The organism is Streptomyces sp. NPDC014861 (assembly GCF_043081625.1).
GTDB lineage: Bacteria > Actinomycetota > Actinomycetes > Streptomycetales > Streptomycetaceae > Streptomyces.
The window spans coordinates 56,372-169,446 of sequence record NZ_JBIBWV010000008.1 but is presented as its reverse complement, the minus strand read 5'-3'; the positions used below and the strand labels follow the sequence as shown (position 1 = coordinate 169,446).

General features: G+C 72.7%; 101 protein-coding genes and 1 pseudogene (2 of these 102 running past the window's edge). 45 read left to right on the top strand and 57 right to left on the bottom strand.

The window, feature by feature from the left end; translation table 11 throughout:
* The 5 genes from ACF1BN_RS18940 to ACF1BN_RS18920 form a co-directional block, all read left to right on the top strand.
* Nucleotides 1–460, top strand: partial view of a sensor histidine kinase gene (locus tag ACF1BN_RS18940; protein WP_392332738.1) — the final stretch only. Its footprint begins 725 nt before the window's first position; the window shows 460 of its 1,185 coding nt (coding positions 726–1,185); its start codon lies beyond the left edge, outside the window; the stop codon is at nt 458–460.
* 311 nt (nt 461–771) lie between these two features.
* Entirely contained in the window at nt 772–2,058 is a 1,287-nt protein-coding gene (locus ACF1BN_RS18935; protein ID WP_392332737.1) for a sensor histidine kinase, read from the top strand.
* A 406-nt stretch (nt 2,059–2,464) separates the two neighbouring features.
* Complete coding sequence (locus ACF1BN_RS18930; protein ID WP_376600856.1) at nt 2,465–3,124, top strand: LuxR C-terminal-related transcriptional regulator; 660 nt, start codon at nt 2,465–2,467, stop codon at nt 3,122–3,124.
* 255 nt (nt 3,125–3,379) lie between these two features.
* Nucleotides 3,380–5,317, top strand: a complete 1,938-nt coding sequence (locus tag ACF1BN_RS18925) for a 2-oxoacid:acceptor oxidoreductase subunit alpha (protein WP_392332736.1) — start codon at nt 3,380–3,382, stop codon at nt 5,315–5,317.
* Nucleotides 5,310–6,374, top strand: coding sequence for a 2-oxoacid:ferredoxin oxidoreductase subunit beta (locus tag ACF1BN_RS18920; protein ID WP_392332735.1), 1,065 nt, complete (start codon nt 5,310–5,312; stop codon nt 6,372–6,374). Before ACF1BN_RS18925 ends, ACF1BN_RS18920 begins: the two co-directional genes overlap by 8 nt.
* A gap of 38 nt (nt 6,375–6,412) precedes the next feature.
* Here ACF1BN_RS18920 and ACF1BN_RS18915 read toward each other — a convergent pair whose 3' ends face one another.
* The 4 genes from ACF1BN_RS18915 to ACF1BN_RS18900 all read right to left on the bottom strand — a co-directional run bounded on the left by ACF1BN_RS18915 (nt 6,413) and on the right by ACF1BN_RS18900 (nt 12,554).
* On the bottom strand, nt 6,413–8,659 hold the full coding sequence (locus ACF1BN_RS18915; protein ID WP_392332734.1) for a bifunctional serine/threonine-protein kinase/ABC transporter substrate-binding protein: 2,247 nt from the start codon (nt 8,657–8,659) through the stop codon (nt 6,413–6,415).
* Between the two features lie 3 nt (nt 8,660–8,662).
* Nucleotides 8,663–10,867 (bottom strand): bifunctional serine/threonine-protein kinase/ABC transporter substrate-binding protein, encoded by a 2,205-nt coding sequence (locus tag ACF1BN_RS18910; protein ID WP_392332916.1) that lies wholly within the window; start codon nt 10,865–10,867, stop codon nt 8,663–8,665.
* A 410-nt stretch (nt 10,868–11,277) separates the two neighbouring features.
* Nucleotides 11,278–12,132, bottom strand: coding sequence for a hypothetical protein (locus ACF1BN_RS18905; RefSeq protein ID WP_392332733.1), 855 nt, complete (start codon nt 12,130–12,132; stop codon nt 11,278–11,280).
* An 83-nt stretch (nt 12,133–12,215) separates the two neighbouring features.
* The gene (locus ACF1BN_RS18900; protein ID WP_392332915.1) at nt 12,216–12,554 is read right to left on the bottom strand and encodes a winged helix-turn-helix transcriptional regulator; all 339 of its coding nucleotides are present in this window, start codon (nt 12,552–12,554) and stop codon (nt 12,216–12,218) included.
* Nucleotides 12,555–12,768: 214 nt separating this feature from the next.
* Here ACF1BN_RS18900 and ACF1BN_RS18895 point away from each other — a divergent pair, with 214 nt between their 5' ends.
* Together ACF1BN_RS18895 and rarD are read left to right on the top strand one after the other, a co-directional pair.
* Nucleotides 12,769–13,644, top strand: coding sequence for an NAD(P)H-binding protein (locus ACF1BN_RS18895; RefSeq protein WP_392332732.1), 876 nt, complete (start codon nt 12,769–12,771; stop codon nt 13,642–13,644).
* 165 nt (nt 13,645–13,809) lie between these two features.
* Nucleotides 13,810–14,859, top strand: coding sequence for an EamA family transporter RarD (rarD, locus tag ACF1BN_RS18890; protein ID WP_392332731.1), 1,050 nt, complete (start codon nt 13,810–13,812; stop codon nt 14,857–14,859).
* Nucleotides 14,860–14,958: 99 nt separating this feature from the next.
* Here rarD and ACF1BN_RS18885 read toward each other — a convergent pair whose 3' ends face one another.
* Entirely contained in the window at nt 14,959–15,540 is a 582-nt protein-coding gene (locus ACF1BN_RS18885; protein ID WP_392332730.1) for a TetR/AcrR family transcriptional regulator, read from the bottom strand.
* Nucleotides 15,541–15,672: 132 nt separating this feature from the next.
* On the opposite strand from ACF1BN_RS18885, the gene ACF1BN_RS18880 reads away from it, so the two are divergent.
* Both ACF1BN_RS18880 and ACF1BN_RS18875 read left to right on the top strand, forming a co-directional pair.
* The gene (locus ACF1BN_RS18880) at nt 15,673–16,113 is read left to right on the top strand and encodes a VOC family protein (protein ID WP_392332729.1); all 441 of its coding nucleotides are present in this window, start codon (nt 15,673–15,675) and stop codon (nt 16,111–16,113) included.
* Between the two features lie 64 nt (nt 16,114–16,177).
* Nucleotides 16,178–16,660: a VOC family protein gene (locus tag ACF1BN_RS18875; protein ID WP_392332728.1), complete on the top strand. Its 483-nt coding sequence runs from the start codon at nt 16,178–16,180 to the stop codon at nt 16,658–16,660.
* 41 nt (nt 16,661–16,701) lie between these two features.
* On the opposite strand, the gene ACF1BN_RS18870 is transcribed toward ACF1BN_RS18875, so the two are convergent.
* The 7 genes from ACF1BN_RS18870 to ACF1BN_RS18840 form a co-directional block, all read right to left on the bottom strand.
* A complete protein-coding gene (locus ACF1BN_RS18870; RefSeq protein ID WP_392332727.1) occupies nt 16,702–17,130 on the bottom strand; it encodes an RNHCP domain-containing protein in 429 nt (142 codons plus the stop codon).
* Between the two features lies 1 nt (nt 17,131).
* Nucleotides 17,132–17,476, bottom strand: coding sequence for an RNHCP domain-containing protein (locus ACF1BN_RS18865; protein WP_392332726.1), 345 nt, complete (start codon nt 17,474–17,476; stop codon nt 17,132–17,134).
* Between the two features lie 241 nt (nt 17,477–17,717).
* Nucleotides 17,718–18,203 carry a DUF1203 domain-containing protein gene (locus tag ACF1BN_RS18860; RefSeq protein WP_392332725.1) on the bottom strand — a complete coding sequence of 162 codons (486 nt, stop codon included), beginning with the start codon at nt 18,201–18,203 and terminating at the stop codon, nt 17,718–17,720.
* A 204-nt stretch (nt 18,204–18,407) separates the two neighbouring features.
* The gene (locus ACF1BN_RS18855) at nt 18,408–19,571 is read right to left on the bottom strand and encodes an esterase-like activity of phytase family protein (protein ID WP_392332724.1); all 1,164 of its coding nucleotides are present in this window, start codon (nt 19,569–19,571) and stop codon (nt 18,408–18,410) included.
* Between the two features lie 93 nt (nt 19,572–19,664).
* A complete protein-coding gene (locus ACF1BN_RS18850) occupies nt 19,665–20,087 on the bottom strand; it encodes a VOC family protein (protein WP_392332723.1) in 423 nt (140 codons plus the stop codon).
* Nucleotides 20,088–20,111: 24 nt separating this feature from the next.
* On the bottom strand, nt 20,112–21,218 hold the full coding sequence (locus ACF1BN_RS18845) for a hypothetical protein (protein WP_392332722.1): 1,107 nt from the start codon (nt 21,216–21,218) through the stop codon (nt 20,112–20,114).
* A 90-nt stretch (nt 21,219–21,308) separates the two neighbouring features.
* Entirely contained in the window at nt 21,309–22,418 is a 1,110-nt protein-coding gene (locus ACF1BN_RS18840; RefSeq protein WP_392332721.1) for an FAD-dependent monooxygenase, read from the bottom strand.
* 165 nt (nt 22,419–22,583) lie between these two features.
* Between ACF1BN_RS18840 and ACF1BN_RS18835 the strand changes: the two genes are divergently transcribed.
* The 3 genes from ACF1BN_RS18835 (at nt 22,584) to lepB (ending at nt 24,836) form a co-directional block, all read left to right on the top strand.
* Nucleotides 22,584–23,543, top strand: coding sequence for a TetR/AcrR family transcriptional regulator C-terminal domain-containing protein (locus ACF1BN_RS18835; RefSeq protein WP_392332720.1), 960 nt, complete (start codon nt 22,584–22,586; stop codon nt 23,541–23,543).
* A 100-nt stretch (nt 23,544–23,643) separates the two neighbouring features.
* Complete coding sequence (locus tag ACF1BN_RS18830) at nt 23,644–24,108, top strand: MarR family transcriptional regulator (RefSeq protein ID WP_392332719.1); 465 nt, start codon at nt 23,644–23,646, stop codon at nt 24,106–24,108.
* An 89-nt stretch (nt 24,109–24,197) separates the two neighbouring features.
* Entirely contained in the window at nt 24,198–24,836 is a 639-nt protein-coding gene (gene lepB, locus ACF1BN_RS18825; protein WP_392332718.1) for a signal peptidase I, read from the top strand.
* Here lepB and ACF1BN_RS18820 read toward each other — a convergent pair.
* Nucleotides 24,818–25,339, bottom strand: a complete 522-nt coding sequence (locus tag ACF1BN_RS18820) for a hypothetical protein (RefSeq protein WP_392332717.1) — start codon at nt 25,337–25,339, stop codon at nt 24,818–24,820. The genes lepB and ACF1BN_RS18820 overlap by 19 nt on opposite strands.
* 163 nt (nt 25,340–25,502) lie before the next feature.
* The gene (locus ACF1BN_RS18815; protein WP_392332716.1) at nt 25,503–26,876 is read right to left on the bottom strand and encodes a hypothetical protein; all 1,374 of its coding nucleotides are present in this window, start codon (nt 26,874–26,876) and stop codon (nt 25,503–25,505) included.
* Between the two features lie 126 nt (nt 26,877–27,002).
* Here ACF1BN_RS18815 and ACF1BN_RS18810 point away from each other — a divergent pair.
* Nucleotides 27,003–27,155 (top strand): annotated as a pseudogene (locus ACF1BN_RS18810) (DUF664 domain-containing protein); the annotation flags it as partial.
* Between the two features lie 170 nt (nt 27,156–27,325).
* Here the strand turns inward: ACF1BN_RS18810 and ACF1BN_RS18805 are convergent.
* Nucleotides 27,326–27,784, bottom strand: coding sequence for a MarR family winged helix-turn-helix transcriptional regulator (locus tag ACF1BN_RS18805; RefSeq protein ID WP_392332715.1), 459 nt, complete (start codon nt 27,782–27,784; stop codon nt 27,326–27,328).
* Nucleotides 27,785–28,017: 233 nt separating this feature from the next.
* On the opposite strand from ACF1BN_RS18805, the gene ACF1BN_RS18800 reads away from it, so the two are divergent.
* A complete protein-coding gene (locus ACF1BN_RS18800) occupies nt 28,018–28,473 on the top strand; it encodes a hypothetical protein (protein ID WP_392332714.1) in 456 nt (151 codons plus the stop codon).
* A gap of 84 nt (nt 28,474–28,557) precedes the next feature.
* Here ACF1BN_RS18800 and ACF1BN_RS18795 read toward each other — a convergent pair whose 3' ends face one another.
* A complete protein-coding gene (locus tag ACF1BN_RS18795) occupies nt 28,558–29,988 on the bottom strand; it encodes an MFS transporter (protein ID WP_392332713.1) in 1,431 nt (476 codons plus the stop codon).
* 128 nt (nt 29,989–30,116) lie between these two features.
* On the opposite strand from ACF1BN_RS18795, the gene ACF1BN_RS18790 reads away from it, so the two are divergent.
* Nucleotides 30,117–30,740: an XRE family transcriptional regulator gene (locus tag ACF1BN_RS18790; RefSeq protein WP_388866713.1), complete on the top strand. Its 624-nt coding sequence runs from the start codon at nt 30,117–30,119 to the stop codon at nt 30,738–30,740.
* A gap of 12 nt (nt 30,741–30,752) precedes the next feature.
* Here the strand turns inward: ACF1BN_RS18790 and ACF1BN_RS18785 are convergent, their stop codons facing one another.
* From ACF1BN_RS18785 to ACF1BN_RS18775, 3 genes are read right to left on the bottom strand one after another with little or no spacing between them, the layout of a single operon-like run.
* Entirely contained in the window at nt 30,753–31,493 is a 741-nt protein-coding gene (locus tag ACF1BN_RS18785) for a class I SAM-dependent DNA methyltransferase (RefSeq protein WP_392332712.1), read from the bottom strand.
* A 50-nt stretch (nt 31,494–31,543) separates the two neighbouring features.
* Nucleotides 31,544–31,738, bottom strand: coding sequence for a DUF397 domain-containing protein (locus ACF1BN_RS18780; RefSeq protein ID WP_392332711.1), 195 nt, complete (start codon nt 31,736–31,738; stop codon nt 31,544–31,546).
* On the bottom strand, nt 31,735–32,601 hold the full coding sequence (locus ACF1BN_RS18775; protein WP_392332710.1) for a helix-turn-helix transcriptional regulator: 867 nt from the start codon (nt 32,599–32,601) through the stop codon (nt 31,735–31,737). The genes ACF1BN_RS18780 and ACF1BN_RS18775 overlap by 4 nt, the downstream gene beginning before the upstream one ends.
* 145 nt (nt 32,602–32,746) lie before the next feature.
* On the opposite strand from ACF1BN_RS18775, the gene ACF1BN_RS18770 reads away from it, so the two are divergent.
* From ACF1BN_RS18770 to ACF1BN_RS18750, 5 genes are all read left to right on the top strand, one after another.
* A complete protein-coding gene (locus tag ACF1BN_RS18770; protein ID WP_392332709.1) occupies nt 32,747–33,166 on the top strand; it encodes an ATP-binding protein in 420 nt (139 codons plus the stop codon).
* A 272-nt stretch (nt 33,167–33,438) separates the two neighbouring features.
* Entirely contained in the window at nt 33,439–34,422 is a 984-nt protein-coding gene (locus tag ACF1BN_RS18765) for a helix-turn-helix domain-containing protein (protein WP_392332708.1), read from the top strand.
* 18 nt (nt 34,423–34,440) lie between these two features.
* Nucleotides 34,441–34,986, top strand: coding sequence for a VOC family protein (locus tag ACF1BN_RS18760; RefSeq protein ID WP_392332707.1), 546 nt, complete (start codon nt 34,441–34,443; stop codon nt 34,984–34,986).
* Nucleotides 34,979–35,791 (top strand): MerR family transcriptional regulator, encoded by an 813-nt coding sequence (locus ACF1BN_RS18755; RefSeq protein ID WP_392332706.1) that lies wholly within the window; start codon nt 34,979–34,981, stop codon nt 35,789–35,791. The genes ACF1BN_RS18760 and ACF1BN_RS18755 overlap by 8 nt, the downstream gene beginning before the upstream one ends.
* A gap of 233 nt (nt 35,792–36,024) precedes the next feature.
* The gene (locus ACF1BN_RS18750) at nt 36,025–37,326 is read left to right on the top strand and encodes a M28 family metallopeptidase (protein WP_392332705.1); all 1,302 of its coding nucleotides are present in this window, start codon (nt 36,025–36,027) and stop codon (nt 37,324–37,326) included.
* A 99-nt stretch (nt 37,327–37,425) separates the two neighbouring features.
* Here the strand turns inward: ACF1BN_RS18750 and ACF1BN_RS18745 are convergent, their stop codons facing one another.
* Together ACF1BN_RS18745 and ACF1BN_RS18740 are read right to left on the bottom strand one after the other, a co-directional pair.
* Nucleotides 37,426–38,625 carry an outer membrane lipoprotein carrier protein LolA gene (locus ACF1BN_RS18745; protein WP_392332704.1) on the bottom strand — a complete coding sequence of 400 codons (1,200 nt, stop codon included), beginning with the start codon at nt 38,623–38,625 and terminating at the stop codon, nt 37,426–37,428.
* Between the two features lie 150 nt (nt 38,626–38,775).
* On the bottom strand, nt 38,776–39,786 hold the full coding sequence (locus ACF1BN_RS18740; protein WP_392332914.1) for a polyprenyl synthetase family protein: 1,011 nt from the start codon (nt 39,784–39,786) through the stop codon (nt 38,776–38,778).
* Nucleotides 39,787–40,004: 218 nt separating this feature from the next.
* On the opposite strand from ACF1BN_RS18740, the gene ACF1BN_RS18735 reads away from it, so the two are divergent.
* Entirely contained in the window at nt 40,005–41,522 is a 1,518-nt protein-coding gene (locus ACF1BN_RS18735) for a peptide MFS transporter (RefSeq protein ID WP_392332703.1), read from the top strand.
* A 9-nt stretch (nt 41,523–41,531) separates the two neighbouring features.
* Nucleotides 41,532–43,574 (top strand): CocE/NonD family hydrolase, encoded by a 2,043-nt coding sequence (locus ACF1BN_RS18730; protein ID WP_392332702.1) that lies wholly within the window; start codon nt 41,532–41,534, stop codon nt 43,572–43,574.
* 41 nt (nt 43,575–43,615) lie between these two features.
* Here ACF1BN_RS18730 and ACF1BN_RS18725 read toward each other — a convergent pair whose 3' ends face one another.
* Nucleotides 43,616–44,992 (bottom strand): LAETG motif-containing sortase-dependent surface protein, encoded by a 1,377-nt coding sequence (locus tag ACF1BN_RS18725; protein ID WP_392332701.1) that lies wholly within the window; start codon nt 44,990–44,992, stop codon nt 43,616–43,618.
* A gap of 280 nt (nt 44,993–45,272) precedes the next feature.
* Between ACF1BN_RS18725 and fahA the strand changes: the two genes are divergently transcribed.
* The gene (gene fahA / locus ACF1BN_RS18720; RefSeq protein WP_392332700.1) at nt 45,273–46,499 is read left to right on the top strand and encodes a fumarylacetoacetase; all 1,227 of its coding nucleotides are present in this window, start codon (nt 45,273–45,275) and stop codon (nt 46,497–46,499) included.
* Here fahA and ACF1BN_RS18715 read toward each other — a convergent pair.
* The 16 genes from ACF1BN_RS18715 to ACF1BN_RS18640 all read right to left on the bottom strand — a co-directional run bounded on the left by ACF1BN_RS18715 (nt 46,496) and on the right by ACF1BN_RS18640 (nt 64,243).
* Nucleotides 46,496–47,320, bottom strand: a complete 825-nt coding sequence (locus ACF1BN_RS18715) for a carbohydrate-binding protein (RefSeq protein ID WP_392332699.1) — start codon at nt 47,318–47,320, stop codon at nt 46,496–46,498. The genes fahA and ACF1BN_RS18715 overlap by 4 nt on opposite strands.
* A 40-nt stretch (nt 47,321–47,360) precedes the next feature.
* Nucleotides 47,361–48,275 carry an AraC family transcriptional regulator gene (locus ACF1BN_RS18710; protein WP_392332698.1) on the bottom strand — a complete coding sequence of 305 codons (915 nt, stop codon included), beginning with the start codon at nt 48,273–48,275 and terminating at the stop codon, nt 47,361–47,363.
* A 145-nt stretch (nt 48,276–48,420) separates the two neighbouring features.
* Nucleotides 48,421–50,070: an NADH-quinone oxidoreductase subunit NuoN gene (nuoN, locus tag ACF1BN_RS18705; RefSeq protein ID WP_392332697.1), complete on the bottom strand. Its 1,650-nt coding sequence runs from the start codon at nt 50,068–50,070 to the stop codon at nt 48,421–48,423.
* Entirely contained in the window at nt 50,067–51,653 is a 1,587-nt protein-coding gene (locus ACF1BN_RS18700) for an NADH-quinone oxidoreductase subunit M (RefSeq protein WP_387270953.1), read from the bottom strand. Before ACF1BN_RS18700 ends, nuoN begins: the two co-directional genes overlap by 4 nt.
* Nucleotides 51,654–51,658: 5 nt before the next feature.
* Complete coding sequence (gene nuoL / locus ACF1BN_RS18695) at nt 51,659–53,554, bottom strand: NADH-quinone oxidoreductase subunit L (RefSeq protein ID WP_392332696.1); 1,896 nt, start codon at nt 53,552–53,554, stop codon at nt 51,659–51,661.
* A gap of 11 nt (nt 53,555–53,565) precedes the next feature.
* Nucleotides 53,566–53,865, bottom strand: a complete 300-nt coding sequence (nuoK, locus tag ACF1BN_RS18690) for an NADH-quinone oxidoreductase subunit NuoK (RefSeq protein WP_376595969.1) — start codon at nt 53,863–53,865, stop codon at nt 53,566–53,568.
* Nucleotides 53,862–54,722 carry an NADH-quinone oxidoreductase subunit J gene (locus ACF1BN_RS18685; RefSeq protein WP_392332695.1) on the bottom strand — a complete coding sequence of 287 codons (861 nt, stop codon included), beginning with the start codon at nt 54,720–54,722 and terminating at the stop codon, nt 53,862–53,864. The genes nuoK and ACF1BN_RS18685 overlap by 4 nt, the downstream gene beginning before the upstream one ends.
* Nucleotides 54,719–55,336, bottom strand: a complete 618-nt coding sequence (gene nuoI / locus ACF1BN_RS18680) for an NADH-quinone oxidoreductase subunit NuoI (protein WP_392332694.1) — start codon at nt 55,334–55,336, stop codon at nt 54,719–54,721. The genes ACF1BN_RS18685 and nuoI overlap by 4 nt, the downstream gene beginning before the upstream one ends.
* Nucleotides 55,329–56,690, bottom strand: coding sequence for an NADH-quinone oxidoreductase subunit NuoH (gene nuoH / locus ACF1BN_RS18675; RefSeq protein WP_392332693.1), 1,362 nt, complete (start codon nt 56,688–56,690; stop codon nt 55,329–55,331). Before nuoH ends, nuoI begins: the two co-directional genes overlap by 8 nt.
* Nucleotides 56,687–59,167, bottom strand: coding sequence for an NADH-quinone oxidoreductase subunit G (locus ACF1BN_RS18670; protein WP_392332692.1), 2,481 nt, complete (start codon nt 59,165–59,167; stop codon nt 56,687–56,689). The genes nuoH and ACF1BN_RS18670 overlap by 4 nt, the downstream gene beginning before the upstream one ends.
* Nucleotides 59,164–60,513, bottom strand: coding sequence for an NADH-quinone oxidoreductase subunit NuoF (gene nuoF, locus ACF1BN_RS18665; protein WP_392332913.1), 1,350 nt, complete (start codon nt 60,511–60,513; stop codon nt 59,164–59,166). The genes ACF1BN_RS18670 and nuoF overlap by 4 nt, the downstream gene beginning before the upstream one ends.
* Entirely contained in the window at nt 60,513–61,268 is a 756-nt protein-coding gene (gene nuoE, locus ACF1BN_RS18660; RefSeq protein ID WP_392332691.1) for an NADH-quinone oxidoreductase subunit NuoE, read from the bottom strand. Before nuoE ends, nuoF begins: the two co-directional genes overlap by 1 nt.
* Complete coding sequence (locus ACF1BN_RS18655) at nt 61,265–62,587, bottom strand: NADH-quinone oxidoreductase subunit D (RefSeq protein ID WP_392332690.1); 1,323 nt, start codon at nt 62,585–62,587, stop codon at nt 61,265–61,267. The genes nuoE and ACF1BN_RS18655 overlap by 4 nt, the downstream gene beginning before the upstream one ends.
* Complete coding sequence (locus ACF1BN_RS18650; RefSeq protein ID WP_392332689.1) at nt 62,584–63,315, bottom strand: NADH-quinone oxidoreductase subunit C; 732 nt, start codon at nt 63,313–63,315, stop codon at nt 62,584–62,586. Before ACF1BN_RS18650 ends, ACF1BN_RS18655 begins: the two co-directional genes overlap by 4 nt.
* A complete protein-coding gene (locus tag ACF1BN_RS18645; RefSeq protein ID WP_030758424.1) occupies nt 63,312–63,866 on the bottom strand; it encodes an NADH-quinone oxidoreductase subunit B family protein in 555 nt (184 codons plus the stop codon). The genes ACF1BN_RS18650 and ACF1BN_RS18645 overlap by 4 nt, the downstream gene beginning before the upstream one ends.
* Before the next feature lie 17 nt (nt 63,867–63,883).
* On the bottom strand, nt 63,884–64,243 hold the full coding sequence (locus ACF1BN_RS18640; protein ID WP_007490928.1) for an NADH-quinone oxidoreductase subunit A: 360 nt from the start codon (nt 64,241–64,243) through the stop codon (nt 63,884–63,886).
* Between the two features lie 691 nt (nt 64,244–64,934).
* Here ACF1BN_RS18640 and ACF1BN_RS18635 point away from each other — a divergent pair.
* Nucleotides 64,935–65,897, top strand: coding sequence for a C40 family peptidase (locus ACF1BN_RS18635; protein ID WP_392332688.1), 963 nt, complete (start codon nt 64,935–64,937; stop codon nt 65,895–65,897).
* A 69-nt stretch (nt 65,898–65,966) separates the two neighbouring features.
* Here the strand turns inward: ACF1BN_RS18635 and ACF1BN_RS18630 are convergent, their stop codons facing one another.
* The 3 genes from ACF1BN_RS18630 to ACF1BN_RS18620 form a co-directional block, all read right to left on the bottom strand.
* The gene (locus ACF1BN_RS18630; RefSeq protein ID WP_392332687.1) at nt 65,967–67,253 is read right to left on the bottom strand and encodes a geranylgeranyl reductase family protein; all 1,287 of its coding nucleotides are present in this window, start codon (nt 67,251–67,253) and stop codon (nt 65,967–65,969) included.
* An 82-nt stretch (nt 67,254–67,335) separates the two neighbouring features.
* Nucleotides 67,336–67,461, bottom strand: a complete 126-nt coding sequence (locus tag ACF1BN_RS18625; protein ID WP_392332686.1) for a hypothetical protein — start codon at nt 67,459–67,461, stop codon at nt 67,336–67,338.
* Nucleotides 67,462–67,716: 255 nt separating this feature from the next.
* Complete coding sequence (locus tag ACF1BN_RS18620; RefSeq protein WP_392332685.1) at nt 67,717–68,412, bottom strand: demethylmenaquinone methyltransferase; 696 nt, start codon at nt 68,410–68,412, stop codon at nt 67,717–67,719.
* Between the two features lie 116 nt (nt 68,413–68,528).
* Here ACF1BN_RS18620 and ACF1BN_RS18615 point away from each other — a divergent pair, with 116 nt between their 5' ends.
* Entirely contained in the window at nt 68,529–69,092 is a 564-nt protein-coding gene (locus ACF1BN_RS18615) for a SigE family RNA polymerase sigma factor (RefSeq protein ID WP_392332684.1), read from the top strand.
* A gap of 8 nt (nt 69,093–69,100) precedes the next feature.
* Nucleotides 69,101–69,841, top strand: coding sequence for a hypothetical protein (locus tag ACF1BN_RS18610; protein ID WP_392332683.1), 741 nt, complete (start codon nt 69,101–69,103; stop codon nt 69,839–69,841).
* Here ACF1BN_RS18610 and ACF1BN_RS18605 read toward each other — a convergent pair.
* The 3 genes from ACF1BN_RS18605 to ACF1BN_RS18595 all read right to left on the bottom strand — a co-directional run bounded on the left by ACF1BN_RS18605 (nt 69,826) and on the right by ACF1BN_RS18595 (nt 72,769).
* Nucleotides 69,826–70,464 carry a hypothetical protein gene (locus tag ACF1BN_RS18605; RefSeq protein WP_392332682.1) on the bottom strand — a complete coding sequence of 213 codons (639 nt, stop codon included), beginning with the start codon at nt 70,462–70,464 and terminating at the stop codon, nt 69,826–69,828. The two genes, ACF1BN_RS18610 and ACF1BN_RS18605, sit on opposite strands and share 16 nt — an antisense overlap.
* A 7-nt stretch (nt 70,465–70,471) precedes the next feature.
* Nucleotides 70,472–71,671 carry a cyclic dehypoxanthinyl futalosine synthase gene (mqnC, locus tag ACF1BN_RS18600; protein WP_392332681.1) on the bottom strand — a complete coding sequence of 400 codons (1,200 nt, stop codon included), beginning with the start codon at nt 71,669–71,671 and terminating at the stop codon, nt 70,472–70,474.
* A gap of 231 nt (nt 71,672–71,902) precedes the next feature.
* Complete coding sequence (locus ACF1BN_RS18595; RefSeq protein ID WP_392332680.1) at nt 71,903–72,769, bottom strand: menaquinone biosynthetic enzyme MqnA/MqnD family protein; 867 nt, start codon at nt 72,767–72,769, stop codon at nt 71,903–71,905.
* A gap of 270 nt (nt 72,770–73,039) precedes the next feature.
* On the opposite strand from ACF1BN_RS18595, the gene ACF1BN_RS18590 reads away from it, so the two are divergent.
* Complete coding sequence (locus ACF1BN_RS18590; RefSeq protein ID WP_391024199.1) at nt 73,040–73,243, top strand: cold shock domain-containing protein; 204 nt, start codon at nt 73,040–73,042, stop codon at nt 73,241–73,243.
* A gap of 120 nt (nt 73,244–73,363) precedes the next feature.
* Here the strand turns inward: ACF1BN_RS18590 and ACF1BN_RS18585 are convergent, their stop codons facing one another.
* Complete coding sequence (locus tag ACF1BN_RS18585; protein WP_392332679.1) at nt 73,364–74,224, bottom strand: M23 family metallopeptidase; 861 nt, start codon at nt 74,222–74,224, stop codon at nt 73,364–73,366.
* Between the two features lie 137 nt (nt 74,225–74,361).
* On the opposite strand from ACF1BN_RS18585, the gene ACF1BN_RS18580 reads away from it, so the two are divergent.
* The 7 genes from ACF1BN_RS18580 (at nt 74,362) to ACF1BN_RS18550 (ending at nt 86,043) form a co-directional block, all read left to right on the top strand.
* Nucleotides 74,362–74,772, top strand: a complete 411-nt coding sequence (locus tag ACF1BN_RS18580; RefSeq protein WP_392332678.1) for a DUF1992 domain-containing protein — start codon at nt 74,362–74,364, stop codon at nt 74,770–74,772.
* Nucleotides 74,772–75,287 (top strand): DUF664 domain-containing protein, encoded by a 516-nt coding sequence (locus ACF1BN_RS18575; protein WP_392332677.1) that lies wholly within the window; start codon nt 74,772–74,774, stop codon nt 75,285–75,287. Before ACF1BN_RS18580 ends, ACF1BN_RS18575 begins: the two co-directional genes overlap by 1 nt.
* Nucleotides 75,288–75,467: 180 nt before the next feature.
* On the top strand, nt 75,468–77,696 hold the full coding sequence (locus ACF1BN_RS18570) for an FG-GAP-like repeat-containing protein (RefSeq protein WP_392332676.1): 2,229 nt from the start codon (nt 75,468–75,470) through the stop codon (nt 77,694–77,696).
* Nucleotides 77,697–77,857: 161 nt separating this feature from the next.
* Nucleotides 77,858–80,128 carry an FG-GAP repeat domain-containing protein gene (locus ACF1BN_RS18565; RefSeq protein ID WP_392332675.1) on the top strand — a complete coding sequence of 757 codons (2,271 nt, stop codon included), beginning with the start codon at nt 77,858–77,860 and terminating at the stop codon, nt 80,126–80,128.
* Nucleotides 80,129–80,201: 73 nt separating this feature from the next.
* Nucleotides 80,202–82,454: an FG-GAP repeat domain-containing protein gene (locus tag ACF1BN_RS18560; protein WP_392332674.1), complete on the top strand. Its 2,253-nt coding sequence runs from the start codon at nt 80,202–80,204 to the stop codon at nt 82,452–82,454.
* Nucleotides 82,455–82,512: 58 nt separating this feature from the next.
* Nucleotides 82,513–84,807: a VCBS repeat-containing protein gene (locus ACF1BN_RS18555; RefSeq protein ID WP_392332673.1), complete on the top strand. Its 2,295-nt coding sequence runs from the start codon at nt 82,513–82,515 to the stop codon at nt 84,805–84,807.
* Nucleotides 84,808–84,834: 27 nt separating this feature from the next.
* Nucleotides 84,835–86,043 (top strand): FG-GAP-like repeat-containing protein, encoded by a 1,209-nt coding sequence (locus ACF1BN_RS18550; protein ID WP_392332672.1) that lies wholly within the window; start codon nt 84,835–84,837, stop codon nt 86,041–86,043.
* Here ACF1BN_RS18550 and ACF1BN_RS18545 read toward each other — a convergent pair.
* On the bottom strand, nt 86,037–86,468 hold the full coding sequence (locus ACF1BN_RS18545) for an ATP-binding protein (RefSeq protein WP_392332671.1): 432 nt from the start codon (nt 86,466–86,468) through the stop codon (nt 86,037–86,039). The genes ACF1BN_RS18550 and ACF1BN_RS18545 overlap by 7 nt on opposite strands.
* Before the next feature lie 149 nt (nt 86,469–86,617).
* On the opposite strand from ACF1BN_RS18545, the gene ACF1BN_RS18540 reads away from it, so the two are divergent.
* Nucleotides 86,618–87,421 (top strand): Scr1 family TA system antitoxin-like transcriptional regulator, encoded by an 804-nt coding sequence (locus ACF1BN_RS18540; protein ID WP_392332670.1) that lies wholly within the window; start codon nt 86,618–86,620, stop codon nt 87,419–87,421.
* A complete protein-coding gene (locus ACF1BN_RS18535; RefSeq protein ID WP_392332669.1) occupies nt 87,418–87,663 on the top strand; it encodes a DUF397 domain-containing protein in 246 nt (81 codons plus the stop codon). Before ACF1BN_RS18540 ends, ACF1BN_RS18535 begins: the two co-directional genes overlap by 4 nt.
* On the opposite strand, the gene ACF1BN_RS18530 is transcribed toward ACF1BN_RS18535, so the two are convergent.
* Complete coding sequence (locus ACF1BN_RS18530; protein WP_392332668.1) at nt 87,647–88,012, bottom strand: hypothetical protein; 366 nt, start codon at nt 88,010–88,012, stop codon at nt 87,647–87,649. The two genes, ACF1BN_RS18535 and ACF1BN_RS18530, sit on opposite strands and share 17 nt — an antisense overlap.
* Nucleotides 88,013–88,204: 192 nt before the next feature.
* Between ACF1BN_RS18530 and ACF1BN_RS18525 the strand changes: the two genes are divergently transcribed.
* Nucleotides 88,205–90,226, top strand: a complete 2,022-nt coding sequence (locus ACF1BN_RS18525) for a protein kinase (protein WP_392332667.1) — start codon at nt 88,205–88,207, stop codon at nt 90,224–90,226.
* 182 nt (nt 90,227–90,408) lie between these two features.
* Complete coding sequence (locus ACF1BN_RS18520) at nt 90,409–92,124, top strand: FG-GAP repeat domain-containing protein (RefSeq protein ID WP_392332666.1); 1,716 nt, start codon at nt 90,409–90,411, stop codon at nt 92,122–92,124.
* Between the two features lie 78 nt (nt 92,125–92,202).
* Here the strand turns inward: ACF1BN_RS18520 and ACF1BN_RS18515 are convergent, their stop codons facing one another.
* On the bottom strand, nt 92,203–92,619 hold the full coding sequence (locus tag ACF1BN_RS18515; protein ID WP_392332665.1) for a Zn-ribbon domain-containing OB-fold protein: 417 nt from the start codon (nt 92,617–92,619) through the stop codon (nt 92,203–92,205).
* Nucleotides 92,616–93,068, bottom strand: a complete 453-nt coding sequence (locus ACF1BN_RS18510) for a DoxX family membrane protein (RefSeq protein ID WP_392332664.1) — start codon at nt 93,066–93,068, stop codon at nt 92,616–92,618. The genes ACF1BN_RS18515 and ACF1BN_RS18510 overlap by 4 nt, the downstream gene beginning before the upstream one ends.
* A gap of 155 nt (nt 93,069–93,223) precedes the next feature.
* Between ACF1BN_RS18510 and ACF1BN_RS18505 the strand changes: the two genes are divergently transcribed.
* The 5 genes from ACF1BN_RS18505 (at nt 93,224) to ACF1BN_RS18485 (ending at nt 102,090) form a co-directional block, all read left to right on the top strand.
* The gene (locus ACF1BN_RS18505) at nt 93,224–94,417 is read left to right on the top strand and encodes a flavin-containing monooxygenase (protein WP_392332663.1); all 1,194 of its coding nucleotides are present in this window, start codon (nt 93,224–93,226) and stop codon (nt 94,415–94,417) included.
* Between the two features lie 156 nt (nt 94,418–94,573).
* Nucleotides 94,574–96,796 carry an acetate--CoA ligase family protein gene (locus ACF1BN_RS18500; protein ID WP_392332662.1) on the top strand — a complete coding sequence of 741 codons (2,223 nt, stop codon included), beginning with the start codon at nt 94,574–94,576 and terminating at the stop codon, nt 96,794–96,796.
* Nucleotides 96,797–96,919: 123 nt separating this feature from the next.
* Entirely contained in the window at nt 96,920–97,642 is a 723-nt protein-coding gene (locus ACF1BN_RS18495; RefSeq protein WP_392332912.1) for an enoyl-CoA hydratase/isomerase family protein, read from the top strand.
* Nucleotides 97,643–97,743: 101 nt separating this feature from the next.
* Nucleotides 97,744–101,424, top strand: a complete 3,681-nt coding sequence (locus tag ACF1BN_RS18490; protein ID WP_392332661.1) for a hypothetical protein — start codon at nt 97,744–97,746, stop codon at nt 101,422–101,424.
* Nucleotides 101,425–101,475: 51 nt separating this feature from the next.
* On the top strand, nt 101,476–102,090 hold the full coding sequence (locus ACF1BN_RS18485; protein ID WP_392332660.1) for a flavin reductase family protein: 615 nt from the start codon (nt 101,476–101,478) through the stop codon (nt 102,088–102,090).
* 30 nt (nt 102,091–102,120) lie between these two features.
* On the opposite strand, the gene ACF1BN_RS18480 is transcribed toward ACF1BN_RS18485, so the two are convergent.
* Nucleotides 102,121–103,416: an MFS transporter gene (locus ACF1BN_RS18480; RefSeq protein ID WP_392332659.1), complete on the bottom strand. Its 1,296-nt coding sequence runs from the start codon at nt 103,414–103,416 to the stop codon at nt 102,121–102,123.
* Between the two features lie 91 nt (nt 103,417–103,507).
* Nucleotides 103,508–104,782, bottom strand: a complete 1,275-nt coding sequence (locus ACF1BN_RS18475; RefSeq protein WP_392332911.1) for an MFS transporter — start codon at nt 104,780–104,782, stop codon at nt 103,508–103,510.
* A gap of 49 nt (nt 104,783–104,831) precedes the next feature.
* On the opposite strand from ACF1BN_RS18475, the gene ACF1BN_RS18470 reads away from it, so the two are divergent.
* A complete protein-coding gene (locus tag ACF1BN_RS18470; RefSeq protein WP_392332658.1) occupies nt 104,832–105,821 on the top strand; it encodes a GlxA family transcriptional regulator in 990 nt (329 codons plus the stop codon).
* Between the two features lie 62 nt (nt 105,822–105,883).
* Here ACF1BN_RS18470 and ACF1BN_RS18465 read toward each other — a convergent pair whose 3' ends face one another.
* Nucleotides 105,884–106,933 (bottom strand): Zn-dependent alcohol dehydrogenase, encoded by a 1,050-nt coding sequence (locus ACF1BN_RS18465; RefSeq protein ID WP_392332657.1) that lies wholly within the window; start codon nt 106,931–106,933, stop codon nt 105,884–105,886.
* 215 nt (nt 106,934–107,148) lie between these two features.
* Nucleotides 107,149–108,063, bottom strand: a complete 915-nt coding sequence (locus ACF1BN_RS18460; RefSeq protein WP_392332656.1) for an SDR family NAD(P)-dependent oxidoreductase — start codon at nt 108,061–108,063, stop codon at nt 107,149–107,151.
* An 84-nt stretch (nt 108,064–108,147) separates the two neighbouring features.
* Here ACF1BN_RS18460 and ACF1BN_RS18455 point away from each other — a divergent pair, with 84 nt between their 5' ends.
* The gene (locus ACF1BN_RS18455; RefSeq protein ID WP_392332655.1) at nt 108,148–109,074 is read left to right on the top strand and encodes a cyclase family protein; all 927 of its coding nucleotides are present in this window, start codon (nt 108,148–108,150) and stop codon (nt 109,072–109,074) included.
* Between the two features lie 266 nt (nt 109,075–109,340).
* Here the strand turns inward: ACF1BN_RS18455 and ACF1BN_RS18450 are convergent, their stop codons facing one another.
* From ACF1BN_RS18450 to ACF1BN_RS18435, 4 genes are all read right to left on the bottom strand, one after another.
* On the bottom strand, nt 109,341–109,784 hold the full coding sequence (locus ACF1BN_RS18450) for an ATP-binding protein (RefSeq protein ID WP_392332654.1): 444 nt from the start codon (nt 109,782–109,784) through the stop codon (nt 109,341–109,343).
* Between the two features lie 317 nt (nt 109,785–110,101).
* The gene (locus ACF1BN_RS18445) at nt 110,102–110,968 is read right to left on the bottom strand and encodes an acyl-CoA dehydrogenase family protein (protein ID WP_392332653.1); all 867 of its coding nucleotides are present in this window, start codon (nt 110,966–110,968) and stop codon (nt 110,102–110,104) included.
* An 8-nt stretch (nt 110,969–110,976) separates the two neighbouring features.
* Nucleotides 110,977–112,110, bottom strand: a complete 1,134-nt coding sequence (locus ACF1BN_RS18440) for an acyl-CoA dehydrogenase family protein (protein WP_392332652.1) — start codon at nt 112,108–112,110, stop codon at nt 110,977–110,979.
* A protein-coding gene (locus tag ACF1BN_RS18435) for an amidohydrolase family protein (protein WP_392332651.1) crosses the window boundary here: on the bottom strand, nt 112,110–113,075 show its 3' portion. It continues 225 nt past the right edge of the window; only the last 966 of its 1,191 coding nucleotides appear in the window; its start codon lies beyond the right edge, outside the window; its stop codon occupies nt 112,110–112,112. Before ACF1BN_RS18435 ends, ACF1BN_RS18440 begins: the two co-directional genes overlap by 1 nt.

Genomic DNA, 113,075 nt, shown 5'->3' with positions numbered 1-113,075 from the left:
GGAGGCGCACGGCGAGGTGAAGCTGGCGCTCCAGGAGCTGCGGGACCTCGCGCGCGGGATCCATCCGGCGGTCCTGACCGACCGGGGGCTCGGGGCGGCGCTGTCCTCGCTGGCGGGCCGGTGCACGGTGCCGGCGACGGTGCACGTGGATCTGGCGGAGCGGCCGGCCGAGGCGATCGAGGGGATCGCGTACTTCACCGTCTCGGAACTGCTCCAGAACGTCTCCAAGCACGCCCGCGCCCGCAAGGCCTCGGTGGAGGTGTGGCGCTCGAAGGACCGGCTGCTGCTCCAGGTCCGGGACGACGGCGTGGGCGGAGCCCGGCTCGACGGCCCCGGCACGGGCCTGGCCGGCCTGGCGGAGCGGCTGGGCGCGGTGGACGGGCTGCTGGTCGTGGACTCGCCGGAGGGCGGGCCGACGACGGTCACGGCGGAGCTGCCGTGGCGGGAGCGAAGGGGCTGAGCGGCGGGGCTGTGCGGCGGGGGCGACGCGGCACGGCTGGGCTGCGGGTGGCGGAACGGCCGGGCTGCGGGTGGCGGAACGGCTGAGCTGCGGGTGGCGGAACGGCCGGGCGATGAGGCGGGTCGGACGTCTCCTCGGGGGTGGGGTTATCCCCCCACGGGAGACGCCGACCCGCCTCATGGTGTGCGGGGGGTCCCGGACGGGAGCCTTGAGCTGTACCGAACGACGTACCGAACAACCTGCCGAACGACGTACAGACCAGACGTACCACCCGCCCCGATCCCCCTCCCTCCCAGTGAAGGACGTCCCCGATGGATTCGCCGCTCGTTCCCTCCGCCCTCCGGGCCCCGTTCCAGGGGCGGACCTGGCGGGCCTTCCTGTTCACGCTGGTGGGGCTGCCGCTGAGCGTGCTGGGGTTCTCGCTGGCCGTGGCGCTGACCTCGACCGGGCTCGGGCTGCTGATCACCTTCCTCGGGGTGCCGGTCCTCGCCGCGTCGCTGGCGGTGTGCCGGGGGCTCGGGGCGGTGGAGCGGGCGCGGGTCCGGGGGCTGCTCGGGACGGACGTGGCGGCGCCGGAGCCGGTGCGGGGGCGGACCGGCGGGGCGTTCTCGTGGATGGCGGCGATGCTGCGGAGCGGGGCCTCGTGGCGGCACCTGCTGTACGCGCTCGTGCACTTCCCGTGGGCGGTGTTCTCGTTCTGCGTGTCGCTGACCTTCTTCACGTGGGGCTGGGGCATGTTCACGTATCCGCTGTGGCGGTGGGTCTTCCCGGCGCACCTGGGCCAGGACGGGATCCAGCTGTACGGGGACGAGACCCACGCGATGTACCTCGACTCGCCCTTCGAGGTCGCCGTCACCTGCGGTCTCGGGCTGCTGGTCGTGCTGGCCTGGCCGCCGCTGGTGCGCGGGCTGACGGCGGTGGACCGGGTCCTGGTGGCGGGGCTGCTGGGGCCGGGCCGGCTGGCGGAGCGGGTGACGGAGCTGGAGTCGGACCGGGGTACGGCCGTGGACACGGCGGCGGCCGACCTGCGGCGGATCGAGCGGGAGCTGCACGACGGCCCGCAGGCGCGGCTCGCGTCGCTGGCGATGGATCTGGGCGTCGCGAAGGAGACGCTGGTCAGGGACCCGGAGGCGGCGGCGGTGCTGGTGGACGAGGCGCACGGCGAGGTGAAGCTGGCGCTGAAGGAGCTGCGGGACCTGGCGCGGGGCATCCACCCGGCGGTCCTGACCGACCGGGGGCTCGACGCGGCCCTGTCGTCGGTGGCGGCGCGCTGCTCGGTGCCGGTGTCGGTGACGGTGGAGCTGCCGGGCCGTCCGGTGGCGGCGATCGAGGGTCTGGCCTACTTCACGGTCGTGGAGCTGCTGCGGAACGTGACGCTGCACGCCCGGGCCCGGCGGGCGTCGGTGGACGTGTGGCGGTCGGAGGAGCGGCTGATGCTCCAGGTCCGGGACGACGGCGTCGGCGGCGCGGACCCGGCGCGCGGGCAGGGGCTCGCGGGGCTGGCGGAGCGGCTGCGGTCGGTGGACGGCGTGCTGGCGGTGGACTCTCCCGCGGGCGGCCCGACGACGGTGACGGCCGAGCTCCCCTGGCGCGCCTGACCTCACCGCCCCGACCACCCCGCCCGGGCGCGGGGGCGGCGAACCACCGCGCTTCCCGGGCGCGCCCGACCAGAACCCCCGCCCGCCCATCCCACCAGGCCCGTCCCCCCTCCCGGACCGCAAGGGCCTCCGGCGCACCCGCCCGCACAGCCCGCCCGCACAGCCGGCCCACCCGGCCCGCCACCCCGGCCCGCCCCCGCGGCCCCGGCCAGCCTCGGCCCGCCCACCCGGTCCGCCCCCCGGCGCCCCGGCAATGTCTCCGGCAATGTCGGGGCGGGGATCGCCCGTGCCGCCCGCCGGGCGGGCATTCCTGCGATGCTGATCACGCGGCGCCGACCGGGTCGCGTGGAGTCGAGCAGGGTTTCTGGGGGCAGCGGGCGTGGGTGCGGGTGAGGTGACCGGGCGGGTGCGTGTGGTGATCGCCGAGGACTCGGTGTTGTTGCGCGAGGGGCTGACCCGGCTGCTCACGGACCGGGGGCACGAGGTCGTCGCGGGGGTCGGGGACGGCGACGCGCTGGTCAAGACGGTGGCGGAGCTCGCGGACGCGGGCGCGCTGCCGGACGTGGTGGTGGCGGACGTACGGATGCCGCCGACCCACACGGACGAGGGCGTGCGGGCGGCGGTGCGGCTGCGCGCGGAGTATCCGGACCTCGGGGTGCTGGTGCTGTCGCAGTACGTGGAGGAGCAGTACGCCACCGAACTGCTGGCCGGTTCCACGCGGGGCGTGGGCTATCTACTGAAGGACCGTGTCGCCGAGGTGCGCGAGTTCACGGAGGCGGTGGTGCGGGTGGCCGGGGGCGGTACGGCCCTGGATCCGGAGGTGGTGCAGCAGTTGCTGGGCCGGAGCCGTCAGCAGGACGTGCTGGCGCACCTGACCCCGCGCGAGCGGGAGGTCCTCGGTCTGATGGCCGAGGGCCGGACGAACTCGGCGATCGCGAAGCAGCTCGTGGTGAGCGACGGCGCGGTGGAGAAGCACATCGGCAACATCTTCCTGAAGCTGGGCCTGTCGCCGAGCGAGGGCGATCACCGCAGGGTGCTGGCGGTGCTGACGTATCTCAGGTCGTGACCGGAGCACCCCCCGAAACCTTGATCTTCTGACACTCTGTCAGATAAGGCCGTTCGGGGCCCTCCGGGGCCTAGGACGGAAGAACGAGTCGGAATGCGGCGTTCCGGAACATTCCGGGTAGCCGCAGAACAGGACAATGTACGACACAAGGGCGTCTCAGACCGAGGCCCGAGATGTGAGAACTCCAGGGAAGGTCCACTTCGCAGTCGTAGGGTGGGCCCAGAGTCCCGCTTGCCGCTAGGGAGGTCCAGTTCAGTGACCAGCCAGGTCAGTAGCGAGGCCGGTGAAGCCCTGCTCGCGGAGCAGCGCAGCGCCCCGGCGGAGGCCCGCCAGGGTGCCGAGAAGGAGGTCCGCCGACTCGATCGGGTGATCATCCGGTTCGCGGGTGATTCCGGTGACGGTATGCAGCTCACGGGTGACCGTTTCACGTCGGAGACGGCGTCGTTCGGGAACGATCTGTCGACGCTGCCGAACTTTCCGGCGGAGATCCGGGCTCCGGCCGGGACGCTGCCGGGTGTGTCGTCGTTCCAGCTGCATTTCGCCGATCACGACATCCTGACGCCGGGTGACGCGCCGAACGTGCTGGTCGCGATGAATCCGGCGGCGTTGAAGGCGAACATCGCCGACGTGCCGCGTGGTGGCGAGATCATCGTGAACACCGACGAGTTCGCCAAGCGGGCGATGGCGAAGGTCGGCTATGCGCAGAGTCCGCTGGAGGACGGGTCGCTGGACGGCTACCGGGTGCATCCGGTGCCGCTGACGACCTTGACGATCGAGGCGCTGAAGGAGTTCGGGCTCTCCCGGAAGGAGGCCGAGCGGTCGAAGAACATGTTCGCGCTCGGGCTGCTGTCCTGGATGTATCACCGGCCGACCGAGGGCACCGAGGCGTTCCTTAGGTCGAAGTTCGCCAGGAAGCCGCAGATCGCCGAGGCGAACGTGGCCGCCTTCCGGGCCGGCTGGAACTTCGGCGAGACCACCGAGGACTTCGCCGTCTCCTACGAGGTGGCCCCCGCCACCCGTGCCTTCCCCACCGGCACGTACCGCAACATCTCCGGGAACCTGGCCCTGTCCTACGGGCTCATCGCCGCCGGCCGGCAGGCCGCACTGCCGCTCTACCTCGGCTCGTACCCGATCACCCCGGCCTCCGACATCCTGCACGAGCTGAGCCGGCACAAGAACTTCGGCGTGCGGACCTTCCAGGCCGAGGACGAGATCGCCGGCATCGGCGCCGCGCTCGGCGCCGCGTTCGGCGGCTCACTGGCCGTGACCACCACCTCAGGCCCCGGCGTCGCGCTGAAGTCCGAGACGATCGGACTCGCGGTCTCCCTGGAGCTGCCGCTGCTGATCGTCGACATCCAGCGCGGCGGCCCGTCCACCGGCCTGCCGACCAAGACCGAACAGGCCGACCTGCTCCAGGCGATGTACGGGCGCAACGGCGAGGCCCCCGTCCCCATCGTCGCGCCGAGGACGCCGGCCGACTGCTTCGACGCGGCACTGGAAGCGGCCCGGATCGCCCTCACCTACCGCACCCCCGTCTTCCTCCTCTCCGACGGCTACCTCGCCAACGGCTCCGAGCCCTGGCGGATCCCGGAGGTGGAGGCCCTGCCCGACCTGCGGACCGCGTTCGCGACCGGCCCGAACCACACCGAGGCCGACGGCACCGAGGTCTTCTGGCCCTACAAGCGCGACCCCGAGACCCTGGCCCGCCCCTGGGCCGTGCCCGGCACACCGGGTCTGGAGCACCGGATCGGCGGCATCGAGAAGCAGGACGGCACCGGCAACATCTCCTACGACCCCGCCAACCACGAGTTCATGGTCCGCACCCGGCAGGCCAAGATCGACGGCATCACCGTCCCCGACATCGAGGTCGACGACCCCGACAGTGCCCGGACCCTCGTCCTGGGCTGGGGCTCCACCTACGGCCCCATCACCGCCGCCGTCCGCCGCATCCGCCGCGAAGGCGGCCACATCGCCCAGGCCCACCTCCGCCACCTCAACCCCTTCCCCCACAACCTCGGCGACGTCCTCAAGCACTACGACAAGGTCGTCATCCCCGAGATGAACCTCGGCCAGCTCGCCACCCTCATCCGCGCCAAGTACCTCGTCGACGCCCGCAGCCACAACCAGGTCAACGGCATGCCGTTCAAGGCCGAGCAGCTCGCCGCCGTCCTCAAGGAGGCCATCGATGCCTGAGCCGCGCACCGACTCGCTCCTGCACCTGGTCCCCAAGGCCGAGGCGCGGCAGACCATGAAGGACTTCAAGTCCGACCAGGAGGTCCGCTGGTGCCCGGGCTGCGGCGACTACGCCGTCCTCGCCGCCGTCCAGGGCTTCATGCCCGAACTGGGCCTGGCGAAGGAGAACATCGTCTTCGTCTCCGGCATCGGCTGCTCCTCCCGCTTCCCGTACTACATGAACACCTACGGGATGCACTCCATCCACGGCCGCGCCCCCGCCATCGCCACCGGCCTCGCCACCTCCCGCCGCGACCTGTCCGTCTGGGTCGTCACCGGCGACGGCGACGCCCTGTCCATCGGCGGCAACCACCTCATCCACGCCCTGCGCCGCAACGTCAACCTCAAGATCCTGCTCTTCAACAACCGGATCTACGGCCTCACCAAGGGCCAGTACTCCCCCACCTCCGAAGTCGGCAAGATCACCAAGTCGACCCCCATGGGCTCCCTCGACGCCCCCTTCAACCCCGTCTCCCTCGCCATCGGCGCCGAGGCCACCTTCGTCGCCCGCACCGTCGACTCCGACCGCAAACACCTCACCGAGGTCCTGCGCCAGGCCGCCGACCACGACGGCACCGCCCTCGTCGAGATCTACCAGAACTGCAACATCTTCAACGACGGCGCCTTCGAAGTCCTGAAGGACAAGGACCAGGCCCAGGAAGCCGTCATCCGCCTCGAACACGGACAGCCCATCCGCTTCGGCACCGACCTCGCCAAGGGCGTCGTCCGCGACCCCGCCACCGGCGACCTGCACGTCGTCACCGTGACGCCGGACAACGAGTCCCGCATCCTCGTTCACGACGCCCACGCCGCCTCCCCGACGACCGCGTTCGCGCTCTCCCGGCTCGCCGACCCCGACACCCTCCACCAGACCCCCATCGGCGTCTTCCGCTCCGTCGAACGCCCCGTCTACGACACCCTCATGGCCGACCAGCTCGACCAGGCCACCGAACGACACGGCGAAGGCGACCTCGCCCGACTCCTCGCCGGCAACGACACCTGGACCGTCGTCGGCTGACGGTGGATCACCTTCCGGAGGCGTCCTGACCCGACCGGTCAGGGCGCCTTCGTCCGCTCGCGCTTCTTCCGCTCGGCGATCTCGTCGTCCGCGACCTTCTCGTAGTGACCGAGATAGCGGACCTTCCCGCCGGCCTCGACGCGGTGGATGTACACCTGGTGCAGGAAGCGGAAGCTGTTCGAGGTGTCGAAGCCGTACTTCTTCGTCACTCCCTCGTACGTGAGGTCCCGCAGCCGCCGGGTGAGCGCGCCCCGCTCCACGGCGAGCCCGTTCGCCGCCACGCCCCGCATGGTCTCGGCGAGGGCGAGGGTGACGTCGTACGCCTCGGCGGCGTACCGGTCGACGGGGGCGCCGGCGGCCAGGCCCCAGCGCTTCCGGTAGGCGTCGGTGAACTCCTTCGCCGCGGGGACGGCGGCCGGGTCGACGTACGAGGTCCCGATGTACCAGCCTTCGGCGGCGGGCCCCGCGCCGGTGAGGAACGCCGGGTCGAGGACGCTCTCGATGGCGCCGCGGAGGCCGGTGAAGCCCACCGCGGCGAGCGCGCGGGCGCAGCGGGCGGCCCGCTCCGGCGACAGGCCGGCGTAGAGGACGCCCTCGGCCCCCGACTCCTTGACGGCCCGCGCGACCGGGCCGAAGTCGTCGGTCTCCGCGTCGACCTGATGGCGGCTGACGGTGGCTCCCGCGGTGGCGAGGTTGCTCTCCAGGGAGGTGCCCATCGCCCAGGCGATCTGACCCGCGGCGGCGTCCTCGATCACGGCCACCCTGGCCAGCTTGCGCGCGATGGCGACGGTCGAGAAGCCGAGCTGGAGCAGTTCGATCTGGGTGCGCATCTCGAAGTAGGCGGGCTCGCCGATGAGGTCGGGCATCACGGTGTAGTCGACGCCGGTGGCGACGCTCGCGTACACCAGGGAGTTCGACTGGTACGTCTCGGCGGCGGCCTCGACGACCTGCGGCGAGGTCGGGCCGATGACGGCGAGGACGCCGCGGTCCTTGCCGACGGCGGTGGCGGTCCGGGCGGCGCGGGCGGGGTCGCCCGCGTCGTCGTGGACCTTCACGGCGAGGTGGAAGGGGCGGTCGGGGCGGGCGTTGTGGTGTTCGGCGGCGAGCCGGACCCCCCGTTCCTGGGCACGGCCGTCCGCCTCGCGGGGGCCGCTGAGGTCGGTCTGGACGCCGATCGTGTGCGTGGGGAGGTTGCCCGCGGTGGCGCCGGCCACGCCACCGTCCGTGCCGCCCGAGGACCCGCCCGTGGCGCCGCCGCCCCCTCCGATGAGGCCGCCGAACCGGGCGGCGAGGACGCTCGCGGAGACGACGAGGGCCGCCGTGCCGCCGACGACCAGGGCCCGTCGGGACGGGCCGCGGGCGGGTTCCGCGGGCACCAGGGCGGTGGGCTCGGGGACGGGCAGGTCGAGGACGCGGGCGGAGCGTTCGGCGATGAGGGCGGGCAGGCCGGGCGGCAGCAGCCCTCCGACCGGCCCGCCGGTGCCCCCGAGCGCGTCCCGTACGGCCTCGGCGGTGGGCCGGGCGGCCGGGTCCTTGGCGAGGCAGGCTGCCACCAGGGGCTTCAAGAAGGGTGGTACGGAGCCGAGTTCGGGCTCCTCGTGGACGGTGCGGTAGACGACGGCGGCCACCGTCCCCGTACCGAAGGGGCGTTCGCCGGTGAGCGCGTGGGCGAGGACGCATCCGAGCGCGAACACGTCCGCCGGGGGCCCGACTTCGCCCGCCCCGGCCGCCCTGGCCTGTTCGGGGGCGAGGTAGCCGGGGGTGCCGATCATGGCGTCGGTGGCCGTGAGCGCGGTCGCCCCGGCGGTGCGGGCGATGCCGAAGTCGATGAGCCGGGGGCCGTCGAGGGCGAGGAGGACGTTGGCGGGCTTGACGTCCCGGTGGACGAGCCCGGCCGTGTGGAGGTCGGCGAGGGCGTCGGCGAGCCGGGCGCCGAAGGCGCGGACGGCCGCCTCGGGGAGGGGGCCGTGGAGGGCGACGGCCTCGGCGAGCGAGGGGCCGGGGACGTACTCGGTGGCGAGCCAGGGTTCGCGGGCCTCCGGGTCGGAGCCGAGGACCCGGACGACCCAGCGGCCGGTGATCCGCTCGGCGGTGCGGGCCTCGCGGCGGAAGCGCTCCCGGAAGGCGGGGTCGGCGGCGTGCTCGGCGCGGATCACCTTGACGGCGGCGAGCGCCCCGCCGGGGCCGCGGCCGAGGTAGACGACGCCCATGCCGCCGGAGCCGAGCCGTCCGAGGAGGCGGTGGCCGGCGACGGCGGACGGGTCGGACCGGTGGAGCGGGCGCAAGGGTCAGGCCCCCTGGGGCGAGGACGAGGGATCGGGTGCGCCCTCGGGCTTGGGCGGCGTCGAGGGGGCCCAGTCCAGGGGCTCGTAGCGACCGTCCCGGACGGTGTGGAGGTAGGTGCCGACGCCGGTCAGGTTGCCGTCCTCCTTGAAGCCGTATTCGCCCATGATGCCCTCGTAGACCGCCTTCTTCAGAAGCCCGGGCAGGGTGGTGCGGTCGGGGCGCCGGCCGCTCTTGAACGCCTTCTCGACCTGGCCGGCGAGCATCATGACGGCGTCGTACGCCTCTCCCGTGTAGGGGGCCGGGTCGGTGCCGTACCGGGCCCGGTGGGCGGCGGTGAAGGGGGCGGCCTGCTTCCGGATCCCGGGCGGGACGACGGGCGCGCCGACGACCCAGCCGTCGGCGGCGGCGCCCGCGCCCTGGAGGAACTCGTCGCCGTAGACGTGCTGACCGGCGATCCGCATGCCGGTGAACCCGAGCTTGTCGAGGGTCCTGGCGGCGCGGACGGCGCTGGGGGCGAGGCCGGCGTGGACGTACGCGTCGATGCCCGCGTCCACCATCTCGCCGAGGACCCGTTCCAGGCGCTTGGCACCGGCGGGGACGACCCGGGGGTGCGGGAGGACACCGCTCCCCTTGAAGCCGATGGTGGCCCCGACGACGTACTGCCAGGAGTAGTTGTCGTCGGTGCGGTCCTGGAGGAGTCCGGGCCGGGTCAGCGGCCGGGGGCTCTTCGCCAGGGCGTAGTAGGAGAGGTAGAGCGCCGCGTAGTTGTGCGGGGTGCAGAGCCGCACGACGCTCATGCCCTGGCCGAGGGCGGGGTTGGTGAGGAGGTTGTAGCCGGCGGAGACCGTGAGGACGGGGAGGCGGGCCTCGTCGTAGGCGGGGAGGGCGGCGTAGCCGGTGTAGTCGTGGCTGGGGCCGATGATGCCGAGGACGTCGGGGTCGGAGGTGAGGGCACGGGCGGCGGCGGCTCCGCGCGACTGGTCCCCCCGGTCGTCGGAGGTCTTCACGTCGAGCGTGAAGGGCTTGTCCTTGCGGGAGTTGAAGGCTTCGACGGCGAGCCGGACGCCCCGCTCCTGGGCCTGGCCGATGTGCTTGCCGGGGCCGCTGAGGTCGGCCTGGACGCCGATGGTCCACTTGCGGGTCCTCGGCGGCGCGGGCTGCTTGCCGTCGGTCGTCCCGCCGTTCCCGTCGCGGAGGGCGAGCCAGGTGCCGCCCCCGCCTGCGGCGAGCACGCCCGCGCCGCCCGCGAGCAGGAGGAAGCGGCGGCGGCCGGGGCCGGTGGGCGGGGTGGGTGCGGGGGTGCTCGTCGGGTCGATGTCGGGGAGCGCGAGCATCCGGGCGGAGCGCTCGGCGATGGTGTGGACGACGGGGGCGGGGAGCCAGTCGGCGGCCGTGCCGGGGGTGTCCACGACGAGCCGTGCGGCGAGGGCCTCGGCGGTGGGGCGGGCGGCCGGGTTCTTGGCGAGGCACTCCCGCAGCAGGGGCAGCAGCCCGGCCGGTACGCCGTCGAGGTCGGGCTCGTCGTGCACGGTCCGGTACATGAGGGCGTCGACGGCGCCGGTGCCGAAGGGCGGGCGGCCGGTGGCCGCGTAGGCGAGGAGGCAGCCGAGGGCGAAGACGTCGGAGGCCGGGCCGATGTCCCCGGTGCGCGCCTCCGCCTGCTCGGGTGCGAGGAAGCCGGGGGTGCCGACGACCATGTCGGTGCCGGTCAGCGCGGTCTCGCCGTCGGGGTCGGCGGCGCGGGCGATGCCGAAGTCGATGAGCCGGGGGCCGTCGACGGCGAGGAGGACGTTGCCGGGCTTCACGTCGCGGTGGACGAGCCCGGCGGCGTGCACCGCGGCGAGCGCGCGGGCCACGGCGCCGCCGAGGACGCGCAGGCTGTGGCCGGGCAGCGGGCCGTGCGCGGTGATCGCCTCGCCGAGGGACGGGCCGGGCACGAAGGCGGTGGCGAGCCAGGGCTCGGGGGCGTCGGGGTCGGCGCCGAGGACCGGGACGGCGAACGGGGAGACGACCCGCCGGGCCGCCTCGACCTCGCGCCGGAAGCGGCTCCGGAAGTCCGGCCGCTCGGCCCGGTCCGCGAGCGTCACCTTCACGGCGGCCAGCTCGCCCGCGTCCGTACGCCCCAGGTACACGACGCCCATGCCACCCGCGCCGAGCCGCCCGAGGAGGCGGTACCCGGCGAGGGTGGAGGGGTCGGCGGGCAGCAACGGCGCGAGGTCGCCCGCGGCGCGCGCGGGGCGTGAGGGGACGGGGTCGGGGTCGGGGGTGGAGGTGGGGGTGGGGGCGGCGGCGGAGGTGGGAGCGGGCGTGGAGGCCGGCTCGGGGGCCCCGGGGGCGGTCCCGGGCGGGGCGGAGGGTGGCTCGGGGGCCGGGCCGGGGGTGGGGGCGGCGTCGGAGGGTGGCTCGGGGGCCCCGGGCGGGGCGGAGGGCCACGAGGGCACGCGGGGGTCGGGGATCGCCCGCCCGCCGACGGGAGGCCCGACGCGGCGATCCCCGGCGGGAGGTCCGGCCTGGGAGCCCCCGGCGGGAGGTCCGGCCTGGGAGCCCCCTGCGGGCTCCCCGTCACCGGGGGTGGGCCGGGGGACGTCCTCGGGGGACGGGGGGCGGGCGTCCGGGCTCACTGCTTGACCTCCAGCTCGGCCTGGGTGCGGTTGAGCATGGTGACGAGGGCCCGGATCATCGCCGTACTGACCTCGTCCTCGGTGTGGCCGGCCGAACCCTTGGCGGAGACGGCGAGCGTCACCGTCCCCACCCGCGACTGGGACCAGCCGTAGAAGTGCTCGCCCGCGACCCCCGCCTTCACGTACTTCCCGCGCTCGCTCAGCGAGTCGGCGGCGGTGAAGTTGCCGTTGACGCCGAAGGGGTTGCCGATGGAGAAGAGGCCGGTGACCTTCTCCCCGTCCCGCAGCACCTGGTCGGGGCAGCGCAGCGCCTCCTCCAGGGTCTGCGCCATCTCCCACTCCGCCTCGTCGACGGAGGTGTGGACGGTGACCGTGGCGGCCACCTGGAGCAGGCCCTTGGCGCCCTTGGCGGGCAGCCGGCTGTAGCCGGTGACGCTGTGCAGGACGGTGGGCGGCACCGTCCCGGTCTCCCAGCGGCAGGTGGCGGGCAGCACGGGCCAGTAGCTCTCGGAGCTCAGGTACGGGCTCCGCTCGGTGTAGCCCGGGCCCCAGGAGTCCGGCTCGGCGAGGACGTCCAGGGCGAGCCGCTTCGCGTCGGCCCTGTTCCTCGGGGCGCGGTCGGGGTCGAAGGTGAAGCTGAGGGCCGTGGGCGTGGCCAGGGGGTCGGGGGTGCCCGACGCGGCGGAGGAGGGGGAGCCGCTCGCGGCCGGGGGCGACGTGGCGGTGGGCGCCGAGGAGGAGGCCGAGGGTTTCGGGTCGCCGCTCCCTCCCCCGTCGTCCGAGCAGCCCGCCAGCAGGATCCCGCCCACCAGGACGGCACAGCAGGAACGCGTCAGTCGTGCGTACGACACTCTTCCCCCACCCCCCGCTCACACGATTCCCCCAGGGGCCACGATCGTATGCGCGGAAGGACCGACTCCGGTGCGCTACCGATTCATTGATCACGTGCCTCGTCGTAGCGGGTGCGGGCGGCCTCGACGGCGGGGACGCGGGACTCGGTCCAGAGGGCCAGGTCCCTGACGCGGTGGGCCGCCTCCTCGCCGAGCGGGGTGAGGGTGTAGTCGACGCGGGGCGGGATGACGGGCTTGGCGTCGCGGTGGACGAAGCCGTCGCGCTCCAGGGTCTGGAGGGTCTGGGTGAGCATCTTCTCGCTGACGCCGCCGATCCTGCGGCGCAGTTCGCTGAAGCGGTACGAGCGCTCCAGGAGGGCGATCAGGACGAGGACGCCCCAGCGGCTGGTGACGTGCTCCAGGACGAGGCGGGACGGGCACATGGCGCCGTCGACGTCGGCCAGCAGGGGACCTTCGAACGGCTTCACACTTACCTCCATGACAGTACCTTACTTCAAAGTGGGTACTTTCGATTGGTTAGTGCCCGCCGTACGGTGAGTGTGTCGCCCCCGCCGGAACCGCGGGACCCGCGCACTCCCGCGCTCCCGCGCTCCCGCCCCCACACATCCATCGCACTCACCCCCGAAGGAAGCCCTCATGAGCATCGTCGTCACCGGAGCCACCGGACAGCTCGGCCGTCTCGTCGTCGACGCCCTCCTCGCCGACCCGGCCGTGCCCGCCGGGTCCGTCGCCGCCGTCGTCCGCGACAAGGAGAAGGCCGCCGGCCTCGCGGACCGCGGTGTCGAGCTGCGGATCGCCGACTACAGCCGGCCCGAGACGCTCGCCGGTGCCTTCGAGGCGGGCGACCGGGTGCTGCTGATCTCCGGCAGCGAGGTCGGACGGCGGGTGCCGCAGCACGCCGCCGTGATCGACGCGGCCGGGGCGGCGGGCGTGGCCCAGCTCGCGTACACCGGCGTCCTGGGCGGTCCGGACGCCGACTTCGACCTGGCGGCGGAGCACAAGGAGACCGAGGCGCTGATCCTCGCCTCGGGCCTGCCGTACACCTTCCTCCGCAACGGCTGGTACAGCGAGAACTACACCGCGAACCTCGGCCCCGTCCTCGCCCACGGCGCCGTCGTCGCCAACGCGGGCGAGGGCCGCGTCGCCTCCGCCTCGCGCGCCGACTACGCCGCCGCCGCGGCCGCGGTGCTGACCGGTCCGGCCTCGGAGCACCTGGGCAGGGCGTACGAGCTGAGCGGTGACGAGGCGTGGTCGCTCGCCGAGTACGCGGCGGAGGTCGCGGCCCGCAGCGGCCGGGAGATCGCGTACACGAACGTGCCGGCGGCGGCGCACCTGGAGATCCTGACGGGTGCCGGCGTGCCGGAGCCCTTCGCGGCGATCCTCGTCGACGTGGACGAGGCGATCGCGCGGGGCGCGCTGGCGATCAGGACCGGCGACCTGGCGCGGCTGATCGGCCGCCCGACCACCCCGATCGGGACGACGGTCGGGGAGGCGCTGGCCGCCGCGGAGTGACCACGACCCCGCTCGCCCCACCACCCCCACCGCCCGCACCACCCCCACCACCCTCAAGGTCATGACCGTGCAGCAAGTACGCACATGACAGCCTGCCCTGTGCGGCGCTACCTTCATCGGAACAGCGCGGCGCAGGGCGGGAGGCTTTTGATGGGCGGAAGAGGCATGGCCGGGACCGGCACGCCGGGCACGGGGGCGGGTACGGGGTCCCCGGGCGCGGCCGGCGGCTCCGGCGCGGGCACCGACGCCGAGAACCGCGCCGGCCTGCTCTACGGCATCGCCGCCTACGCGGTCTGGGGCCTGGTCCCGCTCTACTGGCCGCTCCTGAAGCCCGCGAGCGCGGGCGAGATCCTGGCCCACCGGATGGTGTGGTCGTTCGCCTTCGTCGGCCTCGCCCTGCTGGTGCTGCGCCGCTGGGGCTGGGTGAAGGAGCTGGCGGCCGACCCGCGCAAGCTGGGCCTGCTGACCATCGCCGCGACCGTCATCACCGTGAACTGGGGCCTGTACATCTGGTCGGTCAACAACGGCCACGTCGTCGAGGCGTCCCTCGGCTACTTCATCAACCCCCTGGTGACCATCGCGCTCGGCGTCCTCGTCCTGAAGGAGCGCCTGCGCCCGGCCCAGTGGGCGGCGGTCGGCATCGGCTTCGCCGCCGTGCTGGTCCTGGCGATCGGCTACGGCCGCCCGCCGTGGGTCTCGCTCACGCTGGCCTTCTCGTTCGCGGTCTACGGCCTGGTGAAGAAGAAGGTCAACCTCGGCGGCCTGGAGTCGCTGGCCGCCGAGACGGCCGTCCAGTTCCTGCCGGCCCTCGGCTACCTGCTCCTCCTCGGCTCGCAGTCCACGCTCGCCTTCGGCTCCGAGGGCGCCGGCCACATGGCCCTCCTGGCCTCGACCGGCCTCGTCACGGCCATCCCGCTGGTCTGCTTCGGCGCCGCGGCGATCCGGGTGCCGCTCTCCACCCTGGGCCTGCTCCAGTACCTGGCACCGATCTTCCAGTTCCTCCTCGGCGTCGTGTACTTCCACGAGGCGATGCCCCCCGAGCGCTGGGCCGGCTTCTCCCTGGTCTGGCTCGCCCTCACGCTCCTCACCTGGGACGCCCTGCGCACGGCCCGCCGCAGCCGCGCCGCGATGGCCCGCGCGACCCGGGAGGCGGCGCACCACCTCCCGGCCCCGGCCGACACCCCCCGCCCGACGAGGAACGACGTCCGCGCCTGACCCCCGCCCGGCAGGAACCGACACCCCCCGCCCGGCGGGAACCGACACCCCCACCGACCCCGATCGCCGGCACCGGCCGCCACCGCGGGGCCAGGGCCGTCACGCCGCGGCGCGGAGGCCGGACAGGAGGCGGTCGAGGGAGGCGGCGGTGGCCCGGGGGTCGCCGCCCCGGGCGATCCAGAGGGCGGCCTCGTTCATGGCGCCCGAGAGGAGCCGGGCCAGGGGTTCCACGGGCTGGTCCGCGATGACGCCCGCCTCGGCGAGTGTCGTCAGCGCCTCCGTCAGGTGCCGGGCGGAGGACTCCTCGTCCAGGGCCCGCCACTCGTCCCAGCCGAGCACGGTCGGCGCGTCGACGAGGAGGATCCGCCGCACCGCCGGGTCGGACCCGGCGTCGAGGAAGGCCCGGCAGCCGGCCCGCAGCTGCTCCCAGGGGTCGTCGTGGCGATCGGCGGCCGTGGCGACCCGCTCGCCCAGTTCGCGCTGGACCTCGGCGACGACGGCCCGGAAGAGGCCCGCCTTGCTGTCGAAGTGGTGGTAGGCGGCGCCCTTGGTGACGCCCGCGGCCCGTGCCACCTCGGCGAGCACCACGTGGTGGTAGCCGTCGGCGGCGAACCCGCGCCGCCCCTCGTCCAGCAGGGCCCGCCGCGTGGCCGCCCGTTGTTCCGCCCGGTTGACCGCCATCCCGCGCACCGCCCTCTCTCCCGCTCCGCCTCTCCGTTCCCCATTTTCCCATACCCGGGGTATGCTCACAGCATGATTCGCATACCTTGGGTATGTGAAAGTGAGCGTCACGAGGGACACGGAGATCTCGCCATGACACACCCCACCGCCACCGCACTCCGCGGCTTCTACCCGGTGCTCGCCACCCGCGACGTGGCCGCCGCCCGCGACTTCTACACCCGCCACCTCGGCTTCGAGGCGACCTTCGAGGCGGACTGGTACGTGAGCCTGCGCCGCCCGGACGCCCCCCAGTACGAGCTGGCGCTGCTCGACCCCACCCACCCGAGCGTCCCCGAGGGCCACCGGGCCGCCCTGTGGGGCGGGCTGCTGCTGAACTTCGAGGTGGACGACGTGGACGCCGAGCACCGGCGGCTCGTCACCGAGGCCGGTCTCACCGAGGTGACGCCGCTGCGCACCGAGGACTTCGGCCAGCGTCACTTCATCGTGGCGGGCCCGGACGGCGTGCTGATCGACGTCATCACGGTCGTGCCGCCGACCGAGGAGTTCGCCGCCCAGTACACCGACGGCGTCTGATCACCCGTTCCGGTGGCGGGGCCCGCCCGCGTGCACAAGGCTCTGAAGGATGGAGAAGGAGCCCATGTCACAGCAGGGGCCGCGGCCGCTGCACTGGAAACTCGTCGTCGACTGCGCCGACCCGCACGCCCAGGCCGCCTTCTGGGCCGCCGCCCTCCGGTACGAGGAGGAGGACCACAGCGGCCTCGTGGGGAAGCTGCTCGCCGCCGGGGCCGTACCGGACGGGGTGACCGCCACCGTCCACGCCGGCGAGGCGGGGGAAAGGCTCGGGTGGCACGATCTCGCCGCCGTCCGGCACCCGGAGGACCCCGTGTCGGAGGAGAACGGTGCCGGTCTCGGCCGGCGGATCCTCTTCCAGCGGGTGCCCGAGCCGAAGACCGTGAAGAACCGCGTGCACCTCGACGTGCACGCCCCGCCCGGCACCCGGGACGCCGAGGTGGAGCGCCTGGAGAAGCTGGGCGCGTCCGTGCGGCGGCGGGTGGCCGAGCAGGGCGGCTCGTGGGTGGTGATGACCGACCCCGAGGGGAACGAGTTCTGCGTGCAGTGAGCACGCGGCGGAGCCCGTACGCCCCCGGGGCCGGCGCCGGCTCACAGGGCGAGCAGCGCCCCGTGGGCCACGCCCGGCACGCCCGGGTCCCGGAGCGGCCGCAGGGCGAGCCGCATCAGGGCGAGGGCGTTGTCGTCGCCGGCGATCCGGTTGGCGCTGAGCTCGCCGCAGGACCGGCACTCGTGGACGAGCAGCCATTCGCCGTCGGGCCGGACGGAGACGCTGAGCGGCACCATCCGGCCCTGGCAGGCGGCGGCCCGGTCGCCGGGGACCCGGCCGTCCACGTGCAGGCTGGCCAGGCAGTTCGGGCAGTGGTTGCGGTGCGCCGTGCCCGGTGCGGTCAGCGGGACGACGAGCCGGCAGCCGACGCACCGGAAGTCCTGCTCCCGGTGGCCGCTCCGCTGCTCGTGCAGCACGTCCTTGCGCCGCTGGGTGCGGCGGCGGGTGTCGGTGCGCGTACGGCGGGCCATGTCACAGGTCCCCGAACGCTTCGAGCGGGAACGGCGGCTGGGCCAGCGGCCGAACCGCCATCCGCATCAGGATGAGCCGGTTGTCGTCCTCGGCGACGGGGCTGGAGGTCAGCTCGTCGCAGCGCACGCAGCGGTGGACGATCATCCAGTCCCCGGTCCGCAGCACGGCGATGGAGATCGGTGTCATCCGCGCCTTGCAGTCGCTCGCCCCGCCCTCGACGTGGTCGTGGACGTGCCGGGAGTGCAGGCAGGACGGGCAGTGGTTGCGCCGCTGCCCGCCGGCGGCGTGGGCGTGGACGGTGAGTCCGCACCACACGCAGGTGAAGGTGTCGATGGTGATGGTCACCCGGAGGCTCCTTGCTGAGGAATCGTCACTGGCAGCAGGAGTCGGCCGAGCGGGCCTCGCGGGGTCGGCGCCTAGGCGGCGGCGACGGTGGGGCTGGGGCGATGCGCGCTCGGCGCGGGCCGGGTCATAGACACACCCTCTCGGTGGGCCCGGTGGGGCCGGGTCGTACGGCGGACGGTTCGGGCCCGACAGTAGGCAGCCCGCCCCGCCCGCCGCCACCGCTTTTCCGCGGGCGGGTGCGCTACGGGCGCCGGACCTCGAAGAGGAAGCAGCCGTACTCGACGGCCCTGACGTGCACGAGCGCGGTCTCCCGGTCGGCGAAGGCCTCCTCGAACGCCGCTTCCAGGCCGGGGAGTTCGACGAGCCGGCCGCCGAGGATGCGCCCGTCGGAGCCGTACCGGCGGACGGTCCGCCGGGCTCCCGCGTGCTCGAAGGGGTGTCCCGGCCGCCCGTCCTCGGGACCCTCGCACTCCTCGGCGTGCACGAAGACGGGGCCGACCTCGTCGTACGCCCCCGGCTCGGCCCCCGCGCCCGCCGCCCACCGCCGCAGCGGGGCGTACGAGACGAGCGCGATCCGCTCCCCGGCGCGGGCCCGGCGCAGACAGCAGCGCAGCGGCTCGCCGCCTTCGGGGGCGGTGAACGGGCGGGGCGGGCGCCCGGCGTCGTCGGCGGTCCGGAGCGCGGCGAGTACGGCGGGCTCGACGGCCCGGGGCGTGAAGAGGCTCATGGGTCCAGCGTCCGCCGGAACCTCCGGGGCCGCTGGCGGGATTCGGACCGCGCGTTGCGTCCGGGGCGCGCGGGCCCCGGCGTACCCGACGCCCCCGGACGCCCGACCCCCCGGCGTACCCGACACCCCCGGCCCCCGGGACGCGCGGGCCCCCGGCCCCCGGTGTCCGGAGTCCGGGGCCCGCGCGTCCCGGGCGCGGCGGGGTCAGCGCAGGGCGAGCGCGACGATCTGGGTGACCGCCTCCGCGTCGAAGTTGTCGTCGCTGACGAGGACCAGCGACCGCTCGCCGGACGGCAGGACGGGGCCCCAGGTCATGCCCTCGGTGTTGTCGACGGTGGAGAGGCCGAGGGTGTGGAAGTCCGCGACGAGCGTCTTCCGCATGGGCACGACGGGCTGTCCGGCCAGGGAGTCCACGTCCCGCACGTCGGTGGCGCCGCGCGTGGTGGCGTCGTACAGCCGGATCTTGTACCCGGAGCCGGCGACCCAGGTGCGTTCGAGCACGAGGTAGCGGTTCGGGTCGTCCGGGAAGGCGAGGAGGGACGGGACGCCGGTGTCGGGGCCCCACGGGCTGGTCGGGTCGGACTCGGCGAAGATCTTCTCGATCGGGTACGCGAACTGGCCGAGGACCCGGCCGGCGCGGGTCTGCCGGGTGACCCGGACGAGCGCGCCGTGCGTCGTGTCCGGCACCGGCCCGTCCTGGACGAGCGGGCCCTCGATCGCGCTGGTCACCACGGAGCCGCGGGCGCCGAAGGTGAGGGCTTCGACGGCCTGGTTCCGGCGCGGCCCCCGGTCGGGCGTGATCGTGTAGTTCTCCGGCAGGCGCAGCGAGCCGCGGTGGCCGCCGTCGGGCGCGGAGATCTCGATGGACGGCTGGATGACCGGCGGGCCCGCGACGGCGGGCCGGTCGCCCTCCTGGCCCCACCAGTAGCGGCAGGTGCGCGGGTCGACGCGGATCTCCTCCGGGTCGATCGCCCTGCCGTCGTTAAGGGCGGGCGACGGGTAGACCGTCCCGTCCGGCTGGAGGAGGGGACGGGTGCCGGTGAGGTCCACGGAGTGCACGCCGGCGGCGTCGACGTCGATCTCGGCGGTGTAGAAGCGCGCGGGCTGGAGGAAGGAGCGGTCGTCGCTGATGAGGACGTAGGCGCCGGTGCAGCGGTCGCGGTCGATGCCGGAGAGGCCGCCGACGGTGGTGCCCCGGAAGTCGAGCTTGTGGGGGACGATCTTCTCGCCGAGGAGGCGGGCCTGCACCGCGCGCTTCGCCTCCGCGGCGGGGGCGCCGGGTGCGGGCGCGGCGGCCACCGCGGGGGCGAGAGCGGACGTGAGGAGCAGGGCCGCGACGCAGGCGCGGCCGATCAGGGAGGAGCTCATGCGGATGATCATGTCCCGGGCCGTGGTGGCCCCGCAGTCACCCAGCCGAGTGTTCTCCGGCCCGTCCGGGACGACCGTCGGACGAACGGATGATCAGCGCGGCGCCGGGCTCCCGGCGTCGGTCCCGGCGTCGCCGACCGGTTCGAGGCGGCGGCGGAGCAGGCAGAACTCGTTGCCCTCCGGGTCGGCGAGGACGTGCCAGCCCTCGTCCCCCTTCTGCCCGACGTCCGCGCGCACGGCACCGAGCGCGAGCAGCCGCTCCAGTTCGGCGTCCTGGTCGCGGTCGGTCGCGCTGACGTCGATGTGCAGCGGGAGCTTGCCGGCCCTGGGGTCGGCGCTGGGGCTGAGGACGAGGGTGGGCTGCGGGCCGCCGAAACCGGCGCCGGCCGGCCCGATCTCGATACTCCCGTCCTCCTCCCGGTCCAGTACGACGTAGTCCAGGACCTCGCTCCAGAAGGCGGCGAGGCGCTCGGGGTCGGTGCAGTCGAGGACCAGTTCACTGATGCGGCATGCCATGCGGGACAGGGTAGTGACCCTGCCCTACAGGCGGCGGACCACCGCCGCCTCGGCGCGCTCCACCGAGGCGCGGCCGTGGACGTGGACCAGGGCGAGGTGGAAGAGGGCGGGGGCGAGCGGCGCCCAGCGGTGGCGGCGCTCCGGCGACAGGAGGTGGCGGGCCACGTCGGCCGTGCGGAAGGGGACGTACTCCATGGCCGAGTGCTCCCAGCGGTCGGCGACGCCCCGGCTCGTGCGGGCCCGCAACTGCTCGCCGGTCATGTCGGTGAGCCGGGCGTAGAAGTGGGCGCTCCACATCCGGTGCTCGACGTCGAGGACGAAAGCGAGGAGTTCGAGCCGGTACTCGTGGGGCTCCAGGGAGAGTTCCTCGCGCATGCCGCGCCGGGCGAGCGCATGGAGGTCGGGGGCGTGGCGGCGGCCGGAGGCATCGAGGTTCCGGGCCAGGCCCTCGTTCACGGAGGAGTTCCAGAGGCCGGGCGCCATCCGGACGCGGTCGCCGCGCCGGCTGATCACCAGCAGGTCGTCGGCGGTGACGACGGCGACGTTGGCGGCGAAGCTGCACTGGAGGAAGGCGGGAGCGGTGAGCGGGGCGTCGGGGTCGAGCCAGCGGCGGCGCGGGGTCGAGCCGTCGGGAAGCCGGCGGTCGAGCTGCTGGGCGGCGAGGAAGGTGTAGTAGTCGGTGGGCCGCAGCCGCAGGTGCACCTCGGGGGCCTCGTCGAGGGGGGTACGGGTCACGTCGACGGACTCGACCGCGTACCGCTCCCCGTTCCACACCGGCCGGCGCTCGCCGGCCGCTTCGGCCCTCGCCTCCTCGGCCTCTATCTCGGCGCGCCAGGCCGCGAGTTCGGCGGGCAGTTCGACCTCCCCGTCGAGGACCTGGACGTGGACGGAGTCGGGGGCGATCGGCCGGTCCCCGTCGCCCTCCACGATCAGCGCGGGGGTGTGCAGCGGCCCGAGCGAGAAGGTCCCCCAGCCCCCGCCGTCCCCCGGGCGGTACGTGAGGCTGCGCACCCTCCCGGCCGCGCGCCGCCGCACCTTGAACCACAGGTCCTGGGTCCACTGCTGGAAGAGCGTCGCGAACACGACGCCGAGAATGGCGCCGAGGATTCCGTTGCCGATGTCTATGTCCACGCGCAGCAGCCTAAGTTGTGGATCAGCCGCGCCCGTCCGTGGCGATCTCGCCTGCCCGTGACCGGACTTGGCGCGCCGGACCTCGCGCGCTCAGGCGTCCAGGGTGAGCGCGTTCTTGGCGCGTTCGACGGACTCCTCGGAGGCCGGGCCGCCGGGGTTCTCGGTGGCCAGGGCCTGGTTGAGGTCGACGAAGGGGCGCATGCGCCGCTCGTAGCGGGCGTAGGCGGCGGGGTGGTCGCCGTCGTGCCGGGCGAGGGAGTCCGCGAGGACGTACGCGCCGACCAGGGCGAGGCTGGTGCCCTGCCCGGAGAGCGGGGAGGGGCAGTAGCCGGCGTCGCCGAGCAGGGTGACCCGCCCGCGCGACCACCCGTCCATGCGGATCTGCGCCATGGCGTCGCAGTAGAAGTCGGGGGCCTTCCGGGCGGCTTCGGCGAGCCGGGCGCCCTCCCAGGCCAGCGCTCCGAGCTTCGCGACGACCGCGCGCCGCAGGGCTTCGCCGGTGCGCAGTTCGGGGGCGAGGGGGGCGGACTCGAAGCCGAAGGCGATCCTCAGCTCGGTGTTGTCGCGGACGGGCATGATGCCGAAGCCGACGCCCTCGTCCCGCAGCCACACCTGCCAGTCCTCCAGGGCGAGGAAGTTCTCCGTGCCGAAGACCGAGAGGTAGCTCCCCAGGTGGTGGGTGTAGCGCTCCTCCGGGCCGAAGGCGAGGCGGCGCACGGTGGAGTGGAGGCCGTCGGCGCCGACCACGAGGTCGAAGCGGCGGGTCGGGCCGTGCGCGAAGTCGGCGCGTACGCCGGTCTCGTCCTCCTCCAGGGCGGTGAGGCCGTCGCCGAAGACGTACTCGACGTCGGCGCGGGTGTGGTCGTACGCCATGCGCACCAGATCCTCGCGCAGGATCTCGATGTCCTCGCTGTCGAGCCGGCCGCTGCTGTAGGTCGCGTCCGTGGAGCGGTGGACCTCGTTCCCGTGCGGGTCGAGGACCGACATGCCGCGCATCCGGGTGCGTACGCCTCGCGCCCGGTCGAGCAGTCCCGTCCGCTCCATGACGTCGAGCGCGACGCCCCGGACGTCGACGGCCTGGCCGCCGCCGCGCGGGGCGGGGGCGCGCTCCACGACGGTGGGCTCGAAGCCCCGGCGGCGCAGCCAGTGGGCGAGGACGGGGCCGGCGATGCCGCCGCCGGAGATGAGCACGGTCTTCATGGGAAGCTCCTTCCGTGGTTCGTACGGTGTACGCGTCTGAACGTACGACGTACGCGCAGTACCATCAATCAGGCGGAATACGCGTCCTGTACTAGGCCAGAAGCCCTTCTCCCGCATCGCCGCTGCTACCCTCTGCCCTAGTACAGGACCAGGAGGGAATCGAGCGTGACCCAGATCACACGAACAGCGGGCGACCCGCCCTACCTCCGCATCGTCGGCGAGTTCCGGAGGCGCATCACAGCCGGCGAACTCGCCCCCGGGGACCGGCTCCCCTCGACCCGCCGGATCGCGGAGGAGTGGGGAGTGGCTCTGGCGACCGCCACCAAGGCCCTGACCACCCTGCGCCTGGAGGGCCTGGTGGAGGCTCGCCCCCGGATCGGCACGATCGTCGCCGGCGCCCGCGCCGGGAGCGGACCTGGGCAGCGGGCTCGGCGGGAGAGCCCCGAGCAGGAGCTGAGCCTCGACCGGATCGTCCGCACCGCCGTCGAGATCGCCGACGCCGAGGGGCTGACGGCGCTGTCCATGCGGGGGGTCGCGGCCCGGCTCGACGTCGCCCCGATGTCGACGTACAGGTATGTGCCGAGCAAGGAGGAGCTGGTCCTCCACATGGCCGACGCGGCGTTCGGCGAGGAGTCCTACCCCGCCGACGCGCCGGAGGACTGGCGGTCCCGCGTCGAGCTGGGCGCCCGGACGATGTGGCGTCTGTACCGGAAGCACGCCTGGCTGGCGCAGCTCGGCTCGCTCAGCCGGCCGCTGCTCGTCCCCCGACTGCTCGTCCACGGCGAGTGGATCCTGGCCGCCCTCGACGGCCACGGGCTCGCGCCCACGAGGCTGTTCGACATCCACGTGCTCATCTACAGCCACGTCCAGGGCCTCGCCGTGCACCTGGAGCGCGAGGCGCACGCCGAGGCGGCCACCGGCCAGTCCGAGGAGCAGTGGATGGACAGCCGCGCCCCCGATCTCCGGGCGCTGTCCGGGTCCGGCCGCTTCCCGACGTTCACCAAGGTGGTCGGCGGCTTCGAGGACGGTTACGACCTCGACCTCGACGCCCTCTTCGAACTCGGCCTCCGGGCCCTGCTCGACGGCCTGGCGCCCGTCGTCGAATCCGGTGCCGCCCGGCCCTGACCTGAAGCGGACTCGACCTCAAGCGGCCTTGACCTCAAGCGGACTTGAGCTCCTAGCGTCGTGGTGATCCGTCAGGCAGGCACGGCAGGAGGAGGACGTCATGGGTGGGACGCTCAGGGAGTACGCGCCGGAGGAGCCGGCCGCTCAGCCCGTCGGCGCGTGGGCCGGCCTCGCGGCCCGGCTGGTGGTCGGGGCGCTGCGGGAGCAGCTGGCGGTGGAGGGCCTGACGCAGCCGCACTGGTGGACGCTGAACCACGTCGCCGCGAAGCCGGGCGCGTGGAGCCGGGCGGCGCTGGTCGAGCGGCTGGCGCCGTGGGACGACCGCAGGACCGACTTCGAGGCCGTCTTCGACGATCTGGTCGCCCGGGGGTGGATGACGGAGGACGCGGGCCGGATGACGCTGACCGAGGAGGGCGAGGCCGGCACGGTACGGGCGAGGCGGCGCAACGCGCGGGTGCGCGAGCGGGCCCACCGGGGCGTCGCGGACGCCGACTTCGCGATCACGATCGACGTCCTGCGCCGGATGGTCGCGAACCTGGGCGGAGAGGGTGACCTTCCGGGGTGACGGGCGGTAACCTCCCCGAAGTGACTGGGCGGTAACCTCCCGACGAACGCGCCGGGCGAGGGCCCTGGCGGCACGGAGGGGGAACGTTCATGCAGCAGCGGGGTGCGGGTGCGCGGCTCAGGGTCGCGGCGTGGTTCATGGTGCCGCTCGGGCTGGCCCTGCTCCTGGGCGGCATCGTCTTCTACTTCATGACGCACCGGGGGGTCACCGTCGCGGGCGCGTCCATGGAGCCCACGCTCCGCATGGGCCAGCCGGCCGTCGTCCAGGAGATCGACGCGGAGGACATCCGCAGGGGTGACGTCCTCCTCCTCCAGGCTCCCGGCCGCTACCAGGGCGCGCCCGTGATCCAGCGGGTGATCGGGAAGGGCGGCGACCACGTCGTCTCCGACGGCGAGCGCGTGACCGTGAACGGCGAGCCCCTCACGGAGCCGTACGTGAACCCGGAGCGCCTGCCGGTGACCCTGAAGCCGTACGACGTGCGGGTCCCGGAGGGCCGCCTCTTCCTGCTGGGCGACAACCGGGGCAATGCCAACGACTCCCGCTACTTCCTCGACGAGCAGTCGGGCAGCGTCGCCACCGCCGGCGTCCTCGGCCGCGTGAACGAGGGCCTGCCCCCGTCCCTCGTCACCACCACGGTCCTGGGCGCCGCGCTGATCCTCGGCGGAGCCGGTGTCGGCTTCACGGCCTGGCGGCGGGGCCGCAGGGCCCTTCAGCCGGCCGCCGGGTAGTCCTGGCCGAAGCGGTAGGGCCGCAGGCAGTAGTCGAAGCCGGACTCGCCGAAGAGGTCCATGTCCTCGCGGCGCGTGTGCTCCGCCAGGCCGTCGGCGACGTGCCAGCCCGCGCCGTCGTACCAGAAGACCCCGCCCGCGTAGTGGATCGTCCGGCCGGTGGCGGGGTCGGTGAGGTTCAGCGACTCGTAGTTCTCGGGGCGGTCGCGGACGAGGTCGACGAGGGGCGCGGGGACGCCCTCGTAGAAGGACTCCTGAAGGTCGAAGTCCTCCTCCGCGTAGAGGTTCAGCTCCGACTCGTGGTCGAAGGTCAGCAGCAGCGCGCGGCCGTCGTCCGCGAAGTACCAGACGGCGGACTGCCCGCCGCCGTCGTTCCAGGCCAGCCGCTCGGCGCCGGGCACCTTCACCGGCTCGATCCCGACGAGTTCGTCCACGAGGCCCGCACGGCGCCGTACTTCCGGAAGGGGCGTCGCCGCGAGGGCGGCCCATGTCGCGTTGCTCATGCCGCCACGGTAACCGCCCCCTCCGACAGCGCCCCCGCCGCGCGTCGGTCGGACCTCGCCCCGGCCGCGCGGCCACGGCTCTCCGGGGCCGCGCGGCGGGACGACCGTCGGACGAGCCGCGCGGCGGGACGACCGCTAGACGAGCCGCGCGGCCGGGGGGCCGTCAGACGGGCTGGGTCGCGAAGACGAAGAGGCCGTCGGTGGTGCGGACGACGGCGTGGCTGCCGTCGGTCGTGAAGGTGGGCATGTTCTCGATCTTGGAGGCGAGCAGCTTCTTGTCGTCGGCGCCGAGGGCGGCGCCGTTGCCGTCGAGGTACGCGTAGAGGACGCCGTTGCCCGGGAGGGCGTCCGGCCTGATCGACACCTCGTCCTCGGCCTGGCGCCACAGCTCCTTGCCGGTCTCCGTGTTCCAGGCGACCGCTCCGCCGCCGTACTGCGTCACGGCGGTCCTGCCGTCCGGGGCGATGGCGCTGCCGTCGTCATCGAGGGTGACGGTGACGTCGACGGCCGGGCCCTCGACGAGCCGGCGCCCGCTCTTGAGGTCGATCAGCGTCATGACCACCTCGGAGTCCCCGTACAGGGCCCATTCGAGGAGTCCCTTGTCGCCCTGGTGGGGCATCAGCCGCGCGCTGGTCGCCTTGTCCTTCGTGATCTTCCCGGCGAGGGCCGCCGGCGGGGCGAGGGTCTTGGTGTTCCACAGCTTGGCGCCGGTGCGGACGTCCTTGCCGGTCAGCCACTCCGCGTAGGGCTGGAAGGAGATGTCCTGCTCGGAGGAGTAGCCGAAGCCGGGGCCGACGGCGTTCTTGAGGTCGACGGAGAGCTCGGTCTCCACCGGCGCCCCGCCGCCGATCGGGGTGAAGGTGGTGCCGGAGCTGCCGCTCTCCACGAGGTGGCCGTTGCGGAGCGGGGTGGACATGTGGTCCTCCCCCTCGAAGGAGGAGCTGCCCAGCTTCTCACCGGACGGCGCGTACATGGTCAGTTCGGCCTTGGTGGTGGCCTTCTTCAGGCCGTCCGCCGGGGTCTCGATCAGCTTGCGGACCAGCACGGCCGGGGAGCCGTCCGTCCACTCGCCCACCTGCACGACGGCCCGCGTGGGGTTGTACGTGGACCCCTCGACGTCCGGGTCGGGGAGCTCGAACTTCGCGCGCTCCTGGCCGGTCCTGGCGTCGAGCAGCCGGGCGGTGAGCACCTCCTTGCCCTCCGTGCCCGAGAAGCGGGTGAGGATGACGGCGTCGCCGACCGTGCAGACGTCGCCGTTCGCCGTCTCCTTCTCGGACGCCTTGGTCACGCAGTTCCCGGCCTCCTCGGAGGACAGGCTCCAGGCCGGCTTCTCGGCGAGCCCGGGCACCGGCTTGTCCTGGAAGACGGGCTCCTTCGGTGCGGCGGAGGCGGAGGCGGACCCGGTGGCCGTGCCCGTGGCCGACGCCGTCCCCGCGCCGCCGGGGGCCTTGGCCTCGGCGTCAGCGCCGCCGCCGGAGCAGCCGGCCACGAGTCCCGCGGACAGCACCAGACCGAGCGCCGCCGTCTTCGTACGCATGTGATCGCGATTCAACTTGCTTCCCCGTTTTCCTCTTTGCGTGTTCACGCCCAACGGGTCAGCTTACTTCGGACATGATCATGCCCATCGCGGGCACCCGAGCCCTGAAGTCCGGGCCTTGAGGCCGCGACCGGGACGAACCTCCTGGGCCTCGTCACGCACGTGGCCACCGTCGAGGCCCGGTACTTCGGCGAAGTCTTCGGCCGCCCCTCCCCCGACCCCCTGCCCCGGTGGCAGGACTCCGACGGCGGCGACCAGTGGGCGCGGGAGGGCGAGACCCACCGTGCCGGGCGGGCCGGACCCGGCGGGAATTGTCAGACCGGCCCTAGCACTACAGCCGGGTGTTCACGTGACGACGGGTGCCTCGTCGCCCCGTCACCGCCCCGGCGGCCGTCGACGCGGTGCTGATCGTGGCCGCCCCCCTCACCCTGAAACCGTCGGCCGTGACATCAGTGATGCCAGGCTCGCCCGCCCGTGTTGTGGATGAACCGCTGCAACACCTTGAGGGTGGTCAGGTACTCCTCGTCGGAGACACCCGCGTGCCGTTGCGCCCAGAGCTCGTCCTGAAGGGCCGCGGCCTTGTCGTAGAAGGCCCTGCCCTCGTCCGTGATGCCCAGGCGTCCTTCGGGATCCTCCGTGATCCAACCCTGAGCGATGATCGTGTCGATCTCCGACTCCATGGCTTCCGGGCCGGTGTCGAGGTAGTCGCGGAGGATGCGGGACACTTCGTCACGGGTCATGGCGGTGTCGGCCCTCGCCACCTGTGCGAGGGCCCACCACTGCGGCTGGGTGGTACCGATCCCGGCCAGGGCAGCCCGGGTGCGGGCGATGATGGCGCTGTAGGCCGCCCAACTCCAGTAGCCGATGGGCTGCTTGATCAGATCGGCGTCGCTGTGCGAGTACTCCACGGCTGCACTCCCTGTCGTTGTCTGCTGCGGTTCGACGAGATCCACCGTAGAAACTCGAGCGGACTTGAGGTCAAGGACGTACCGGCCGGGGTTCGGGACGTGCTCCGGCGGTCGGCATGCGTCACCATGGTCCGCCGGACGGGAGAAACGGTCCTGGCGATACGGGGACCATCGAGCCGGGAAACCGGTGAGCCGTGAGCCGGTGAGCCGGTCAGGGAGGAGAGGTGGGGTCCGTGGAGCGGAGCGAGGACGAGATCCTGGCCGAGGGGCTTGCCGCTCTCGGCGGAGGCGGCGGGGGCGGGGGCCTGGTCCGGATGGTGGCCAGGCTGATGGGGAAGAACGTCCACGAGATCGATCTGCTCGCCCCCCTGCCCTTCGACGACGCCGTGAGGCGCGTCTCCGGTGTGCTCGCGAGGGCGGGCCGCGCCGTCGGGCCCCCTCGGGTCCACCCCGGTGAGGCCGCGACCCTCCGCATCGTCACGGGCGGCGGCGCCGGTGGTCTGAATCCCGTGGTGGTGACCGTGCGGGTGCGGAGGGTCGGGGCGGACGGCTCGGAGGTCCTGGTCCGCGCGGCCGCCAAGGAGGGGCTGATCAGGCAGCGAGCCGGGGAGAGGACGGCCGTCCGTCTCGCCGCGGAGCTGAGCAGGGCGACGGGAGCCGACACGGCGGGCGGATCCTCACCCGCCTGACCGCTGTCGCGCGGGGGCCGGACCAGCCTCCTCTCCTCACCCGCCTGACCGCTGTCGCGCGGAGGCCGGACCAGCCTCCTCTCCTCACCCGCCTGACCGCTGTCGCGCGGAGGCCGGACCCGCCGCCGCCTCCTCCTTCGGCCGCGACACGCGGGCCACGAACAGGAGCACCACGCCACAGGCGGCGACCAGGAACCAGCCGGGGCGGGACGCCTGCGCGAGCCCCGTAGGGCTCGCGCCCGCGACCAGGCCACCGGCGAGGGCGATACCGAGCGCGGAGCCGAGCTGCCGGGCGGTGGAGGTGATCGCCCCGGCGACCCCGGCGCGGGCGGGCGGCAGTCCGTTGACGGCGGTGTTGGTGATCGGCGCGTTGGCGAAGCCGAACCCGATGCCGATGAGGAGGTACGCGGCCAGGAGCAGCGGCACGGGCGTGTGCGGGGTGAGCCCGACCAGGAGGAGCCCGCCGGCCGTGAGGAACCCGCCGGCGAGCAGCAGCGGCGGTCGCGGTCCCGTCCGGCCGACCATGCGGCCGGACCAGGGGGCGCAGAGGGTCGCGCCGACGGCCAGGGGCAGGGTCGCCGCACCGGCGGCCAGGGGCGCCCATCCCCGGGTCTGCTGGAGATAGAGGGTGTTCAGGAGCAGCGTCACGCTGAGGGCGACGAAGACCGCCACCGCGCCGACGACGGCGCCGCTGAAGACCGGGCGGCCGAAGAGCCGCAGGTCCATCAGCGGTTCGGGCCGGCGGGTCTCGACCCGTACGAATCCGGCCGCCGCCACGACGGCTCCCGCGTATCCCGCCAGCGCCGCCGGCGACGTCCAGCCGATGCGCGGCCCCTCGATGAGGACGCCGACCACCGTCGCGAGGACCACGGTCAGCAGGACCTGGCCGGGGAGGTCGAGCCGCCTGGCCCGGGGTGCCCGGGACTCCGGCACGTACACCGCGCTCAGCAGCAGGGCGACCGCGACGACGGGGACGTTGATCCAGAACAGCGCCCGCCAGTCGAGCCCCGCGAGCAGCGCGCCGCCGACGACGGGCCCGGCGGCCATGCTCAGGCCGAAGACCGACGCCCAGACGCCGATGGCCCGCGCCCGCTCCTTGGGGTCGGGCATCGCGTTCACCACGATGGCGAGCGCCACGGGGCTGAGCATCGAGCCGCCGACGCCCTGGAGGGCGCGGGCGGCGACGAGGACGCCCGCCGACGGGGCGAAGGCACAGAGCAGCGAGGCCGCGCCGAAGACGACCAGTCCCCACTGGAAGACCCGGCGCCGCCCGAAGCGGTCCGCCAGCGCGCCGGAGGAGATCAGCAGGGCCGCCAGGACGAGGGTGTAGGCGTCCACGATCCATTCGAGACCGCGCGTGTCGGCGCCCAGGCCCCGCCCGATGGCGGGCAGGCCCACGTTGACGACGGTGGTGTCCAGGCCCACCAGGAACATGCTCAGGCAGCAGACCGCCAGGACGGTCCAGCGTCCGCGCGCACTCGGCGCGAGGGGAAGGGGGTGTGCGGTCGCGACCACGGTCGACCTCCGACGTCCGGGAACAAGGCCCGGCCAGGCTCGGCCCCGCCGGCCGCCGAGGCCCACCGTTCTTGCGAAGACCGCAAGAACTCGCCCCCCCGGACGCCAGGTCCGGGAACACTGGCTCCATGACCACAGGATCCGCACAGGCGGGCTCCGGGGACGCCGAGCTGGAGCTGATCCTCGACGCCATCGGGCCCCGGCTCCGCCGACTCCGCCGGGACCGGGGCCTCACGCTCGACGCGCTCGCCGCCACGACGGGCATCTCGGTCAGCACCCTGTCCCGGGTGGAGTCGGGCGTACGACGTCCCACCCTGGACCTGCTGATCCCGCTCGCACGGGCGCACCGCGTCGCACTCGACCAGCTGGTGGCCGCGCCGGCCAGCGGCGACCCCCGGGTCCACCTCAGGCCGCTGCGCAAGGAGCGCGGCAGCGTCCTCGTGCCCTTGACCCAGTACCCGGGCCGGGTGCGGGTCTTCAAGCAGGTCCTGGCCCCGCGCGAGCCGGAACTGGTCACGCACGAGGGCTACGAATGGCTCTACGTCCTCGCCGGCCGGCTCCGCCTCGTCCTCGGGGAGCGGGACGTCACGCTGCGGCCCGGCGAGGTGGCCGAGTTCGACACCACGGAGCCGCACTGGTTCGGCCCCGCCGACGCGAACGCGGTGGAGATCCTGCACCTGTTCGGCCCCCGGGGAGACCAGGCCGTCGTCCGCGCCGGCCCGTCCACGCCCGCCGCGCCACCGCCGTCCTGAAAGGCGGTGCGCTCAGGCCGGCTTGCGCCATACGGAGACGTGCTGGGCCGAGTCCTGGGTGAAGGGGGCCCCGTCCCAGTCCGCTACCCGGCGTTCCAGGTCGAGCCCGGCGATCCGCGCCATCAGGTCGAGCTCCGCGGGCCAGGCGTACCGGTGCCGGGAGCTCCCCCGGCGGTAGCGGCCGTCGTCGCCGTCGCGGGTGAGATGGTGCGAGACGAGCATCTGCTCGACCACGTCGAAGGTGTCGAAGCCGAGGTGCCCGTCGGAGACGTCGAACGGCACCGCGACCTGTCCGGGCGGCAGGAAGCGGAGCGGCGGCACGCCCAGCTCGATGACGAACCGCCCGCCGGGCTCCAGGTGCCGTGCCGCGTTGCGGAAGCACTCGACCTGCTCGTCCTGCGTGAGCAGGTTCGAGATCGTGTTGTAGACGAGGTAGACGAGGGTGAAGCGACCGGGGGCGGTGGCGGTGGCCATGTCCCCCATGACCACCGGGAGGGTGTCCTCGTCGGCCTTGCGACGCAGCACCGCCGCCATGTGCGCGGACAGTTCGATGCCGGCCACCGGCACGCCGCGCGCCCGCAGCGGGACGCCGACCCGCCCGGTCCCGATGGCGAACTCCAGCGCCCGGCCGTCACCGGCGAGCTCGGCGAGGAAGTCGAGGGCCGGCCGGAGTGCGTCGGCCGAGGACGACGCGGCCTCTTCGGCGTCGTAGCGTTCGGCGGTCGCGCGGTCCCACAGTTCGCTGCTCGTCATGGGCGGCCACTCTGCCGGGCGCGGGGAGCCGCTGTCGACGCGTTTTCGCCCTACTCCGCGGCGCTGTACGCGACGAACCCGGCCCACGCGGCCGGGCCGAAGGCGAGGCGGGGGCCGGGGGTGTTCTTGGAGTCGCGGACGTGAATGGTGGCTGGGGTGTTGGCGACCTCGACACAATCCGACTCGCCGTTACCGCTGTCGCTGTAGCTGCTCTTGAACCAGTCCAGCTCAGGGGTGCCGATCATGTCTCTCCCAGCAGTTGTTCGATGAAGTCCCGCGACTCCGCTGGAGTGAGGGCCTGGGTCCGGATGATGCCATAGCGCAGGTCCAGGATCCGGAGTCGTTTGAGGTCAGAGACGGGGCGGCCTCCAAAGTCGCCGTCCATGCGCCCCACCGCCGTACCGTCGACGAACTTCAAGAGCGCAATGCGTCCGCCGTTCCCGGGGTGATCGGCGTGTGCGGTCGGCATCACCTGAATCTCGACGTGGGACAACTCGCTCACCTCCAGAAGGTGTTCAAGCTGACGACGTAGAACCATCTTCCCCCCGATGGGTCGTCGCAGCGACACCTCTTCCTGAATGAAGCTGAACTCTGGCGCCGGGGTCTTCTCCAGTACCTCACGACGTGCCACACGCGCCGCCAGGTACCTCTCCAGTTGCTCCGGCCCGAACGCCGGACGCCAGGTCTGCATGATCGCGCGCGAGAACTCCTCGGTCTGCAGAAGTCCGTGGACATTGAAGTTCGAGTACATGCAGAACTCCACCGCCCGCCCCTCCAGCTTCGCCAGGTCCCGGATCGGCTTCGGGTACCGCACCTCCGCGATGTCCTGCCGCATCTCCGCGACGAGCCCGTTCGCGTCCAGCACCGTGTCCGCACGGTCCAGGAACTCGGGGCGCGGGATGCGGTCGCCCCGCTCCAGCTTGCGGATCATGTCCTCGCCGTAGCCGGTCAGGCCGCCGAACTCGGCCGCGCTCATGCCCCTGGCCTCCCGCCAGGTCTTGAGCTGGCGCCCGACCGTGGCCAGAATCGCCTTCCCCGGCTCGTCGCCGGGGTCCACCTCCCAGCCCGCGTCCTCGACGACGACACCGTCCACCTCGTCCACGCTCATGCGTGCCCACCTTCCTCGTGGCAGCCCCTCTACCCGGAGCGCGGCCCGAGACAGTCGAGACAAGGCGGGACAGTCGCGGGACAGTGACCGTACGTAAGGACCTTTCCCACCCGCAGCGTAGGCAGCGGTCGACACGCTTACCTCCATGAATCCCGAAACCAGCCAACTCATGGCGAGTGCACGCCACTTCACCCTCCAGCTCTCCTCGACCCCGCGTGGCGCCCGGCTCGCCCGGCTCCTCGCCGTCGAGCAGCTGCGTTCCTGGGGGCTGGAGGGCGTGACCGACGCGGCCGGGCAGCTCGTGGCCGAGTTGGCGAACAACGCCGTGACGCACGGGCACGTGCCGGGGCGGGACTTCCGGCTGCGGGTGATCGTCACGGGGGCGGCTCTGCGGATCGAGGTCACGGACACGCGGGGTGACCGTGTGCCGCTCGCCGGCGGGCACTCCCCCACCGCCGAGAACGGGCGCGGGCTGCTCGTCGTGGATGCTCTGGCCCGCGCCTGGGGGGTCAGTTCGGGGCCCGCTCCGCAGAAGACCGTCTGGGTCGAACTGCCGTTGCCATGAGGGGGTTCACCGCGACGCGACAGCCGCGACGCGGTGGCCACGACGCGGTGGCTCACGACGTAAAAGACAAAAGACCGGGAAACCACCACCCAACCCCTCCCACCTCCCCCGACGGCCCGTCACCCGCACGGGTGACTTGCCTGAACTGGGCTGGATTTGGGGCGGGTTGCCTGGCATATGCTCCGCTCACAACATCAGACATGCGTCGGCCCCCGGCCGGGACTCGCAATCCCGATCGGGGGCCTGACCACCGAGGAAGGTAGCTCTTCCCGATGGCTTCCGTGCACCCTAACGCGCGTCCGCCCGCCCATGGGCTCGTTCACCGCAACGTCCGGCTCACCTCCCGGTACGTCGTGATCAGCAACGACCTCGCCCAGCACCCGGATCTCACGGTCCCGGCGATCGGGCTCGCCGTCGTCATCCAGTCGCTGCCGGCCGGCATCTCCGTCGGGATCAAGGCGCTCGCCCTGCGCACCAAGGGGCTGAGCGAGATGAGGATCGCCGCCGCCCTGCGGGAGCTGGAGGCGGCCGGCTTCCTCCGGCGCACCCGGGAGCGGCAGCCGGACGGCCGGTTCGTGCAGTACACGGTCTCGTACAACCGGCCGGGGGCTGACCCCGGTGCCGTACGGGAGACCCCGGCGCCGCGTGAGCGGCGACAGCCCCCCGCGCAGGAGCCACCGGCCGCCGGGGACGGGCCGCCGACCCCGGCCGAGGAGCCCCCGGATCCCGCCCCGAAACGGCCGTCCCCCGCCCCGAGCCGACCGTCCCCCGTCCCGGAGCGGCCGTCCCCCGCCCCGAAGCGGCCGTCCCCCGCCCCGGATCCGCTCCCCGAGGCCTCTCGCCCCGCCGCCGCCCTCCTCGCCGGGCTCCGGGCGCACGAGCCCCGCCTGCTGCTGTCCGAGCGGGACGTACGGCGGCTGGCGCCGGGGGTGACGGCCTGGCTGGAGCGCGGGGCGCATCCGGACGCCGTGTCCCGGACGCTCCGCGCGGACCTCCCGCCCGACCTGGCGAACCCCTACGGGCTGCTGGCCTACCGGCTGGAGGTGCTGCTCCCGCCGCCGCTCCCGGCCCCGCCGCCCGTACGGGCCGTCCCGGCGCCCCGCCTCGTCTGCGACGGGTGCGAGCGGCCCTTCCCGGCGTCGGTGACGACGCCGGGGCGGTGCCTGGACTGCCGGGCGGAGGAAGCGGCGACGCTCGCGCTCGACCCTCACGTCGCGCTCGACCCTCTCGTCGCGCTTGACCCTCACGTCGCGTGAGGCCGAACAGTGGTCCGCATGAGCGACCACCACACCGGCGCCCCCTACGACGCCTTCGAGATGAGCCCCGTGCCCGCACCCGGGCCGGACGCCGTGCCGCCCGAGCCGTTCCACGGCATCTACGGCATGCCGTCCTTCGTGACGATCCCCACGGCCGACCTGGCGGAGTCCGTGGACTTCTGGGTCCGGGGGCTCGGGTTCTTCGAACTGTTCGGCATCCCCGGCACCCTGGTGCACCTGCGCCGCTGGGCCTTCCAGGACGTGCTCCTCGTCGCGGCGGAGAGCGTCCCCGCGCGGCCGCCGGCCATGAGCTTCAGCTTCGCCGGCGTCCTCTCGCAGGTCGAGGAGGTCGGCGAGGCGTGCCGGAAGCTGCGGCCCGACGCGGTCTCCGGCCCCCGCGACACCCCCTGGAACACCCGGGACCTGGAGGTGATCACCCCCGAGAACGCCCGGATCGTCCTCACCGCCGCCAAGCCCTTCGACCCCGCGAGCCAGGAGGCGCGGAACCTCGCCGCCATCGGCATCCGCCCGCCGGGCGGCGGCGAGAATGGAGGACATGCCTGAGGACGCCCACGACACGGACGCGGACGGCCTGACCGTCGGCCGGGCCGCCGCGCGGCTCGGCGTGACCGTCCGCGCGCTGCACCACTGGGACGAGATCGGCCTCGCGTCGCCCTCGCTCCGCACGGGGGCCGGCTACCGGCTCTACACGGCCGCGGATCTGGAACGCCTGCACCGCGTCGTCGTCTACCGCGAGCTCGGGCTCGGCCTGGGGAAGATCCGGGCCGTGCTGGACGACGGCGCCCCGGACGTGACCGGCGCGCTGCGCGCCCAGCGCGCCCAGGTCACCGAGCGGATCGCGCGCCTCCGGCGGCTCGGCGAGGGCCTCGACCGGATGATCGAGGCGCACGAGCGGGGCGTGCTCCTCAGCTCCGACGAGCAGACCGAGGTCTTCGGCCCCGGGTGGGATCCGGAAGGCCCGGCGAAGGCGCGGGCCCTCTACGGGGACACCCGGCAGTGGCGGCAGTACGCCGAGCGTTCGGCCTCGCGCACCCCCGAGGAGTGGCAGGCCGTCTCCGACGCCACGGCCGCCCTGGACCGCGAGCTCGCGGCGGCGGCGGAGGCGGGCGTCGCGCCGGGGAGCCCGGAGGCGGACGCGCTCGTGGAGCGGCACCGGACCGTCTTCTCGGCGTACTTCCCCCTCAGCAGGGAGATGCAGGTGCTGCTGGCCCGCCGGTACGCGACGGATCCCGGCTTCGCCGCGCACTACGACGCGCTCCGTCCGGGCCTGGCGCGGTGGTTCCGCCGTGCGGTCGAGGCGAGTGCGCGGGCCCATGGGATCGACCCCGACACAGCCGCCTGGCGGTAGGCCGCTGCGCGCGCGAGGACGGCCCGTCGTCCGCTGAGCGAACCCTACTGACCGGATTGAGGTCTTGACGGGACATCGTCACGTCACTGAGCATTCAGCACGCGCACCAACCACGGGGATCCCCTTCGCACCCCCCGCGGGCGCACCCGTACAGCTCCAACGCCTCGCGCCACCCACGGTGCGAGGCGCTCGCACGTTCCGTCCCATCCCTGTTCGGAATCCGGAGCCCCCACATGAAACTCTCCGCGAGACTCGCCGCCCTGGCCGGATCCTCGGCCCTCGTCATCGGCGCCCTCGCCGGCGCCGTGCCGGCCACCGCGGCCCCCGCCGGCGCCACCGCGGCGCCGGACATCTCGGTCGCCAACGTCAAGCAGCATCTGACGGACCTCTCGACCATCGCCGCCAACAACGGCGGCAACCGCGCGCACGGCCGGCCCGGCTACAAGGCGTCCATCGACTTCGTGAAGGCGAAGCTGGACGCGGTCGGCTTCACCACGAGCGTCCAGCAGTTCACGTACAACGGCACCACCGGCTACAACCTGATAGCCGACTGGCCGGGCGGTGACCCCAACCAGGTCATCATGTCCGGCTCGCACCTCGACTCGGTCACCTCGGGTCCCGGCATGAACGACAACGGCTCCGGCTCCGCGGCGATCCTGGAGGCCGCGCTGACCGTCGCCCGCTCCGGCTACCAGCCGTCCAAGCACCTGCGCTTCGGCTGGTGGGGCGCGGAGGAGCTGGGCCTCGTCGGGTCCAAGCACTACGTGAACAACCTGCCCACCGCCGAGCGCGCGAAGGTCAAGGGCTACCTCAACTTCGACATGATCGGCTCGCCGAACCCGGGCTACTTCGTCTACGACGACGACCCGACGATCGAGCAGACCTTCAAGGGCTTCTTCTCGGGCATCGGGGTCCCCACCGAGATCGAGACCGAGGGCGACGGCCGCTCCGACCACGCCTCGTTCAAGAACGTCGGCATCCCGGTCGGCGGACTGTTCACCGGCGCCAGCCGGGTCAAGTCCAGCGCCCAGGTGTCCAAGTGGGGCGGTACGGCCACGGCCTTCGACCGCTGCTACCACTCCTCGTGCGACACCCTGTCGAACATCAACGACACGGCCCTGGACCGCAACAGCGACGCCATCGCGCACGCGATCTGGACGCTGTCGGGCACGAGCACGCCGCCCACCGGCAAGGTCTTCGAGAACACCGCCGACGTCACCATCCCGGACAACGGCGCCGCGGTGACCTCCTCCGTGACCGTCTCGGGTGTCACCGGCAACGCCCCGGCCACCCTCGCCGTCGGCGTGGACATCATCCACCCCTGGCGCGGTGACCTCGTCGTCGACCTGATCGCGCCCGACGGCTCGGTCTACAACCTGCACAACAGGACCGGCAGCAGCGCCGACAACATCCAGCAGACCTTCACCGTGAACGCCTCCTCCGAGGTCGCCAACGGGGTCTGGAAGCTCCGCGCGCAGGACACCGCGTCCGCCGACGCCGGCTACATCAACGGGTTCAAGCTGACCTTCCCGTAGCCGACCCGCCCGCCGACGGCCTTCCCGGAGGCCGGCGGCACAAGCCACCCGGGTGGGCCGGTGACCTGCTCCCGACCCACCCGGGCTCCAACTTCCCTCCTACTCGGCCGCGTTCGCCGCGTCCACCAGGGCCTCCGGGGTGACCGCGCCGACGTAGACCTTGCCGTCGTCCGTCATCAGCGCGTTGACGATCTTGGTCTTGAAGACCGTGCCGGAGCCGAACTTCCCGCTGACCTTCTCGCCGAGCGAGTCCAGGAAGCCCTGGACCTCCTTCGGCGCCTCGTCCGTCTTCGGGGCGGGCGCGCCGGAGTCGAGGCGGGCGATGCTCGTCCAGCCCTCCCCGATCACGTTGACGTCGCCCTCGCCGAAGCCTCCGGCGCCGCCGAGGCCCAGGTCCCCGAGCCCGCCGAACTCCTTCTCCAGGTCCTTCTCCACGTCCTTGTGCGAGGCCTCGACGTCGTCGCCCTCGGTGACCTTCGCGCCCTTCGGGACGGTGAAGTCGAACTCCGAGGCCGCCGGCCTGCCGAAGTCGACCTTGGTGAAGCCGGCGTCGAGGACCGGCTTGCCGCCGCTGGTGGAGTCGAGCGTGAACTTCAGCGGGGTGCCGGTGGCCGCGTCGACCGCGATGGTGATCGCGTCGACCGTCGAGCCCTGCTGCTTCGGCTCGATCACCAGGCGGTACGCGTCACGGCCGGCGACGTTCGCCGTGCCGCCGACGGTGATCGAGGTGGTGTCGCCGGCGGCCTTCAGGACCTCGTCGGCGAGGTCCTTGGGGCTGGCCGGCAGCTCCTTGCCGGGAGCCGGGCCGTCCTCGCCGGGGTCGGCGTCGACGCCCTTCTCGTGGAAGACCTCGTTGGACCGGGAGTCGTACGCCCACACCTCGTCGCCGTTGTGGACGAGGCTGTACTGCTCCTTGCCGTCGAGCAGCGTGAGCTTCTGGCGCTCGGGGCCGTCGGCGGCGATCTTCAGGGTGTGGGTGCCGGAGACCAGCTTGGTCAGCTGCGCGGCCGGATCGGCCGAACCCTCGCCCTCGCCCCCGCCCTGCGCGGCGCCGCCCGCGAGCCCGCCGAGCAGCCCGTCGAAGGCGGGCAGACCGAGGTCGGTGGAGACCTTGAGGGTGCCGGAGAGCGTCTGGGTGTCCGAGGCCGCGATCTTCTCGATGAGCTGCTGCGCCGTGATCTCCGGCAGGTCCGGGTCGCCGGACGCGGCGAGCGCCGGGACGAGGCCGATGGTCGCGGCGGCGATTCCGGCCACCGCGACCGGGACGACGTACCGACTCGTCTTTCGCTGTGCTGCCATGGTCTGTGATCCCTCCGTGCCCTGGCGGACTGCTTCTCTATGTCCCCTATCCCACCAGGACGGGGGCCGCGAAGCGTCAGCCTGGGGGCTCAACCTCGTGTACCCCTCCGGGATGACGTCCCCTAGGGTTCGGGCCGGCCCGGGGGAGGGTCAGCCCGCGCGGTGGACCACCGCGTCGCACAGCTCCCGGAGGGCCGACTTGGCGTAGCCGTCGGGGAGGGGGGTCAGCATGGCCCTGGCCTCCTCGGCGTAGCGGACGGTGTCGCGGCGGGCCTGCTCCAGGGCGGGGTGGACGCGGAGGAGGCGGAGCGCCTCGGCGTGCCGGGCGTCGTCCGTGAGGTCGCCGTCGACCAGGGCGACGAGCTCCAGGTCCTCGGGGCGGCCGTGGGCCGCGGCGGCGGCGCGGAGGCGGAGGACGGGGAGGGTCGGGACGCCCTCGCGGAGGTCGGTGCCGGGGGTCTTGCCGGACTCGTGGCCCTCGGAGGCGATGTCGAGGACGTCGTCGGCGAGCTGGAAGGCGACGCCGAGCCGCTCGCCGTACTGGGTGAGGATGTCGACGACGGACTCGTCGGCGCCGGACATCATGGCGCCGAAGCGGCAGGAGACGGCGACGAGGGAGCCGGTCTTGCCGCCGAGGACGTCGAGGTAGTGGTCGACCGGGTCGCGCCCGTCGACGGGCCCCGCGGTCTCCAGGATCTGGCCGGTGACCAGCCGCTCGAACGCCTCGGCCTGGATCCGAACGGCCTCGGGACCGAGGTCCGCAAGGGTGTGCGAGGCGCGGGCGAAGAGGAAGTCACCCGTGAGGACGGCGAGCGAGTTGCCCCAGCGGCTGTTGGCGCTCGGCACACCCCGGCGGACGGCCGCCTCGTCCATGACGTCGTCGTGGTAGAGCGTGGCCAGGTGGGTGAGCTCCACGACGACGGCGGCGGGCACCACGCCGGGCGCGTAGGGGTCGCCGAACTGGGCGGCGAGCATCACGAGCAGCGGGCGGAACCGCTTGCCTCCGGCGAGCACCAGGTGCTGCGCGGCCTCGGTGATGAAGGGGACATCGCTCTTGGTGGCGTCGAGGAGGCCGGCCTCGACGGCCGCCAACCCGGTCTGGACATCGGCCTCAAGAGCCTGGTCCCGCACGCTAAGCCCGAACGGCCCGACGACGGTCACGAGGGGGTCTCCTGTCTGCTGACGCCTGCTGTCGGTCACATGGCGACGATCACACGGTCGGGGTGGTGATCACACGGTGTCGGTGGTCACACGGCTGGTCGAGGTGTCGCTGAGATGCACTCCAGCCAGCGTATCCGGTCACGTTTCGATCACCGTGGGCGCCTTCCCGTCACCCCCGGTATGTTCGTGATCAGCTGATACGACATGGAGTGCGTGAATTGTCTCGAACAGCGATCGACAAGGACGACTGGGACGACGGCGACGGGGAGCGACCGCCCCCCGAGGACGACCGCGCCTTCCTGGGCCATCCCCGCGGCCTCCTCGCCCTCTCCGGCCTGGAGGTCTGGGAGCGGTTCTCCTTCCTCGGCATGCAGGCCATCCTCGTCCTGTACTTCGCCGCGGCCGTGTCGGACGGCGGCCTCGGCATGGCGGCCGGCACCGCCGCCTCCGTCTCCGCCGCCTACGGCACCCTCGTCTACCTGGTCTCGGTGGCCGGCGGCTGGCTCGCCGACCGGATCCTCGGCTCGTACCGGGCGGTCCTGTGGGGCGGCATCCTCATCGCCTGCGGCCACTACGCCATGGCGGTCCCCACCGCCGCGATGACCTGGGTCGGCCTCGGCCTGATCAGCGCCGGCACCGGCCTGCTCAAGCCGAACGTGGCCACCATGGTCGGCAAGCTGTACCGCACCGACGACGACCGCCGCGACGCCGGCTTCGCCCTCTACTACATGGCGATCAACATCGGCGCCTTCGCCGGACCGCTGATCACCGGCTGGCTCGCCGACCACGAGGGCTACCACTGGGGCTTCTCGGCCGCCGCCGTCGGCATGACCTTCGGCCTGATCCAGTACGTCGCCGGGCGCCGCCACCTCGCGGGCAAGCGGCACACCGCCGAGTTCCCCCTCGCGCCGGACGCCCTGCGCCGCGCGTGGCTCCTGATGGGCGCGGGCGCCGCGGTCGTCGCCGCGGCGGCCGTCGCGCTGGCGGCGGCGGGCTGGCTCACCATGGACCGGTTCGTGGACCTCCTGACGCTGATCTCGGTGATCGCGCCGGTCGTCTACTTCTGGGTGATGTTCACCAGCCCCCGGGTCACCGCCGAGGAGCGCGGCCGCCTCAAGCCGTACATCGTGCTCTTCCTGGCCTCGGTGGCGTTCAACTTCATCCTCTTCCAGGCGTACTCCACGATGATGCTGCTGGCCCAGTCCAACGCCCGCACGACCATCCTCGGCTTCGACTTCCCGCCCAGCTGGTACGCCTCCGCCCTCGGCGCCTTCGAGGTCGCCCTGGCGCCCGTGGTGGCCGCCGTCTGGGCCCGGATGGGGCACAAGCAGCCGCACGCCTCCAACAAGATCGCCTTCGGCGTGATCCTCGGCGGCCTGTCCTTCCTCCTGATGGTCCTGCCGACCTCGGGCCACGCCGACGACACGTACGAGATGGCGGCCTGGTGGATCGTCGGCTCCTACCTCCTGCTCGGCCTCGGCGACGTGCTCCTGGAGACCTCCGGCATGTCCGCCACCAGCAAGCTCGCCCCCAAGGCGTTCTCCAGCCAGACCATGTCGCTCTGGTTCCTCTCCCTCGCCCTCGCCAACGGCATCCAGGCACAGACCGTGAAGCTCTACGACGACGTCTCCAAGCCCGCCTACTTCGGCGTCAACGGCGCCATCGCCGTCGCCGTCGGCCTCGCCGTGATCGCCCTGGCGCCCTGGCTGCGCCGCACCATGCACCCCGTCCACTGAGGTGACCCGATGACGAAGATCCGTACCGACTTCCCGTACGAGACCCGGCACGAGGACATCCGCATCCCGCTGCCGGACGGCACCAGGCTGTACGCGCGCGTGTGGCGGCCGCTCACCGACGAGCCCGTCCCCGCCCTCCTGGAGTACCTGCCCTACCGGCTCACCGACTGGACCGCGCCCCGCGACTGGCAGCGCCACCCCTGGTACGCGGGCCACGGCTACGCCTCCGTCCGGGTGGACGTCCGCGGCCACGGCAACAGCGAGGGCCTGCCCGGGGACGAGTACGACGCCACCGAGCTCGCCGACGGCGTCGCCGTCGTGAACTGGCTCGCCGAGCAGCCCTGGTGCACCGGCAAGGTCGGCATGTTCGGCATCTCCTGGGGCGGCTTCAACAGCCTCCAGATCGCCGCCCTCGCCCCCGAACCGCTCAAGGCGGTCGTCACCGTCTGCTCCACCGACGACCGCTACGACAACGACGTCCACTACATGGGCGGCTCCGTCCTCGGCGTCGACATGCACGCCTGGGCCGCCACCATGCTCGCCTTCGTCAGCCGCCCCCCGGACCCGCGGTACGCCGGCGAGGAGTGGCGGGAGCTGTGGCTGCGCCGCCTGGAGGCCGTCGAGCCCTTCGTCCACACCTGGCTCTCCCACCAGACCCGGGACGACTACTGGAGGCACGGCAGCGTCTGCGAGGACTACTCCGCGATCCAAGCCGCCGTCCTCGCCGTCGGCGGCTGGCACGACCCGTACCGGGACACCGTCCTCCGTCTGGTCGAACACCTCCCCCAGGACCGGGTCCGCGGCATCATCGGCCCCTGGTCCCACCAGTACCCCGACCGCGGGCTGCCACCCGGCCCCGCCATCGGCTTCCTCCAGGAGACCCTCCGCTGGTGGGACCACCACCTCAAGGACGCGGCCGGGTCCGACAGCGCCTCCGCCGCCGACGACGCCATGGCCCAGCCGCTGCTCCGCGCCTGGATCAGCGAGTCGCACCCGCCGGCCACCGTCTACGCCGAGCTGCCGGGCCGCTGGGTCGCCGACCCCTCCTGGCCCTCGCCGCACGTCACCCCGGTCACGTACGGCTTCCAGGGCGAGCACGTCGTCGTCGACTCGCCGCAGCAGACCGGCATCGACGCGGGCCGCTTCTTCCCCTTCGGCAACGACGCCGACCTGCCGCCCGACCAGCGCGACGAGGACGCCCACTCGGCCTGCTTCGACTTCCCCGTGCCGGCGGAGTCCGACGGCGGCACCCCGATCGAGATCCTCGGCCGCCCCTCGGTCGGCCTCCGCCTGATGACACGGGCACCCACCGGGCAGATCATCGCCCGGCTCTGCGACATCGCCCCGGACGGCTCCTCCACCCTGGTCACCCGCGGCGCCCTGAACGTCTCCGCCCGCTACGGCCGCGACCGGGCCGTCGACGCGCAGCCCGGCGAGTGGGAGACCTACCGCTTCGAGCTGAACGGCATCGGACACACCTTCCCGCCCGGCCACCGGGTCCGGCTCGCGATCTCCTCCGCGTACTGGCCGTGGATCTGGCCGCAGCCCGACGCGGCCGGCTTCACCCTCGACCCGGCCGGCTCCTCCCTCACCCTTCCGGTCCGCGCCCACACGGACGACACGGTGTCCTTCGAGGAACCCGAGCAGTCCCCGCCGCTCGGCGTGTCGTCCCCGTCGACCCTGCGGACCCCCGAGGAGACCCGCCCCGAGCGGCTGGTGCTCCGGGACGTCGCCAAGGGCGAGTGGACCCTCCAGGTGGACCCGAAGTACGGCGGCACGCGCGTGTACCCGGACGGCCTGGAGTTCACCGAGGACGCCGTGGAGACCTACACGATCGCCGAGGACGACCCGCTCTCCGCCCGCACCCGCTCGGAGTGGCACATCCGGCTGCACCGCCCGGAACTCGCCTGGGACGTCACCATCGACACCCGCTCCGAGATCAGCTGCGACGCCGACTCCTTCCACACCTCCGACGAGGTGGTGTGCAAGGAGGGCGGCGAGGTCGTCTTCCACCGCACCTGGGAGAAGCGGATCCCCCGCACGGCGGGCTGAGCCCTGGGCCGTACGGGGGATCGCGGGGGTGCGGGTGACTCCTAGGCGCCGGCCTTGCGGCGGCGGGCCAGGAACAGCGCGCCCACGCCGAGGGCGAGGGCGGCGCCGGCCGCCGCCGCGAGCTTCGGCATGGCGTCGCTCGAACCGGTCTCGGCGAGCTCACCGTTCACCGAGGTGTTCGAGGAGCCGCCCTGCGCGGTGGTGTTGTTGCCCGTCGTGCCCGTCGTGCCCGACGTGGCCGCCGGGGTGGGGGTGGACGTCGACGGGGACGGCTCCGGGGACGGGGACTCGGTCTCCGCGGTCGGCTTCTCCGACGGGGTCGGCTCGCCCTTGTCGGTGCCGGTGACGTCGAACCACGCCTCGACGGTCTTGTCGCTGATGCCGCAGGAGCGGTCGTCGTTCTCGTACATCGCCGAGGCGTGCAGCACGCCCTGGTTCAGCGGCGCGTCGCCGTCGACAGTGACCCGCAGCTTGACCTCGGACGTGTGGCCCTTGTCGATGCCGCCGAACTCGGCGGTGTCGAACTCGTCGGTCAGCGGGGTCCACTCCAGGACGTCCTCGGAGGACCACTCGACCGTGGCGCGCTCGAGGGCCGGCGGGTGCTCCGGGTCCAGCTCGTCCTCGTCCGGGGTACCGAAGATCGCGACGCCGGGCCACGCCTGGACGTCGTCCAGGGGGCGGTCCGAGACGTTGGTGAGGGACAGCGTGAAGACGCCGCTGCCGCCGGCCGCGATCTTGTCGGGTCCGGTGAGGGAGAAGGAGAGCGAGGAGTCCTCCTTGCACCCCTCCCCGATCGACTCCCAGAACTCCAGGTCCTCCTTGGCCTGGGCGAGCTCCTCCTCGGCGCTCTCCAGCTGCTTGCCGAGGCGGGTGTACTCCTGGGTCAGCGCCACGTGGGCGTCGATCAGGGCCTCGTCGGCGGCGTCGAAGCGCTCCTTGGCGGTCTTCTCGGCCGCCGTGGCCTCGTCCCGCTTCTTCACCGCGTCCTCGACGGCCTTCGTGGCGTCGGACTTCTGCTGCTCGGTGGAGGCCGGGTCCTCGGTGACCTTCTTGAGCTCGGCCTCGGCCGCGGTCACCGCTTGGACGGCGGTGGCGCCGGCGGCCTTCGCGTCGTCGTACGCCTGCTTCGCGGCGTCGTACTCGGCCTGAACGGCCGCGTCGACCTTCTTCTCGTCGATGTCCTTCAGCAGCTTCGCGCGCTTGTCCTTGAGGTCGTCGACCTTCGCCTGCGCGGTCTTGACGGCCTCTTCCAGCTCCGCGATGGTCGGGACTTCGTCGTCCTCGTGGTCGGCGGTGCCGGCGGTCTGCTTCTGGGACGGCTTCGGGGTGTCCGCGACGGCCGTGCCGGCGGACAGGAACACGACCGGCGTCGTGACGGCGGCCGCCACGGCGGTCGCGAGAATACGGCGGATCTTCACGTAGGGACCTTTTCCTGGTCAGGGAAGAAGAGAGTGCGGCGCGCCTGCGGCAGTCCTCACGCGGGGCGACACCGCCATGATCGTATGGCGCGGAACAGCCCTTCGACAGGGGCGTTTTCGCAGCTCGGGCGCGGAGTCGCCGCCACCTCGCGGACGAATCCGGCCAATCCCCGCAGTTGCCCACGGAGCCCCCGGTTTCTCTGTGATCCATGTCATCCTCGCCCGGCGGCCCGCCCCGTAACGTGTCCCTCACCCATCATCGAAAGCGAGGCACGCACCGATGTCCGAGCACAGCCCGCTCGACCTGGCCGAGGGCGACCCCTTCGGCCCGCACAACCTCCCGTACGGCGTCTTCAGCACCGCCGACGAGCCCGGCCGCCGCCGGCTCGGCGTCCGGATCGGCGGGCACGTGCTGGACGCGGGGGCCGCAGCGCACGCGCTCGGCTCCCCGTACGCCTCCCTCCTGGCGCGGCCGAGCCTCGACCCGCTGCTCGCCGCCGGGCGGACCACCTGGCGGGACGTCCGGCGCGCCCTGACGGCGTGGGTGACGGTCCCGGCGCACCGCGCCGAGATCGAGCCGCTGCTGCACCCCCTGGACGCGGTGACGCTGCACCTGCCGTACACGGTCGCCGACTACGTGGACTTCTACGCGAGCGAGCACCACGCGACCAACGTGGGCCGCATGTTCCGCCCCGACGGCGAGCCGCTGACCCCCAACTGGAAGCACCTGCCGATCGGTTACCACGGCCGGGCGGGCACGGTCGTGGTCTCCGGCACGGACGTGGTGCGCCCCTCGGGGCAGCGGAAGACGCCCGCCGACGCGGCGCCGGTCTTCGGCCCGTCGGTGAAGCTGGACATCGAGGCGGAGGTCGGCTTCCTCGTCGGCACCCCGTCGGAGCTGGGCCGCCCGGTGCCGCTCGCCGCCTTCCGGGACCACGTCTTCGGCCTGACGCTGCTGAACGACTGGTCGGCCCGGGACGTGCAGGCGTGGGAGTACGTGCCGCTGGGCCCGTTCCTCGGCAAGTCCTTCCAGACCTCGGTGTCGGCGTGGGTGACGCCCCTGGAGGCCCTGGACGCGGCCCGTACCGCGCCGCCGGCCCGGGACTTCCCCCTCCTGCCGTACCTGGACGACGCGGCGGAGGAGGAGCCGGGCGGCTTCGACGTGCGGATCTCCGTGGAGATCAACGGGGAGGTGGTGGCGGAGCCGCCGTTCTCCACCATGTACTGGACGGCCGCGCAGCAGCTCGCCCACATGACGGTGAACGGCGCCTCCCTCCGTACCGGCGACCTCTACGGCTCCGGCACGGTCTCCGGCCCCGAGGTCGGCCAGCGCGGCTCGCTCCTGGAGCTGACGTGGAACGGCCGGGACGCGATCGAACTCTCCGGCGGCAAGCGGACGTTCCTGGAGGACGGCGACGAGGTCGTCCTCACCGCGTGGGCGCCGGGCCCGGACGGCACGAAGGTGGGACTCGGCGAGGTCCGGGGCCGGATCGCGCCCACGCCCTAGCCGACCCGCCACAGGGCGGGGACGTTCGGCGGCTCCCAGCCGGCGATGGCGGTGTGGGCCTGGAGGCACACGTAGCCCACACCGCCGTACGTCACCCTGTCCCCCGCCGTGTACGTCCGTCCGGCGGCCCAGGTGCCGCCGGGCGGCGCGGTGGTCGGCGTGGGGGTGGGCGTCGGGCCCGGGTCCTGCTTCACGTCGAGCACGAAGTCGAAGGCGGCCTCCCGGCCCCCGCCGCCGTCCCTGACGGTCATGAGCAGACGCGGGTCGAAGAGCGAGTCGGTGTTGTTCCGGGGCTCGTTCGGGAAGTACAGCTGCGTGGTGAGGACCGGCCATCCGGGCGCCTGCACCTTGACGTGGATGTGGCGGGTCCGCCCGGGGTAGAGCCCGGGGACGATGGTGGTGAGCTTGAACGCCCCGTCCGCGCCGGTGAACTGGTGCCCGCGGAACTTGAACCCGGTGTTGTCGTAGGCGCCGTTGACGTCAGCCTGCCAGAAGTCCAGCAGGACCCCGGATATCGGCCGGCAGGCCCGCCCGAAGACGTAGCCGCTGACCGTCAGCCGCGTGCCCGGCCCGTCCGGCATGCTGGAGCGCAGCGGCGAGTTGGGCTTGAAGTACGGCCCCTCCATCTGCGGCGGGGTGGGGTCGTCGCCGTCGTCGCAGGTCGGGGTGAGGTCGAGGGCGGTCCCGCTGTCGCCCAGCGTGCGGGCGAGCGCCGGGACGCCCATGAGGACGGCGGGCGCGGCCATCCCGGCCGCCAGCGCCGCCCGCAGCACGGCCTTGCGGGTGACGTGCCCGGTGCTGGTGGTGCTCTCGGTGTCCATGTGCCTGGCTCCTCAGGTGGGGGCTGGGGTCGGCACGAACCTACGAGCTCCCCTCCGCGCCTTCGATGGACGGAACGGGGCGGTCGTGGTGTTTTCGAAAATCCCCCGGGCTGCGCCCGACCTCCCGCCGGAAGAACCGGCAGAAGTAGGCGGGATCCTCGAACCCGACCCGCGCGGCCACCTGCCGCACGGACAGTCCGGTGGCCACGAGCAGCCGCTGCGCCTCCCGCACCCGGGCCTCCCGCAGCAGGGCGGCGGGCGTCCGCCCGGTGGCCTGGCGCACCACCTCGGTCAGGTGCCCGGGGGTGACGCCCAGCCGCTCGGCGCAGGCGCGTACGGACATCCCTTCGGTGGCCCGCCCCGCGAGCCCGAGGAACTCCTCGGCGAGCCCCCGCGCCGGCCCGACGACCCGCCCGCCCGGCACGCGGGCGGCCCGCACGAGCAGGACGTGCAGCAGCGAGCGCAGCACCCCGGCGAAGCCGTCGTCGCCGTGCCGGTACTCCTCGGCCAGTTCCTCCATCAGCAGCGAGGTCCGCGCGTGCGCGGCGTCGTCCAGGTCCGCCCACGGCCGCTCCCCGAGGCGTCGCAGCAGCGCCAGGTCGTCCGCCCCGTCGACGAGGAACTCGGGCGTGAACAGCACGAGCGAGCCCTCCAGACCGCGCACGCCCTCCCAGCGGTGCACCTGGCCCGGCAGGATCACCCCCAGCTGCGGCGGCCGCACGGCGTACCGTCCGGTGTCGATGACGTGCACCCCGCTGCCCTCGACGACGTGCACGATCTCGTAGAAGGTGTGCCGGTGCGGGTAGTCGGCCCGGGACATCGGCCCCATGGCGTCGAACCCGCCGGCCGCGAAGGGCACCTGCTCGGGCAGCCGCAGTTCCAGCCGGTGCACCGGCGGCTCCCCCTCCCGGGGCGCCTCGCACGGCACCCCGGGTAAGACCGTCGTCCCGCGCACGGAATCCCCTCCCCGACAGGTACAGACCATTCGCCCCGCCCACGATCCCACGCGGACCGCCGCCTGTCAGGAGGACCCGGAGGCCTCCCCCCGGACACGCGGAAGGGCCCGGCTCGCCCCCGAGCCGGGCCCTGTCCGCGGGTGTTCAGCGCACGAAGACGCTCGCCTGGCTCGCCAGGTCCAGGAAGTACTGCGGCGCGAGGCCGAGGACCAGGGTGACGACCACGCCCGCGGTGATGGCGAGGGTGGTCATGATCGAGGGCACGGCGACCGTGGGGCCGTCCGCCTTCGGCTCGCTGAAGAACATCAGCACGATCACCCGGATGTAGAAGAACGCCGCCACCGCCGAGGCGATGACGCCGACGACCACGAGCGCGCCCGCGCCGCCCTCCGCCGCCGCCTTGAAGACCGCGAACTTGCCGGAGAAGCCGGAGGTCAGCGGGATGCCGGCGAAGGCGAGGAGGAAGACCGCGAAGACGGCCGCGACCAGCGGCGAACGGCGCCCCAGACCGGCCCACTTGGAGAGGTGGGTGGCCTCGCCGCCCGGATCCCGCACCAGCGTGACGACGGCGAAGGCGCCGATGGTCACGAAGGAGTAGGCGCCCAGGTAGAAGAGGACGGACGAGATGCCGCTCGGCGTCGCGGCGATGACGCCCGCGAGGAGGAAGCCCGCGTGCGCGATCGACGAGTAGGCGAGCAGCCGCTTGATGTCGGTCTGGGTGATGGCGACGACCGCGCCGCCGAGCATCGTGACGATCGCGACGCCCCACATGACCGGGCGCCAGTCCCAGGTGAGGCCGGGCATCACCACGTACAGCAGGCGGAGCAGCGCGCCGAAGGCGGCGACCTTGGTGGCGGCGGCCATGAAGCCGGTCACCGGGGTCGGGGCGCCCTGGTAGACGTCCGGGGTCCACATGTGGAAGGGGACCGCGCCGACCTTGAAGAGCAGGCCCGTGAGGAGCAGCGCGAAGCCGATGAGCAGCAGCACGTCGTTGCCCATGGTGTCGGCGAGCGCCGGGTTCACGGAGGCGACGGCGCCGTCGACGACGTCGGCGATGGCGGCGTACGAGACGGAGCCCGCGTAGCCGTAGAGGAGGGCGATCCCGAAGAGCAGGAAGGCCGAGGAGAAGGCGCCGAGGAGGAAGTACTTGACCGCCGCCTCCTGGGAGAGGAGGCGCTTGCGGCGGGCGACGGCGCAGAGCAGGTAGAGCGGGAGGGAGAAGACCTCCAGCGCGATGAAGAGGGTCAGGAGGTCGTTGGCGGCCGGGAAGACCAGCATGCCGGCGATCGCGAAGAGCGCGAGCGGGAAGACCTCGGTGGTGGTGAAGCCGGCCTTGACGGCCGCCTTCTCGTGGTCGCCGCCGGGGACGGCGGCGGCCTCGGCGGCGAAGGAGTCGACCCTGTGGCCGTGGTCGGCCGGGTCGAGCCTGCGCTCGGCGAAGGTGAGGACGGAGACGATCGAGGCGAGCAGGATCGTGCCCTGGAGGAAGAGGGCGGGGCCGTCGACGGCGATGGCGCCCATCGCCGCGATGCCGGCCTTGGTGGTGCCGAAGCCGCCGGCCGCGAGGCCGACGACGGCGGCGAAGGAGGCCGCGAGCGCCAGGACCGAGAGGAAGACCTGGGTGAGGTAGCGGCCCCTTCGGGGCACGAAGGCCTCGACGAGGATCCCGAGGATCGCCGCGCCGACGACGATCAGCACCGGGGCGAGCTGGGTGTACTCGATCTTCGGTGCCGGGATCTTGTTCAGCGGCTCGGCGGCCGTCGTCCACAGGCTGTGGACAGCGAGGGCGTTCACTTGGCCGCCTCCACGTTCTGGACGGGGACTTCAGGGGTGGGGTCGGTGCGCTGGACGTCCGACATGGTGTGCCGGACGGCCGGGTTGACCACGTCCGTCAGCGGCTTCGGGAAGACGCCGAGGAAGATCAGGACGGCGATGAGCGGGGCGACCACCGCGAGCTCGCGCGGCCGCAGGTCGGGCATCGTGCGGACCTCCTCCTTCACCGGGCCGGTCATCGTCCGCTGGTAGAGGACGAGGACGTAGAGCGCGGCGAGGACGATGCCGGTGGTGGCGACGATCCCGGCCACCGGATAGCGGGCGAAGGTGCCCACCAGGACCAGGAACTCGCTGACGAACGGGGCGAGTCCGGGCAGCGACAGGGTCGCCAGACCGCCGATGAGGAAGGTGCCGGCGAGGACCGGGGCGACCTTCTGCACACCGCCGTAGTCGGCGATGAGCCGCGAGCCGCGCCGGGAGATGAGGAAGCCGGCGACCAGCATCAGGGCGGCGGTGGAGATGCCGTGGTTGACCATGTAGAGCGTGGCGCCCGACTGGCCCTGGCTGGTCATCGCGAAGATGCCCAGGATGATGAAGCCGAAGTGGGAGATCGACGCGTAGGCGACCAGCCGCTTGATGTCACGCTGGCCGACCGCGAGCAGCGCGCCGTAGACGATGCTGATCAGGGCGAGCACGATGATCGCGGGGGTGGCCCACTTGCTCGCCTCGGGGAAGAGGCCGAGGCAGAAGCGGAGCATCGCGAAGGTGCCGACCTTGTCGACCACCGCGGTGATGAGGACGGCGACCGGGGCGGTCGCCTCCCCCATGGCGTTCGGCAGCCAGGTGTGCAGCGGCCACAGCGGCGCCTTCACCGCGAAGGCGAAGAAGAAGCCGAGGAAGAGCCACTTCTCCGTGGCGGACGCCATCTCCAGCGAGCCGTTCGCCCGGGCCTCGGCGATCTCCGTGAGCGAGAAGTTCCCCGCGACCGTGTAGAGCCCGATGACGGCGGCCAGCATGATGAGCCCGCCGACCAGGTTGTAGAGGAGGAACTTGACCGCCGCGTAGGAGCGCTGCGCCGCCGCGTTCTCGTCGGAGCCGCTGTGCGCGCGGTCGCCGAAGCCGCCGATGAGGAAGTACATCGGGATGAGCATGGCTTCGAAGAGGATGTAGAAGAGGAAGACGTCGGTGGCCTCGAAGGAGAGGATCACCATCGCCTCGACCATGAGGATCAGGGCGAAGAAGCCCTGCGTCGGCCGCCACCTCTTCGAGGAGGTCTCCAGGGGGTCGGCGTCGTGCCAGCCGGCCAGGATGATGAAGGGGATCAGCAGCGCGGTGAGCGCGATCAGCGCCACCCCGATGCCGTCGACGCCCAGTTCGTAGCGGACGCCGAAGTCCCTGATCCAGGAGTGGGACTCGACCAGCTGGTAGCGGTCGCCGCCCGGCTCGAAGCGGGCGAAGACGAGACCGGCGAGGACGAGCGTGACCAGTGAGACGGTCAGCGCCAGCCACTTGGCGGCGGTGCGGCGGGCGGCGGGCACGGCGGCGGTGAGGATCGCACCGACCGCCGGTACCGCTGCCGTCAACGTCAGAAGGGGAAAGGACATCGGCGTCACACCGCCCTCATCAGCAGGGTCGCGGCGATGAGAACCGCCGTACCGCCGAACATGGAGACCGCGTACGAGCGGACGTGGCCGTTCTGGAGCTTGCGCAGCCGGCCGGAGAGGCCGCCGACGCTCGCCGCCGTGCCGTTGACCACGCCGTCCACGAGGGTGTGGTCGACGTAGACCAGCGAGCGGGTCAGGTGGGTGCCGCCGGTGACGAAGACGGCGTGGTTGAAGTCGTCCTGGAGCAGGTCGCGGCGGGCCGCCCGGGTGAGGAGCGAGCCGCGCGGGGCGACCACCGGCACCGGCCGGCGGCCGTACTGGAGCCAGGCCAGGCCGACGCCGATCACCATCACGGCGACGGTGGCGGAGGTGACGGCCATGGCGCTGATCGGCGGGTGGCCGTGCTCGTAGTCGGTGACGGGCTTCAGCCAGTTCACGAACCGGTCGCCGACGCCGAAGATCCCGCCGGCGAAGACCGAGCCGAAGGCCAGCACGATCATCGGGATCGTCATGGACCTCGGGGACTCGTGCGGGTGCGGCGGCTCGCCCTTCTCGTCGGGCTGCCAGCGCTTCTCGCCGAAGAAGGTCATCAGCATCACGCGGGTCATGTAGTACGCGGTGATGGCGGCGCCCAGCAGGGTGACCCCGCCGAGGATCCAGCCCTCGGTGCCGCCCTTGGCGAAGGCCGCCTCGATGATCATGTCCTTGGAGAAGAAGCCGGACAGGCCCGGGAAGCCGATGATCGCGAGGTAGCCGAGGCCGAAGGTGACGAAGGTGACCGGCATGTACTTCCGCAGGCCGCCGTACTTCCTCATGTCCACCTCGTCGTTCATGCCGTGCATGACCGAACCGGCGCCGAGGAAGAGCCCGGCCTTGAAGAAGCCGTGCGTCACCAGGTGCATGATCGCGAAGACGTAGCCGATCGGGCCGAGGCCGGCCGCCAGGATCATGTAGCCGATCTGCGACATCGTCGAGCCGGCGAGGGCCTTCTTGATGTCGTCCTTGGCGCAACCGACGATCGCACCGAAGAGCAGCGTGACGGCGCCGACGATGGTGACGACGAGCTGGGCGTCCGGCGCCGCGTTGAAGATGTCGGCGGAGCGGACGATCAGGTAGACGCCGGCGGTGACCATGGTCGCCGCGTGGATGAGGGCCGAGACCGGGGTCGGGCCCTCCATCGCGTCCCCGAGCCAGGACTGCAGCGGCACCTGGGCCGACTTGCCGCAGGCCGCGAGGAGCAGCATCAGGCCGATCGCGGTGAGCGTGCCCTCGGAGGCCTCGCCGGCCGACTCCAGGACGGGGCCGAAGGCGAAGGTGCCGAAGGTGGTGAACATCAGCATGATCGCGATCGACAGGCCGATGTCACCGACCCGGTTGACCAGGAACGCCTTCTTCGCGGCGGTGGCCGCGCTGGGCTTGTGCTGCCAGAAGCCGATGAGGAGGTACGAGGCGAGGCCGACGCCCTCCCAGCCGAAGTACAGCAGGAGGTAGTTGTCGGCGAGGACCAGCAGCAGCATCGCCGCGACGAAGAGGTTCAGGTAGCCGAAGAAGCGGCGGCGCCGCTCGTCGTGCTCCATGTACCCGATCGAGTAGACGTGGATGAGCGTGCCCACGCCGCTGATCAGCAGCACGAAGGTCATCGACAGCTGGTCGAGCTGGAAGGCGACGTCCGCCTGGAAGCCCTCGACGGGGATCCAGGTGAACAGGTGCTGGTACATCGCCCGGTCGTCGGCGCTCCTGCCGAGCATGTCGGCGAAGAGCACGAGACCGATGGCGAAGGAGGCGGCCGCGAGGAGCGTGCCGAGCCAGTGCCCGGTCTTGTCGAGCCGGCGGCCGCCGCACAGCAGGACGGCCGCTCCGAGCAGGGGCGCCGCGATGAGCAGCGCAATCAGGTTGTCCACGGTTCAGCCCCTCACAGCTTCATCAGGCTGGCGTCGTCGACCGAGGCCGAGTGGCGGGATCGGAAGACGGACACGATGATCGCGAGCCCGACGACGACCTCCGCGGCGGCCACGACCATCGTGAAGAAGGCGATGATCTGGCCGTCGAGGTTGCCGTGCATGCGGGAGAAGGCGACGAACGCGAGGTTGCAGGCGTTGAGCATGAGCTCCACGCACATGAAGACCACGATCGCGTTCCGCCGGATCAGCACCCCGACCGCACCGATGGTGAACAGCAGGGCGGCGAGATACAGGTAGTTGACGGGGCTCACCGGTTGGCCTCCTCTCCGTTGCGAGCGTCGCCGCGGGCGTCGTCCCGGGTCTCGTCCCGGTCGCGTCCGAGTCGCTCCGAGGAGCGCTGCTCCAGGGCCTTGAGGTCGGCGAGCGCCTCGCCCGACACGTCCCGCACCTGGCCCCGCTTGCGCAGGGTGGAGATGACGGTGAGCTCGGACGGGGTGCCGTCGGGCAGCAGGCCCGGCACGTCCACGGCGTTGTGCCGGGCGTAGACGCCGGGGGCGGGCAGCGGCGGCAGGTGCTTGCCCTCGCGCACGCGCTGCTCGGCCAGCTCGCGCTGGGTCCTGGCCCGCTCGGTGCGCTCCCGGTGGGTGAGGAGCATCGCGCCGACGGACGCGGTGATGAGCAGGGCGCCGGTGATCTCGAAGGCGAAGACGTACTTGGTGAAGATGAGGGCCGCCAGGCCCTCCACGTTGCCCCCGTGGGCGGCGTTCGCCGCGCCGAGGCCGGCGAACTCGGTCAGCGTCGCGTTCCCGATGCCGGCGAAGAGCAGGACGCCGAAGCCGAGGCCGCAGGCGGCGGCCCACCAGCGCTGGCCCTTGATGGTCTCCTTCAGCGAGTCCGCGGCCGTGACACCGACCAGCATGACGACGAAGAGGAAGAGCATCATGATCGCGCCGGTGTAGACGACGATCTGCACGATGCCGAGGAAGTACGCGCCGTTGGCCAGGTAGAAGACCGCGAGGACGATCATCGTGCCGGCCAGGCAGAGCGCCGAGTGCACGGCCTTCTTCATGAGGATGGTGCACAGCGCGCCGACGACGGCGACGGTGCCGAGCACCCAGAACTGGATCGCCTCGCCGGTGGAGGTCGCGTAGGCCGCGAGCGCGCTCATCGGCCGACCGCCTTCCCGGACGCGGGCTCGTTCTCGCCGAAGGTCGACTCGCCCTCCTGCGGCTTCTCCCCCTTGGAGACGGCGACCTGGGGCTCGGTCCCGGGGGCGGCCTCGACGACCAGGCCCCGGTAGTAGTCCTGCTCGGTCATGCCGGGGAAGATCGCGTGCGGGGTGTCGACCATGCGCTCGTCGAGGCCCGCGAGCAGCTGCTCCTTGGTGTAGATCAGGTTCTCGCGGGAGGAGTCGGCCAGCTCGAACTCGTTGGTCATCGTCAGCGCGCGGGTGGGGCACGCCTCGATGCACAGCCCGCACAGGATGCAGCGGGCGTAGTTGATCTGGTAGACGCGGCCGTACCGCTCGCCGGGCGAGTAGCGCTCCTCGTCCGTGTTGTCCGCGCCCTCCACGTAGATGGCGTCGGCGGGACAGGCCCAGGCGCACAGCTCGCAGCCGACGCACTTCTCCAGGCCGTCCGGGTGGCGGTTGAGCTGGTGCCGGCCGTGGAAGCGGGGTGCCGTCGTCTTCGGCTGCTCCGGGTACTGCTCGGTCAGCCGCTTCTTGAACATGGCCTTGAAGGTCACGCCGAAGCCGGCCACCGGATTCTGGAAGTCAGACACGATCCGTCCCCCTTTCGTCACTCTCAGTAGCAGTATCGGGGCCACCACTGACAACGAGGTCCCGCTGGTGTCGGGGCCTGCGCCGGGGCACGGGCGGCAGGGACTGTCCGGGCTTGGGCGGTACGGGGAAGCCGCCGGCCATCGGGTCGAACTCCGGCTCGTCGGCGGGCCCGCCCGCCGGCTCCTTCCCCTTCCGGTCGCGGAAGAGGTCGGCGACGAAGGAGAGCAGCAGCACCACCAGGACGGCACCGGCCACGTACAGCACGATGTTGGTGAAGGCGATGTTCTCGTTGCGCAGCGCCCGGACGGTGGCGACCAGCATCAGCCAGACCACGGAGACCGGGATGAGGACCTTCCAGCCGAGCTTCATCAGCTGGTCGTAGCGGACCCGGGGGAGGGTGCCGCGGAGCCAGATGAAGAAGAAGAGCAGCAGCTGCACCTTGAGGACGAACCACAGCATCGGCCACCAGCCGTGGTTGGCGCCCTCCCAGAAGGTGGAGATCGGGTACGGGGCCCGCCAGCCGCCGAGGAAGAGCGTCACCGACACCGCGGAGACCGTCACCATGTTCACGTACTCGGCGAGCATGAACATCGCGAACTTGATGGACGAGTACTCGGTGTTGAAGCCGCCGACGAGGTCGCCCTCGGACTCCGGCATGTCGAAGGGGGCGCGGTTGGTCTCGCCGACCATCGTCACGATGTAGATGAGGAACGACACCGGCAGCAGGATCACGAACCAGCGGTCCTGCTGGGCCTCGACGATCGCCGAGGTCGACATGGAGCCGGAGTAGAGGAAGACGGAGGCGAAGGCGGCGCCCATGGCGATCTCGTACGAGATCATCTGCGCGCAGGAGCGGAGGCCGCCGAGGAGCGGGTACGTGGAGCCGGACGACCAGCCGGCGAGCACGATGCCGTAGATGCCGACGGAGGCGACCGCGAGGATGTAGAGCATCGCGATCGGCAGGTCGGTGAGCTGCATCGTGGTGCGCTGGCCGAAGATCGACACCTCGTTGCCGGCCGGCCCGAAGGGGATCACGGCGATGGCCATGAAGGCGGGGACGGCGGCGACGATCGGGGCCAGGACGTAGACGACCTTGTCGGCCCGCTTGACGATCAGATCCTCCTTGAGCATCAGCTTGATGCCGTCCGCGAGGGACTGGAGGAGGCCCCAGGGGCCGTGCCGGTTGGGGCCGATGCGCAGCTGCATCCAGGCGACGACCTTGCGCTCCCACACGATGGAGAAGAGCACGGTGACCATCAGGAACGCGAAGCAGAAGACCGCCTTGACCGCGACGAGCCACCAGGGGTCCGTCCCGAACAGGGAGAGGTCTTCGGCGGCGAGGAGCGTGTTCACGCCTGCGCCTCCTTCGGGGTGGCCGGGCCGATGTGGACCAGGTCGCCGGGGCGGGCGCCGGTGGCGGTCAGGACTCCGGGGGCGGTGGAGTTCAGCGGGAGCCAGACGACGCGGTCGGGCATGTCGGTGACCTTCAGCGGGAGGGCGACCGCGCCGGCGGGGCCGGTGACCTCCAGCAGGTCGCCGTCCTTGACGCCGGTGTCGGCGGCGGTGGCGGCGGAGAGCCGGGCGACCGCCGCGTGGCGGGTGCCGGCCAGGGCGGTGTCGCCCTCCTGGAGGCGGCCCAGGTCGAGCAGGAGCCGGTGGCCTGCGAGGACCGCCTGGTCGTCGCCGGGCCGGGGGGCCGGGACGGCGTGCGCGGTGGGCTCGGAGGCCCGCTCCTCGGTCCACCGGCCGAGCCGGTCCAGCTCGCGCCGGGCCGCCCGCAGGTCGGGCAGGGCGAGGTGGGCGTCCATGGCGTCGGCCAGCATGTGCAGGACCCGGGCGTCCGTCGGGGCGAGCGGGCGGGTCATCTGCTCGGGCTTGAGCGCGGCCTCGAACATCCGGACGCGGCCTTCCCAGTTGAGGAAGGTGCCGGACTTCTCGGCGACCGCGGCGACCGGCAGGACGACGTCGGCGTGCTCGGTGACGGCGCCGGGGCGCAGTTCGAGGGAGACGACGAAGGCCGCGCCGAGGGCTTCACGCGCGCGTGCCGGGTCGGGCAGGTCGTCGACGCCGACGCCGCCGACGAGGAGTCCGGCGAGTTCGCCGGTGGCGGCCGCCTCCACGATCTGGCCGGTGTCGCGGCCGTAGCCGTGCGGGAGTTCGCGGACGCCCCAGGCGGCGGCGACCTCCTCACGCGCGCGGGGGTCGGTCGCGGGCCGGCCGCCGGGGAGGAGGCTCGGCAGCGCTCCGGCCTCGATCGCGCCGCGCTCGCCGGCCCGCCGCGGGATCCACACCAGCGCCGCGCCGGTGGCGGCGGAGGCGCGGAGCGCGGCGGTCAGCGCGCCGGGCACCGCGGCGAGCCGCTCGCCGACGGCGATGACGGCGCCGTCCTGGCGCAGGGCCTCGGACGCGGCCCAGCCGGTGGGGTCGAGGCCGACCCGGGAGGTGAGGGCGTCGAGCCACTCGGTCTCGGTGCCGGGGGCGGCGGGCAGCAGCGTGCCGCCGGCCTTCTCCAGGCCGCGGGTGGCGTGGGTGGCGACGGCGTACGTCCTCTGCCCGTGCTTGCGCCAGGCCTTGCGGAGCCGCAGGAAGACGCCGGGGGCCTCCTCCTCGGACTCCAGGCCGACGAGCAGGACCATGGGGGCGGCTTCGAGGGTCGTGTACGTGACCCCGCCGCCGTCCAGGTCCCGGCCGCGCCCGGCGACGTAGGAGGCGAGGAAGTCGGCCTCCTCGCCGGAGTGGATCCGGGCGCGGAAGTCGACGTCGTTGGTGTCGAGGGCGACGCGGGCGAACTTGGCGTAGGCGTAGGCGTCCTCGACGGTGAGCCGGCCGCCGGCCAGGACTCCGGTGCGGCCGCGGACGAGCCCGCGGGCGGCGGCTTCCAGGGCCTCGGGCCAGGAGGCCGGTTCGAGGACCCCGTCCGCGTTGCGCACGAGGGGGGTCGTCAGCCGGTCGCGCTGCTGGGCGTACCGGAAGGCGAACCGGCCCTTGTCGCAGATCCACTCCTCGTTGACCTCGGGGTCGTTCTGCGCGAGGCGCCGCATGACCTTGCCGCGGCGGTGGTCGGTGCGGGTGGCGCAGCCGCCGGCGCAGTGCTCGCAGACCGAGGGCGAGGAGACGAGGTCGAAGGGGCGGGAGCGGAAGCGGTAGGCGGCGGAGGTGAGGGCGCCGACCGGGCAGATCTGGATGGTGTTGCCGGAGAAGTACGACTCGAAGGGGTCGCCCTCGCCGGTGCCGACCTGCTGGAGGGCGCCGCGCTCGATGAGCTCGATCATCGGGTCGCCGGCGACCTGGTTGGAGAAGCGGGTGCAGCGGGCGCAGAGGACGCACCGCTCGCGGTCGAGGAGCACCTGGGTGGAGATCGGGACCGGCTTCTCGTAGGTCCGCTTGACGCCCTCGAAGCGGGACTCGGCCTGTCCGTGGGACATGGCCTGGTTCTGCAGCGGGCACTCGCCGCCCTTGTCGCAGACCGGGCAGTCCAGCGGGTGGTTGATGAGCAGCAGCTCCATCACGCCGTGCTGGGCCTTCTCGGCGACCGGCGAGGTCAGCTGCGACTTGACGACCATGCCGTCGGTGCAGGTGATGGTGCAGGAGGCCATCGGCTTGCGCTGGCCCTCGACCTCGACGATGCACTGGCGGCAGGCGCCGGCGGGGTCGAGGAGGGGGTGGTCGCAGAAGCGGGGGATCTCGATGCCGAGCTGTTCGGCGGCGCGGATGACCAGGGTCCCCTTGGGGACGGAGATCTCGGCGCCGTCGATGGTCAGCGTGACGAGATCCTCCGGCGGTACGGCCGGGCTTCCGCCGCCCGCCGGGGTGGACGCGGTGACGGTCATGCGGTCACCTCCTTGTGGTTGTCCGCCCAGGCGGTCGACTTGGCCGGGTCGAAGGGGCAGCCCCGGCCGGTGATGTGCTGCTCGTACTCCTCGCGGAAGTACTTGAGCGAGGAGAAGATCGGCGAGGCGGCGCCGTCGCCGAGGGCGCAGAACGACTTGCCGTTGATGTTGTCGGCGATGTCGCCCAGCTTGTCGAGGTCGGCCATCTCCCCTTCGCCGGCCTCGATGTCGCGGAGCAGCTGGACGAGCCAGTAGGTGCCCTCGCGGCAGGGGGTGCACTTGCCGCAGGACTCGTGGGCGTAGAACTCGGTCCAGCGGGTGACGGCCCGGACGACGCAGGTGGTCTCGTCGAAGCACTGGAGGGCCTTGGTGCCGAGCATGGAGCCGGCGGCGCCGACGCCCTCGTAGTCGAGCGGCACGTCGAGGTGCTCGTCGGTGAACATGGGGGTGGAGGAGCCGCCGGGCGTCCAGAACTTGAGCCGGTGGCCGGGGCGCATCCCGCCGCTCATGTCGAGGAGCTGGCGCAGGGTGATGCCGAGGGGGGCCTCGTACTGGCCGGGCGAGGCGACGTGCCCGCTCAGCGAGTAGAGCGTGAAGCCCGGGGACTTCTCGCTGCCCATCGAGGTGAACCATTCCTTGCCGCGCTGGAGGATCGCGGGAACGGAGGCGATGGACTCGACGTTGTTCACCACGGTGGGGCAGGCGTAGAGGCCGGCGACCGCGGGGAAGGGGGGCCGCAGCCGGGGCTGGCCGCGGCGGCCTTCGAGCGAGTCGAGCAGGGCGGTCTCCTCGCCGCAGATGTACGCGCCGGCGCCGGCGTGCACGGTGAGTTCGAGGTTCAGTCCGCTGCCGAGGATGTTCCGGCCGAGGTAGCCGGCGGCGTACGCCTCGCGGACCGCCTCGTGGAGGCGGCGCAGGACGGGGACGACCTCGCCGCGCAGGTAGATGAACGCGTGCTCGGAGCGGATCGCGTAGCAGGCGATGATCATTCCCTCGATGAGGGAGTGCGGGTTGGCGAAGAGGAGGGGGATGTCCTTGCAGGTGCCGGGCTCGGACTCGTCGGCGTTGACGACGAGGTAGTGCGGCTTGCCGTCGCCCTGCGGGATGAACTGCCACTTCATGCCGGTGGGGAAGCCGGCGCCGCCGCGTCCGCGGAGGCCGGAGTCCTTCACGTAGGCGATGAGGTCGTCGGGGCTCATGGCGAGCGCCCGCCTCAGGCCCTCGTAGCCCTCGTGGCGCTCGTACGTCTCCAGGGTCCAGGAGTCCGGCTGGTCCCAGAAGGCGGAGAGGACCGGGGAGAGAAGCTTCTCCGGGCTGCTGCTGTTGATCTCGGCCGCCAACGTCATCACGCTCCCTCCTGACCGGCTGCCTCGCCGCGCGGGTGGACGATTCGGGTGTGCGGGGTCTCGCCCTTGGCCAGGCGGAGGCCGACGAGCGAGGCGGCGCCCGCGCCGCCGGTGGCCGCGACGGCGCCGGGGCGCTCGTCGGGGAAGCCGGCGAGGATCCGGGCGGTCTCCTTGAAGGTGCAGAGCGGGGCGCCGCGGGTGGGTTCGACGGTGCGGCCCTCGCGGAGGTCGTCGACCATCTTCTTGGCCGACTCGGGGGTCTGGTTGTCGAAGAACTCCCAGTTGACCATCACCACGGGGGCGTAGTCGCAGGCCGCGTTGCACTCGATGTGCTCGAGGGTGATCCTGCCGTCGTCGGTCGTCTCGTTGTTGCCGACGCCGAGGTGCTCCTTGAGCTCCTCGAAGATGGCGTCGCCGCCCATGACCGCGCAGAGGGTGTTGGTGCAGACGCCGACCTGGTAGTCGCCGGACGGCCTGCGGCGGTACATCGTGTAGAAGGTGGCGACCGCGGTGACCTCGGCGGTGGTCAGGCCGAGCAGGTCGGCGCAGAGCTGCATGCCGGTGCGGGTCACGTGGCCCTCCTCCGCCTGCACGAGGTGCAGCATCGGCAGGAGCGCGGAGCGGGAGTCGGGGTAGCGGTCGATGATCGCCTTCGCGTCCGTCTCCAGCCGGGCCCGGACGTCGTCCGGGTAGGCGGGGGCGGGCAGCTGGGGCATCCCGAGGCTGACGTTCCCGGTCGTCGGGGTCTCCGTCATCGGTCGACGCCTCCCATCACGGGGTCGATGGAGGCGACGGCGACGATGACGTCGGCGACCTGGCCGCCCTCGCACATCGCGGCCATGGCCTGGAGGTTGGTGAAGGACGGGTCGCGGAAGTGGACCCGGAAGGGGCGGGTGCCGCCGTCGGAGACCACGTGCACGCCGAGTTCGCCCTTGGGGGACTCGACGGCCGCGTAGGCCTGGCCGGCCGGGACCCGGAAGCCCTCGGTGACCAGCTTGAAGTGGTGGATCAGGGCCTCCATGGAGGTGCCCATGATCTTCTTGATGTGGTCGAGGGAGTTGCCGAGGCCGTCGGGGCCGAGGGCGAGCTGGGCGGGCCAGGCGATCTTCTTGTCGCCGACCATCACCGGCCCGGGCTCCAGGCGGTCGAGGCACTGCTCGACGATCCGCAGCGACTGGCGCATCTCCTCCAGGCGGACGAGGAAGCGGCCGTAGGAGTCGCAGGTGTCGGCGGTGGGGACCTCGAAGTCGTACTGCTCGTAGCCGCAGTACGGGTCGGTCTTCCGCAGGTCGTGCGGGAGGCCCGCCGACCGGAGGATCGGTCCGGTGGCGCCGAGGGCCATGCAGCCGGTGAGGTCGAGGTGGCCGACGCCCTGCATGCGGGCCTTGAAGATGGGGTTGCCGGTGGCGAGCTTGTCGTACTCCGGCAGGTTCTTCTTCATGGTCTTCACGAACTCGCGCACGGCGTCGACGCCGCCGGGCGGGAGGTCCTGGGCGAGGCCGCCGGGCCGGATGTAGGCGTGGTTCATGCGCAGGCCGGTGATCAGCTCGTACAGGTCCAGGATCATCTCGCGGTCCCGGAAGCCGTAGATCATGATCGTGGTGGCGCCGAGCTCCATGCCGCCGGTGGCGATGCAGACCAGGTGCGAGGAGAGCCGGTTGAGCTCCATGAGGAGGACCCGGATGACGCTGGCCCGGTCGGGGATGTCGTCGGTGATGCCGAGCAGCTTCTCCACGCCGAGGCAGTACGCCGTCTCGTTGTAGAACGAGGTGAGGTAGTCCATGCGCGTGACGAAGGTGGTGCCCTGCGTCCAGGTCCGGTACTCGAGGTTCTTCTCGATGCCGGTGTGGAGGTAGCCGATGCCGCAGCGGGCCTCGGTGACGGTCTCGCCGTCGATCTCCAGGATGAGCCGGAGCACGCCGTGGGTGGACGGGTGCTGGGGGCCCATGTTGACGACGATCCGCTCGTCGTCGGCCTTGGCCGCGGACCGGACGACCTCGTCCCAGTCTCCGCCGGTGACCGTGTAGACGGCCCCTTCGGTGGTCTCGCGGGGGCTGGATGCTGTGCTGTTCACGAGTACGACCTCCGCTGGTCCGGAGCCGGGATCTGGGCGCCCTTGTACTCGACGGCGATGCCGCCGAGCGGATAGTCCTTGCGCTGCGGGTGGCCCTGCCAGTCGTCCGGCATCATGATCCGCGTGAGGGCCTGGTGGCCTTCGAAGACGATCCCGAAGAAGTCGTACGTCTCCCGCTCGTGCCAGTCGTTCGTCGGGTAGACGTCCGTCAGCGAGGGGATCCGCGGGTCGTGGTCGGGGGCCGAGACCTCCAGCCGGATCAGGCGCCCGTGGGTGAGCGAGCGCAGGTGGTAGACGGCGTGCAGCTCGCGGCCCTTGTCGCCCGGGTAGTGGACGCCGGAGACGCCGGTGCAGAGCTCGAAGCGGAGCGCCGGGTCGTCGCGCAGGGTGCGGGCGACCCGGACGAGGTGCTCGCGCTCGATGTGGAAGGTGAGCTCGTCGCGGTCGACGACCGTCTTCTCGATCGCGTTCCCGGGGACGAGCCCCTGCTCCTCCAGGGCGCCTTCGAGTTCGTCCGCGACCTCGTCGAACCAGCCGCCGTAGGGCCGGGCGGCGGGGCCGGGGAGGCGGATCGAGCGGACGAGGCCGCCGTAGCCGGAGGTGTCGCCGCCGTTGTTCGCGCCGAACATCCCGCGCTGGAGCCGTACCTCCTCCCCGTGGTCACCGCGCTGACCGGGCAGGTTCTGCTCGCTCAGCTCCTTCTCGGGGTTCGGGGTTTCGTCGCTCAACGGAGCAGACCCTTCATCTCGATGGTCGGCAGCGCCTTGAGCGCCGCCTCCTCCGCCTCGCGGGCCGCCTCCTCGGCGTTCACGCCGAGCTTGGAGCTCTGGATCTTCTGGTGGAGCTTGAGGATCGCGTCCACCAGCATCTCCGGGCGCGGCGGGCAGCCGGGCAGGTAGATGTCGACCGGCACGATGTGGTCGACGCCCTGCACGATCGCGTAGTTGTTGAACATCCCGCCCGAGGAGGCGCAGACGCCCATGGAGATGACCCACTTGGGGTTGGGCATCTGGTCGTAGACCTGCCGCAGGACGGGCGCCATCTTCTGGCTGACCCGGCCCGCGACGATCATCAGGTCGGCCTGGCGCGGGGAGCCGCGGAAGACCTCCATGCCGAAGCGGGCGAGGTCGTAGCGGCCGGCGCCGGTCGTCATCATCTCGATGGCGCAGCAGGCGAGGCCGAAGGTCGCGGGGAAGACGGATGCCTTCCGGACCCATCCCGCGGCCTGCTCGACGGTGGTCAGCAGAAAACCGCTGGGCAGCTTCTCTTCGAGTCCCATGGGTGCTCCTCAGCCCCTCAGTCCCATTCCAGGCCGCCGCGCCGCCACACGTACGCGTAGGCGACGAAGACGGTGAGCACGAAGAGCAGCATCTCCACGAGCCCGAAAAGCCCCAGGGCGTCGAAGGTGACGGCCCAGGGATAGAGGAAGACGATCTCGATATCGAAGATGATGAAGAGCATCGCCGTCAGGTAGTACTTGATCGGGAAGCGGCCTCCCCCGGCGGGAGTGGGCGTCGGTTCGATGCCGCACTCGTACGCCTCAAGTTTTGCCCTGTTGTACCGCTTTGGGCCGATTAGCGTGGCCATGACCACGGAGAAGATCGCAAACCCCGCACCCAGGGCACCGAGCACGAGGATGGGCGCGTACGCATTCACGCTCCTCGCTCCTTCCAGTCGTCCTTGACCGTTGGACCGCACTGTCGGCTCGCGGAGCCCCGCGGCGACCTCCAGGAAGATCGCCCTCATGTGAGGCAGTTCACAAGCCCGACGTCCGCGTATCTTAAGCCCGCCCCTCTGTGATCTGCGACACGGGGGTCACCAACGGATTTGTGATCTCCACCACCTGACGAAGGATCATGGAGTCGGATGAGCGGTGATCTTGTCGCGTGAAGCGCCCAGGTGATCACGAGGTGTGACATTCGGATCGGAAATCGCTGGTCGGAGCGGGTGCCCCTCTATCAAGAGATGGAGCATGCAAGCAAATTGGCAGTGGACGCATACGGGTGATATAGGCATCGTGATCGCCCGTCCGAGGGGCCGGCGGGACGGAAGTGGACGTCTCGACTCCGTGTGCACGCGTTCACGAGACAGGCATGTGACCTGCGCCACACCTTCGGGCTCCGAAAAAATCGGGGCTTGGCCATCGGTGTCAAGAGGTGGTAAGCGAAGGGCAATTCGGGCATCTCATTGAAAACCCATGATCAAGGGCGCAATGAGCCCCGTCCGATTTGCCCGTTACGGCGTCAATAAGGGCGCCGAGGAAGCGGATTGTGGGGTTCCGGTCGTAACTGTGGCGCAACCCACGTTTCTTGAAGGGAACCGTGAAGCCCTGATAGCGGTTGTACCCATGTCCCACACCGCTCACATACCCAGCCACCGGAAGCCCCGCCGGAGCGCTTCGAAGCTCGCGCTCCGCGCCGGAGTTGCCGGTGGCGTCCTCAGCACCATCGCGGTGGCCGGTGCTGCCGGACCGGCGAATGCCGAGCCGGTGACCGAGACCATCGAGATGCCCACGCTGGGATCGCTCGGCGCCGACCTCTCCAGCGCCGTGGCCGCCTCCGCCGAGGCGTCCCACCAGGAGGCCCTCGGCCAGAGCCTGGAGGCCCAGGAGGCCACCGCCCTGCAGAAGGCCGCCAAGGAGGCCAAGAAGGCCAAGGCCGAGGCCGACCGCAAGGCCGAGGCCGAGCGCGCCGAGAAGGCCCGCCAGGAGGCCGAGGCGAAGGCCGAGCGCGAGCGCGCCGAGGCCGAGGCCCGCGCCGAGGCGCAGGCCCGCGCCTCCCGCGACAGCGCCCGCACCCAGCTGACCTCCACCTCGGGGTCCAACTCGTCCGGCTCGTCCGGTTCATCTGTCTCGGACTCGTCCTCCTCGGGCTCGTCCTCCGGCTCCTCCTCCTCCTCGGACTCGGGCTCCTCGAACGAGGCCGGCTCCTCCTCCGAGTCGACGCAGGCCTCCTCCGGCACCGCCGCCGCGATCGTGGCCTTCGCCCGCGCCCAGGTCGGCGACGCGTACGTCACCGGCGGCACCGGCCCGAACTCGTGGGACTGCTCGGGTCTCGTGCAGGCCGCCTACGCCAACGCCGGCATCGACCTGCCCCGCATCTCGTACCAGCAGTCGAGCATGGGCAGCTCGGTCTCCCTGAGCAACCTCCAGCCGGGCGACATCCTCTACTGGGGCAGCCGCAGCGGCTCGTACCACGTCGCCATCTACGTCGGCGGCGGCAAGTACGTCGGCGCGCAGAACTCCTCCACCGGCGTCGTCGAGCGCTCGCTCGACTGGGACCCGCCGTCGGGCGCCGTGCGTCTTCTCTGATCGCGCGCCACACACACGAAGGGCCGTCACTCCTCGGGGGAGCGACGGCCCTTCGGGGTTCCCGGGGCGTCAGGCCTTGGGGGCGACCTTCGAGAGGCCGTTGATGATGCGGTCCATCGCGTCGCCGCCCGTCGGGTCGGTGAGGTTGGCCAGCATCTTGAGGGTGAACTTCATCAGGACCGGGTGGGTCAGGCCGCGCTGGGTCGCGATCTTCATGACCTTCGGGTTGCCGATGAGCTTCACGAAGGCGCGGCCCAGCGTGTAGTAGCCGCCGTAGGTGTCCTTGAGGATCCGCGGGTAGTTGAGCAGGGCGAGTTCGCGCTGGGCGGGAGTGGCGCGGGCGTGGGCCTGGACGATGACGTCGGCGGCGATCTGTCCGGACTCCATGGCGTAGGCGATGCCCTCGCCGTTGAAGGGGTTGACCAGGCCGCCCGCGTCGCCGACGAGCAGCAGGCCCTTGGTGTAGTGCGGCTGGCGGTTGAAGGCCATGGGGAGGGCCGCGCCGCGGATCGGCGTCGTCATGTTGTCGGGGGTGAAGCCCCAGTCCTCCGGCATCGAGGCGCACCACGCCTTCAGCACCTCGCGCCAGTCCAGCTCGCGGAAGGCGGAGGAGGAGTTGAGGATGCCGAGGCCGACGTTCGAGGTCCCGTCGCCCATGCCGAAGATCCAGCCGTAGCCGGGCAGGAGACGGTCCTCGGCGCCGCGCTTGTCCCACAGCTCCAGCCACGACTCCAGGTAGTCGTCGTCGTGCCGGGGGGTCGTGAAGTACGTGCGGACGGCGACGCCCATCGGGCGGTCCTCGCGCCGGTGCAGGCCCATGGCGAGGGAGAGGCGGGTGGAGTTGCCGTCGGCGGCGACGACCAGCGGGGCGTGGAAGGTGACCTCGGTCTTCTCCTCGCCGAGCTTGGCCTGGACGCCGGTGATCCGGCCGGTGCGGGCGTCGGTGATCGGGGCGCCGACGTTGCAGCGCTCGTACAGCCGGGCACCCGCCTTCTGCGCCTGCCGGGCCAGCAGTTCGTCGAAGTCGTCGCGCTTGCGGACCAGGCCGTAGTCCGGGTACGAGGCGAGATCCGGCCAGTCGAGCTGGAGCCGGACGCCGCCGCCGATGATCCGCAGGCCCTTGTTCCGCAGCCAGCCGGCCTCTTCGGAGATGTCGATGCCCATGGAGACGAGCTGCTTGGTGGCGCGCGGGGTGAGGCCGTCGCCGCAGACCTTCTCGCGCGGGAACGCCGTCTTCTCCAGGAGCAGCACGTCGAGCCCGGCCTTGGCCAGGTAGTACGCGGTGGTGGAGCCTGCCGGGCCCGCCCCGACGACGATCACATCAGCGCTGTGCTCGGAGAGGGGCTTCTCGGTCACGGCGAATCTCCCGAAAGGTCGGCGATGAGGGGTCGTAGGGAAGTCTAGGGCGGGCGGTGCGGAGCGGGGCGGAGGGGCGGCGCTACCGCTCCGGGTGCCAGCCCGCCGACGGCCGGGCGTACGCGTCGAAGCCGTCGGGGACCCGGCCGCGGGGCTCGTGGGCGTTCACCGCGTACGTGCCCGTCGGCTCGTACCGGTCGACGCCCACCGTCCTTCCCGTGCCGGGTTCCTCGAAGCGGAAGCCTCGGCCGGAGACGTTCTCGGAGGTGAGCCTCGCTCGTCGATGTGGGCGAGGGAGCGCAGGCCCCGGTGGGAGCAGCCGCCGGTCTCCACCCGGCCCTCGGCCGGCCCGGTGCCCGCAGGGAGGGGCGGCGGAGGTTCACGGTCCGGTCGTCCGGGGCCGCCGGCCCGCGCCGCGTCGGCGCGGGTGCTCGGCGGCGTACTCACCCCGCGCCGGGACGCGCTACTCCGCCTTGAAGCCCCGGTGGAGGGCCACGATGCCGCCGGTCAGGTTGCGCCAGGCGACCCTGGACCAGCCGGCCTTCTGGAGGAGGGCGGCCAGGGAGGGCTGGTCCGGCCAGGACTGGATGGACTCGGCGAGGTAGACGTACGCGTCGGGGTTGGAGGAGACCGCGCGGGCCACCGGCGGCAGCGCGCGCATCAGGTACTCCTCGTACACCGTGCGGAACGGCGCCCACGTCGGGTGCGAGAACTCGGAGATGACGACCCGGCCGCCGGGCTTCGTGACCCGGTACAGCTCGCGCAGCGCCTGCTCGGTGTCCTGGATGTTGCGCAGGCCGAAGGAGATGGTGACCGCGTCGAAGACGTCGTCCCTGAACGGCAGCCTCGTGCCGTCGCCCGCGGTGAACGGCATCCACGGGTGGCGCTGCTTCCCGACCCGGAGCATGCCGAGCGAGAAGTCGCACGGGACGACGTACGCGCCCGCCCGCGCGAAGGGCTGCGAGGACGTGGCGGTGCCGGCCGCGAGGTCGAGGATCCTCTGCGCCGGGCGCGCGTCGACCGCCCTGGCGACCTCCTTGCGCCACCTGCGGTCCTGGCCGAGCGAGAGCACGTCGTTGGTGAGGTCGTAGTTGGCCGCCACGTCGTCGAACATGGAGGCGACTTCGTGCGGCTGTTTGTCCAGGTTGGCTCGGGTCACGGGACCCATTCAAGCAGCCGCCCGAATCTCTTCCCGTACCGCTTCAACCTTTCGGGCCCGGGGGCGCTCAAGGACGGTCGAACACAGCAGACGACGGCGAGGAGAGCGGGAGTGCGATGGCAGTGTCGACCGAGGTGAGACCCGGACCGGCGACGGCAGGGGGTGCGGCGGTGGACGTGGGGTCGGAGGCCGGTTTCGAGGAGTTCGCCCGCTCGGCGCAGCAGCGGCTGTACCGGACGGCGTACCTGCTCTGCGGGGACGCGGAGGGCGCGCGGGACCTGACGCAGACCACGCTGGCCAAGCTGTACCAGCACTGGCGGCGGGCGGGCGCGGCCGACCATCCGCACGCCTACGCCAAGAAGGTCCTGACGCGGACCTTCCTGGCGGAGCGGCGGCGCCGGCTGCGGGACCTGCTCGCGCTGACCCGCACCGGCGGCACCGTGCCGGAGCCCGCCGCCGACCACGCCGACCTGCGCGTGACGCTGCTCGCCGCGCTGGCCGAGCTGCCGCCGAGGGCGCGGGCGATGGTCGTGCTGCGCTACTGGGACGACCAGAGCGTGGCCTCCGTGGCGGCGCTCCTCCGGTGCAGCGAGGCCACCGTCAAGAGCCAGTGCTCGCGTTCCCTCGCCCGACTCCGTGAACGCCTGGCCGACGCCGGGCTCTCCCTGACAGGAAGCTGAGGTCCACCGTGGAAGACATCGACGACACCGTCCTGCTGCGCGACGCCCTGGACCGCACGACGGACGGGCTGCCGCCGCTGCCCGACCTCGCGCCGCTCGCGGTGCGCGAGGGGCGCAGGCGCCGGGCCCGCTCCCGCCTCGCGGTCGGCTCGGCCGCCTTCGCCGTGGTCACGGCGGGGGCACTGGGCCTCACGCTGCTGCCGGGGGCCGGCCCGGGCGCGGCGGCGCCCGCCGTCTCGACCGTCGGCGGGCAGGGGCTGTCCGAGGAGGAGCGGGCGTTCCGGGAGGAGTACCGGCGGAAGATGGCGGAGCTGCTGGACGAGCGGCTTCCGGCGGAGGTCACCGGCGTGCGGCCCGAGGGCGACCGGGTGAGCGAGTACCGGTTCGAGGCGGGCGGCGAGACCTTCCGCATGGTCGTGTCGGTGCGGAGGCCGTCGCAGGCCCCGCCCACCGGCAGGGACGGGGGGAAGCTGAGGATCGGCCCGATCAGCGAGCTCGGCGGCCGGGTGCACGTGGGCTACATGTACCACCGGAGCGAGGTCACCTTCCTCGTGTACGACGGGAGGACGGGAGCGCCGCTGTCACCGGGCGACCTGTTCCACGTCGCCGACGACCCGCGCTTCCTGGAGCTCGTGAAGGAGGCGGACGCGCACCCGATGGAGGCGGACGACCCGCCGCTCGAATTCGTCGTCACGACGGTGCGGTTCACCGACCGCTCGCACCTCGGGGGCGTTCAGCGCGACCGGTAGACCAGCCGCCCCTCCACGACCGTCGCCACGCACGTCGACGCGCCCCGGCGGACCAGCGCCGCCGTGTCGGGGACGTCGAAGACGGCGAAGCGGGCCGGGGCCCCGGGGGTCAGGCGCGGGAGCAGGATGAGCGGGGTCGGGGAGAGCGCCGGCGGGCCGGGGAGGACGTCGGGGCGGCGGCCGACGGCGAGGCCGGCGCGGCGGACCGCGTCGGCGGCGGCCCGGGCGCGCAGTTCGCCGGCGACCGCGACGGTGCCGTGCGCGAGCATCCGCTGGACCCCGCGCCGCGCGCTGGCGCCGAGCCGGGCGGGGTCGGCACGGAAGAGTTCGGCCGCGCGCTCCCCCGTGATCGGCGCGGTGCCGTGGGCGTCGGCCTCGCGCGGGTCCGGGTGGTAGGTCCGCTCCAGGAGTTCGGGGGCGTACGGGTTGAGCAGTCCGGGCGTGAGGATGCCGGGCCAGCGGCGGAGGCGGGGGGCCATGGGGGTCCCCCCTGCCCGAGCGGGGCCGGGGGCTGGGGGGATCCCTTCCGCCAGCTCCTCGTACGGGCCGACGGCGGCGATCCGGGCGCCGTCGACGAGGACCGCGGTCTCCGGCGAGGCCTCGGCGACGTGCAGGGTCAGCAACGGGGCCTCAGTTCGCGTCGAGGAGCTTCAGCTCGGGGTGGGCGGTGCCGCCCTCGATGGCCACCGAGGAGATGTGCGAGGCGACGCGGTCGTCGACCGGGTCGTTCGCCGGGTCGTCGTGGACGGCCAGGTGCTCGTAGGTGGTGGAGCGCTGGGCGGGGACGCGGTCGGCCTTGCGGATCAGGTCGATGATCTCCAGGCGGTTGGAGCGGTGCTTGGCTCCGGCGGAGGAGACGACGTTCTCCTCCAGCATGATCGAGCCGAGGTCGTCGGCGCCGTAGTGCAGGGAGAGCTGGCCGACCTCCTTGCCGGTGGTCAGCCAGGAGCCCTGGATGTGGGCGATGTTGTCCAGGAAGAGCCGGGCGATCGCGATCATGCGCAGGTACTCGAAGAGCGTGGCCTGCGTACGGCCCTTGAGGTGGTTGTTCTCGGGCTGGTACGTGTACGGGATGAAGGCCCGGAAGCCGCCCGTCCGGTCCTGCGTGTCGCGGATCATCCGCAGGTGCTCGATCCGCTCGGCGTTGGTCTCGCCGGTGCCCATGAGCATGGTGGAGGTGGACTCGACGCCCAGCTTGTGGGCGATCTCCATGATCTCCAGCCAGCGCTCGCCGGACTCCTTGAGCGGCGCGATGGCCTTGCGGGGGCGCTCCGGGAGGAGCTCCGCTCCCGCTCCGGCGAAGGAGTCGAGGCCGGCGGCGTGGATGCGGCTGATGGCCTCCTCGACGGAGACTCCGGAGATGCGCGCCATGTGCTCGACCTCGGAGGCGCCGAGGGAGTGGATGACGAGCTGGGGGAAGTCCTTCTTGATGGCGGCGAAGTGCTTCTCGTAGTACTCGACGCCGTAGTCCGGGTGGTGGCCGCCCTGGAACATGATCTGGGTGCCGCCGAGCTCGACGGTCTCCGCGCAGCGGCGCAGGATGTCTTCGAGGTCCCGGGTCCAGCCCTTCTTCGTGTCCTTGGGGGCGGCGTAGAAGGCGCAGAACTTGCAGGCCGTCACGCAGACGTTGGTGTAGTTGATGTTCCGCTCGATGATGTACGTCGCGATGTGCTCGGTACCGGCGTAGCGGCGTCGGCGCACGGCGTCGGCGGCGGCGCCGAGGGCGTGCAGGGGCGCCGAGCGGTACAGGTCGAGCGCCTCCTCGGGGGTGATCCGGCCACCCGCGGCGGCACGGTCGAGAACGGACTGCGGGTCGGCCTTCTCGGTCACCGTTTCGTCCCTTTCGGAGGGTTGCGGACAGACCGCACCAGCCTACGCCAGCAGGGGTGCGGGACCGGGGCGGGGTCCGCGGCGGCGTGAATTTCCTATGAACGTCTCGTGGCACGAATCCCGTGAAGGGAACGCGGAGACGCGACAGGGAGCCCGGAGGGGAATTGCGGGGACGAATTGCCCGGGTGCGGTGATGGCTCGCGGGACCCGATAGCGGGGTGTCGCCGCGCCCTATTCCGCCGGCAGCAGATCGACCTTCACGTCCGCCGGAAATCCGGTCGTCGGTCCGGTGCGGCGGGCGAACTCCCGTACTCCGGCGAGTTGCTCGGGACCGAAGCGGAAGTCGAGCGTGCGGAAGTAGCGCTCCAACAGCTCGGCGTCGAATGCCTCCCAGCGGGCGGCCTGTTCGGCGACCTTGGTGACCTCGTCGAGGGAGAGGTCGCGGGAGGCGAGGAAGGCGCGGTGGACGTCGTGGACGGTCTCCGGTTCGCGGTCCAGATAGTCCTTGCGGGCGGCCCAGACGGCGAAGACGAAGGGGAGTCCCGTCCATTCCTTCCACATCAGGCCGAGGTCGTGGACCTGGAGCCCGAGCCGGGGGGCGTCGTGCAGCGAGGCGCGCAGGGCGGCGTCCCCGATCAGCACGGCCGCCTCGGCCTCCTGCATCATCAGCCCCAGGTCGGGCGGGCAGGTGTAGTACGCCGGCGCGACCCCGTACCGCTCGGAGAGCAGCAGCTGGGCGAGGCGGACCGAGGTGCGGGAGGTGGAGCCGAGCGCGACGCGGGCGCCGTCCAGTTCCTCCAGGGGCCGCTGGGAGACGATCACGCAGGACATGACGGGGCCGTCGCAGCCGACGGCGATGTCGGGGAGCGCGACGAGCCGGTCGGCGTGGCGGAGGTACTCGACGAGGGTGATCGGGCCGATGTCGAGACCGCCCCGGACGAGCCGTTCGCTCAGCTTCTCGGGGGTGTCCTTGGTCAGCTCCAGATCGAGGAGCGTCCCGGTCCTGGCGAGGCCCCAGTAGAGGGGCAGGCAGTTCAGGAACTGGATGTGCCCGACCCGGGGCCGGCTGCGCTGGTGCTCGTCGTTCGCATGGTCCACATCGCGAGGTTAGACCCGTCTCGTACCGTGGACATCGCCGGGGGACTTCGACGCGGCGCGTCAGCACGTGGGGAAGAGATCAAACATGCGGGTGACGTGATCTTTCCCTCTATCGCTGCGGCGGCCTGCGTGCTAGGCTTTACGCAAGTTGCAGTTTGGTTTCCCTTGCAGTACAGAGCCTGCGGAGCATGTAACCCGCAGGCTTTTGTAGTTTTCAGACTTGTTTGCAGGTTCTGGAGCAGGGCGACCCTTTGGCCCATAGGAGGGCTCATGGCTACCGGAACCGTCAAGTGGTTCAACGCTGAAAAGGGCTTTGGCTTCATCGCCCAGGAAGGCGGCGGCCCGGATGTCTTCGTCCACTACTCCGCGATCAACGCGAACGGCTTCCGTTCGCTTGAGGAGAACCAGCAGGTGAGCTTCGACGTCACGCAGGGTCCGAAGGGCCCGCAGGCGGAGAACGTTTCCGCGATCTGAACGCCGTAGTGGCGATCGTGATCTTCTAGAGCAGTACCCAAGGAGCCCCGCTCCGTGCCGCAGGTGCGGTACGAGCGGGGCTCCTGCCCGTCTCCGGGGCCGTTCCGCGGCGGTCGCCGCTCAGCAGTTCGGGATGACGGTGCCGTTGTTGTCGCGCGCCTCGTCGTTGCCCCAGCGGGACAGGTAGTAGGCGGAGACGTAGGCGCCGTAGCCGTTCTTCCCGGGGTGGACGGTGTCGAGGTCGGTGCGGAGCCACCAGTGGTTGTAGTTGCCGGAGGCGTCCCGGATCTCCTGGCCCCACACCTTGCAGTAGACGTAGTTCGTGCCGGCGTTCAGCACGCCCTGGGGGTCGGCGGTGCCGGCGGAGGCGTAGCCGGTGGCCTGGGCGAAGGTGTCCACCCAGTACTTCCCCCCGCCCCCGCCCGAGCAGCCGTTGTCGCTGGTCAGGTGCTTGGAGCCGTACGAGCCCGGGTAGGGCGCGAGCGAGGCGCCGTTGATCACGATGGACTGGCCGACGCCGTTGTACAGCTGCTCGTAGTGGATGTGGGCGCCGGAGCTGTTGCCGGTGGAGCCGGTGGTGCCGATCCGCTGTCCCTGGGAGACGGCGGCGCCGTGGGCCACCGAGTAGGCGTTCAGGTGGAAGTAGTACGTCTTCCAGCCGCCGCCGTGGTCGACCACGATGTAGTTCCCGGCGCCTGACGGCTGCGCGTAGCGGTAGGCGGTGCCGGCGGCCGAGGCCAGGACCGGGGCGCCGGCCGTGGCGCCGCCGTCGGAGCGGACGAAGTCGAGGGCCTGGCGGACCTCGGCGGAGTGGTGGCTGTAGGTCCACTTCTGGCCGCAGGGGAACGGGGCCTTGAAGAGCGGCGCGGCATGGGCGGTGCCCGCGGTGCCGAGGACGGTGAGCAGCCCCGCGAGAAGCGCGAGGAGGGCGCCGAGGGCGGGGATCCTGACAGCGGAACGAGTCGTACGCGAGTGACGCATGGGTCCTCCGATACGAGAGGGGACAAGGGTTTACGCGCGTTGACCGGGCTGTGACGGACCACAGGGTGCCGGAATTCCGGGCGGGGCAGTAGACCGCCTCCCCCCGCCCACCCGGCTCCGCTCCGTACGCTGGACACATGACCGAACGGAAACCGCCGGGCGTCAGCTTCGAGTCCTTCGTCGACAAGCAGATCCGGGAGGCGTCCGAGCGCGGCGACTTCCGGAAGCTCGCGGGCTTCGGCAAGCCGCTGCCGAACGACGCCGCGCCCTACGACGAGCTGTGGTGGATCAAGCAGAAGATGCACCGCGAGGGCATGTCGGCGCTGCCGCCCGCCCTCCAGCTGCGCAAGGAGGCCGAGGACGCGGCCGCGGCGGTCCTGGAGGCCGCCTCGGAGAGCCAGGTCCGGAGGATCCTCGGCGAGATCAACACCAAGATCGCGGAAGCCCTGCGCCGCCCGCCGGCCGGTCCGCCGCTGAACCTGACGCCCTTCGACGTCGACGCGGAGCTGGCCCGGTGGCGGGAGGCGCGCGACCCCAAGGGGGCGTGATGAACAGTGCCGGCCTGCTGCTCGACTCCTTCGGCCGGATCCGGGAGGCGGTCCACGAGGCCGTGACGGGCCTCGGCGAGGAGGAGCTCGCCGCCCGGACCGATCCGGACGCCAACTCGATCGCCTGGCTCGTCTGGCACCTCACCCGGGTCCAGGACGACCACCTGGCGGGCGCCTACGACACGGAGCAGCTGTGGCGCTCCGACGGCTGGCGGGACCGCTTCGGGCTGCCGTTCCCGCCCGCCGCGACCGGCTACGGCCACACGTCCGCCCAGGTCGGGGCCGTACGCGCGTCCGCGGAGCTGCTGCTCGGCTACCACGACGCCGTGCACGAGCGGACGGCCGCGCTGCTGGCACCGGTGACGAACGCGGACCTGGACCGGGTCGTCGACCCCGCCTGGGACCCGCCGGTGACGCTGGGCGTCCGGCTGGTGTCGGTGATCGCGGAGGACCTCCAGCACGCGGGGCAGGCGGGATACGTGCGGGGGGCGGTGGAGCGGAGGGGCCCGGGGTAAGCGGGGTACGTGCGGGGGCGGTGGAGCGGAGGGGCCCGGGGTAACCCCGGCGGGCGGCAGGGGTGTTGACCGGCGCGCCGGTCGCACGAAACCTCGCCCCCTCGTACAACCCCCCGAGGTGATCATGAGTCTGACCGGGCACGGCACTTCTCGTGCCCGGTCTTTCCCTGGGGGTTCACTGTGCAGTTCCGCTCCACCGGCACCCGTCTCGCCTCGGCCGTCACGGCCGTCCTGGCCGTCACCGCGCTCGGCGCGGGCACGCTCGCCACGGCGCCGGCCGCCTTCGCGGCCACCTCGGGTACCGTCACGGCCTCTCAGCAGGCCGACGAGGCGCTTCCCGTCGTCCCGGAGGGCCTGCGGCTCTCCGGCGTCGGCGCCTCGGGCTTCCACACCTCCGCCGCCGTCGACGGCGGCGGCCACACCCTGATCTGGACCCCGTTCGACGGCGGCCCCTCGACCCGGATCGCGGTCCCCGAGGGCAGCAGTTGGGACCTCGGACCCGATGACCTGCTCGTCCTCGGCGACAACCGGTGGTCCGCCGGCTTCGGCAAGCTCACCCTGCGGGACATGTCCGCCCCCGGCACGCCGGACGTGACCCTCGACCTCACCGCGCTGAACGGCACCTACGTGGCCGCGGTGAGCCGCGACAGCGTGCTCGCGGAGCTGAAGCGGCCCGGCGGCGAGCGGGAGCTGCACCTCGTCACCAAGGCCGGCACCACGACCTCCACCCGCAAGGTCACGGGCCTCCCCGACGGCGCCGCCTTCTTCTCCGGTTCCGCCTTCCGGGACAGCTCGGGCTCCCTCGCCGTCGGGTACGAGCACGGGTCGTCCGGCCTGCGGAGCAACAGCCGGTCCGTCATCGACCCGGTCACCGCGACCGTGACCGAGACCTACCCCGCCTCCACCCTCAGCTACGGCAGGAGGGGCCCGGACCTCTCCGACTCCCACCTGGCCTGGTTCCGGTGGGACGAGAGCCTCGGCGGCGTCATCGAGACCGCCGACCGCGCCACGGGCAAGGGCGAGCAGGTCGTGCTCGACGACCGCTCCGGCGAACAGAACTTCACCCTCGCCGGCGAGTGGCTGGTCCACGGCCGCCCCGGGGCCCCGGCCACGGCCCTCTCCCTGACCAGCGGCAGGACCGTCACACTGCTGGACTCCGTCTCCTCCGCGACGACCGCCGCGGACGGCGGCCTCGTCCTGCACGGTGCGCGCGCCGCCGACGGCAGGGGCCTCTTCAGGGTCGCGCTCGCGGCGGACGGCACGCCGGCCGTCACCAGGATCGCCGAGGAGGGCAAGCTCGCCGACCTCCAGATCCTGGGGGTCCGGATCCCCGACTCGGTGGACCTCGACCGGACCGGCGGCGAGGTGACGCTCGCCTGGGACCTCTCGCACCGGGACGCCTACATCGACGTGACGCTGCACCACACCGTCACCGAGGAGACCTTCCACACGCGCGTCCAGGCCCCCGCGAGCGGCACCGCCTTCTCCTTCACGTGGGACGGCACCCTCGACGACGGCACCGACGCGCCGAACGGCAGGTACGCGATCGAGGCCGAGGCCCACCGGATCGACGGCACCAGCGAGCCCGACCACCAGGGCTGGGAGCTGCGCGTCTCGCGCACCGCCAACCCGCACGACTTCACGTACAACGGCTCCACCGACGTCCTCGCCCGGGACGCGGCCGGTGTGCTGTGGCGCGACGACCTGCGGGACCGGCCGGTGAACGGCCTGGTGGAGTCGGCGAAGCGCACCCGGATCGGCGGCGGGTGGAACACGTACCGGCAGATCGAGGCCGTCGGGGACATCGGCGGGAACGAGATCGGCGACCTCGTCGCGCTCGACGGCTCGGGCGTGCTCTGGTCGTACGCCGGCGAGGGCTACGGCACCTTCGGCACCCGCGTCCGGGTCGGCGGCGGCTGGGGCGTCTACCAGCAGCTCACCGGCGGGTCCGACCTCGACGGGGACGGGCGGTCCGACCTCGTCGCCACCGACGGCGCCGGGGTGCTGTGGTTCTACAAGGGCACCGGCGACCTCGCCAAGCCCTTCGGCGCCCGGGTGCGGGTCGGTGGCGGCTGGGGCGTCCACAACGAGCTCGCCGCCGTCGGGAACGTCGCCGGCACGGCCGCCGGGGACCTCGTCGCCCGGGACACGACCGGTGTCCTCTGGCTCTACCAGGGCGACGGCAAGGGCAAGTTCCTGCCCCGCGTGAAGGTCGGCGGCGGCTGGAACGCGTTCAGCCGGCTCGTCGGCGCCGGCGACGTGGACGGCGACGGCCGCCCGGACCTGATCGCGTACGGCGCGGGCGGCACGTACGTGTACGCCTCCACGGGCTCCACGACGTCCCCGTTCAGCCGCCGGAACACGACGCTGTACGCGGGCGAGGGGAGCAAGTTCACCAGCGTGGCGTGAGGGCACGGCTCGACTTGTCCCGCATGCCGGATCCGGACTGAACTCGACCGGCCGAGACGGTGATCGATTCTCGAACTGTCGTACAACCATGGACGGCCCCCAGGAGTCCTGTGGTCGTGGCGCATCGACGCCACGACCACAGGACGCCGGGAGAATCCCCCTTGAAGCACCTCGCCCCCGCTCACCGCCGCCTCACCGTCGCGGCCGCCGTCGCCCTCGCCGTGAGCGCGGGGGGCCTGGCGACGCCCGCGCTCGCCTCGCTCCCCGCCGCCGCGCCGGCCGCCGTCACCGTGGACCTCCCGGCCACCCCCGTCACCCTCGACCCGGCTTCGGCGCTGCGCGGCTGGGGACGGACCGGGTTCCTCAGCCGGGTGGGCGAGGGACACGAGGTACCGATCTTCCGGTGGACCCGGTACAAGGACGGCGCCACGACCCCGCTGCCCGCCTCCGCGACCCTCTACCGGGCGTCGATGGGCGGTGACGTCGTCGTGCGCCCGGAGGGCACCTCGTACCACCTGCACGACATGGCGGCGGGCGGCGCGCCCGTCACGATCGACACCGCGTTCCTCGGCCCGTCGGCGACGCTCGCCTGGGTGGCGGACCGCACGCTCGTGATGCAGACGACGGACGGCTCCGGCCGCACCACGCTGCACCTCGTGTCCGAGCCGCAGGACCCGTCCGGGACCCAGGCCGCGCACCGCGTGGTCACCGGCTTCCCGGCGGACGCGAAGATCGTCTCGTCCTCCCCCGCCGCATACGGTCTCCTCGCCGTCTCCTACACCGGGACGGTGAACGGCCTCACCGGGAAGCGCCTGGCCGTCGTGGACCTCGCGGCGGGGAAGGTCGTCGACGACCGGTCGGTCCAGGCACAGCACACCGGCTCCGGCTACGCCGTCTCCGCCACGCACGTGGCCTGGGTGGAGCGGCTCGCCGACGGGCGGTCCGTCGTGGTGACGGCCCGCCGGGGCCAGACCGCCACGATCCGGCACACGGTGGCGGCGCAGGACGAGGGGGTCTCCCTCGCCCTGGTGGGCGGCTGGGTGCTCTACGGCGTCCCCGGCGGAGCCACCGCCGAGACCGCGAACCCGCTCCACGCGCTGCGCGCCGTCCCCGTGGGCGGGGGCACGCCTTTCGTCCTGCTGGACAGCGTGGAGCTGACCTACGGCGGCTCGGGCGAACTGCTGGCACAGGGCGGGACGGTGGCCAAGGGCGAGGGCGTGTACCGGATCGCCCCGGGCACCGGAGGCAAGCCCGTCGCCACGCAGATCGCGACCACCGGTCTGCGGACCGCGCTCGGCGTGGTCGAGGAGACGGTGCCGTCCGTCGCCGACTTCAGCGCGGCCGGCTCCGCCGCCCGCTTCTCCTGGCGGTTCGGGCGCAGCGGGGCCGTGGTCGACCTCCGGATCACCCACTCGGGGCAGGGCGGCAACCCCCGTGAGCAGCGCGTCGTCCTGCACGAGACGCGCCCCTCCTCGCCCGGCTTCGGCCACGCGGTCCTCGACTGGGACGGCCTCCTCCGCTCCCAGGAATCCGCCCCCGCCGGCTCCTACTCCTGGACGATGACGGCGACGCCGACGAACGGCATCGGCGGGGTGCTCAAGCGGACCGGCACCTTCGAGGTCACCAACAAGCCCGTCCAGCACGACTACTCGGCCAGCGCCTTCCCCGACGTGCTCGCCCGGAGCACCGACGGCGAGCTGCTCTCGTACGACACGCGCCAGATCCTCTTCTGGCCCAACGAGGGCGCCGGGTGGGGCGGGACCAACCGGGGCGGCGGCTGGAACGCCTACGACCGGATCCTGGCCACCGGCAACCTGGACTCCACCCCGTACTCCGACCTCGTCGCCCGCGACCGGTCCGGCGTCCTCTGGTTCTACTCGAACAAGGGCACCGCGCTCGCCAAGCGCACAGCGATCGGCGGCGGCTGGAACGCCTACGACAAGCTCGCGGCCGGTTCCGACCTGACCGGGGACGGTCGCCCCGACCTCGTCGCCACCGACAGGTCGGGTGTCCTGTGGCTGTACAAGGCCACCGGCTCCGCCTCGAAGCCGTTCGCACCGCGCGAGCGGATCGGCGGCGGCTGGGGCGCGTACGACAACGTCACCGCCCCCGGGAACCTCGGCGGGGCCACCCACGGGGACCTCCTCGCCCGGGACAGGGCCGGTGTCCTCTGGCTCTACCTCGGCAGGGGCGACGGCACCTTCGCTCCCCGGACGAGGATCGGCGCGGGCTGGGGCGGCATGGAGCACCTCGTCCCCGTCGGCGACTTCGGCCGTGACGGGCGCGCCGACCTCGTCGCCGCGAGCCGGGCCCGCGACGGCCGCCCCGTCCTCCTCCGCTACAAGGGAACCGGCGACTGGCGCGCGCCCTTCGAGAAGGCCGTGACGACCCAGGTGGACACGAGCCTCCACCGCTTCGACCTCCTCTTCTGAACCCCGCTCCCCCGGAGTCCCCACTCCGCCGAGTGCCCACCCGCCCCGCAGTTCCCCGGAGAGACCCCGCCCCGTGAAGCACCACAGCACTTCATCGCAGCGCCTGCTCGCCACCGCCGTGGCGGTCGCGCTCGCGGCCCCCGTCTGCCTGGCCTCCCCGGCCTTCGCGGCCGGGCCGGCCACCCCGCCCGCCTCCGCGCAGGCGACGGAGGAGGCGGTCGCGCCGCTGACCGTGCCCGCCGACTCGGTGCTCGTCAGCGCGGGCCGGACCGGCATGCTGACGCGTACCGGCTGGGGCGAGGAGACCGTCCACCGCTGGACCAGGCTCTCGGACGGCGTGACCACCACGCTTCCCGCCGGTCCTCATTGGGGAAGCCCCGGCACGGACCTCGTCGCCTCCCGGAACGGGGCGGTCTACACGCTCACGGACATGAGCGGCGCGCGGGAGCCTGTCGTGATCGACACGTCCGGCCTCGACTCGTCCGGCTCGTTCGAGGGCGTGCGGCGGGTCGTCGGCACCACCCTGGTCGTGGCACGGAGGACGGACGGGAGAACGAAGGACCACCTGGTCTCCGTCGAGGACGGCCGGGTCGTCGACCGCCCCATCGAGCTCCCGGACGGCTCCTGGACGGACTACGACCCCACCTTCGACGCCGGCCCCGGTCGGCTCGTCGTCGAGTACTCGCGCAGCACGGGCACCCACTCCCGGCACCTCTCCGTCGTCGACATGGCGACCGGCGCGCTCTCGGAGACGTACGCGTTCGATGGGAACGCCTCGGCCGGCGAGGTCGTCTCCGTGTCCCTGGCCGGGGACCGGCTGGCGTTGCTGGAGGGGGACGACGCCCCCGCTCTGGCCACCGTGGTGCGGGGCACACAGGACGTGCAGCGGGTGGCCCTGAAGAGCAACCCCGACGCGCAGGGTGACCTCGTGCTCCGGACCGTCGGCGACTGGGCCGTGTACGCCCGGGCCGACGGCGGCACGAGCTCCTACCCCGACTCCCTGCACACGCTCACCGCCCGTCCCCTGGCCGGCGGCGCGCCGTACCCGCTCATGGACCACATGTCGTCCAGTGCGTACGACGCGGACGGGAACCTGCTGGTGCTCGGCGGGACGCTCGCGAAGGGCGAGGGCCTGTACCGGATCGCTCCGGACCCGACGACCGGCAGACTCGCCGCCGTCCTCGTGCGCGGCTTCGGCACTCCCACCGCGCTGACCCTCCTGGAGGAGCGCCCGCTCTCCGGCACCATCGACTTCGACCGCTCGGGCGGGGAGGTGAGGTCCTTCTGGAGGTTCAGCCGGCACAACGTGCTGACGAAGCTGACGCTCACGCACACCGCCACCGGGACGAGCGTCGACGTGTCCGGTGTCGACAACTCGGCGAACGCCCTGTTCCCCTGGTACGGGCGGTTCGGCGACGGTCTTCCGGCGTACAACGGCGCCTACACCTGGAAGATGACCTCGACCCCCGCCAACGCCATCGGCCCCGCCGTCGAGCGCAAGGGCTCCTTCACCCTCACGCGCGCTCCGCGCCCGCACGACTTCGACGGCAACGGATCGCCGGACCTGCTCGTCCGCTCCGGAGGCTCGCTGAGCATGTTCGACGTGGGTCAGGCCCGCGTGCTCGGCCCGTGGCAGGACGTGCGCGAGACGCGGGTCGGGGACGGCTGGAACACATACGACAGGATCGCGTCCACCGGAAACCTCGGCGGCACCAGGAACGGCGACATCGTCGCCCGGGACAGGACCGGTGTCCTCTGGTTCTACGAGGGCAGGGCCGTTCCCGGGAACCCCTTCGCCACCCGGGTGCGGATCGGCGGCGGCTGGCAGGCGTACGACAGGCTGGCCGGCGGCTCCGACCTGACCGGCGACGGACGCGACGACCTCCTCGCCACCGACAAGGCCGGCGCCCTCTGGCTCTACCCCGGCACAGGCAACGCCGCCAAGCCCTTCGCACCGCGCAAGAGGATCGGCTCCGGCTGGGGCGCGTACAACCAGCTCACGGCCACCGGGAACCTGGCCGGAGGCCCGGCGGGAGACCTCGTCGCCCGGGACAGGGCGGGTGTCCTCTGGCTCTACCTCGGGAAGGGCGACGGCACCTTCGCGCCCCGGACGAAGGTCGGCGCCGGCTGGGGGCCCTTCAAGGCCCTCGTCGGTGCCGGCGACGTCGACGGCGACGGCCGGAACGACCTCGTCGCGCACCAGGAGCCCACCGGCAACTACCCCAGGCTGTCCGTCTACCGCGGCACGGGCCAGTGGAAGGCCCCGTTCGCCGGCGCCCAGACGACCGTCCCCCGCTACGAGGGCTGGAGCGGCGACGTCTACTGACCGTCGGCCGCCCCGTCCTCCCCGCCCCTCTGGCCCCCTCTCGGAAAGAGACCCGCTCGTGATCCCCCAGGGACTCACCCCCCGGGGACGGCTCGTCGCCGCCGCCGTCGCCACCGTCCTCGCCCTGTCCACCGCCGTGACCGCGCCTGGCCTCGTCCCCCCTGCCGCCGCCGCGGAGGTGCCCGCCGCCCCGGCGGCCGACGCCCCGCAGCCGGGGACGCCGTTCTCCCTGCCGTCCGGCACGACCGTCCTGTCCGCGGGCCCGACCGGATTCCTCACGTCGCACCAGGAGGGGCCGGTCACCGTCCACACCTGGGTGCGCGGGGACGGCACCCAGGTGCGGCTCCCGGCGGGGCGGTACGCGGGGAACCAGGGCACCGACATCGTCGTGCGGGTCGACGGCGCGAGGCACACCTACCTCGACCTGTCGGAAGGCGGCACCGGGAAGGAGGTCATCGGCTACCAGACGACGTCCCTCACCGGCACCCCCGCCGTCCTCCTCCACCAGGGCACCTTCCTCGTCACCCACACGTTCGCGACCTCGGACGCCGGGCGCGAGGTCCACGTCGTCGGCAAGGACGCGGAGGGCCGGATCCTCGACCGGGCCGTGCCGGGCCTCCCGGCCGACGAGCTCGTCGGGGTGGAGAGCGGCGGTCCCGGCACCGTCCTCGTCCGCCACTACGGCAACACGGGTGGCGTCTGGAGCCAGCGGCTGTCCGTCGTCGACCTGGCGTCGGCGTCGGTGCTGGAGACGTACGACCACGTCTACGGCCGGGGCACCTCACTGTCCGCCGCCGTCTCGGCGACCCACCTGGCCTGGCTGGAGCCGGAGGAACTCCCGTACCGCACGGTCCTGGGCACGGCGCGGAGGGGCGAAGCCCGGATCTCCCGCACCGACCTGACGGTCCCCTCGTCCCCGGAGACGAAGGCCGCGCTGACCGTGCGGATCGTCGGGGACTGGGCCGTGTACGCCGCGCTCGGCGGCGGCACCGCCCCGCGCACCGACCCTCTGCACCAGGTGACAGCCCGTTCGCTGACGACCGGCAGGACCGTACGGCTCCTCGCCCACGCCTCCGCCCTGGCCTCCTCCCCGGACGGTTCCCTCCTCGCCTCCGGCGGCACCCTCGACCGTGACGAGGGCGTGTACCGGATCGCCCCCGGAGCCACCGCCGACGCCGAGCCCGTCGTCACGCTCGTGGCGGCCACCGGTGCCCCGACCGCCCTCGCCGTCGCCACGGAGAAGGCGCCGGCCGGGACGGTGGACCTCGACCGCGCCGGCGGCACGCTGAAGCCCTCCTGGACGTTGAACCGGCACAACGCCGAGGCACGTCTCGTCGTCAGGCACACCGCGTCGGGCCGCTCGTGGACCTCACCGGCCCTGGCGCCCCGGACGAGCGCCCAGCCGTTCACCTTCACCTGGAACGGCTCCTTCGACGGCAAGTACCCGGCCTTCAACGGCGCCTACACGTGGACGATGACGGCGAAGCCCGCCAACGGCATCGGCCCGGACCTCGTCCGCACCGGCTCCTTCACCGTCACCCGCGCGGTCCGCCCGCACGACTTCGACGACAACGGCAGCCCCGACCTCCTCGTCCGCGACGCCCAGGGCCGCCTGGCCCTCTACGAGGGCCGCCAGCACCTCACGTCCCCGTGGCGGGAGACCGACCCTCCGTCCCTGGCGCCGACCCCGCTCGGCACCGGGTGGAACGCCTACGATCGGATCACGGCCACCGGCGACCTCGGCGGAGCCCGCCACGGCGACCTCCTCGGCCGGGACAGGACCGGTGTCCTCTGGCTCCACCAGGGCAACGGCAAGGGTCTCGCGCCCCGCGTCCGCGTCGGCGGCGGCTGGCAGGGCTACGACCAGCTGGCGGCCGGCCCCGACCTGACCGGCGACGGCCGCAACGACCTGCTCGCCACCGACAAGGCCGGCGTCCTCTGGCTCTACCCCGGCACCGGCAACGCCACCAAGCCCTTCGCCCCCCGCAAGAAGATCGGCGGCGGCTGGGGCGTCTACAACAAGCTCATCGTCCCCGGGAACCTCGGCGGCGCCGCCCACGGCGATCTCCTCGCCCGGGACAGGACCGGCGTCCTCTGGCAGTACCTCGGCAAGGGCGACGGCACCTTCGCCCCCCGCACCCGGATCGGCCCCGGCTGGAACGGCATCTCCGTCCTGCTCGGCATCGGCGACGCGTTCCCGCGCGACGGCGTCGGCGATCTGGCCGCCATGTACGCCGGCGGTTCCTGGCGGCTGTACGGCGGCACCGGCGACTGGCGCAAGCCCTTCACCTACCCCCAGGACGCCGGCGCGCTCACCCCGCCGCCGTACGCCACCCCCGCAGACGTCTACTGACCACCTCCCCTTCTCCTGGAGCATCCCTTGAAACTCACCCCGCGCCGCCTCGCCGCGGCCGTCGCCGTGGCGCTCTCCGTCACCGCCGGAGCCCTGACCGCCCCGGCGGTCGCGGCCGGACCGAGCGAGAGCACCGGCCGGGCCACCGCGGTGGCGCTGCTGGGCAGCGACGTCCCCGCCGTCGTGGACTTCGACAAGCAGAACCCGGTACTCCTGTCCTGGACCCTCGCCGACCCCACCGTCACCCCGATCGTCACCCTCACCCACGGGGCGACCGGACAGACCGTCACGTTCACGCTCTACTCCGACAACGGCTTGGCGGAGCTGATGTGGAACGGCGAGGTCGTCGACCGCGTGCCCGCCTACAACGGCGCCTGGACCTGGCGGCTGACCGCCAAGCCGGGCACCGGCACCGGCCCGGTCCTCGACGAGTCCGGTTCCTTCCGTGTCCAGCGCGCCGCCGTCCCGCACGACTTCGACGACAACGGCCTCCCCGACGTCCTGGCCCTCTCCCCTGACGGCACGTTCACGGGGAACACCGTCATCGGCGCCTCCACCGCCTGGACCGCCCTCTACAACCCGAGGACCTACCTGGGCACCGGCTGGAACGTGTACGACCGGATCGTCCCCACCGGGAACGTCGGCGGCGCGGCCCACGCCGACATCCTGACCCGCGACCGCACCGGCGTGCTCTGGCTCCACCAGGGCAACGGCAAGAAGCTGGACCACCGGGTCAAGGTCGGTGGAGGGTGGAACACCTACGACCAGCTCACCTCCGCCGCCGACCTCACCGGCGACGGCCGCACCGACCTGCTCGCCACCGACAAGACCGGCGTCCTGTGGCTCTACAAGGGCACCGGGAACGCCACCGCCCCCTTCGGCACGCGCACCCGCCTCGGCGGCGGCTGGAACACCTACGACAAGATCGCCGCCGTCGGCAACCTCGCCGGCGCCCCCGCCGGCGACCTCGTCGCCCGCGACCGGGCCGGCGACCTGTGGCTCTACCTCGGCAAGGGCGACGGCACCTTCGCCGCCCGCACCCGCATCGGCGGCGGCTGGCAGGGCTTCACCCAGATCATCGGCGTCGGCGACCAGAACCGCGACGGCCGCGGTGACCTCATGGCGGTCGACGGGAACGGCCCGGCCCTCTACCGAGGCACCGGCGACTGGAAGAAGCCCCTGGCCGCACGCAACGACATGCTCGACCACTACCTGCCGCAGGGCACCTACTACTGAGGCACGGCCGAGGCCAGCGGGACGGTCGCCCAGACCGTCTTGCCGACCTGACGGGGCTTGACGCCCCAGGTCGTGGCGAGGGTGGCTACGAGGAGGAGTCCGTAGCCACCCTCGTCGGGTTCCGGGGTCGGTAAGGGACGGCGCTCGGCCCGCGCGTCGGAGAGTTCGATCGTGACGTGGTCACCGGCACGCCCGATGCGGAGCTCGAAGTCACGGCCGGGCACCCGCCCGTGCTGGACCCCGTTGTTCGCCAGCTCCGCCACCACCAGCTCCGCCGCCTCCGCCGCCGCGCCCGTGACCCCCCACTCCCGCAGCTGGTGCGCCGCGAGGAGGCGGGCCAGCCGCGCGCCCCGGGGCGTGGGACTCAGACGGAGCGCGAACTCCGGCGCGCACTCACTTCTTGGGGTGGTGATTTCCGGCTTCATGACATCGAGACTGGCCCTCGCGCCCTACGCTGACCAGCAGCGACGCCACGACGCTGGGTAACTGTACGGGTACGCCAAGAGGGCGGTACGGATCGGGGAAGCACGAGGAGCGGCCGGAGCGGCCCTCCGAAGTGGACGGTACGGCGCACTTGTTCAAGGCGCTGGGGAAGATCCTGAAGGTGCTGCGGCAGAACGCGGGCCTCAGTCAGGCACAGCTCGCGGCGGACACGCATTGCAGCGAGGACCTCGTCTCCGCGATGGAGAGGGGGGTACGGACGCCGCAGCCGGAGTTCCTGCTGCGGGCGGAGGACGTGTTGCGGGCGGGAGGTGTGCTGGCGGCGGCGGTGGAGGACACGGAGCGGGCGATCGCGCGGGCGCGGGTGCGGCATCCGGACTGGTTCCGCAGTTTCGCGGCTGCGGAATCGGTCGCGGTCGCCCTCCACTACTACGCCCCTCAGGTCGTTCCGGGCATTCTGCAGACACACGCGTACGCGGAGGCCGTCTTTCGGCACCATCGCCCGCTCTACGAAGAGGACGAGATCGAGAAGCGGCTCAACGACCGGCTCGCACGCCAGGTGCTTTTGGAGAGGCGACCGGCGCCGACCATCAGTTTCGTCATCGAAGAAAGCGTGCTGCATCGGCCCATGGGAGGCCGGGAGGCATTCCGGGAGCAGATCCGCCACATCGCGGAAGTGTCCGGCCTCCGGAACGTCCATCTCCAGATCATGCCTAACGAGCGGACTGATCACCCTGCCCTGGAGGGCCAGTTCACCCTGCTCACCCTCAAGGGGAAACGGGAGGTCGCATACGCCGAAAGCTACGGTACAGCCCGCCTGTTCACCGACCCAGAAGAGGCGCGCACCTACGCTGAGCGGTATGGAATCATGCGCGCACAGGCACTCACGCCCCTGGAGTCCCTGGAGCACCTGAAGCAATTGCTGGGAGAGGTATGAGTACCGCAGATCTGGCCTGGTTCAAGAGCAGCTACAGCGGAGGCTCGGGCGGCGAGTGCATCGAGGTCGCCTACGCATGGCTCAAATCCAGCTACAGCGGCCCCGAAGGCGGCAACTGCGTCGAGGTCGCCGCTCACCCCACCACCGTCCACGTCCGTGACTCCAAGGTCCCCCACGGCCCCCAGCTCGCCGTCGCCCCGGCGGCGTGGGCGGCCTTCGTGGCGGTCACCTCGCAGGCGTAGAGCCGTTCTGGCCCCTCCGCAGAGCCTCCCTGAGCGTCGGCCAGGGGGGCTCTCCGTCTTCCATGACGTCCAGGACGACGTCCAGCAGTTCCGCCGGCAGCGTCTCCTTGTGGCTGACCACGTCCACGACCGGGATCAGGACGACCGCGTCCGGGTCGAGGCGGGTGTCGAGGGCTCCGTGCGGGACCGGGAGGACTTCGATCCAGTCGTTCCCGTGCTCGTCCGTGACGGACATCGGGTCGAGGCGCAGCACGGGGTGCTGGAGGCCGAGGCGGAGGCTGAAGCGGCGGCGGGAGGGCGGCTTCGGCTTGCGGTAGGCGTAGACGATGTCGCCGGGGGCGGGTCGCATGGGTCCAGGGTCGGGGCCGCCGGTGGCGGAGGGAAGAACTCCGGCCGTACGCCGACGCACCCTTCCGGCCACTTCAACCACAGCCGCGTAACAAGGGCTTGACGCCGATTCAGATGCCGATCGCTCTGGGCTACCCTGTGGCCCATGCAGGGGGAATTGGAAAACCACTCTAATTTGGGCGGAAGCGGCGCGATGCCGCTGGACGCGGACGACCCGCGCCGTATCGGCGCCTTCCGCCTGCTCGGCGTGCTCGGGTCCGGCGGGATGGGCCGCGTGTACCTGGGCGCGGTCCCGGGGACGTACGCGGCCGTCAAGCGGGTGCTGCCGACGCTCGCCGAGGACAGGGACTTCCTCAGCCACTTCGGGCACGAGCTGGACAATCTGGCGCGGCTGCCCGCCGGGGCCAGCACCAAGCTGCTGGCGAGCGACCGGCTGGCGAAGCCTCCGTGGTTCGCGACGGAGTTCATCCCGGGCGTGACGCTGAACGACGCGCTGCGGCTCCACAACGGGCCCCTGCCGCCCGCCTCGCTGTGGCGGCTGCTGCGGGAGGCGGCGGCGGGGCTGCGGACGGTGCACGCGGCCGAGATGGTGCACCGGGACCTCAAGCCGTCGAACGTGATGCTGACCGGGAGCGGGCTCTCGCTCATCGACTTCGGGGTGGCGCGGGCGGCCGACCAGAGCCGGCTGACCAAGACCGGCATGATCATCGGCACACCGGCCTACATGGCGCCCGAACAGGCTGTCGCCGACAAGCAGCTGACCGGGGCGGCGGACGTCTTCGCGCTCGGCAGTCTGGTGCTGTACGCGGCGAACGGCCGGCCGCCGTTCGGCGACGGCTCCGGGCACGACCTGCTCTACCGGGTCGTGCACGGCGAGCCCGACTTCGGGCGGCTCACGGAGACGGACCCGGACCTGGCGGAGCTCGTACGGACGTGTCTGGCCAAGGATCCCGAGGACCGGCCGTCCGCGACCGAGCTCGTCGGGCACGCGGACGCCCGGGCGGCGGGCGTCGCCTGGCCGGAGCCGGTGGCGGCGCGGATCGCCGAGCGCGCGGCCTTCGCCGCCGGGGCGCCCTCCGAGGAGGAGCTGGCGGCGCTGGAGGCGGCCGATCCCTCGCAGGACGTGGCCACGGCCCCGCTGACCCCGCAGGCGCCGGTCACCGACCCCGCGTACGTGATCTCCGGGAAGCAGGGGGACGGCAAGGGGCACAAGCGGCGGAACCGGCTCGTCATGCTGGCCGTGCCCGTCGTGGTGACCACCGGGACGACGCTGACGCTGACCCTCGCGCCGTACGAACAGTGGCGCGCGGACGCGCAGGACCGGCCCTCCGCCTCCCCGACGGCCGTCGTCAACCCTCCGGGCGGACAGCCGTCCTCGGCGACGCCGTCCGGGTCCAAGCCGCCGTCGTCCGCGAAGCCGTCGGGGAAGCCTCCGGCTTCGGCGAAGCCGTCGTCCGTGCCACCCGGCGCCCCACCCGCTCCCGGCGCGCCTCCGCCGCTCGTGGACGGGGGCGGGGCCGTGTCCGGTGGCGGTGGAGCGGTCTCCGGGGGCGGCGGGACCGCGTCCGGCGGCTCGTCCTCCTCCGGAGGCTCCTCGGGCGGCTCCTCCAGCACGTCCGGAGGCTCGTCCGGCGGCGCGTCCGGGGGTTCGTCCGGCGGTTCCTCCAGCACCTCGGGCGGCTCGTCCTCCGGCGGTACGACCACCCGCCCGCCGACCTCCGCCCCCCGGCCCAGCACGGCCCCGCCGGCACCGAAGCCGACGCCCAAGCCGACCCCGAAGCCGACGTCCGGCGGGGGCGGGTCGGGGCCCTCGGGGACGTACGCGCTGGAGAGCGAGAACAGCGGCGACTGCCTGGCGGAGTACAAGCAGCCGTACGGGGTGACCACGATCAACTCCCGGGCGTGCGGGTCCCATCCGGAGCTCGCGGGCTACTCCTGGACCTATCGCGCCAACGCGGACGGCTCCTTCCGCCTGGTCAGCAGGAAGTCCGGGCTGTGCCTCGCGCAGAGCAGCGGCGTCGCCGCCACGGTCGCGGCCTGCGACGGCGCCGCCGGCCAGTCCTGGAAGTTCGACGCGTCCACGTCGGCGGGGCGCTCCATCAAGAACATGGGCAGCGGCGCGTGCCTGACCTCCAACCCCGGCGGCGTCGTCCTGTTCAACTGCGGCGGGATCTACAGCACCGGTCAGCACTGGCGGAACATCGGCGCGCTCTAGCCGACCGCCGACCGCCGGCCCCAGGTGCCGAAACCGGGTTGCGTAGTCGAACGTTTCTTCCATTACACTCCGCCCAGCATCCGGGGGGGTGCTGTCGCGCCGCGCGTGCCCGTCACCGGGACGCGCGGGGACGCCGCAGGCCCTCTTCCGGCCCATCTCCGTGTTTCCCCAGGGGGGGATCCTTGCCTTTCGCGTTCTCCGGGCGTGCCATCCGCGTCGCCACCTGCACCGCGCTCGCCCTCTCCGCCGGCATGCTGCCGGCGTCCCCCGCCTTCGCCGGATCGGCCCCCGTGCCGGACCTGAGGCGGCCGCTGACCGACACCACCGCGGTGCCGACGCTCAGCGAACCGGCGCCCGCCGGCACGGCCCGCGCCGCCGCCGACGACGTGTCGGACGCCCCGAAGGCCCGCTTCGACGTGACCGGTGACGGCAAGACCGACCTGATCCACCGCACGCGCAACGGCTTCACCTACCTCGCTCCGTCCGAGGGCGGGACGCACCTCGAGTTCGCCACCGCCGGCACGAGCACCGATCTCGACCTCGTGCCGCTCGGGCACCAGGACGCCGGGGTCGGGCCCGAGGTGCTCTCCGTCTCCGCGAACGGCACCCTGCGGCTGTACTCGCACTCCTCCGCCACCGACGGCACGCTCAGCTGGACCGGTCACGGCTGGAACATCTACAACAAGGTGTTCTCGCCCGGTGACGTCGACGGCGACAACAGGGCCGACGTCATGGCCCGCCAGTACAACGGCGACCTGTACTTCTACCGCGCGACCGGCACCCTCTCGGCGCCCTTCGCCGGCCGTGTGAAGGTGGGTCCGGGCTGGGGCGCGTACGACCAGCTCGTGGGCCTCGGTGACAACGACGGCGACGGCAGGGGCGACGTGCTCGCCCGCACCCCGGCCGGCCAGGTGTACTTCTACGGCAGCACCGGCGACAAGCGGGCGCCGTTCAAGCCGCGCAAGGCGCTCGCCACCGGCTGGCAGGTCTACAACCAGGTCATCGCCGCCGACGACCGCAACCTCGACGGCCGCGCCGACGTGTTCGCGCGCGACCTGAACGGCACCCTGTGGGCCTACTACGGCCGCGGGAACGGGACGTTCACCGCGCGGGCGCAGACCGGCACGGCCTGGAACAAGGTCGAGCAGTTCGGCGGCGCGGGCAACGTCCCGTCCCTCGGCAAGACCCTGTTCATGGGCCGTGACAAGGCCGGGACCCTGTTCTGGCACCGCGGCCTGAACAACGGCAGGCTCGCCCCCCGCGAGCAGGTCAGCGACACCGGCGGCTGGGCGGCCGCCGGCCTGATGACGCTCGCCCACGCACTCGACGGCAACACGCTCCCCGACCTTCTGTTCGTCCGCGAGGGCCACCTCGTCAGCACCTCGACCGAGAAGGACCTCGGCGGCGGCTGGCAGGTCTACGACCGGCTCGTCGGCCCCGGCGACCTCTCCGGCGACGGAAAGTCGGACCTCCTCGCCCGTGACAGGTCCGGCGTGCTGTACCTGTACCGGGGCAACGGCGCCGGCACCGGCTTCGCCTCCCGCGTCCGGGTCGGTACGGGCTGGAACGCGTACGACCAGATCGTCGGCGCGGGCGACCACACCGGCGACGGCCGCGCGGACATCGTGGCGCGCGACCGCTCCGGCAACCTGTACCTGTACCGGGGTACGGGCTCCGCGACGGCGCCGTTCGCCGGCCGGGTGCGCGTCGGCGGCGGCTGGGGCGCGTACAGCAAGCTGGTGGCGCCGGGCGACCTCAGCGGCGACGGCCGGGCCGACCTGCTCGCGGTGACCGCCTCGGGCGACCTCTACCGCTACCTGGGCACCGGCACCGGCGCCGGGATCGGCGCGCGGGCGAAGATCGGCAACGGCTTCCAGACGTACCGCGACCTGTACTAGGACCTGATCCGGCGCCGACGGCCCGACAGGCCCCGACGGCGCCGGGCGGGCAGCCCGTACCGGCGGACCGTGCGCCCCTCACCGAGCCTTCGGCGAGGGGCGCACGGGTCCGAAGACCGGGACCGCGACCCCGTCCTCCCCGGTGCGGAAGGCGACCTCCAGGGGCATGTCGACGCGCAGGGCGTCCTCCGGCACGTCCACGACCTCCGTCATCATGCGCGGGCCCTCGGCCAGGTCGACGACGGCCGCCACGTAGGGGACCCGGCCGTCGAAGGGCGGGAGGTCGTTGCGGTGGACGACGGACCAGGTGTAGAGGGTGGCGCGGCCGGTCGCCGACTCCCAGACCACGTCCTCGCTCCAGCAGTGCGGGCAGAACTCGCGCGGGTAGTGGTGGGGCCGGGCGCAGGCGCGGCAGCGGCGGATCAGGAGGCGGCCCTCGGCGGCGGCGTCCCAGTAGGCGCGGGTGAAGGCGTCGATGTCCGGGGTGGCCGTCACAGGAAGAGTCCGATCGCGGAGTCGAGGGACCACGTCTGCCAGGACAGGGCGAGGAGGGCCACGAGGGAGATCAGCGCCATCATCGCGTTCTGCCCCTGCTCGGCCCAGTCGTGGATCATCAGGACGAGGTAGAGCAGGTTGAGGAGGAGGCCGGCGATCAGGGCGATCGGGGTGAGGAAGCCGCTGACCAGGCCGAGGCCGAGGGCGAGTTCGGCGTAGACGACGACGTACGCCATCAGTTTGGGGCGGGGGGCGACGACCTTCTCGAAGCCGGTCCGCACGGCCGCCCACCGGTGCCTGGAGGCCACGTCCGCCGCCCAGGCGATGCCCGTACCGCGCTCGAACCAGCCCTCGCGGTCCTTGTGGCGCCAGCTCTCCAGCCACCACAGGCCGAGGCCGATGCGGAGGACGGCGAGCCATTCGGCGCCGGTGAGCCAGACGGTCTGCATGCGCGGGCCTCCTCGGACCTACATATCTGACGATACGTCAGTTCAGCGCAGTGCCCCCGGCCTCCGCAAGGGGTCGGCGCGCGTGACCGTTTCGCAACCGAAATCCCTCCGGGACCGAGACCCACTGCGTGTACACGTCATTACGCTCAGCATTCATGGTCACCACCCCCCAAGAGCCGGTGTACGTCATCGGCGCCGGCCCCGGCGGGCTCGCGGTCGCCGCCACCCTGCGCGCCCGCGGCGTCCGCGCCGTCGTCCTGGAGAAGTCCGGGGAGGTCGGCACCTCCTGGCGCGGCCACTACGACCGGCTGCGGCTGCACACCACACGGCGCCTCTCCGCCCTCCCCGGGCTGCGGATCCCCCGCTCGTACGGCCGCTGGGTCGCCCGCGCCGACCTCGTCCGCTACCTGGAGGCGTACACCGAGAAGCACGAGCTGGACGTCGTCACCGGCGTCGAGGTGCACCGGATCGAGCGGGCGGAGGACGGGACCGGCACCTGGGTGCTGCACGCGACCGGCGGACGGCGGCTGACCGGCCGGGCCGTCGTCGTCGCCACCGGCTTCAACCACACGCCGAGCGTGCCGGCCTGGCCGGGGCTCGACAGCTACGAGGGCGACCTCACCCACGCCCGCGAGTACCGCAACCCCGAGGCGTACGCGGGCAAGGACGTGCTCGTCGTCGGCATCGGCAACACCGGCGCCGAGATCGCCGCCGACCTCGCCGAGGGCGGCGCGGGCCGGGTCCGGATCGCCGTCAGGACCGCGCCGCACATCCTCCGCCGCACCACGGCCGGCTGGCCCGCGCAGCGCAGCGGCATCCTCGTCCGGCGGCTCCCGGTCCCGCTCGTGGACCTGCTCGGCCGGGGCCTCGCGCGCTTCGCCTCGCCGGACCTCACCGCGCACGGGCTGCCGCGCCCGACCACCGGGCTCGCCAGCCGCGTCCGGGAGGGCGCCATCGCCGTCCAGGACGTCGGGCTCGTCGCGGCGATCCGGGCCGGGAAGGTCGAGGTGGTCCCGGCCGTCGAGGCCCTGGAGGGCCGCGAGGTGGTCCTCGCCGACGGCAGTCGGATCGCCCCGGACGCGATCATCGCCGCCACCGGCTACCGCCGCGCCCTCGAACCCCTCGTCGGCCACCTCGACGTCCTCGACCCCCGCGGCCGGCCCGCGGTACGGGGCCCCCGCAGCCCGCGCCAGGCGCCCGGGCTCTACTTCACCGGGTTCACCAACCCCATCAGCGGCATGCTGAGGGAGCTGTCCCGGGACGCGGAGCGGATCGCGCGGCGGATCGCCCGGACGCGGCGGTCGGAGCGGAAGAAGGGCCCCGAGGAGCCGAAGAAGCCGAAGCCCTGACCGTCCGCCCACGCATGCCCGAAGACCCCGCCCCGGCGGGGTCTTCGCGCTTCCTCCGCACCGCCCCATTCCTGACTGAGCGTCAGTTCTGTAATCTGACTAGGCGTCAGGTCACTTGTCCGGGACGCGTCCTGAACGGAAGGGCGGAGCGCAACGATGCTTGGATCGACTCACGGCACCTTCACCACCGGTCTGCGCGCCCGCGTGGAAGCCTGCGGGGAATCCCCCCGCACCGCCGTCCACGGGCACGCCGCCGCGCCCGGCGACCGGGACGTCAGCGGCCGGGCGCTGCACGCCGAGGTCCCCGACCTCGACCGGTTCTTCCGGCCCCGGTCCGTCGCCGTCGTCGGCGCCTCCGACACCGAGGGCCGGCCCAACACCGGCATCACCCGGCAACTGCTCGCCTGGGCCGAGCGGGTCGGCGCGGAGGTCGTACCGGTGCACCCGACCCGTACCGCCGTCTTCGGCATCGACTGCGTGCCGTCCGTCAAGGCCCTCGCCGCACCCGTGGACCTCGCCGTCCTGCTCGTCGCCGACCCGCTGCCCGTCGTCGAGGAACTGGGCGAGGCCGGGGTGCCGTTCGCCGTCGCCTTCGCCTCCGGCTTCGCCGAGACCGGCGCCGACGGGGCCGCCGCACAGCAACGCCTGGCCGAGGCCGTGCGCCGTAGCGGCGTCCGGCTCCTCGGACCCAACACCAACCTCAACGCCTTCGAGCGCTTCCGCGACGACCTCGACGGACCCGCCGTCGCCCTCATCACCCAGTCCGGCCACCAGGGCCGGCCCCTCTTCACCCTCCAGGAGCTCGGCGTCCGGCTCTCCCACTGGGCGCCGACCGGCAACGAGGCCGACCTGGAGACCGCCGACTTCCTCTCGTACTTCGCCTCCCTCCCCGAGGTCGGCGCCATCGCCGCGTACGTCGAAGGGCTCAAGGACGGGCGGTCCTTCCTGCTCGCCGCCGACCGCGCCGCCCGCGAGGGCGTGCCCGTGGTGGCGGTGAAGGTCGGCAGGACCGAGACCGGGGCGCGCACCGCCGCCTCCCACACCGGGAAGCTCACCGGCGCGGACCGGGTGGTGGACGCGGCGATGCGGCAGTTCGGGGTGATCCGGGTCGACGGGCTCGACCAGCTCCAGGACACCGCCACCCTCCTCGCCCGCGCCCGCAGGCCGGTGGCCGACGGCGTCGTCGTCTACTCGATCTCCGGCGGTACGGGGGCCCACTTCGCCGACCTGGCGACGGCGGCCGGACTGGACCTGCCCACGCTGACGCAGGCCAAGCAGGACGAGCTGCACCAGTGGATCCCGCCGTACCTCCGCGTCGCCAACCCGGTCGACAACGGCGGGCACCCGGTCGGCGACTGGCGCGGCCGGAAGATCATCGACGCGATCCTCGCCGACCCCTCCGTCGGGGTCCTCATCTGCCCCATCACCGGCCCCTTCCCGCCGATGAGCGACAAGCTCGCCCAGGACCTGGTGGACGCGGCCGAGGCCACCGACAAGCTGGTGTGCGTGGTGTGGGGCTCCCCGCTCGGGACGGAGGACGCCTACCGGACCACCCTCCTCGGCTCCTCCCGCGTCGCCACCTTCCGCACCTTCGCCAACTGCGTGGGCGCCGTGAAGGCCTACCTCGACCACCACCGCTTCACCGCCGGCTACCGCTCCCCCTTCGACGGGGCGCCCCGCACACCGTCCCCGTCCTTCCGCAAGGCGCAGGGGCTGATGCGGCCCGGGCAGCGGCTCAGCGAACACGCGGCGAAGCAGCTGCTGCGCGCGTACGGCATCCGCGTACCGCGCGAACAGCTCGTGACGAGCGCGGCGGCGGCCGTCCGGGCCGCCGGGCTCGTCGGCTACCCGGTGGTGATGAAGGCCTCCGGCGGGCAGCTCGCCCACAAGACCGAACTGGGCCTGGTCAAGGTCGGCCTGACCTCGGCGAGCCAGGTCAGGGACGCGTACCGCGACCTCACCGACATCGCCCGCTACGAGCAGATCGACCTCGACGGCATCCTCGTCTGCCAGATGGTCGGCAAGGGCGTCGAGATGGTCGTCGGGGTCACCCGCGACGACCTGTTCGGGCCGACGGTGACGGTCGGCCTCGGCGGGGTCCTGGTGGAGGTCCTGAACGACACCGCCGTGCGCGTGCCCCCCTTCGGCGAGCGGGAGGCCCGCTCGATGCTGGACGAGCTGCGCGGCCGGGCCCTCCTCGACGGCGTGCGCGGCGCGCCGCCGGCGGACGTCGACGCGCTGGTGGAGGTCGTGCTGCGGGTCCAGCGCATGGCCCTGGAACTCGACGGCGACCTCTCCGAACTCGACATCAACCCGCTGATGGTGCTGCCGCGCGGACAGGGCGCCGTGGCGCTGGACGCGCTGGCGGTCTGCCGATAGGAGCCCCTCGTGTCATCGGACGCAGCTTCGGAAGTACCTGAGGTGCCCGACGTGCCCGTGCCCGACGTACTCCACTCCGTCGAGAACGGCGTCGCGTGGATCACGCTCAACCGCCCCGAGGCGATGAACGCGGTCACCTGGGACCAGCGGGAACGGATCATCGCGCTGCTCGCGGACGCCTCCGCCGACCCGTCCGTACGGGCCGTGGTGGTGACCGCCACCGGCCGGGGCTTCTGCGCGGGCGCGGACCTGCGCGGGGGGCCGCCGGCCGGGGGCGAGCGGGTCGTCGGGGACGTCTCCCGCATGATCCGGCGGGGCGCGCAGCGGTTCATCGGCGCCGTCATGGACTGCGAGAAGCCGGTGATCGCGGCGGTGAACGGTACGGCGGCGGGGATCGGCGCGCACCTGGCCTTCGCCTGCGATCTGGTCCTCTCGGCCGAGTCCGCCCGCTTCGTCGAGGTCTTCGCCCGGCGCGGTCTCGTCCCCGACGGCGGCGGGGCGTACCTGCTGCCGCGGCTGATCGGGCCGCAGCGGGCGAAGGAGCTGCTGTTCTTCGGGGACGCGGTGCCGGCGGCGGAGGCGTGCGCGATGGGCCTGGTCAACCGGGTGGTCCCGGCGGAGGACCTGGACAGGACGGCCCGCGCCTGGGCGGAACGCCTCGCCCAGGGCCCCACCCGCGCCCTCGCCCTCACCAAGCAGCTGGTCAACGCCTCCCTGGACGCGGACCGCGCGACCGCCTTCGCCGCGGAGGCGACGGCCCAGGAACTGAACATGACGACCCGTGACGCGCAGGAGGGGGTGGCGGCGTTCGTGGAGCGCCGGGAGGCGACGTACGAGGGGCGGTAGCGGGTGCGGGCAGGTGCGGGGCTTGTCGGGGGCCGCCCTTACAGTGTGTCCGCGCATATGGAGTGCATATGCCGTTCACTTTTCCCGGGGGGGAAATCACGATGCCTCACCCCGCGCACCCCCGCGCACGATCCGAAAGATCCGGAAGATGCCGAAGAGCCCTCTTCCTGGTCCCCGCCCTGCTGACGGCCCTCCTGGCCCCGGCCCTGCCGGCGGCCTACGCGGCCGACCATCCGCCGACCGCGTCGACCGCGCCCGCGGCACCCGCGACCGCCCCGACCCCGGCCGCCGAGGCCCCGGCCACCGAGCTCCCGGCCACTGAGACCCCGGCCACCGAGGCCCCGCAGGCCCCGCAGGCCCCGCAGGCCCCGCAGGCCCCGGCGGAGGATCCGGCACCCGAACCCACGCCGACGCCCACCGACACGGCCGAGCCCTGCCCCGCGCTGCCGCTCGCCCCGCTGGGCGACCCGGGCGACGCGGTCAGGCAGGTCACCATCGAGCCCGGCACCACGGCCTGCTTCACGGTCACCGTCGAGACACCCGGCACCCACCGCATCCTCATCGACGGCAGCCACGACACCTATCCGGGGCTGTACGCCGGTGAGGACCGGGTCACCTGCGACGACTGGCAGTACAAGGACGCCTGGTGCGACCTGGCCGCCGGTCGGTACACCCTCAAGCTCCCCAACACCGACTGGCAGAGCGCCGAGAACCGGGTCGCGCTCGTCCCGCTGATGAACACGGCCGCCGGCCCCTGCCCCGCCGTCTCCGGCACCGGGTACGACACGGCGCCCGTCACCGGCACCGGCGTCGGCCCGCTCGGGGTCGTCTGCCACTCCTTCACCGCGGCCCCGGGCGAGCGGATCACCCAGCAACTGGAGCGCCGGACCTACGGCGACTCCTTCGCGTGGATCTCCGACGCCACCGGCAAACGCCTCTGCACGGAGCGCAACCAGGACGGCTCCGAAGGCTGCGTCCTGCCCGAGGGCACGTCCGGCTACCGCGTCCACGCGGTCGTCGGCCACCAGGAGGACGGCTCACCGGCCGCTCCGTACTCCCTGGAGGTCCGCCGCCTGTCGGATCCGGCGGGCTGCGCCACCGTCACCCACGCCGTCTACGGCACCGCGCCGGACCGGTCCGGGCCCGCGACCGGCTGCAAGACCTTCACGCCCGCCACGTCCGGCCGCTACGACGTGCGGGCCGTGGACCCGGAGGGCCGCCGCGGCACCATCTCGGTGTACGAGCAGGACGGCACCTTCGCCTGCCGCGCCTACGACGCCTTCTGCACGCTCACGGCGGGCACGGCGTACACGATCGTCACCGACGACGCCGTCCAGGTCTTCGGCCGCGCCTCCACCGAGGGCTGTGTGGACGGGGTCGCTCTCGCCACGGTCCACCGGGGCGTCATCTCCGCCCCCGGCGAGACCGACTGCCTCAACCTGCCGATGCCGGGGGGCGCGCATCTCGCCATCCAGGCGGACGGCTCCCCCTCCATCAAGGTGTACGACGCGGTCGGCGCCGAGCAGTGCCCGCACTCCACGAACCTCTGGGACGCCACCTGCGTGCTCGGCGGCACGGCTCCCTACCGGGCGATCGTCACCGACGACGAGGACTCCGACGGCGGCCCCGGCTACGGGATCATCGTCCACCAGACCGACGCGCCCACCGTCTGCCGTACCTTCGTCGCTGCCGACTTCGGACCGAAACCGGCCCGGACGGCCGTGAAGACCGGTGGCGGCGTCTTCGCCGACTGTCTGACCATCCCCGCCACCGCCCACTCCGCCACCGAGATCTTCCAGATCGCGAAGGGCCCCGGCGGCCCGAACGCCGAGGCCGTCGTGGTGGACGCGAAAGGCAGGGTCAGCTGTGAGATCCGCACCTACTACGGCAGCCTCTCCAGCTGCGACCTGACGCCGGGCCTCGCCCACACCGTCCTCGTCCACGCCCGTGACGTTCCCGGCGAGGTGCTGCTGACCCGTCAGGACGTCACCGCCACCGCGCGCGGCTGCGCCGCCACCACGGCCGTGGCCGCCGGAGGGCCGTCCACCGACGGCACCCCGTACGCCCCCGGCAGCTTCCAGTGCCGCCGAGTGACCACGTCCGCCGCGGGGGACACCCTGCACCTGGACGTGCGGGACGCGACGGACTCGATCCGGCTCATGGCCTACGACACCAAGGGCGAACCGGTCTGCGACTACTTCGCCAAGGGCTGCGCCGTCTCCGGCGCCACCGCGTACCAGGTGCTCCTCCTCGTCCCGGAGGGCACCGCCGCGCCCGCCTCCTACCGGCTCGACGCCGTCCGTATCGGCACACCGACCGGGCCCGCCCCGGAGTGCGCCAAGGTGGCGAACGTGTCCTACGGCGCCGGCCCGCTCACCGGCACCCTCAGCGAGCAGCGCAGCGTACTGTGCTGGGCGCTGCCGACCGCCGAGAGGGACTACTACGACCTGTCCTTCACCCCGGCCGGAACCTTCGAGACGATGCCCAGGCCGCGGTTGTACGACCGGGTCAGCCGGGCGAACACCTGCTACGGCTCGTACACCGCCGAGGGCGAGATCTACACCTGCTCGACCTCGGGCGGCTACCCGCGCAAGGCCAAGCCGACCACCCTCGTGATCGGCCTGCCGGAGAAGCCGGCGCAGGCGTCGACGGCGGTGAAGGCCCAACTCACCTGCACCGGGGTGGTCTGCGGGCCCGACGAACGCGACGTCAAGGCCGTCGTCCCCGGCGTCCTCGGCCGCGGGAAGATCTCGATGACCGTCACCGGCTCCGCGCTGCACTCCTCTACGAAGGTCGTCGTGACGAACGGTTCCTTCCGGGCCGAGTCGACCACGCTCGCCGTCGCGCCGGACCGGCGCAGCATGACGGTGGCGCTGGACCTGACGAGGGCACCGATCGGTTCGCTGAGCGTCAGCGTGTTCGCGTTCGGCGGGCAGTACGCCAAGCCGTCCGTGCAGGTCGTCGCCGCCCTCCGCAACACCGCCCCCGCCTCCTTCACCGGGACCGCCGTCGTCGGCGGGAAGGTGACGGCCAAGGCCGGGGCATGGTCGCTGCCGGTGGACTCGCTGACATACCAGTGGAAGGCGAACGGGGTCGCCGTCGCGGGGGCCACGGCCTCCACGTACACGGTCCCGGCCTCCCTCCAGGGCAAGTCGCTGTCCGTCTCCGTGGTCGCCCGCAAGACCGGGCATCCGACGCTGACGTCGACCAGCGCGGCCGTGGCCGTGAAGGGCGTCGCCCCCAAGGCCACCCGGGTGCCGGTCATGACCGGGGCCGTGAAGGTCGGGGCGAAGGTGTCGGCCTCGGTCGGGACCTGGTCGCCGGTCGCGAGCTCGTACGGCTACCAGTGGCGGGCGGACGGCGTCGCGATCTCCGGCGCGACCGGCTCCGCGTACACGCCGACCGCCGCCGTGCGCGGGAAGAGGCTGACCGTCACGGTCACCGCGCACCGCACCGGGCACCTCAGCGGCTCCGCGACCACGGCCGGTGTCACGGTCGCCTACGGGATCGCCCCGAAGGCGACGAAGGCGCCGTACCTGACCGGCACCGTCCGGGTCGGGCGGACCCTTACCCTGAACCGGGGCACCTGGACGCCCGCGCCGACCTCGTACGCCTACCAGTGGTACGCGAACGGGCGGGCCGTCAGCGGCGCCGTGAAGTCCACCTTCGTGCCCGGCAAGGCCCAGCGCGGCCAGAGGATCACCGTCAAGGTGACCGCCCACCGCACCGGGCACACCTCCGGGTACGCCTGGACCCGCGCGACGGGCGCCGTCGCCGGATAGACCGCGCCGCCGCCTCCCCGGGTGTTCCCATCTGACGCTGCGTCAGTTTCAATGCTGGACATGATGGGACACGCGGGGATGGCGGCCAGCGCCGTCCGACACCTGAGAGCGGCCGGGGCGCCCACGGCCGTCGAACACCTCCCCCGGCCCGCTCTGCGGGCCGTGCGCGAGGACGAACGGGCGCCGGTCGACCCGGCGGAGTTCCGGCGCGTGCTCGGCCACTTCGCCAGCGGCGTCACCCTCGTCACGACCGCCGACGGCGCGGGACCGACCGGCTTCGCCTGCCAGTCCTTCGCCTCACTGTCGCTGGATCCCCCGCTGGTGGCCTTCATGGTCGCCCGCACCTCGACCACCTGGCCGCGCATCGCCGCCGCCGGGACCTTCTGCGTCAACGTCCTCGGGGCCGGACAGGGGCCGCTGTGCCGGGCGTTCGCCGTCAGTGGCGCCGACAAGTTCGCGGGCGTCGACTGGTCCCCCGCGCCCGTCACCGGCGCGCCCCGGCTCGCCGGCGTCCCCGCCTGGATCGACTGCGCGATCACCACCGTCCACACCGGGGGCGACCACCTGATCGTGGTCGGGCGCGTGGAGGCCCTGGGCGCCGTGGACGAGGGCGGCGAGCCGCTGCTCTTCCACCGGGGGCGGTTCGGGGGCTTCAGCGGCGGGTGAGGAGACCGTCCGTGCGCGGCCCGCCTCCCGCTAGGCGAGGAGCCCGTCGCGCCGGGGACGGCGGATCACGAGGGCCATCAGGGCGGCCGCCGCGCACAGGGCGCCGGAGGCGTACCAGACGAGGTCGTAGGAGCCGAAGACGTCGCGGGCGACGCCGCCGGCGAAGGCGACGACGGCGGCGCCGACCTGGTGGGAGGCGAGGACCCAGCCGAAGACGATCGCGGAGTCCTCGCCGTAGTGCTCGCGGCACAGGGCGATCGTGGGCGGGACCGTGGCCACCCAGTCGAGGCCGTAGAAGACGATGAAGAAGATCATCGGCGGGTGGACGGAGGGGGCCAGGAGCATGGGGAGGAAGAGCAGCGAGACGCCGCGCAGGGCGTAGTAGACGGCCAGCAGGCGCCGGGCCTCGAAGCGGTCGGTGAACCAGCCGGAGGCGATCGTGCCGACGACGTCGAAGACGCCGATGACGGCGAGGAGCCCGGCGGCGGCGGTGACCGGCATGCCGTGGTCGTGCGCGGCCGGCACGAAGTGGGTCTTCACGAGGCCGTTGGTGGAGGCGCCGCAGATCGCGAAGGTGCCCGCGAGGAGCCAGAAGGGGCCGGTCCGGGCCGCCTTGAGGAGGACCGTCACCGCGCGGCGGGCCGCGCCCGTGACGGGCGCGGGCTTCTCGGCGTACTCCCCGCCGTACGGGGCCAGTCCGACGTCCGCCGGGTGGTCGCGGAGCAGCAGCCAGACGAACGGGACGACGGCGAGCGCGGAGAGGGCGACGGTCACGGCGGCCGGGCGCCAGCCGTGGTCCTCGACCAGCCAGGAGAGGAGCGGCAGGAAGACCAGCTGGCCGGAGGCGCCGGCCGCGGTCAGGATGCCGGTGACGAGGCCGCGGCGGGCGGTGAACCAGCGGTTGGTGACGGTCGCGGCGAAGGCGAGCGCCATGGAGCCGCTGCCGAGGCCGACGAGGACGCCCCAGTACAGGACGAGCTGCCAGGCGGCCGTCATCCAGACGGTGAGCAGCGAGCCGAGCGCGATGACGGAGAGGGCGACGGCGACGACCCTGCGGATGCCGAAGCGGTCCATGAGGGCGGCGGCGAAGGGGGCGGTCAGGCCGTAGAGGGCGAGGTTGACGGAGACGGCGAAGCCGATCGTGCCGCGCGACCAGTCGAACTCGCCGTGGAGCGGTTCGATGAGCAGGCCCGGGAGGGACGCGAAGGCGGCGGCGCCGATGATCGTGACGAAGGTGACCGCGGCGACGGACCAGGCACGGTGGAGGCGTGGTGCGCGGGAGGTGGGGGTGGGGGCGGAGGATCGGTACTCCGTTGTCTGGACCATGCCATCGAGGATGCTGGCCGGTTTCCGCCCCCACCACTGGCCCGACTGCCACGTTTGCAACGGATCGGGCCAGCCGCCGGCCCCTCCCCCGCTACGCCGACCGCGGCAGGTCCCTGATCGGCCGGACCGCCAGCAGCGCCCCCACCACCAGGACCGCGATCCCCGCCCCCGCGAGCAGCACCGCCTCCGTGCCGACCACCCCGGCGACCGGCCCGGAGAGCGCCCGGCCGACGCCCATCATCAGCAGGGATCCGGCCACGTCGTAGGCGTGCATGCGGTTCAGGGCCTCCTGCGGGACGTGCGTCTGGACCGCCGTGGACCACATGACGAGCCAGAACGCGAAGGCGGTGCCCGCCACGAACTGCCCGGCGGCCAGGACGGCGACGGGAGCGCCGAGGCCGAGGAGCACCAGGTTCACCGGGAGGCCGAGGAGGGCGACGGCACCGGAGGCGAGGGGGCGGCGGGGCCGGATGCGGAGGGCGAGGAGCCCGCCGAGGGCGCTGCCGGCGCCGTTGGCCGCCATCAGCGCGCCGTACACGGCCGAGCCGTGGTCCTCGGTGACCAGGCTCGCGGTCAGCGGCACCATCGGGCCGGCGACGGTCAGCCCGTACACCGTCCAGATGGCGATGACCCCCCACAGCCAGTTCCGCGCGCGGAACTCACGCCACCCGAGGGCCAGTTCCGCTCCGAAGGAGCCGCGCTCGCGCTCCTCGGACGGGGCCGCCGGGGGGATCCGCATCAGCAGGAAGCAGACGGCGCTGACGGCGAAGGTGGCGGCGTTGGCCGCGAAGGCCGCGCCCGCGTTCCAGGCGGCGACGAGCAGGCCGGCGAGGGCCGGTCCCGCCATCGTCATCAGCGCCTCCGCGACCCTCAGGACGGCGTTGGCGCGCTGCACGTCGGGGGCGATGCGCGGGATGGTGGAGGCGACGCCCGGCTGGAAGAGCGCGGCGCCGACGCCCGCGACGACGGAGAGCGTGTACACGGCCCACAGCGGCGGGCTGCCGACCGCGAAGGCGACGGCGAGGAGCGCGGCTCCGGGCAGCCGCAGCAGATCGGCGGTGATCATCATGCGGCGGGCGGTGAAGCGGTCGGCGAGGACGCCGCCGAAGAGGACGAAGACGGCGAAGGCGGCCGTCCACAGACCCAGCGCGTAGCCGACGGAGGAGCCGGGCCTGCCGTCGCCGAGGAGCCCGGCGGCGAAGGCGACGGGGACCATCCCCTCGCCGAGGACGGCGACCGACCTGGCCGTGAAGAAGAGCCGGAAGTTACGGTTCCAGAGTGCGGGCGGCTCGATCGGCGGGGGAATCAGCGCGCCGGCCCCAGACTTGTACGTGTCGTCCTGATGCGTGTTGTCCGTCACGGACAGCCAGTGGTACCACCGAGTGGTCTGGACCACCACTGCTTTTACGAGGGGAGTGCCCGTGCCGCGACCGCCGCACCGCGTCGTCGTCCTCGCCCTGCCCGGGCTGCTCCCCTTCGAGCTGGGCATCCCGCACCGGATCTTCGGCCGCGCCAAGGACGCCGAGGGGCGCCCGCTGTACGAGATCGTGACCTGCGCGGTGGCCGCGGGGCCGGTGCAGACCGACGCGGACTTCACCGTCCACGTCGAGCACGGCCCGGAGGCGCTGGCCACGGCGGACACGGTCGTCGTGCCCGCCTCGTACGAGCTGGGCCCGGTCTACGAGGAGGGCAGGCTCACCGGCGAGCTGGCCGCCGCCCTCGCGCACGTCCGGCCCGGCACGCGGCTGGTCGCGATCTGCACGGGCGGGTACGTGCTGGCCGCCGCCGGCTGGCTCGACGGACGGCCCGCCACCACGCACTGGTCCTCCGCCGACCACTTCCAGCGGCTCTTCCCCACGGTACGGGTCGACGCCGGCGTCCTCTTCGTCGACGACGGGGACGTGCTCACCTCGGCGGGCGTCGCCGCCGGCCTCGACCTGTGCCTGCACATCGTGCGCCGCGACCACGGCACCGCGATCGCCAACGACGTGGCCCGCCGCACGGTCGTCCCGCCGCACCGGGACGGCGGCCAGGCCCAGTACATCGCCCGCCCCGTCCCGGACACCGGCACCCACACCACGACCGGTGCCCGCGCCTGGGCGCTGGCCCACCTCCACGAGCCGATCCAGCTGCGGGACCTGGCCGAGCGGGAGGCCATGAGCGTCCGGACCTTCACCCGGCGCTTCCGCGACGAGGTCGGCGTCAGCCCCGGCCAGTGGCTCACCCGGCAGCGGATCGAGCGCGCCCGGCACCTCCTGGAGACCAGCGACCTCCCCGTGGACCGGGTGGCCCAGGACTCCGGCTTCGGCACCGCCCAGTCCCTGCGCGTCCACCTGATGACCGCCATCGGCGTCACCCCGACCGCCTACCGGCGCACCTTCCGCACGGGCTTCCCGGCGCCGTGACAGCCGTCCGCCGACGGCCACGGGCTTCCCGGCGCCGTGACCGCCGTCGGTCGGCGGCCCGTTCAGAAGACGAGCACCCCGCGCGCCACCTTTCCCGCCTCCGCCTCCTCCCGGGCGCGGGCGAACTCCTCCACCGGATACGTGGCGGTGACGAGCTCGTCGAGGAGGAGGGCGCCGGTGCGGTACAGCTCCGCGTAGAGCGGGATGTCCTTCTGCGGGCGGGAGGAGCCGTAGCGGCAGCCGAGGATCGACTTGTCGAGGAACATCGCGGCCGGCGGGAAGGACGCCTCCGCCTTCGGCGCGGTCATGCCGAGCAGCACCGCCTGGCCGTGCCGGTCGAGGAGGTCGATCGCGGTGCGGACGAGACCGGTGTGGCCGACGCACTCGAAGACGTGGTCGGCGCCGGTCGGCAGCACGTCCCGGACGCCGTCGGCGGAGCCGAGGAAGTGGGTGGCGCCGAAGCGTCGGGCCGTTTCCTCCTTGGCCGGGTTGGTGTCGACGGCGACGACGGTGAGCGCGCCCGCGATCCGCGCGCCCTGGATGACGTTGAGCCCGATCCCGCCGGTGCCGAGGACGACGACGGTGTCGCCGCGCGCGACCCTCGCCCGGTTGAGTACGGCTCCGACGCCGGTGAGGACGCCGCAGCCGAGCAGCGCGGCGGACGCGAACGGCACGTCCTCGGGGATCCGCACCGCCTGCACGGCCTTGACGACCGTCCGCTCGGCGAAGGAGGAGTTGGACGCGAACTGGAAGAGCGGCACGCCCTGCCGCGAGAAGGGCCTGCCCGGCATCCCGATCGCCTTCCGGCACATCGTCGGCCGGCCGGCGTCGCAGTCGGCGCAGGCGCCGCAGTTGGCGAGCGTGGACAGCGCCACGTGGTCGCCGGGGGCCACGTGCGTCACCCCCTCCCCGACCGCCTCGACGACCCCGGCGCCCTCGTGCCCGAGCACGACGGGCGGCGGGAAGGGGATCGTCCCGTCGATGACGGACAGGTCGCTGTGGCAGAGTCCGGCCGCCCGGATCCCCACCAGCACCTCCCCGGGACCCGGGTCCCGCACCTCCAGGTCCGTGACGACCTCGACGCTCTTCCCGTCGAACACCACACCGCGCACGACGATCCCTCCCTCTCCTGAATGCCGTGGACCGACTGCCGTGGACCGCCTGCCGCGGGCCGACTGCCGTGGGCCGAGTGCCGCGGGCCGACTGCCGCGGGCCGACTCCGCCGACCGCCGCCGTCGACTACTGCCTCGGCCGGTCCCCGCCGCGGGAACCGGCGCCCTCGACCACTGGTTGGGCCGGTCCCCGCCGCGGGAACCGGCGCCGTCGATTACTGGTTGGGCCGGTCCCCCGCCGCGGCGGCCCGGGCCATCTCCTCCAGGCGGGCCAGCATCGGCATCGGGTCCGTCCCGACCGTCCCGGGCAGGAAGTCCGCGATGCGCTCCGGCGTCCAGCCACCGCCCTCCGCGTAGCCGGCCCGCAGCTCCCTGGGCTGCGCCCAGACCGCGATCTTGGGTCCGGCGATCGTGTAGACCTGGCCGGTGATCCGCTCCTCGCGGGCCCGCTCGGAGAGCAGGTAGACGACGAGCGCGGCGACGTCCTCCGGCTCGCCGATCTCCTTGAGCTCCATGGGGACGTTGGCGGACATCCGGGTCCTGGCGACCGGCGCGACCGCGTTGGCGGTGACGCCGTACTTGTGGAGGCCGAGGGCCGCGCTCCGGACGAGCGAGATGACCCCGCCCTTCGCGGCCGAGTAGTTGGCCTGGGCGACGGAGCCCTGGTGGTTGCCGCTGGTGAAGCCGATCAGCGCCCCGGAGCCCTGCTTGCGCATCACCGCGGCCGCCGCCCGGAAGACGGTGAAGGTGCCCTTGAGGTGGGTGGCGACGACCGGGTCCCACTCCTCCTCGGTCATGTTGAAGAGCATCCGCTCGCGCAGGATGCCCGCCACGCACACGACCCCGTCGATCCGTCCGTACTCGGCGAGGGCCACGTCGACGAGCCGCTGCCCGCCGGCCATGGTGGAGATGTCGTCGGCGACGGCGACGGCGGTGCCCCCCGCCGCCTCGATCTCCTTGACCACGGCGACGGCGACGTCGCTGGTCGGCTCGCCGCCCTCGATGGAGACGCCGTAGTCGTTGACGACGACCTTCGCCCCCTCGGCGGCGCACGCGAGGGCGACCGCGCGGCCGATGCCGCGCCCCGCTCCGGTCACGGCGACGACCTTGCCCGCCAAGAAGTTCCCCATCTCCGGCCCCTTCCCGCAGTTTCTGACGGTCCGTTAGATTCTATGGGTCGTCAGATACCGGAAAACAAGACCCCGGAGGCCCCGATGTCCCTCCCCGCCGCTTTCCACGAGATCGCCGAGCGCGTGAACAACTGGGGCCGTTGGGGCCGGGACGACGAGATCGGGACACTGAACCTGATCACCGACGAGGCGGTGCGGGAGGCCGCCGCGACGGTCCGCACCGGCCGCCGGGTCCCCCTCGCGCTCGACCTCAGGCAGGACGGCGTGCAGACCGGCATGATCCCCGGCCGGGTCAACCCGCTGCACGTCATGGTGCAGGTCAACCAGGAGCTCTTCGGCCCCGGCACGGTCGCCACCAGCGACGACGCCGTGACCCTGGGCCTCCAGGCGGCCACCCACTGGGACGCCCTCACCCACGCCTCGCACTCGGGCCGGATCTACAACGGCCGCCCCGCCGACACCATCACCCCGCACGGCCGGGCCGCCTTCAGCGGCATCCACACGGCCCGGCACGTCGTCGGCCGGGGCGTCCTGCTGGACGTGGCGGCGGCGAAGGGCGTCGACCGGCTGCCCGGCGACCACGCGGTGACCCCGGAGGACCTGGACGAGGCGGCGGAGTTCGGGCGGGTGACGGTGCGGGCCGGCGACCTCGTCCTCGTACGGACCGGGCAGATCCAGCTGTACCTGGCCGGGGACAAGCACGGGTACGCGTTCCCGTCCCCCGGGCTCTCGATCCGCACGCCGGAGTGGTTCCACGCGCGGGACGTCGCGGCCGTCGCCAACGACACCCTCACCTTCGAGATCTTCCCGCCGGAGATCGAGGACCTGTGGCTGGGCGTCCACGCGCTCGATCTGGTCGAGATGGGGATGCTCCAGGGCCAGAACTGGAATCTCGAAGAGTTGTCCACAGCCTGTGCACAAGAAGGTCGCCACACCTTCCTGCTCTCCGCGATGCCGGAACCTTTCGTCGGCGGCACGGGCACACCGGTGGCGCCGATCGCCCTCTTCTGAGGGGAAGACGGGGAAGCATGCGCGGGCGGCGGCCCCGGGGAGACGGGTAAAGGCGCACGGGCGGCGACCCTGGGGAGACGGGTAAAAAATGGCGGCCCCGAGGGGGCAGGGAAGGGCTCGCGGGTGGCGGCGCGCTCGCACGCGCCCCGAGCACGGCACGGACCGCCGCCACCCGGGCCACGACCCGCACATGCCGAGGGCGCACGGCCCTCGGCTCCCCTCGCCACGAATCGCTCACCCTAGAGTGGGCAAAACGGAACGAACCGTCAACAGCGCACCCGTCCGGGTGAGCCGAAACCCTCCCCGGACACGGGGGTCACCGGCGTGCGGTCCACCTCGCACCAGATCCGCTTGCCGCCCCCTTCGGGCTGCCAGCCCCACCGGTCGGCGAGGCCGTCGACCAGTTCGAGACCGCGCCCGTTGGTGTCCTCCCCGGCGGCGTGCCGGGGCCGGGGCGGCCGGTCGCTGCGGTCGGCGACCTCGACCCGCACCCCGCCCTCCGCCGCGAAGAGCATCCGCAGCACGGCGGGGCAGCCCGTGTGCACGACCGCGTTGGTCACCAGCTCGGAGATGAGCAGCACCAGCGTCTCCGCCAGCGGCTCGTCGTCCCCTATGCCGGAGCCGGCCAGCCGATTCCGGGCCCACCTGCGCGCACGCCCCACCTCGGCCGGGTCCGGCCCGACCTCCAACTGAACCTGAAGCACCTGCACCGTTCACACCATCCGAACCGGCGGACACACCTTTACGGAACGTGATTCCCTTACGGGACAGCATGGTTGACGTACAGTCACCGCAACAAGCGCTTCGGGCATATTCCAGCGCGAAGGAGTACGCGTGGTCCATACTGTGCGACGCACGCGGCGGGGAGTCGAACGCGGGGCGCGACCCGGCCTCACAAGCATGCGCATCCCACGGAGAGTACCGGAGCGGAGGGCCGACTCCGGCCCGTGACGACCCCCCTGAAGGACACAACCCGATATCGACGCTCCCCGCCGATTCGAACACGCTCCGTCACCAGTTCGGACGGTCAGAGCGCGGCGGCGACCTCCTCCGCCGCCCGCTCCGCCGGCAGCACGAGCGCGGCCCGCACCCACGCCCGCTTCAGATGCAGATGGACGTCCGCCTCCCAGGTGAAGCCCATCCCGCCGTGCACCTGGAGGCAGTCGCGGGCTCCTCGGACGGCCGCCTCGTCGGCGAGCAGCTTAGCCCCGGCGATCTCGACCGGGTCGGCGGTGACGGAGGCGGCGTGCACGGCGGCCCGGGCCAGCTCGGTCCGCACCAGCATCCCGGCGCACAGGTGCTTCACCGCCTGGAACCCCCCGATGACCTGCCCGAACTGCTCCCGCTGCCCGGCGTACGCGACGGCGGCGTCGGTGCACCAGGCGGCGGTCCCGACCTGCTCGGCGGCGGTCAGCAGCACCGTCTCGTCCGGGACCGCGGCCCGCGCCCGCGGCACGCGGTGCAGCGGCGTCAGCGGATCGACCGACCGCACGCGCACGGCTCCGCCGGCCTCGCCCCGCACCACGTCGGCGGCCTCCAGCCAGGGGACGAGGCCCTCGGGCGAGACGTCGGTGACGACGGCCGTCCCTTCGGCGGCGCCCGGCACGGACCCCGCGGCGAGATGCGTGGCCACCAGCGGTCCCGGCAGCAGGGCCCGTCCCGCCTCCTCGAAGACGAGCACCGCCTCCGGCAGTCCGAGCCCGACCCCGCCCTCCGCCTCCGGCAGCCGCAGCGCGAAGAATCCGGCCTCGCCCAGCTCCTTCCACAGCTGCCGGTCGAGCGCCCCGCCGGCGTCGACGGCCGCCCGCAGCGCGTCCCGTCCGAAGCGGCCCGCGAGCAGTTCCCGTACCCCTCGCACGAGGTCCCTCTGGTCCTGGCTCAGTCGGAAGTCCACGGTCCGGCTCACCGCCCCTTCGGCAGGCCGAGGATCCGCTCGGCGACGATGTTGCGCTGGATCTGGCTGGTGCCGGCGGCGATCGTGTACGAGAGGGAGGAGAGCCGGTCGAGGTTCCACTCCCGGTCGAGGTCGAGCGCGTCGGGGCCGAGCACCTCGGCGGCGGTGTCGTACAGCTCCTGGCGGGCGTGCGAGTAGTGCAGTTTGAAGACGGAGCCGCCGACGCCGGGGACCCCGCCGGTGGCCTGCGCCTCGCTGACGTTGCGCTGGGTGAGCCGCCACAGGGCCTGGAAGCCGGCGGCGAGCCCGCCGATCCTGCGGCGGAGCGCGGGATCGTCCCAGCGGCCGTTCTCCCGTGCCGTGCGGGCGAGTTCGCCGAGGAGGCGGCGGCAGGCGACGACCTCGCCGACGAAGGCGGTGCCGCGCTCGAAGGAGAGGGTCACCATGGTGACCCGCCAGCCGTCGTTCTCCTCCCCGACCCGGTTCGCGACCGGCACCCGCACCTCGTCGAGGAAGAGCTCCGCGAACTCGGTGGACCCGGCGAGGGTCCGCAGCGGCCGTACCGTCACGCCGGGCGCGTCCATGGGCAGCGCGAGCCAGCTGATGCCCTTGTGCCGGGGGGCGTCCGGGTCGGTGCGCACGAGGAGTTCGCACCAGTCGGCGACCTCGGCGTGGGAGGTCCAGATCTTCTGCCCGGTGACGACGTACGCGTCCCCGTCCCGTACGGCCCTGGTCCGCAGGCCGGCCAGGTCGGAGCCGGCGTCGGGCTCGCTGAAGCCCTGGCACCAGACCTCGTCGCCGCGCAGCACGGGATCCAGCCAGCGGGCCCGCTGCTCCTCGGTGCCCTCTGCGGCGACGGTCGGCCCGGCGTGGAGGAGGCCGACGAAGTTGGCGCCGACGTAGGGCGCGCCGGCGCGTTCGGTCTCCTCCAGGAAGATGAGCCGCTGGGTCGGCGAGGCGTCCCAGTGCACGTGCCCGTACCCGGCGTCGTGAAGCCGCCGCTGCCAGCCGCAGTCGTACGCCCTGCGGCCCGGCCAGTCCAGCGGGTCGGGCCGGGGCGGCAGGCCGGGCAGCTCGGCGGCGAGCCAGGTCCGCAGCCCGGCCCGGAACTCCTCCTCCTCGTCCGTGCAGGAGAGGTCCATCAGACGATGCCCAGGTCGAGCATGCGGATGGCGTTGCCGCGCATCAGCTTGTAGACCGTCTCGTCGTCGAGGCCCCGCACGTGGTCGAGCGCGACCTCCTTGGTGTGCGGGAAGGTCGAGTCGACGTGCGGGTAGTCGGTCTCGAAGGTGGCGTTGTCCCGACCGACGACGTCGAGCGAGGCGATGCCGTGCTTGTCGCGGAAGAAGCAGCAGAAGATCTGCCGGTAGTAGTAGGTGGACGGCGGCTCGGGGATCAGGTCGCGGACCCCGCCCCAGGCGCGGTGCTCCTCCCAGACGTCGTCGGCGCGCTCCAGGGCGTAGGGGATCCACCCCATCTGGCCCTCGCTGTAGGCGAGCTTGAGGCGGGGGAACTTCACGAGGACCCCGGAGAAGAGGAAGTCCATCATCGAGGCCATCGCGTTGTTGAAGCTGAGGCTGGCCTGGACGGCGGGCGGGGCGTCGGGGGAGGCGGCGGGCATCTGGCTGCTGGAGCCGATGTGCATGTTCACCACCGTCCCGGTCTCCTGGCAGACGGCGAAGAACGGGTCCCAGTGGCCGGAGTGGATCGACGGCAGTCCGAGGTGGGTGGGGATCTCGGAGAAGGTGACGGCCTTGACGCCCCGGGCCGCGTTCCGCCGGATCTCGGCGACGGCGAGGTCGATGTCCCAGAGCGGGATGATGCAGAGCGGGATGAGCCGGCCGCCGCTGTCGCCGCACCACTCCTCGACCATCCAGTCGTTGTAGGCGCGCACGCACGCGAGGGCGACCTCCTTGTCGCGCGCCTCGGCGAAGGTCTGCCCGCAGAAGCGCGGGAAGGTGGGGAAGCAGAGGCTCGCCTCGACGTGGTTGAGGTCCATGTCGGCGAGGCGCGCCTTCGGGTCCCAGCAGCCGCGCCGCATCTCCTCGCGGGTGATCCCCTCCAGGGTCATGTCGTCCCGGTCGAAGCCGACGGCGGCGATGTTCCG

What these genes read in the sequence shown, in the direction of transcription:
- ACF1BN_RS18935 (WP_392332737.1), top strand. Translation starts at nt 772, where the DNA reads ATGGATTCGCCGCTCGTTCCCTCCGCCCTCCGGGCCCCGTTCCAGGGG.
- ACF1BN_RS18920 (WP_392332735.1), top strand. Translation starts at nt 5,310, where the DNA reads ATGCCTGAGCCGCGCACCGACTCGCTCCTGCACCTGGTCCCCAAGGCC.
- ACF1BN_RS18900 (WP_392332915.1), bottom strand. Translation starts at nt 12,554, where the DNA reads ATGTGCCCGTCCCGCCTCGTCCTGGAGCACGTCACCAGCCGCTGGGGC.
- ACF1BN_RS18895 (WP_392332732.1), top strand. Translation starts at nt 12,769, where the DNA reads ATGAGCATCGTCGTCACCGGAGCCACCGGACAGCTCGGCCGTCTCGTC.
- rarD (WP_392332731.1), top strand. Translation starts at nt 13,810, where the DNA reads ATGGCCGGGACCGGCACGCCGGGCACGGGGGCGGGTACGGGGTCCCCG.
- ACF1BN_RS18885 (WP_392332730.1), bottom strand. Translation starts at nt 15,540, where the DNA reads ATGGCGGTCAACCGGGCGGAACAACGGGCGGCCACGCGGCGGGCCCTG.
- ACF1BN_RS18880 (WP_392332729.1), top strand. Translation starts at nt 15,673, where the DNA reads ATGACACACCCCACCGCCACCGCACTCCGCGGCTTCTACCCGGTGCTC.
- ACF1BN_RS18875 (WP_392332728.1), top strand. Translation starts at nt 16,178, where the DNA reads ATGTCACAGCAGGGGCCGCGGCCGCTGCACTGGAAACTCGTCGTCGAC.
- ACF1BN_RS18870 (WP_392332727.1), bottom strand. Translation starts at nt 17,130, where the DNA reads ATGGCCCGCCGTACGCGCACCGACACCCGCCGCCGCACCCAGCGGCGC.
- ACF1BN_RS18860 (WP_392332725.1), bottom strand. Translation starts at nt 18,203, where the DNA reads ATGAGCCTCTTCACGCCCCGGGCCGTCGAGCCCGCCGTACTCGCCGCG.
- ACF1BN_RS18855 (WP_392332724.1), bottom strand. Translation starts at nt 19,571, where the DNA reads ATGAGCTCCTCCCTGATCGGCCGCGCCTGCGTCGCGGCCCTGCTCCTC.
- ACF1BN_RS18850 (WP_392332723.1), bottom strand. Translation starts at nt 20,087, where the DNA reads ATGGCATGCCGCATCAGTGAACTGGTCCTCGACTGCACCGACCCCGAG.
- ACF1BN_RS18840 (WP_392332721.1), bottom strand. Translation starts at nt 22,418, where the DNA reads ATGAAGACCGTGCTCATCTCCGGCGGCGGCATCGCCGGCCCCGTCCTC.
- ACF1BN_RS18830 (WP_392332719.1), top strand. Translation starts at nt 23,644, where the DNA reads ATGGGTGGGACGCTCAGGGAGTACGCGCCGGAGGAGCCGGCCGCTCAG.
- lepB (WP_392332718.1), top strand. Translation starts at nt 24,198, where the DNA reads ATGCAGCAGCGGGGTGCGGGTGCGCGGCTCAGGGTCGCGGCGTGGTTC.
- ACF1BN_RS18820 (WP_392332717.1), bottom strand. Translation starts at nt 25,339, where the DNA reads ATGAGCAACGCGACATGGGCCGCCCTCGCGGCGACGCCCCTTCCGGAA.
- ACF1BN_RS18815 (WP_392332716.1), bottom strand. Translation starts at nt 26,876, where the DNA reads ATGCGTACGAAGACGGCGGCGCTCGGTCTGGTGCTGTCCGCGGGACTC.
- ACF1BN_RS18790 (WP_388866713.1), top strand. Translation starts at nt 30,117, where the DNA reads ATGACCACAGGATCCGCACAGGCGGGCTCCGGGGACGCCGAGCTGGAG.
- ACF1BN_RS18785 (WP_392332712.1), bottom strand. Translation starts at nt 31,493, where the DNA reads ATGACGAGCAGCGAACTGTGGGACCGCGCGACCGCCGAACGCTACGAC.
- ACF1BN_RS18780 (WP_392332711.1), bottom strand. Translation starts at nt 31,738, where the DNA reads ATGATCGGCACCCCTGAGCTGGACTGGTTCAAGAGCAGCTACAGCGAC.
- ACF1BN_RS18775 (WP_392332710.1), bottom strand. Translation starts at nt 32,601, where the DNA reads ATGAGCGTGGACGAGGTGGACGGTGTCGTCGTCGAGGACGCGGGCTGG.
- ACF1BN_RS18770 (WP_392332709.1), top strand. Translation starts at nt 32,747, where the DNA reads ATGAATCCCGAAACCAGCCAACTCATGGCGAGTGCACGCCACTTCACC.
- ACF1BN_RS18765 (WP_392332708.1), top strand. Translation starts at nt 33,439, where the DNA reads ATGGCTTCCGTGCACCCTAACGCGCGTCCGCCCGCCCATGGGCTCGTT.
- ACF1BN_RS18760 (WP_392332707.1), top strand. Translation starts at nt 34,441, where the DNA reads ATGAGCGACCACCACACCGGCGCCCCCTACGACGCCTTCGAGATGAGC.
- ACF1BN_RS18755 (WP_392332706.1), top strand. Translation starts at nt 34,979, where the DNA reads ATGCCTGAGGACGCCCACGACACGGACGCGGACGGCCTGACCGTCGGC.
- ACF1BN_RS18750 (WP_392332705.1), top strand. Translation starts at nt 36,025, where the DNA reads ATGAAACTCTCCGCGAGACTCGCCGCCCTGGCCGGATCCTCGGCCCTC.
- ACF1BN_RS18745 (WP_392332704.1), bottom strand. Translation starts at nt 38,625, where the DNA reads ATGGCAGCACAGCGAAAGACGAGTCGGTACGTCGTCCCGGTCGCGGTG.
- ACF1BN_RS18730 (WP_392332702.1), top strand. Translation starts at nt 41,532, where the DNA reads ATGACGAAGATCCGTACCGACTTCCCGTACGAGACCCGGCACGAGGAC.
- fahA (WP_392332700.1), top strand. Translation starts at nt 45,273, where the DNA reads ATGTCCGAGCACAGCCCGCTCGACCTGGCCGAGGGCGACCCCTTCGGC.
- ACF1BN_RS18715 (WP_392332699.1), bottom strand. Translation starts at nt 47,320, where the DNA reads ATGGACACCGAGAGCACCACCAGCACCGGGCACGTCACCCGCAAGGCC.
- ACF1BN_RS18700 (WP_387270953.1), bottom strand. Translation starts at nt 51,653, where the DNA reads ATGTCCTTTCCCCTTCTGACGTTGACGGCAGCGGTACCGGCGGTCGGT.
- ACF1BN_RS18685 (WP_392332695.1), bottom strand. Translation starts at nt 54,722, where the DNA reads ATGAGCGCGCTCGCGGCCTACGCGACCTCCACCGGCGAGGCGATCCAG.
- ACF1BN_RS18670 (WP_392332692.1), bottom strand. Translation starts at nt 59,167, where the DNA reads ATGACCGTCACCGCGTCCACCCCGGCGGGCGGCGGAAGCCCGGCCGTA.
- nuoF (WP_392332913.1), bottom strand. Translation starts at nt 60,513, where the DNA reads ATGACGTTGGCGGCCGAGATCAACAGCAGCAGCCCGGAGAAGCTTCTC.
- nuoE (WP_392332691.1), bottom strand. Translation starts at nt 61,268, where the DNA reads ATGACGGAGACCCCGACGACCGGGAACGTCAGCCTCGGGATGCCCCAG.
- ACF1BN_RS18645 (WP_030758424.1), bottom strand. Translation starts at nt 63,866, where the DNA reads ATGGGACTCGAAGAGAAGCTGCCCAGCGGTTTTCTGCTGACCACCGTC.
- ACF1BN_RS18635 (WP_392332688.1), top strand. Translation starts at nt 64,935, where the DNA reads ATGTCCCACACCGCTCACATACCCAGCCACCGGAAGCCCCGCCGGAGC.
- ACF1BN_RS18615 (WP_392332684.1), top strand. Translation starts at nt 68,529, where the DNA reads ATGGCAGTGTCGACCGAGGTGAGACCCGGACCGGCGACGGCAGGGGGT.
- ACF1BN_RS18590 (WP_391024199.1), top strand. Translation starts at nt 73,040, where the DNA reads ATGGCTACCGGAACCGTCAAGTGGTTCAACGCTGAAAAGGGCTTTGGC.
- ACF1BN_RS18585 (WP_392332679.1), bottom strand. Translation starts at nt 74,224, where the DNA reads ATGCGTCACTCGCGTACGACTCGTTCCGCTGTCAGGATCCCCGCCCTC.
- ACF1BN_RS18580 (WP_392332678.1), top strand. Translation starts at nt 74,362, where the DNA reads ATGACCGAACGGAAACCGCCGGGCGTCAGCTTCGAGTCCTTCGTCGAC.
- ACF1BN_RS18575 (WP_392332677.1), top strand. Translation starts at nt 74,772, where the DNA reads ATGAACAGTGCCGGCCTGCTGCTCGACTCCTTCGGCCGGATCCGGGAG.
- ACF1BN_RS18545 (WP_392332671.1), bottom strand. Translation starts at nt 86,468, where the DNA reads ATGAAGCCGGAAATCACCACCCCAAGAAGTGAGTGCGCGCCGGAGTTC.
- ACF1BN_RS18535 (WP_392332669.1), top strand. Translation starts at nt 87,418, where the DNA reads ATGAGTACCGCAGATCTGGCCTGGTTCAAGAGCAGCTACAGCGGAGGC.
- ACF1BN_RS18530 (WP_392332668.1), bottom strand. Translation starts at nt 88,012, where the DNA reads ATGCGACCCGCCCCCGGCGACATCGTCTACGCCTACCGCAAGCCGAAG.
- ACF1BN_RS18525 (WP_392332667.1), top strand. Translation starts at nt 88,205, where the DNA reads ATGCCGCTGGACGCGGACGACCCGCGCCGTATCGGCGCCTTCCGCCTG.
- ACF1BN_RS18510 (WP_392332664.1), bottom strand. Translation starts at nt 93,068, where the DNA reads ATGCAGACCGTCTGGCTCACCGGCGCCGAATGGCTCGCCGTCCTCCGC.
- ACF1BN_RS18505 (WP_392332663.1), top strand. Translation starts at nt 93,224, where the DNA reads ATGGTCACCACCCCCCAAGAGCCGGTGTACGTCATCGGCGCCGGCCCC.
- ACF1BN_RS18500 (WP_392332662.1), top strand. Translation starts at nt 94,574, where the DNA reads ATGCTTGGATCGACTCACGGCACCTTCACCACCGGTCTGCGCGCCCGC.
- ACF1BN_RS18495 (WP_392332912.1), top strand. Translation starts at nt 96,920, where the DNA reads ATGAACGCGGTCACCTGGGACCAGCGGGAACGGATCATCGCGCTGCTC.
- ACF1BN_RS18490 (WP_392332661.1), top strand. Translation starts at nt 97,744, where the DNA reads ATGCCTCACCCCGCGCACCCCCGCGCACGATCCGAAAGATCCGGAAGA.
- ACF1BN_RS18485 (WP_392332660.1), top strand. Translation starts at nt 101,476, where the DNA reads ATGCTGGACATGATGGGACACGCGGGGATGGCGGCCAGCGCCGTCCGA.
- ACF1BN_RS18480 (WP_392332659.1), bottom strand. Translation starts at nt 103,416, where the DNA reads ATGGTCCAGACAACGGAGTACCGATCCTCCGCCCCCACCCCCACCTCC.
- ACF1BN_RS18460 (WP_392332656.1), bottom strand. Translation starts at nt 108,063, where the DNA reads ATGGGGAACTTCTTGGCGGGCAAGGTCGTCGCCGTGACCGGAGCGGGG.
- ACF1BN_RS18455 (WP_392332655.1), top strand. Translation starts at nt 108,148, where the DNA reads ATGTCCCTCCCCGCCGCTTTCCACGAGATCGCCGAGCGCGTGAACAAC.
- ACF1BN_RS18440 (WP_392332652.1), bottom strand. Translation starts at nt 112,110, where the DNA reads ATGGACCTCTCCTGCACGGACGAGGAGGAGGAGTTCCGGGCCGGGCTG.